Here is a 115,343-nt window from a genome sequence, read left to right as displayed (position 1 = left end):
TCGGCTTAAAGCAAGTCATGCAAGCGGGCGTCTCTATAACGGCTTTTTAGCGGGGCAGGCTCTTTCCGAAAGAATTAATATTGGTTCCACTATCGAATGCTTACAGAGTGATGATTTAAAGATTATAAAGCCGTTCGGTAATGTGTATAAAGCACTGGATAAAAAGGCGGGGGAACGTCAGAAAATTATAGAGAAGCTGTTGGAGGATAAATTGGCTGAAGTAGAAAAAGCAGATGCGGAGTATATCAAATCTGTAGCAGGGCGGAAGGGTGAAACTGTTGCCTATATGCCGTCCACGAGCCGTGTGGATAAATTCAGTCGTTATTATATCAAACGGGAGGAGCGTCCCGATACGACGGCAGCTCAACAAAAAGACGGTCAGAAATTGGAAGAGAAACGACAACCTGACAAATAAATATATGAGCCTTCTATGTTACAATTAAGTTAATCGTAGAAGGCTCATTTTATGAGGACTAAATACATAACGGATTTATTGAACCGTGTGTTTTCTCAAAGAGGACCGATTTTTTCTCTGTAGTTTACATATAATGATATAATTATATGTTAGAAGAAACTTTTTCTTCATTCGAAGTAATAATTATATAAGAGGGATATTTTGGAAATTGTATTATATGAACCGGAAATTCCCGGTAATACAGGAAATATTGCGCGCTTATGCGCCGCAAATCATATGATCCTACACCTTATCAAGCCGTTGGGATTTTCTGTCGATGACAAGCATGTAAAACGGGCCGGCCTCGATTATTGGCATTTGGTGGATGTACAGATTCATGAGAATATTCAAGAATTATATGATACATATCCTGACCACAGATTCTTTTATGCTACGACGAAGGCGAAACATACTCATTCTGAGGTGAAATATGAACTAGGAGATATGCTTGTTTTTGGACCGGAGACTCGTGGTTTACCTGAATCGTTACTGGAAGGAAAGGATGAATCCTGTATTCGCATTCCTATGATTGAAGAGGCACGATCTTTGAATTTATCCAATGCGGTGGCTGTTGTCGCTTACGAGGCCATGCGGCAGTTGGACTACCCCGATTTGAAAGCGGAAGGAAACTGGATTCAATCTAAATAAATGGTTATTGTATATAGTGTTGTTTTTAGGAGGTAAGTATGAATTACGATAAGGCTCATGATTTAGCGCATGCTATGCGTGAATCCGAAGAGTACAAAGAGTTGATGAAAGCGCAGGAGGCGGTGCAGGCTGATGCGACCGCGGCTGCGCTGGTGAGAACTTTCATGGCCCAACAAATGCAATGGGAATATGCGAAAATCTCCGGTGCACCGGAAGAAGCAGAATTGTTGAAAAAACAGGAAGAATTGATGCCGCAAATTCAGGTGAATACAGCGGCACAGGTTTACCTGCAAGCTCATGTCCGTTGGAGTCAAGTATCCAACGATATCTATAAAATCATTAGCGAGCCAATCACTGAGGGGATGAAGGTTTTAGATCATGGGCAACAACAGTAACATTAAGACATTGCAGGCTGCATTATTAGAGAGACTCCCCGGTACACGTGTGCGTGAACGGGAATTATTATGTGAGCATACGACCTTTAAAATCGGTGGACCTGCTGATCTTTTTATAGAACCTACGTCGATGGCGGAGTTGAGTTTTGTACTGCGTACGATTCATGAACAGTGTGTTCCTGTTACAGTTATCGGTTGCGGTTCCAATATTTTGGTGAAAGATGGCGGCATCCGCGGCGCCGTTGTATCCGTGCGTCAGATGATGCAAATCATGGACTGTAATGAAAATACATTGTGCATCGGGTCCGGTTTTATGTTGAAAGATGCATCTGAATTCGCATGGAAAAATGGTTTGACCGGTCTTGAATTTGCTATCGGAATTCCGGGAACCCTGGGTGGAGCCGTATTTATGAATGCCGGAGCCTATGATGGTGAAATGAGTAACGTCGTGACGATGGTGCGGGCTGTAGATTTTGAAGGGCGCATTAAGGAATATGATGCCTCTCATTTGGACTTTGCCTATCGGCATAGCATTTTTCACGATAATCATGAGGTAATCGGTGAAGTGGTTATGACCTTGACACCCGGCGATAAGGCTGCTATCAGGGCACGTATGGATGAATTGACAGCAAAGCGCGAATCAAAACAACCGCTTGAGTTTGCCAGTGCCGGATCTACTTTTAAACGTCCGCCGGGATATTTTGCAGGAACTCTGATTGAACAGACGGGGCTTAAAGGGCTATCCGTCGGTGATGCACAGGTATCGCATAAGCATGCTGGCTTTGTTATCAATACGGGGAGAGCTACCGCCAAGGACGTACTTAATCTGATTCAGGAGGTACAGCGTCGTGTATATGATGAACATGGTGTACATCTTGAGCCGGAAGTGCGCATGATCGGGGAAGACTGACTACATAATAATTAGAAGATTTCTTATGAGTCTTTGTATCTTTGCAATGGTTTGGATAGACGGACTCGTAGGAAGTCTTTTTTCAATAGTATCTATGATTGTAATTGTTAATATCTATGATCATAATTGTTCTTAAATGGATATGTTGTTTAGTAGGAGGCGAGGATATGACGACCCTAACAGCAAAACAGGTTCATGACAAAGCGTTGGAATGCGGCTTTGATGATTGCGGTATTATATCCATTGATGCATTGGATTCATATAAGGACCGCCTGGCGCAACGACTTGAGGCGGTTCCGGAAAGTGAGGATATATATACTCATACTAAATCATTTTTAGAGCTAAAAGAAAATTATCCATGGGCTCACTCAATCGTAGTTTGCACGGAGTATTATGGGAGCTATAAGTTTCCCCTATCTCTTCGAAAACGATATGCAAAAGGGCTGCTGTTATCTTTATCAAATATTCCTCACAGTGACGAGTTCAAACGGCGGCGATCTTTTGAAACATGGCTTGGTGAAAAGGGAATACGATATATTGGCGGTGAAACGGCAAAACCGGCCGGAATTATTCCTTTGCGGCCCGCTTCGGTAGCAGCAGGTTTAGGCATCTATCGGAAGAATAATTTCTTTTATGGACCTAAAGGATCCTGTTATGAACTGGCAGCCTATTTAATTGATGAGTCCTGTGAATATATTCAGCAGTCGGAGATACCTCCGTGTCCGGATTCTTGTGACTTATGTCAGCAGGGGTGTAAGACAAAATCTTTATCTGCGCCGTTTACTATGAATCCGTTAACATGTGTATCTTTTATTAATACATTCGGTGATGGTAAGTTACCGGACGGTGTCACAGATGATATGCTGGAGGTGTGGATATTAGGCTGTGATAACTGTCAGGATGCATGTCCTTTTAATGTAGACCATGATTGGAGTATTGGGTTGGATTATCCCGGACTTGATGAATTAGAGCCGCTGCTACAACCGGAATATATTCTGAAAGCATCCGATGCGGAACTTATTAAAAAGGTGATTCCCAAATGCTGCTTTCATTTAACGGATGAGCAAATACCGTTATTACGTAAATCCGCGGAGCGAGCCATGCGGGGTAAATAATCTCTGTCGTTATACGATGACTTAAATGTATAATCAAATGTAGAAATTATAATGACTACAACAAAAGAGCTTCTTTGACTTTCATAGATATAGTGAGTTATAATTAACTGTTGCCAATTTTTGGGAATATACCTGCATAGCTACTTTCACAGAGGCTATGTGATATAGAATATACTGAAGGAATTAAAGGGAGGATCTTATGATTCGCGAAAATCTTCGTAATGTAGCGATTATCGCCCACGTTGACCATGGTAAAACAACCTTGGTGGACGCATTATTAAAACAAAGCCATGTGTTCCGTGAAAATGAAAAGGTAGCAGAACGCGTAATGGATTCCAATGATTTGGAACGTGAACGCGGTATTACCATTTTGTCCAAAAATACGGCCGTTATGCATGACGGTATTAAAATCAACATCGTTGATACGCCGGGCCATGCTGATTTCGGCGGTGAAGTGGAACGCGTACTTAACATGGTTGACGGCGTATTGCTTCTCGTAGACGCTTATGAAGGTCCAATGCCTCAGACTAAATATGTTTTGCGTAAAGCCTTAGAACAGAAATTGAAGCCGATCGTGGTTATCAATAAAATTGACCGTCCTGACCAACGCGTTAAAGAGGTTGAGGACGAAGTTCTTGAATTATTTATGGAACTTGAAGCTGACGATGATCAACTCGACTTTCCTGTGGTTTACGCCTCTGCCCGTTCCGGTGTTTCCAAAACCAACTGGGACGACGAAGCCGTAAACATGGAACCGTTGTTTAAAACGTTGATCGACGAAATTCCTGCACCGCAAGGTGATATGGAAGGCCCTCTTCAATTCATGGTGACCACACTTGATTACGATAACTTCATCGGTAAAATTGCCGTAGGTCGTATAGTACGCGGTAAAATGAAAACTAACCAACAGGTTGCCATCATGAACGGTGAAAGCACTCGTAAAGCGAAAATCGGCCGCGTATATACATACAATGGTTTGAATCGCGTTGAAACTGACGAAGCTGAAATGGGTGATATCATCGCCTTTGCCGGTATCGACGATATCAATATCGGCGAAACAGTAGCGGATGCTGAAAATCCTGAAGCGTTGCCATCCATTTCCATTGACGAACCGACATTGTCCATGGTGTTCTCCGTAAATAACTCTCCATTTGCAGGCCGCGAAGGTGAATTCGTTACATCCCGTCACTTGCGTGATCGTTTGTTCCGCGAAGTAGAAACTAACGTATCCATGAAAGTGGAAGAAACTGATTCTGCAGATGCGTTCAAAGTATCCGGCCGTGGCGAATTGCATTTGGCTGTATTGATTGAAACTATGCGTCGTGAAGGCTATGAATTACAAGTGGGAAAACCTCGTGTAATCTTCAGAACCATTAACGATCAATTGTGTGAACCGCTTGAAGCGTTGACCATCGATGTACCTCAGGAATTTATGGGTACTGTAATGGAAAATCTCGGTCAACGTAAAGCTGAGTTGACTAACATGGTTGAATTGGCTGGTTATCTTCGCATGGAATTCGTAGTTCCGGCTCGTGGCTTGATCGGTTTCCGCGCCCAATTCTTAACAGCTACAAAAGGTAATGGTATTATGAACCATGTATTCCATGGCTATGCACCATATAAGGGTGAAATCCCTTCCCGTACACGCGGTGCTTTGGTAGCATTTGAAAATGGTGAAACCACACCATATGGTTTGAACTCCGTTCAAGACCGCGGTACATTGTTCGTTGGCCCTAACCAAGACGTGTATGCAGGACAAGTTATCGGTGAAAATACGCGTGAACTTGATATGGATGTTAATCCATGTAAGAAAAAACACGTTACCAACATGCGTTCCAGTTCCTCTGATGAAGCGGTACGCTTGACGCCGCCTCGTATCTTCTCCTTGGAGCAGGCTCTTGAGTGGATCAATGATGATGAACTCGTTGAGGTAACACCTGAAAGCATTCGTATGCGTAAGATGATTCTTGACCGGAATGCTCGTGCGAAGGCTGCAAAAAACAAAAAATAATTGATTGAAATTCATGGAAATACGAGTTTTCCCGAATCTATACAGCGGATAGTCGGTATGTATCGACTATCCGCTGTTTTATGTTCGGCTTAGATATGCTGAATTTCAGAAGAAAGAGCAATGAAAATTATCTAATTGAGTATTACTTTCATATATAATTCTACATGATTATAGCTAATAGTCATATGTCTATGAAAGTTATTAAGATTTCATGAAACTTTAATAAATGAATCTGTATAATGATAATATATTTATTGAAAATTATTTTTAGTTTGTAGGAGGGTCCACCAATGAACAAAAAAATTCTTGCATCCTTGTTTGCTGTTGGTCTTGCAGCGGGCTCCATATTAACCACTGTCGATGCACATGGCGTTTTCTTTGCCAATCGCACTGATGAAAAAGTACTTGTCCTCGGTGAAGGGCCTGTAGATAATGCATACACTTCAGATATGGTAAAAGGAATTACCGGTTATGATGTAAACGGTAATGTTATGCCTGTGAAAGTGATTAAACATGAGAAAAATGTAGCCATTGAACAACCGTCCAACCTTGGTGTAACTGTAACGAACTTTGATTACGGTTATTGGACAAAGGATAAAGACGGAAAGACTGTACATAAACCTATTACACAGGTGCCCGGTGCAACTAAGAGTACACACGCTATCAAATATGATGTGCACTACTGGAATGCAAGCGCGAAGCCTTTGAATAATAAAGATGCCTTCATTCAAATCGTGCCATCCGTGAATCCATTGACGCTAAGAAAAGGTGATACCTACGAAATTCAAGTGCTTAAAGAAGGTAAACCATATGCTGATGCACCGCTCATTAAAGATGTAATGAACGATCTTACAAATGAAAGCAAAACCGATGCAAATGGTAAGGCTATCGTTACTGTAAGTGCTAACGGCCTCAATGTTGTGGGCGTGGAAGTAGGCTTCCCGACTCAAACCAAGGGCGAACAAAATAAATACTTCAGTGCATTGTCTTTTATAATTGATCCTGAATAATATTGGGAAAGTTAATTCTAGTTATTGCAAAAGAGTCCTCTATAGCGTATGCTATAGAGGATTTTTGTGTAATAGCGAGATTTTTATGATAAAATTTTATTCATCTGTCATGAAAATATCTGCCGCTCAACGATGGCGGAGCTTTATGAAGCATATTGTTAATCAGGTCGGTTTGGGTGACTATACTTCAGTTTACTTTATACTATCGAACCATAGCGTAATATGGTATAATTTTTAGGTACTCATGCGCCTATAGCTCAGGGGATAGAGCACCGGTCTCCGGAACCGGGTGCGCAGGTTCGAATCCTGCTAGGCGCACCATGATGAAACAAGAGGCTTTCAGATTGAACTGCATCTTAAAATTTGGACATAATTTTGAGATGCAGTTCAGCCTGAGAGCTTTTTTATTTGTATAAAATTTGCATAACCGATGTGACTATAGTAACACAAAAATCATTGAGAATGATGTACAATTAGAATGAATAATCTATATGAAATTCTGAACACATTCGGACGGAACACCGAGGCATATAGAACTATTAATTTTGTGTTGTATGTAAACGGATATGGCGGACGACTCGTATCGTCAGTATCCTATATAGATATAAAGGAGTCATTATGGCAAATGAAATACAGGCTGTGTCTGTGTCCCTCGAAGCGTGGAAGGATGAGCAGGATGCTTGGAATAATCGGTCCAACTATTTTGTGGAGATGCATAACCGTGAGGATCGCAAGGCGCAGGTAACCGCATTTCTTGATTTTTTGAGGGCGGAGCGATTATTGCCGGCGCCAGGCGGTCGAACACTTGATGTAGGCTGTGGTGTCTGTGATTATGCATTAGGACTGGCACGTGAAGGATATAGCGCGACGGGAATCGATTTATCGGACGGTATGATTAACGGTGCAAAGCAGTTAGCCGATGAAGAAGGTCTGGACTTGAGCTTATATATTGCTCCGTGGTCTGATGAAACGAGACGTAAATTAGAATGGGATAAGGCCTTTGACTTGGCGTACAGCATTTTCTGCCCCATTATGTTTGATGTTGAAAATATCCGTGCCATGCATGATGCGAGCCAGGATAAATGCTTGTGGGTTGCTTTCAGCGAACGCAGTGATGAAATGGTGGATATGTTATCGGAACATTTTTTCGGCAGTGATGCATTTCCCTGGGATGGAAAGATGAAGGAGTGTCTTGAGGCGATTCATAGTATGGGGCATAATGTGAAAGTAACATATAAAACCGTGCCTGAAACTGAGGTTATGGATCTCAATAAAGCGGTTGAATATTTTACGATGAGGTTACATAATAATGGTTGGGGCAGTATGGATGATATGAAGGCGGAAATACGAAATCTCATAGAGCCGCTGGCTATGGATAACAAGATTCAGAATAAAACCGTGGATAAGGTGGCGTGGGCTTCCTGGTCTGTTAAGTAGGAGGTCGTATGACTGTTGATGAAAAACGTCAGTTAGAGCTGAAGGCGATGCATCAAATCATTGCCATCTATTGTCATAATAAACATCATACACAGAAGGGTGATTTGTGTGAAGAATGCCAAAAGGTATGGCAGTATGCGGAACACCGAATAGACGTATGCCCCCATATGGACAGTAAAACTTTTTGCAGCGTTTGTAAAACACATTGTTATGAGCCGACCTATCGCGAAAAAATCCGTGAAATCATGCGCTATGGCGGACCGCGTATGTTATTCGTCTCACCGATTATGGTGATTCGCCATATGTATTTGGAGTGGAAGGATAGGAAAAGGAGTATCACATCTCATGAAGACTGATATGGTTGTAAAGACCGGTATATTTATAGCTTTGACGGTTTTACTATCTTATATTTTCGCCATTCATACCACATTTATACATATTACATTTGGGTTTTTATCGACCGCCATATTCGGTATTCTATACGGGCCTATGGCCGCCGGCATTATGGCGGCGATTGCCTGTTTTATCGGAATGTCCTTATTCGGACACGGCGTATTTTTTCCGGGTTTTATTGTGTCCGAGTTTCTGGTGGGCTATGTGTATGGTTATTTTCTGCACGGTCGTGATGTTACGCTTAAACGGCTTCTGTTGCCGGAACTGATTGTTACGGTATGTATACATCTGGTGCTGAACACATTGTGGCTCACGATATTTTATAACAAAGCGGTATCCGCCATCTTTTTGAGCCGACTCATAAAAAATATTCTATGCTTTCCTCTAGAAATCGCGTTGATTTTAATTGTATATAAGGCGATAAGCAGATTTATTGTACATAAAAAGCTGTAACCTCAAGTAATTTGAAGTTACAGCTTTTCTTTATGCCAATGCCTTATCAAGCACCGCTTTAATTAATGTTTTTGTCTGTTCGTAGCTTTCGCCCGGTTGAGCCTCGTATTGTTTGTCGAGGTCGAACCACAAGTTCGGATAGTATTCGTAAGGATGCGTTTTGAATAATTCATGGGCATCCTGATCTTCAACCCAGTTGATGTGGATATCAGCGTATTTAGGATTTTCCGCAACGAGTTCATCGACGGCGCGGAATGCATTTTTACAATAAGGGCAACCGTTCAAGTGGAAGCCCAGGATTTCTTTCATAGTATACCGTCCTTTCAAAAATAACATTAATATACTTATATAAATTGAGATTAATGACATACTCACACACCACAAGATATGATATATTATTGAGTATATCATATCTACATACAACATTCAATTTTTTAAATGTATTGAATGTGGATATTAATTGAGTACATATATTATAAGCAGATGAGGAGGCTCTTATGATTTCCGGTGCGGCATACTTGGTGAAAGCGCTTCAGGAGGAGCAGGTGGAGATTTTATTTAACTATCCCGGGGCGGCGACTATCGATATAATGGATGAGTTGTACAAACAGGATACGGTGAAAGTTGTATTGCCACGTCATGAACAGGCCTTGGCTCATGCGGCGGATGGTTATGCGCGTAGCACCGGTAAGGTGGGAGTCTGTATGGTGACTTCCGGACCGGGCGCGACCAATCTTGTAACGGGGATTGCAACGGCGTATGCGGACAGTGTGCCTCTCGTTTGTATTACGGGACAAGTGGACTTGAGTCTCATGGGAAATGATGCCTTTCAGGAGGTCGATACGGTCGGTATCGTGCGTAATGTGTGTAAATATGCGGTAACCGTTCGCGACCGCAAGGATTTGGGACGTATTTTGAAAGAAGCGTTTTATATAGCTCGTACAGGTAGACCGGGACCGGTTGTAGTGGATATGCCTAAAAATATTCAAAAAGCAATGGGGTCCGATGAATATCCGACAGAAGTTAATATTCGTAGCTATAAACCGAATACGACGGTCCATGTCGGACAAATCAAGAAGGCCTGCTCCGTTATCGAAAAGGCAAAGCGTCCTCTGTTCCTGTTGGGCGGCGGGGTCAACATCAGCGGTGCCAATGAACTTATGATGGCGCTTGTTGAAAAAACGGGTATTCCCGTGGTCACTACCTTAATGGGGAAAGGGGCTATCGATTCGCGACATCCTCTATACCTTGGCAATGTGGGCATTCATGGTGGATATGCTCCCAATGTGGCTCTTACGGATTGTGACGTGATGATTTCAATCGGCACCCGTTTCAATGATCGTATTACGGGTAAATTGAGTACATTTGCTCAAAACTGTAAGATTATTCATATTGATGTTGATGCGGCATCGATTTCTAAAAATATTAAGGTGGATATTCCCGTTGTAGCCGATGCGAAACTGGCGATTGAGAAACTATTGGAATATATTGAGCCTCATGACCTCGGTGAATGGTCTAAACAATTGCAGAAACTGAAAGAGGAGCGACCTGTTACACAAGCCGATGAAGAGGGCTTAACACCTCAAATCGTCATAGATTATATCAATAATCACTATGATTGCCCTATTGTAGCGACCGATGTGGGTCAGAACCAATTATGGACAACTCAATTTTTAGAGTTAAAAGGCGGTCGTCAATTATTGACATCCGGCGGTCTCGGTACGATGGGGTATGGCTTCCCTGCTGCACTGGGGGCTCAGCTGGGAAATCCGGACCGACGTGTTTTCTCCATCTGCGGTGATGGCGGTGTGCAAATGAACATTCAAGAATTTGCTACGGCTATGCATTATCACTTGCCGATGACGCTTATCGTGCTTAATAACGGTTATCTCGGCAATGTGCGCCAATGGCAGCAGTTATTTTATGATAAACGGTATGCCTGTACAAATTTGTTGATGGATGAAAGCGCTATTGTTACACGTAGCATGATCGATAATGACGAGTTTGAATATGTACCGAATTTTGTGAAACTGGCTGAAGCTTATGGGGCTAAGGCAATGCGCATTACAAAGGTTGAAGATATGGGAAAGGGATTCCTTTTGGCGGATACTTTCAAAGAAGGTCCGACCTTATTGGAATTTATCATTCCTACGGAACTCAACGTTCTGCCTATGGTGCCGGCAGGGAAATCTCTGAGCGATATGTTATTGAAGGATAGAAAATAGGAGGGGCTATGGAATTACATATGAAAAAGCGCTGTATTTCGGCGTATGTGGAAAACCAGATCGGCGTGTTAGCTAAAATCTCAGGCCTCTTCGCCGGTAAGAATTATAATCTTGACACATTGACCGTAGGGGAAACCGAAGATCCGACGATGTCTCGAATGACAATTGATCTTACCTGTGATGATTTGACATATGAACAAATCATTAAGCAACTGAATCGTAGTGTAGAGGTTATCAAGGTTATCGACTTTACGGATATGGCGATTACGAAGAGGGAGTTATTGTTTATCAAAGTGAACAGCTGTAAGGAAGCGGATAAGCAGGAGATTTTCCGCATCGCCCGTACCTTTGATCTGCTTGTTGTAGACTATAGTCGTAAATCCGTCCTCGTACAGTGTGTAAAGACCGTATCTAAGAATAATGATATGATTGCACTGTTTAAGGATATGTTTGTCAATCGTATTGAAGTCGTTCGCGGCGGCAGTGTCGCTATCGAGGCATTGTCTACGCCTGACCGTTGATTGATCATAAACCCTAATCTTTTATTATAGGAGGTACTATGAGTTTACTGGATGATATTTTAGCCCATAATAGAGAATATGTGGAGGATCAAAATACGGGTTATGTAGAGACTGATACAAAATGCAGTAAGATGCCGAGTCGTCAGATGGCCATTGTCACATGTATGGATACACGTCTTGTAAATTTTTTGGAAGACTCCATGGACATCGGTCGTGGGGAAGCCAAGATTGTAAAGACAGCGGGCAACTGTATTACAGGTCCTTTTGATGGCGTTGTCCGCAGCTTACTGGTATGTATCTATGAACTCGATGTTAATGAAATCTTTATCATCGGGCATCATGAATGCGGCATGTCCAAGACGACGGCGAAGAATTTAACAGAAAAGATGTTGGCTCGCGGTATCGCACCGGAAGCAATTCATATGGTAAAGCGGGAAATGAAACGTTGGGCGGACGGATTCACGCAGCCTGCGGAAAATGTGGAGGACACGGTAGACGAACTGCGAGTTAACCCTCTTATTCCTAAAGATGTCCCCATTCACGGATTAATTTTCCATCCTCGCACCGGTGAAATTGAAGTCATTGTAAACGGCTATACACAGATGAAACAGTATTATGAAAAATAAGAGGAGGCATAGCCTCCCTTTGTTTTATATGGGCATTGCATATAAGGTGATAAAAATTATCTAGAGTAGTCAAACATTTGTGACACAGCCTATGCAGCATGAGATAAGAAATACTCTGTTACAACTTCATTGGGTGACTTAAAGCCTAATACCTTTTGCGCTATATTGTTATAACGACTATTATAGCGTCGATGGGCCTTCACTAACTCATCCACACTAGTAAACGTTCTATTATAAAAACGCTCTCCATCAACCTTGTGACTACGCTCTACTTTCCCATTTTGCCATGGGGAAAATGGTCTTGTTAGCTTATGATCGACACTGAGCTGTTTTAATACCTCGTCGAACAGACACCGCTTCTCACTACCATTCCAGTTTGTGAATTCGCGACCGTTATCCGTTTGTATAATCGCTATTTTAAAACCCATACGAGTTTCTAAATCCAGTAAAAATCGGCTCGTATTAGTAACACTCTTTTCATCAACGATGGATAAAATTCTTTTTCTGAAGTATTCATCAATAGCTGTGATTTGATAGTAACTAATACCATGCGTATGAAACTTCAAACATTCATTGGGTACATATTTTATGTCGATTTGAACCTTTTCACCCGGATAGGTGACTACATCCGGTCTCCACTTACTTTTGGAATAGGTCTTCTTTTTAGATACCTTAGGTGTATGAAGACGTATCTGCCTGCACATGGCTCCGTACGAACGTGTATAGCCTCGTTTTCGAGCTTCTACATATACCTGTGCCAGTCCTTCGTGACGGAACTTCGAATTCACTCTACGAATCAACTCCAGCTCTGTTGCTGTATGTTGATTAGCATGACTATGCGGTCTCCTACTATGTGGACGTAACAAATCTATTGTTCCATCATACCGCTTTCTTCAACGTTGAATTTGTTGTCGGCTTGTATGATACCGACGCGCTGCTTCAGCATTATTGTTATATTTTATTGCATATTCATATGCCCGTTTACGAAGTCTTAGTTCTTCAGTTATAATAGATTTCATAAGAAGATTCTCCTTGTTTATAACGATTGGTTTAGCGACTTCATTATAACAGAGAATCTTCTTATTTTTTATTCTTTTGTCACAAATGTATTATACTTGAACACATTGCATATAAGGTGATAAAAATTATATATTGACTTAAAGTCAACTTTAATTTGTACAATAAGGCCATGTATTTAGAATATAAAAATGAGGGTATATGGATAAAAAGGATTTATTAAAAATAATAGGTATCGGAGGTGTTGTTGCGGCTCTATTCTTTGGTGCTTATGAGTATCGTGATGCTTTCGGCTCCTTTCTTGAGCGTGGAATGGCGGTTGCTACCGGGCAGGAGATTAAACCGCTGTTGGCATCAGAAGGGCGTTATATTCGTCAGATCGTTGCCAAAGACAACAGTGTTGCCAGAACTATCATGTGGCAGTCGGATAATGATGAATCTGATGCGGTAGTTGAATATCGTAAGCGTGGTGATACATCCGCAACAGGTCTTATGAGTCAGAATGCATCGAGCAAGGCTTTCACGGACGATGGGACAAGCACATATATTCATGAGACGACATTAACCGGACTCGCACCGGATACCGAGTATGAATATCGTGTCGGATATGGAACGGATCGACGCAGCGAATGGTACCTCTTGAAAACGGCGGGCGCCGATGAATATGAGGTGCTCATATATCCGGATTCGCAGTCCGCTGATTATTCCGGATGGAATCAAATCGTCAAAGATTCGGCTCAACGTAACCCTGAGGCGGCTATGTATATCAGCATGGGGGACCTTGTGGATAACGGTGAAGAGGCGTCACAATGGCGCGCATGGCTAAATTCTGTTGCACTTCTTAGCACACGAATTCCGTTGTCGCCGTTATTGGGAAATCATGAAATGTATACCGTAGATTGGAAAATGCGTGAACCTCGGGCGTATCTGAATTATTTTGATGTGCCGGGTAACGGGAATGATATATTTAATCGTCGTTATTATTCTTATGATTATGGCGATGTTCATTATGTCGTACTGGATACGCAATTGTATGAAAGTAACCATGAGGACAATCACGATGTACATCATCCTGATTTATATGATGTGCAGGTCGAATGGCTGCGGCAGGACTTAGCGTCTAATACCAGGAAATGGACTGTAGTGCTCATGCATCGTGACCCGTTCCAATATGCGGTTAATCGCGAAGGGGCCAGTCGCGCTTCCGGATTTAGCGAGGAAGGGGTATTGTTTATGCCTATCTTTGATGAATTTAATGTGGATCTTGTGCTGTCGGCTCATTTACATACCTATCGCAATCGCGGTCATGTACGTAATTTTGATCGAGATGCGTCGGGCCCTCTTTATATTATTACGGGCGTTGCCGGTGATGTGCGGTATCCTGGGTTATGGGTACGACATCCTCTGGATGTATATGTGGCGCCGCAACCGGAAACGGATAATTATATGTCTATGACGGTGACAAAACATTCGTTAATGATCAAGTCGTTCTTGCCTGACGGAACATTGTTGGACGAAACGACTTTAGAAAAATAAATCATGTATAAGTATACTTAATATATTATCATATTTAATGGTGATATATGATGTATACGGTAAAATATAATTTAATATGTCAGATTTTACAATACTAAGGCATCTTCCGTGGAAGGTGCCTTTTTGTGTGCTGTTTATGTTATGACTCTATTACATTGACAGTATAGAAAGGGCGCTTCATTGTAATAGTATTGTTTCATGTGTTTCGACATATTTTGTTCGAGTCGATTATATGGGTATTACAAAATGCGATATGTATAATTACAAATAAAAATACATTATTGGTGTATAAATACTTGCGCAATGAAAAATATGGGATTATAATACGTACATAGATTATAAAAATACAAAAATTATGTATAAACTAATAGGTTCTGTATATTTTACGGAAAAGGAGAAATCGTCATGCATACACTACAAGATTTAATTAAACAATATGCTTCTCAATATAAAGAACAAGTTGTGGCATGGCGCCGACATATTCATCGTCATCCGGAACTATCCGGTGAAGAAAAGAAAACATCTGAATTTATTCAGAGCGTATTGACGGATTTAGGCATCCCTTTTAAAGCGGATGTATATAAATATGCAGTCATCGGCGAGATTAAGGGGGCCTTTGATGGTCCTGTAGTGGGACTTCGGGCGGATATGGATGCATTGCCTATCACGGAGGTAACGGGGTTGCCTTTTGCATCTGAGAATTCCGGTGTTATGCATGCATGCGGCCATGACAGCCACATGGCTATTCTTTTAGGAGCGGCAGCCATTCTGCAATCCGTCAAGGATCAACTGCACGGAACAGTGAAACTCGTATTCCAGCCCGCGGAGGAGGAAGCACTTATTAAAGGGGCACAAGGTATTGTGGACTCCGGTGTTTTGGATGATGTGGACGAGATTTACGGGCTTCATGTATGGCCTCAGCTGCCGGTGGGGACGGTGGGGCTTAAGAAAGGTAATCTCATGGCCGCGTCGGATCGATTCCTCGTCCATATCAAGGGGAAGGCGACTCACGGCGCCGAGCCGCACAACGGTATTGATGCCATTGTGGCCGCGGCGAACTGGATTGTCAATGTAGAGTCCATGGTGGCTCGTGAAACCAATCCGATGGACAATCTCGTATGTACAATCGGTGTCTTTAACTCCGGTGATCGATATAATGTGGGATCCGGAGATGCATATCTGGAGGGAACCTGCAGAACCTATGACCCAGCGAAACGCGACTACATTGAACGTCGCCTCGGTGAAAGTCTCAAAGCCCTCGACATGATGTTCGGCACAGCCAGCACATTGGAATATCGTCGTGGACATGGGGCGACAATCAATGATGCGGATGCTATTGACTATGCCACACATATCGTTGAAACTTATCTCGGCAAGGATTCTGTGGTGCATCCGGAATTTCCGTCGATGGCGGCGGAAGATTTTTCCGCATATCTCAATAAAATCAAAGGGGCCTTCCTCTGGTTGGGAACGGGATTTGAAGGTAATCCGGCCCTACATAATGCAGCTTTCACCATCGATGAAAGCATACTGGAACCGGGAATTACGATGATGGCCGGCATAGCGGCGGAGTTATTACAGGAGAAATAAGAGGTTATTATGAAAAGTTTACAGAATCAATCATTTAAAACAATGCTTCAGTATACACCGGATGAAATCAAGTACTTTCTAAAACTTGCGGCGCAACTTAAGGCGGATAAAAAAGCGGGGACGGAGGTAAAGACATTAAACGGTAAAAATTTCGTTCTTATCTTTGAAAAGGATTCTACACGGACTCGTTGTGCCTTTGAAGTCGGGGCTGCAGATCAGGGGGCGTATACGACGTACCTCGGACCAAGCGGATCTCAGATGAATAAAAAGGAGTCCTTAAAGGATACGGCTCGTGTATTGGGATCCATGTATGATGCCATCGAATTCAGAGGATTTGCGCAAGATGATGTAGATACATTGGCGGATTATTCCGGTGTGCCTGTGTGGAACGGTCTTACCGATATGGATCATCCCACACAGACCTTGGCAAATTTCTTGACCTTACAGGAGAATATGGATAAACCGTTGAATGAAATTTCCTTTGCCTATGTAGGACATGGCCAATCCAATATGTGCAATGCCCTGATGAGCGGCGCCGTAAAAATGGGGATGGATTTCAGACTGATCGGACCTAAAAAATTCTGGCCGGCCGGACCGTTCTATGAAGAATGCCTCAAGGTGGCGAAGGAGACCGGTGCCACCATTACCGTTACGGATGATGTGACAAGCGGCGTTAAAGGCTTAGATGTTATCTATACCGGCGTATGGGTGACGATGGGCGACACTTACGATATGTGGGAGGAACGTATCAATACATTTAAACCGTATCAGGTAAATGCAAAGATGCTGGAACTGACGGGAAATCTAAATGTTAAGTTCTGTCACTGCTTACCGGCGTTCCACAATACGGAAACACAGGTCGGTCACGATATCTTTGAACGATTCGGCATGAACGGTATCGAGGTGACGGAAGAAGTCTTTGAAGGTCCTAACTCTCTTGCGTTCCAAGAGGCGGAAAATCGCCTTCACACGATTAAGGCGGTTATGGTTGCCACATTCGGCGACTATCCAATGAAATAATTTCTTTGCTTTAAGTGATTATGAGTATAGTTTGTTCATTTGTTCAGTATGGCAGAGAGTGCCGTTAAGAAAGAGCAGGTTTGATCACCGGTATAGAGGTGAGAATTGAGGTGTAGTATGGCATCGTATAAGGTATTTATCGTCGGTCATGAAGGGACCACGGGGCTCCGGATTCATGAACGGTTGTCCGACAGAAAAGATATTGAATTATTGGCTACCGCCGATGAGGATCGTAAAAATATTGAAGCTATCAAAGCGGTGGCTAAGAATGCAGATATCGTATTTCTTTGTTTGCCGGATGCGGCATCCAAGGAAATTATGGCGGCCATCGGTGACCTGTCGTGTAAGGTTATCGATACATCGACGGCTTTCAGAACGGATGCGGATTGGGCCTACGGTTTTCCTGAACTTGGTGAAAGCTACAAAACAGCGATTGCTACAGAAAAGCATATCGCAAATCCCGGATGTCATGCGAGCGGCATGATCGCCTGTATCGCACCGCTTGTAAAGTCAGGACTTGTACCGACTGATTATCCGTTTACCGTTACATCACTAACGGGATATAGCGGCGGCGGTAAGAAAATGATCAGTCAATATGAGAGCGAACCGAAGGATTATTTTCTATATGCGCCACGTCAATATGGCCTGGGACAACAGCATAAGCATTTGCCGGAGGTGCAGCATATGTGCGGTCTCAGTGAGGCTCCGATTTTTATGCCTATCGTTGACGATTATTATTCGGGGATGGAGGTTACCGTCGGTATTCACAGTCGATTATGTCAAAACCCTATCAGTATCGCTACGGTACAACATACATTGGAAGAATTTTACAAGGACAGCGTCATCGTAAACGTGGCGCCATTTGATGAAAATAGCAATAGCGGTATGCTCAACGCCAATCAGATGAGTAATACGGACAGCATGAAAATCCATGTGACGGGTAATGACGACCGCATCATGGTTCATGCGATTTTCGATAATTTAGGTAAAGGTGCGTCGGGTGCAGCCGTTCAATGCATGAATATCGCGTTAGGCTTACCGGAGGAAACCGGATTGGAATTAGGCTAGAGGGGACATCATGAATAATGTAACAAATGCGATGCGGGCGCATATTTTGACGGCGGCCGTTCCATATATCAAACAATATACAGATCAATATGTTGTCGTTAAGTACGGCGGCAATGCCATGACCGATGAGGCGTTGAAAAAATCCGTTATGAAGGATTTGCTGTTGCTTCAATTAGTGGGGGTGAAAGTTGTTCTCGTCCACGGAGGCGGTCCTGCCATCAACAGCACATTAGATGCTATGAACATAGAATCTCATTTTTCAAATGGTTTACGCGTTACCGATGAACCGACTATGGATGTGGTGCAAATGGTCTTGGCGGGCAAGGTGAATAAAAGCCTTGTGGCGGATCTTGTGGATCTCGGCGGCAAGGCCATCGGCCTTTGCGGTGTGGACGGCAACATGATTCAGGTGCACCAACAGGATGAAACACTCGGTTATGTAGGGGCCATAGATTATATCGACACGACAGTTATCGACGATGTTATCAGCAAGGGATATATTCCTGTCATATCTTCTATCGGGATGGGGAAGGACGGTAAGACCTATAATATCAATGCAGATACGGTAGCCGCAAAAGTTGCAGGGGCTCTTAAAGCGGAGACGATGGTTGCCATGACCAATATTGACGGTGTTTTGCGTGATGTAAATGACCCGTCATCGCTGATTTCAAAGATAACCGTGTCGGAAGCGGCTCAGCTCAAAGCGGACGGCATTATCGCCGGCGGTATGATTCCGAAGGTGGACTGTTGCTTAGAGGCCATTGAAGCGGGGGCTCAAAAAGTATTTATTATCAACGGAGAAATACCGCATGCTATCTTGATTGAATTGTTGACGGATGAAGGCCTTGGCACGATGTTTGTAGCCGGCTAACATATTTTCGGTAAGGTTATTATTCTGTGTGATATAGGCGTATATCCGATAAGTGGTTTATAGGATAACAGGTATCGATAAGGATCGTACGATTGGAGGATATGATGAATAATACAACAGATTTTGAAAAACAGGATAAGGAATATATAGCCAATACGTATGGCCGTTTCAATGTATGTTTTGAAAAAGGGAAAGGCTCTTTATTGTGGGACGTCAACGGTAAGGAGTATATTGATCTGGGATCCGGTATCGGCGTTACCGCATTCGGTGTCGATGATGAAGAGTGGTCCGATGCGGTGACGAAGCAGGCTCATGCCCTTAATCATGTATCGAATTTATATCACACATTACCGCAAATCGAATTGGCTAAACAGTTATGTGCAAAAACGGGTATGAAGAAGGTGTTTTTCTCCAACTCCGGAGCGGAATCCAATGAATGCGCCATCAAGGCGGCTCGTAAGTACAGTCATGATACATATGGAGACGGTCGAAATGTAATCGTCACGCTCGTCAACAGCTTTCACGGTCGTACCGTAACGACATTATCCGCTACGGGACAAGATGTATTTCATCAGCATTTCTTTCCTTTTACGGAAGGTTTCGTTCATACACCTGCCAACGATATAGAGGCGGCGCTGGAGGTATTATCAAACCCGAATGTATGCGCCATCATGATGGAACCGATTCAAGGGGAGGGCGGGGTTATGCCGCTTGATGCGGAATTTGTGCAAGCCGTTACAAAATATGCCCATGAGCACGATCAACTGGTTCTAATCGACGAGGTGCAAACGGGGAACGGACGGACAGGCACCTTGTATGCGTATGAGCAGTTTGGCATTGAGCCGGATATCGTGTCTACCGCTAAGGGACTTGCCGGCGGTCTGCCGATGGGGGCTACCTTGTTTAATGAAAAAACGCAATATGTACTCACTGCCGGCGCTCATGCCACTACGTTCGGCGGCAATCCTATCTGTGCGGCGGCCGGGAATACCATTATCAGTCGATTGACGCCGGAATTTCTCAAAACCGTGAAAGCTAAAGGAGATTATGTAAAATCCGCATTGGCGGGAAAACCGGGAATTGTCGATGTCAGCGGTATGGGCTTGATGCTCGGTATCGAAACGACCGTCGATGTGAAGGATGTAATCCTGAAATGTTTAGAGCGAGGGGTTGTCGTACTTTCAGCGAAAAATAAGGTCCGTCTATTGCCGGCTCTTAATATTCCTCAAGAGCAGCTGGAAAAGGCGGTTGCGGTTGTGGCTGATGTTATTGAAAGTCTAAGTGAATAAACCGTGTAGAGAAAATAAACATTGTAGACTTTATACAATATTCGTGATACTCTAAAAGAAATATAATGAATGGAGGACTATCATGAATACAGAATCCTTACGCAATGATGTACTAGTGCCTGCAGTAGCCAAAACATTGGATATTGCAAGCAAAGCAAAACCGACCAAAGACGAAGTTTGTACTACATTAAAAATTACAGCTGCTGTAGCAGCGGCCACAGCTGTTGTATCCTTTGCGGTACAGGCGGTATTGCGCAACCGATAAGAAATTAGAAAACGACAGGTTTATGCCTGCCGTTTTCTTTTACGTTATGCCTTTTATTCCTGATAAAAAGGGAAAATAGGGAATTAATATAGAAAGAGATAGAATATGCATAGCCGTGATTTGATTGAACAATATAAAACCTATGTACAGGAATGGAGACGGTACTTTCACAAGCATCCGGAACTAAGTAATGAAGAATTTGAAACGACGAAGGCCTTGGCTAAAGAATTGGAGTCTATGGGTGTTGAGGTGCATGTTGATGACGTGCGCAAGACGGGGCTCATCGGTATCATTCGCGGGGCTAAACCGGGCAAGGCGATAGGTTTGCGTGCCGATATTGATGCGCTACCTGTGCAGGAGCATAATACATCCGAATATAAATCCGAAGTAGACGGCAAGATGCATGCGTGCGGTCATGACGGGCATATGGCGATTCTCTTGGGGGCGGCCAAAATGCTGATGCAGATGAAGGATCGTTTGGAGGGGGATGTATACCTCGTATTCCAACCGGCTGAAGAGACCGGCGGTGGCGCACCGGAATTTATTAAATTCGGTGACTGGTTTGAAAAAATTGACGCCATTTTCGGCGGTCATGTATGGATTGATTTGCCAGCCGGTCTCGTATCTGTTGAAGCGGGGGAACGCATGGCGGCGAGCAGCCTGTTTTCTATTAATGTAAAGGGAAAACAAGGTCATGGAGCTCAGCCGCACCAGGCCGTTGATGCGGTGGTTGTGGCCAGTGCTATCGTTCTGAATCTGCAAACGGTCGTATCCCGTAATGTAAGCGCCCTTGATTCCGTAGTGGTCACAATCGGAAATATTCATTCCGGTTCGGAATGGAATGTGATTCCCGGCGAGGCTACAATGGGCGGAACCGTTCGCTTCTTTGATCCCCGTCAGGAGGAGTATATCGTCCACCGGATGCGTCAAATCGTGGAACATACGGCCCTTGCTTATGGTGCGTTGGCGACGTTAACTTATGAAAAACGCGTTCCCCCGACGATTAATGATGAAAGCTGTAGCGCCCTTGCTGAACAGGTGGTTATCGATACGCTCGGTGCGGATAAACTGTCGAAAATGCGTAAAGTTATGCCCGGAGAAGACTTTGCGTGGTATTTACAGGAAAAGCCGGGATGCTTTGCATTTATTGGCATTCAAAATCCTGATGTAGACGCCGTTTACGATCATCATAACAATCGATTCAATATGGATGACTCCGTACTGTCCGCGGCATCCGCAGTGTATGCGGAATATGCGATTGCGTGGTTACAGCGGAATAAATAGTTTGGTTGATAGTAAAAAATAAACCTCTTTACATTTTCCGTAAAGATGTTTATTATATTCCAATATTAATCATATTGTAGTTAAAATGGTTTCCTGCATGGCGTATGTTTTCGTGTCTTGCGGATAAAAAGGACCTTCCTTTGCCGGACGGTTCTAGAAGCCAGAAAGGATGCAATGAACGATCAAGTTTCTATTTCAAGAGCAAATATCCGCGGTGCTTTCGGGGCGTTTTTTATCTCCGGTATGTATACAGCCTTATGGGCCGGTTTTGTGCCTTACTTAAAGGCGAAGCTCGGCATCGGTGAGGATGTATTGGGTTCTATGATTTTGTTGCTCGGTGTAGGTTCTTGTGTGTCTATGGCCGTAGCGGGTAAAATGGTAGAAACTTTGGGTTGCAAGAAGACGGTGCTTACCGGCAGCTTTATCGGTATGTTGTCACTTGCCGTCGTGATTATGTGTTCCACCATTTTTGAAACGACGGTGGCGTTATTTTTCTTCGGTATCGGCGTAGGGCTCAGCAGTTCGTCCGCTAATTTGCAGGCGATTCTCACGGAAAAGGTGAGCAAAAAACATTTGATGGGCGCTTATCACGGCGGATGGAGTCTCGGCGGTTTTGCCGGGGCCGGCGTGCTCCTTGTGCTTTTAAAAATGTTATCTTTGCCTGTTGATAAAAGTATCTGGGGACTACTCATCATATTGTTCATCGCTATTGTTGTTATCAGTCGTTTTATGTTGTCATTTGGAACCGATCCAAATGCAAAAACGGTAAAGAAATTTAAAAGTCCTTTATCGTTTCATCCTATTGCGATTATTTTCGGCCTTTTATGTTTCGTGTCGTATTTGGTGGAAGGCGCAGTAGGGGACTGGAGTGCGTTATATCTTCATGAAGATAAAGGAATTCTTATCCAGGAAGCCGTAATGGGGGTTATGTTCTTTAATGGCACCATGTGTATCGGCCGGTTGCTCGGCAACACTCTTGGTAAGCATTTATCCTCTAAACAGGTTGTGGTAGGCGGGTACTTGTTAGGTGCTGTTGCAATGGGGCTCATCGTCGTATTGCCGGGGCATGCATCCATGTATACCTATTTACTCTTAGGTATCTCCTTAGCGATGATTGTACCAAATTTGTTCTCCGCAATGGGGGAACAGAATCTTATTCCTATGACGCAGGCGGTGGCGACATCGACCATGCTCGGTTATATGGGGATTTTGATGGGCCCTGCATTAATCGGGTTTATCGCTCATGGAACGAGCCTTACTGTGGCTTTCATCGTGCTTACCTGCTTACTTGTGGTGAGTGCGGCTATCGGAAAGTACGCATATATTTTGATGAACAAAGCGGAAGAGACCGAAATGTAGTTTATCGGCTTAATAGCATTAAGGCATACGTGATTTAATATTATCAACTAATTTAATACGATTAAGAACAAATAAGTATTAGATACCATAAACATTAGGTAATACAAAATAAAAACCATAAGTCCCGGACGAGCTTCGATAAAGCTAGTGTCGAGGACTTATGGTTTTCTTTTTTTTATCTTTTATTTAATTAGCGATCGCCGTTAAAGATGGAGTTCTTAACAAGTACATAATCTACTTTTCGAATCGCCTGTAAGGTTGTGCCGCCGGCATAGGAGATTGCGGATTGTAAATCCTGTTCCATTTCAGTTAATGTATCGAAAATGGATCCTTTAGAAGGAATGAAGATTTTTTTGCCTTCCACGTTTTTGCGTTCCCCTTTTTGAAACTCGGAGGCGGAGCCGAAGTATTCTTTTACGGCTTGACCGTCAACAATTTTTTCTTCACCGGGGGATTCTTCGTGACCTGCAAAGAGGGAGCCGATCATAACCATGGTGGCACCGAAGCGGATGGATTTTGCAATGTCGCCGTGGTCGCGGATACCGCCGTCAGCGATTATAGGTTTTGTGGCCGCTTTCGCACACCAGCGCACCGCTGCCAGCTGCCAGCCGCCGGTACCGAAGCCGGTTTTTAGTTTAGTAATGCAGACCTTACCGGGACCGATGCCTACCTTTGTCGCATCAGCACCAGCGTTTTCAAGTTCGCGTACCGCTTCCGGGGTTCCTACATTACCGGCGATAACAAATGTATTCGGCAAGTTCTTTTTAATGTATTGAATCATATCAATAACTGCATTGGAATGACCGTGTGCAATATCGATTGTGATGTAATCGGGTGTCAAATTTGCTTGTTTGAACGCGTCAACTAAGGCGAACTCTTCCTTTTTTACACCGATAGAGATGGAAGAATATAGTTTTAGGTCGTGCATGCGTTTTACAAAGTCCATACGACGTTCAGGGTGGAAACGATGCATGATATAGAAATAACCTTCACGTGCTAATTTTTCAGCCAACGCTTCGTCGATGATAGTCTGCATGTTAGCAGGAACTACAGGTAATTTGAAGGTGCGATTACCCAATTTAACATGTGTGTCACACTCGCTACGACTGTTGACAATACATTTATTAGGAATCAGTTGCACGTCTTCATAATCAAAGATGTTCGTTGTATTGATCATAGTTTCTATATCTCCTTCGAGTTACTACATAATGAACCTGTACCATTATACAAGAGAGGCGGAAAATTTTCAATACATTCCGAATATTTGATTGGTGTAGCTTGAATTCTGTAGTACAATACAGATAGACTGTATTTAATGCTGTTAATAAGTTCACTTTACATAGGAGGTCGATACAGATGGGTCAGTCTAAAACGCGTATGCTTGCCGAAGCCGGTGTAGCTATCGCCATTGCGCAAGTCTTATCATTTATTACGATTTTCCACATGCCTCAAGGGGGCTCCATAAAGGCTGCGTCCTTGGTACCGCTCATGATTTTTGCGTATCGCTGGGGCGGGGCGCGAGGTATCTTTGCCGGCGTCGTGTACGGTATTTTGCATTTTATTTTGGGATTCAAGTCATCTGTGCATTATTTGAGTATTATTTTGGATTATGTGGTTGCTTACGGTGCCATCGGTGTATGCGGTTATTTTAAGGATTCTTTTACAGGTCTCATCAGCGGTTCCGTCGCGGCTATCGCATTGCGCTGGGTGGCATCGGTTACGAGCGGTGCTGTCGTATTTGCCAGCTATGCGCCACAAGGGCAGAATCCATGGATGTATTCCATGGTATACAATGCATCCTATATGGTGCCGGACGGTATCATCAATATCGTTGTTTTATTGTTTATATACCAAGGGGTAAAACGAGGGTTAAAACGTCGTGAGTGAGTTAGGTTTAATTATTTTAGCCGGCGGTTTGAGTACGAGGATGGGGCGACCTAAGGCTTTGTTACCGTGGGTTAATGGTGAAAGTCTCATTTCACATGCTTTGCGCAAAGGGTTAGATGCGGATGTGAAAGATATCATAATTTCCGTCGGTGATGATGATCGATTAGGACTTGCCATTCAAACTCATATCATCGACACGTTATCGAACAATGAAAAAGAAAAAGTTTCTATTGTTCGGGATTCTGTGGGGCGCTGCGGTCCGTTGGGCGGTCTTTATAGTGCCTTGTCCGTCGGGGCGAGCCCTGCCTATGCGGTGATGGCTGTAGACATGCCGTTTATGGATGTATCTTTATATTATGAATGGCTGTATGACCTCGACGAAGATAATTGGAATGCCATTGTTCCGATCGGCTGTAGCGGTCAACGTGAGCCTATGGCGGGCATATACAGACCGTCTATTGCACCTTTATTGCAGTCCGTTATCGCCGGAGATGATGTCTCTTTACATCATGCTGTCGATATAATCGGAGCCGTGGAATTAGTTGATGCACAGGATCAGAATCATGCATTGCGAAATGTAAACCGATTTGAAGATTATCAATGGGCTCGAGCTTTAGCCGAAAATGAATTTCGTCGCGTACCTTTAATTAGTGTGGTCGCATCAAAACGTAAAACAGGTAAGACTACCGTTGTGACGCGTCTTGTATCTGAGTTACAACAGATGGGGTTATCCGTTGGTGTTGTTAAAAGTGATAAGCACGGCTTTCAGATGGATCATGAAGGAACAGATACAGACCTTGCGTATAAAGCCGGGGCTGATGCAGTTGCTATCGCAGGACCCGCTGAAACAGCGATTCGCATACGCACAAAAGAACAATTGAACCTGTATGAAATATCACAGTTTATGCCTGTGGATATAGTTATACTAGAATCACGGTTTCAAGGGATTGCCCCTATTATAGAGGTTACCCGGGAGGGACATACGGAAACGCTTATCTCGGATTCCATGGACCGAGTGGGGACGATAGAAATTGGCAAGTTAGATCGAGACGTACCTGAACTGGTACGTCACATACAGGAAATGATGAGGAGTTTAGATGGCCGTCGTTACTGTCGAGGAGGCTCTCCAATTATGGGATGAGGCCTTACAAACGCAAGTTTATAAAGTAGAAACGATTGATGTTCAGGCTGCAAAGGGCTATGTATTGGCTCAAGATATTATAGCCCCCACAGACGTACCGGCCTTTTCAAAATCTGCTATGGACGGATATGCCGTTGCCTATGAAGCAGGACGTAAAGAATATATCGTTGACGGTATTATCGGGGCCGGTGTCGTGTGGGAGAATCCTGTCGAGTCCGGTCATGCGGTACGTATTATGACGGGGGCAGCAATACCTCATACATGTGATACGGTTATCATGCAGGAGCAGGTAGTCGGCATAGGTGAACCGCACACAACGATTACGATTCAAGGCGGATATCATTGTGGTGATCACATCATCCCGCAAGGTGAGGAGTGTGTTGCCGGTACTATTGTGATTCCGCAGGGGACGGAGATAACATCTACGGTACAGACCATTTTGACGGGGCTGGGTATTACCGAAATATCTGTTAATGCAATGCCTCGTGTGCTGGTGCTTACCTCCGGTCATGAGGTTATTGAGCCCGGTGAAAGTTTAACACCCGGTAAAATTTACAACTCTAATCGAGCTATGATATGCGGGTTACTGGAGGACTTAGGCTTTCACAAGATAACCCACTATCACGTCAGTGATGCTCCGGAGGAACTGGACTCTGAAATCAATCATGTGTTGAAACTTAGTGAAGCTGCTGATGTTATCATCAGTTCCGGCGGTGTATCGGTAGGCCTTTTCGATACGATGCCTCTAATTTATGAAAAGTTAGGGGCTAAATCTATCTATGCCCGTATTCAGATGCGCCCGGGTGCGGCATCCTATGGTGCCGTTACACCGAAGGGACAGATCATTTTTGGCTTATCTGGCAATCCAGGTGCTGCTTTTAATGGATGGCATCTAATCGTAGCGCCCACATTGAGGCGTTATAAAGGGTTGACTAACTGGACGACTCCGGTGGTGGCTTGCGTAATGGATACGGAAATCTTTAAACGTAATGCCTTTGATCGCTATGTACAGGGAAAAGTGATATTCGGCGGTGGGGCTCCACGATTTGTGGCCAACCGTCACTTTAATAGTAGCAGCATGTTAGGGCTATATACTGTTAATGCGTTGGCATGTATTCCGCGAGGTATACACGAAGTGCACCCTGGTGATACCTTTGATGTCTACCTATTAGGCCTGCTGCCTGCGGTTTAAATCGTATTAATTTCTAGATTCGAACTCTAAGGTTTTTAGATTTTTTAGAGTTAGCGATATATACTAGTTAAAGAACTATAATACTTATAGATAAGTATAATATAAAAAGACGAGGTCTCTATGGAGTCCTCGTCTTTACGTTTTTACAAAATAATTTCAATTCTGTTGCCATAGGTACTGAAATTAAATCTCAATTAATTTATAATAAAATCAACAAAAGGATATTCCTTTAGTTCCATCAATGGGATTTTGACAAAACTATTTAATCTACTTTTTATTATCATATAGTTATATAAGGAGTGATTTCTATGAGCAAGACTTTTACAAAAAATATTCCTGTTAACGAAATTTTACATTTAGCAGATATATTAGAATATAAGGCCGGTCAAGTTATCAGTATTACCATCGCTCAAAATGAACGCCTCAGCATTACATTATTTGCATTGCCGAAGGGGGAAGAAATTTCTACGCATGTAACGGTGGGAGATGCCATTGTGCAAATCCTCGATGGAGAAGCACATATCGTTGTCGGCGATACGGAACACAATGTAAAGACCGGAGAAACATTAATCATGCCGTCTGAAGTGCCTCATAGCCTTGATGCTCGTGAAAACTTCAAGATGTTGTTGACCGTAGTTAAATAAATATATCATAATAAATGCATCCTTTAGTTTATAAAGGGTGCATTTTTTGTAGCTGGTTTTATTGAGACGGACGTGTTATGGATATAATTGAGCAATATAATCTGACTTTATCTATTGCGGCTGAAACAGAACAAAAATGTTGCATAGCAATTGAAATGATGGTTTTATTCGATACAATAGGTGTATAGAATAAGGAGATACATAAATGGAATACTTTTACTATACATATAAACACAACCATATAGATTTCAGTAGCCACATATACAAGGTCAGTACATATCATTACAATTGGCATGGCGAAACTGAGATTCTTATCTTGTTAAAAGGGCGTATTGAGATGAGTTGTAATAGCGAAGTTTTTACGATGGAACCCCTCGATACAATTATAATTTCCCCTCAAGTCGGGCATGCTACGCTGGCCTTGGAGGAGGATACAACAGCCCTCGTTATTCACGTAGGTAAGGAGTTCTTCCAAGGCTTTGATCCGAATTTTGGCATGTATCAATTTGTGGTGCGTTCGGATGAAAGTAGTCGTCACAATCCGTTCTTTACAACTTTGCGTCATCATGCGGCGATGATGATGCTGTTGGAGGTTAATGGTGAAAGTCCTGCTAATCGCATGTGGCTTGAACATCATTACATGGTTTTGGCGGGGGATGTGTATAGTGAGGTTGATGCGGTAAAATCCGTGCATATCAGATCTAAACCGGCAGACATGACCGCGGCTACCTTCGATGAGATGATTGCTTATATTGATGAACACTATCAGCAGAAGATCGAATTAGAGGATATTGCAAAAGTAGGTGGGTATAATGTGAACTATACATCACAGTTCTTTAAACGCCAATTGGGTGTTTCCTTCCTTGAGTACTTATTGCGCCTAAGATTACGAGAAGCGACGGTACGTTTAGTCAATTCGGAAGAGGCGATAGTGCGTATTGCTAATCGCTGCGGATTTCCCGACATAAAAGCTTTTAACGTGGCCTTTAAAAAACATTTTCATACGACCCCGTCTGAATATCGTAAACAGGCAAGAAGCATCGGGCGGAAAACCAAATTACACAACTGGAAGGAAATGATTTCTACCGGAGATAAGGATATTCTGGATATATTAAATTCTTTTTTACCCTATCGAGTTAATGTTGTTGATGCAGATACTTCGTTGGAAGCAGATAAAAAGTTGCAATCTCTTAAGGATAAACTGAAAGCAATCGTAGAGGAATTATAGATGTATTGTTATAAAATATACCGACTGTTACGGCATATACCGGTGGATATTCGCACAGTATATGGGTATGAATTTATATCTTTTTCAGCCTATATAAAATGATTAGGCATGGTTGATTTTGTATATGTTAAAATCCTATATAAATATATGTGAAATAAAGCGTTACCTTTTACAGGTAGCGTTTTTTAGTTTTCCATATATGGACGTATTTGTATATCGCATGAGACAATTAGAGACATTATGCGGCGCAATGTATATGATTTCTCATGCTTTCACCTTAAAAAATCATATTCTAAAATGGATAGTTGAATTCGGGAAAAGGCGTAGAATGTAATCAACGAAAGGAATTAAGGTCTTCGATAAAGCGTGCGCTGAAGTCCTTGATAAAGATAGTAATGAAGTCCTTTTAGGAGGTTTACGATGAGTACGAAAGAACAACAAGTGCAAGAGATGACAGATGTCATGGCAAAATTCATTGCTTATATGGCAAAAAAATTACCAGATGATGTGGAAGCAAAAATTAAAGAACTCGCAGCAGATGAAAAAAATCCGTTAGCGAAAACAATTTATGAAACAATGCATAAAAATATGGATTTGGCTTATGAGTTAAATCGTCCATCCTGCCAGGATACAGGCGTTTTACAGTTTTGGGTGAAGGTCGGTTCTAATTATCCATTGATTGGAGAATTAGAAGAAATCTTGCGTGAAGCTACATATAAAGCGACCCAAGATGCTCCATTGCGTCACAATTGTGTAGAAACCTTTGATGAGTTTAATACGGGAAAGAACATTGGCCGTACAGCACCTTATATAACATGGGACATCATTCCTGATCGTGATGATGTGGAAATCTTTCCATATATGGCCGGGGGCGGGTGCTCCTTACCTGGATCAGGGAAGACCTTGATGCCGGGTGAAGGTTACGAAGGTGTTGCTAAATTTGTATTGGATTTAATGACAAGCTATGGCCTTAATGCATGTCCTCCACTGCTCGTCGGCGTCGGTATTGCCACATCGATCGATACAGCGGCGACGATGTCTAAAAAAGCATTGATGCGGCCCGTATCCTCTAAAGCGGAAAATGAAAAAGCGGCATATATGGAACAACTGCTTGAAGACGGAATTAATGCATTGCATCTTGGGCCACAAGGCATGGGCGGTGATAAATCCGTTATGGGCGTAAACATCGAGCATGGCTCCCGCCATCCATCCGTAATCTCCGTAGCTGTAAACGTCGGCTGCTGGAACCATCGCCGCGGTCATATGGTATTTGATAAAGACGGTAAGTACGAAATTTTATCTCACAAAGGAGTGACATTCTAATGGCTAAGCATATTTTGACAACACCGATTCAGGCATCTGATCTTGAGGGGATTAAAGCGGGGGATATTATTTACTTAAATGGTCACATCACAACGTGCCGTGATGTCGCTCATCGACGTCTCGTTGAATATGGTCGCGAGTTACCTGTAGATGTTCGTAACGGTGCCATCTTACATGCAGGTCCGATTGTGCGTGATCATGGTGATGATAAATTTGAAATGATTTCTGTAGGACCTACTACGTCCATGCGTATGGAAAAATTCGAGTACGAATTTGTAAAACAGACAGGTGTACGTCTCATTGTCGGCAAAGGCGGTATGGGTCCGGAAACTGCCCGTGCATGTAAGGACTTTGGTGCTCTTCACTGTGTATTCCCGGCCGGTAATGCGGTGCTTGCGGCTACAGAGGTAGAGGAAATTGAATCTGCTAACTGGCGTGAACTTGGTATGCCGGAAACATTATGGACTTGTCGCGTAAAGGAATTTGGCCCTCTCATCGTGTCTATCGATGCGGAAGGAAATAACTACTTTGAAAATAAAAAGGTAGAATACAATGCAAAGAAAGATGAAGTATTGGAAGAGATTTATAAGCACGTAAGCTTTATTAAATAAAATATTTCGTTGCGGATTTTGTTCAACTGAATAGGGGGATTATACATGGATTGTACAATCCTCCTTTTTTGTACTTATTTTTGGTTGTTACACGTATTGGGAGGTTTATATGGATACGAGTGTAATGATAACGCTTGGCTTTTTAGTATTCGCCATCGTCATGTTTGCATGGGAGAAAATCCCGTTGTCAATTACTGCTATGATTGTAGCTGTTGGATTACATTTGAGCGGTGTTTTATCTGCCAAAGATGCATTTGCAGGCTTTGTAGATCAAAATGTATTGCTCTTTATGGGGATGTTCATTATTGGTGCAGCTTTTTTTGAAACCGGTGTTGCTGTAGAGGTAGGGAATGTAGTTAATAAATTTGCAAAGACAGAGACATCTCTGCTTGTAGCGGTTATGATGATCACCGGCATTATGTCAGGCTTTCTATCCAATACAGGGACTGCGGCAGTTTTAATTCCCGTTATTATCGGTATTTGTAAAAAGAGTGGCTTTAAGCAAACGAAATTATTGATGCCGTTGGTATTTGCAGCTGCTATGGGCGGTAATATTTCTCTTATCGGTGCGCCTGGTAATATGATTGCTCAATCAGGCTTGCAACAAGCTGGGTTGGGGGCCTTTGGTTTCTTTGATTATGGACTTGTAGGATTGCCAATGCTCATAATTGGTACTATATTCTATGCGACTATCGGCAAACGGTTCTTGCCTGATGCACCAAGTCATAAACCTGACGGTGCTTTTGAAGGTAATGATGACTATAGCCATGTACCGTCTTGGAAAAAGTGGGCGGCTGCGATTGTTTTAATCTTAACCATTGCAGCTATGATTTTTGAAAAACAATTAGGTGTTAAATTGTATGTCAGCGCTTGGATAGGTGCTCTTGTACTTGTAGCGACTAATGTTATCAGTGAAACGGCTGCTGTAAAATCCATTGATATGAAAACCATAATGCTATTTGCCGGCTCTATGGCGTTGGGCGATGCGATGGTTAAGACCGGAACCGGTGCGGTGATTGCCGATATTATTGTTAACAGTCTAGGAGCAAGTCCATCTCCAATTATTGTGTTAATCGTTTTATTCGTGTTGGGTGTGTTTATGACTAATTTTATGTCTAATACGGCAACATGTGCATTATTAGTACCTATTGGACTAAGTTTAGCTTCTCAACTTGGGTTTGATCCAAAGGCGGTATTAGCCGCTATCGTTATTGCCAGCTCGTTAGCATATGCGACACCAATCGGTATGCCTGCAAATACGATGGTATATAATATTGCCGGCTATAGTTTTGTGGATTATGTGAAAGCCGGATTACCGCTTATACTCGTTTCTAGCATTGTGGCACTTATTTTACTACCTTTATTATTCCCTTTTTAATGTTTAAAAACTACATAATATTAATAATGAGCCAACGAGCCCTCATGTTTTGAACATGAGGGCTTTTAAAATGTTGATTATGAAGAAAAATTCATTTTTGAAATGCAAATTAGGTAATTTACATTATAAGTCTTTGTTTATATACTAGACGAGTATGACTCTACAATGAAAGGAAAATTCTCATGGATTACAGTATTATGGTCACATTGGGATTCCTAGTATTTGCCATCGTAATGTTTGCGATGGAGCGAATCCCGTTGTCCATTACAGCTATGATTGTGGCTGTCGGCTTACATTTTGCCGGTGTATTGACTGCAGCAGAAGCATTCAAAGGCTTTGTTGACTCTAATGTCATTTTATTTATGGCGATGTTTATTATTGGTGCTGCCTTCTTTGAAACAGGTGTAGCCGTTGACGTAGGTAACATTGTAAATAAATTTGCTAAAAATGAAACAATTCTTATTATTGCTATTATGATGCTTACAGGTATCATGTCAGGGTTCTTGTCCAATACAGGCACTGCGGCTGTTATGATTCCTGTTGTTATCGGTATCTGTAAAAAGGGCGGCTTCAACCAGACTAAATTCTTGATGCCAATCGTTTTTGCCGCTGCTATGGGCGGGAATATCTCTATGATCGGTTCCCCGGGTAATATGATCGCTAACTCCAACTTGCAGGAAGCGGGGCTCGGATCCTTCGATTTCTTCGCATACGGTGAAGTAGGCTTACCGATGCTAATCGTAGGTACTCTTTTCTACGCGTTCATCGGTAAACGGTTCTTGCCGGAAGTGCCGACTCGTGAACCGGATGCAAATTATCAGAAGAACGCTGATTTCAGTCATGTTCCAGCTTGGAAAAAATGGACTGCCGGCCTGGTGCTTGTGTTGACGATTGCGGCTATGATTTTTGAAAAACAGATCGGCGTATCCTTGGCTGTCAGCGCCTGGGTAGGTGCTCTTGTTATCGTAGCGACCGGTGTTATTACGGAAACAGAAGCTGTTAAATCCATCGACATGAAGACGATCCTTTTATTCGCGGGATCGTTGGCGCTCGGTACAGCGATGGTTAAATCCGGCACAGGTGCATTCATTGCAAACCTTATCGTTGATGGTTTAGGGGAAACTCCAAATCCATTGGCTTTGTTGGCGGTATTATTCTTCTTGTCCGTATTTATGACAAACTTTATGTCCAATACGGCGGACGTTGCGTTGTTGGCACCGATCGGCTTGTCGTTGGCATCTCAATTGGGCTTCGACCCTAAGGCAATCCTCGTAGCCATCGTTATTTCCAGTTCTCTTGCATATGCGACACCAATCGGTATGCCGGCGAATACAATGGTTTATAACGTAGCCGGATATAGCTTTAAGGACTTTGTGAAAGCAGGCTTACCATTGATTTTGGTATCCGCTGTTGTGTCCTTAATTCTATTGCCTATTTTATTCCCGTTTAACCCATAATTATATAATGTAAGTCATACGACCCCCGTCATTTGTGACGGGGTTTCCTTTTTATAATCTCTATATTATAAATTTGAATCTTTCATGTGACATCGAATCGCTTTTGTATGTCTTGTGAAAGTACCGGCGTGAGGTGATACATCAGTCGACAGACACCGGAGGTTATAGATAGGATTTATTTTAGTAGAGATTTATATTAGACATTACTCATACTTTCACATATAATAGTATTATTAGCGTACAAAGATACATTCACAGTGGACAATTATATGAAATATTGTTGTGAAGTGCATGAATCGTAAAGGTATATTTAGTTCATTGGATTCTATAAAGATTAAAGCATAGGTATGTCAGATAGAGTGGTAATGCTGAATGGTATGGAGGAGAAATTATGTTAAGCGACATTGAAATTGCCCAACAAAGTAAGATGGAAAAAATTCAGGCCATAGCTGGTAAGTGCGGTCTTACCGCTGATGACATTGAACAATATGGCCATTATAAGGCGAAAATCTCTTTTGACGCCATTCGTCGACTTGAGTCGAAACCGGACGGAAAGCTTGTTCTCGTGACGGCTATCACACCGACGCCGGCGGGGGAAGGCAAGTCCACGACGAGCATCGGTCTTGTACAGGGATTACAAAAAATCGGTAAAAATGCGATTGCTACGTTGCGCGAACCGTCGTTAGGACCTGTATTCGGTATCAAAGGCGGTGCGGCAGGCGGCGGTTATGCACAGGTTGTACCTATGGATGACATCAATCTGCATTTTACCGGTGATATGCATGCTATTACAGCGGCAAACAATTTGTTGTCCGCTATGATTGACAATCATATTCATCAAGGTAATGAACTGCAAATCGATTTGCGTCAACTGTCCTGGACGCGTGTTCTCGATATGAATGATCGGGCGCTACGCAATGTAACGGTCGCTCTTGGTGGAAAGGTGTGCGGATTTCCGCGGGAAGATCATTTTATGATTACCGTTGCCTCTGAAATCATGGCGATTTTATGTCTCGCAAAGGATTTAGAGGATTTAAAAGAACGGTTTGGACACATTGTTATCGGCTGCAATTTGTCGGGAGACCCCGTATATGTTCATCAATTAGGTTGTCAGGGCGCAATGGCACTATTGATGAAGGACGCTATCAAACCGAACCTTGTACAAACCTTGGAGCATACGCCGGCCATTGTTCACGGCGGACCGTTTGCGAATATTGCACATGGGTGTAATTCCATAGTAGCGACGAAGTTAGGCCTCAAATTGGGGGATATCGTTGTTACGGAGGCCGGTTTCGGTGCTGACTTGGGGGCGGAAAAATTCCTCGATATTAAATGCCGCTATGGTAATATTTTTCCGGATACGATTGTTATCGTTGCCACTTTGCGGGCATTAAAGATGCATGGCGGAGTACCGAAACAAGAGTTGAGTACGGAAAATGTGGAGGCTGTAATAAAAGGTTTCAGTAACTTACGTAAAGCCATCGAAAATATGCGCTTTTTCAATGTTCCTGTGCTAGTGGCCATCAATAAATTTGCCAGCGATACGGATGCGGAGATTGCGGAACTCAAACACTTATGTGAAGAATTCGGCGTCCCTGTAGAACTCAATGAATGTTGGGAAAAGGGTGGTAACGGCGGAGTCGATATGGCGAAGAAGGTCGTAGAATTATTGGACGGGACTAAACCAAGTCCTAAATTTGTATATGATTTAGAGGATTCCTTAGAAGAAAAAGTCGGTAAAATAGTACGTACCATTTATGGTGGCGATGGTGTCATCTTTACGGATAAGGCGAAAAAACAAATTAAGCAGCTTGCCGATTGGGGCCTTGATCGATTGCCCGTATGTATGGCAAAGACTCAGTACTCTTTATCGGATAATCCGGCACTTTTAGGGGCACCGACCGGTTTTTCTATTACCGTATCGGATATTCGCGTTGCCAATGGTGCGGGCTTTATTGTATGCCGCACCGGAGATGTAATGGTCATGCCGGGACTGCCTAAACGGCCGGCAGCGCTTAATATGGATATTGAGGCGGACGGAACGATTAAAGGTTTGTATTGAGATAGAGGCGATTATGAAATTAGTGGAGCAAAGTGTTATTGATTTCGTGGGTGCTACGGCATCTAAGGAACCGACACCCGGCGGTGGTGCGATTGCGGCTCTAACGGCTGCAACCGGTGCAGCATTGGCTGAAATGGTGGCTAATTTGACAGTTAATAAAAAAGGCTACGAAGATGTGCAGTCGGATATGGAATATCTGCGCGTTCAAGCCGAGGCGGTACGTGAACGCATGCTCGTTTTAGCACAGGCCGATGCGGATGTATTTAATGTATTTATGAATGCCTTGGGCTTACCGAAAGGTACGGATGAAGAAAAGGCTGAACGGACGGCAGCGATTCAAAAAGCGTATAAGGATGCGGCTAAGGTTCCCTTTGAAATCGGAAATGTGGCGGCCAAGATTTTTGAGCTTGCGGAACTTGCGGTGCGTAAGGGAAATCAGAATCTTATTACCGACGGTATTATCGCGGCTATCAATGCACGGGCTGCGGTAAAGGCGGCATTTCTTAATGTGCGGATTAATTTGTCGGGCATCAAAGATACAGCTTATGTGACTGAATTAGAGTCACAGATGGAACGTATTGAATCGAATCTCGATGCGAAAGAAGCTGCTATTGTGGATTTATATAAATAGATTGTTTCACCGTTAAATAAATGATTGTTTATACGAATAGATAGAATTTGAATATTATAATCTTGATAATTGCATAATGTTCGGTAAATATTGAAAAAGGAAGTCCGTGGTAGAATAAATTACCACGGATTTCCTTTTTATATTGTTAAAATCCGAACAATCATGTAAAATAAACAGGTAATATTTATGGTTTTACATAGGAGATAATTATGACGGAGCATGAACAAATCAATACAGTGGATACCATGTTGCCGATTCCGAAGCTGTTTGCTTTTGGGCTGCAACATGTGTTGGCTATGTACGCTGGTGCCGTGGCGGTGCCGATTATTGTTGCACAGGCGATGAATTTGCCCATGGAGGATTTAATTCGGCTTATTACCGCTGACTTGTTTACCTGCGGCATTGCAACACTGATCCAAACGTTAGGCTTTGGGAATGTAGGGGGACGTATTCCCATGATTCAAGGTGTCACCTTTGCTTCTGTCGGTCCTATGGCCATGATCGGTGCACAGCACGGTATGCCGGCCATTTATGGAGCTATCATCTTAGCGGGGCTATTTACATTTCTGGTTGCGCCATTCTTTAGCCGTTTCATTCGTCTATTTCCTCCTGTTGTGACCGGGACCATTATCACCCTTATCGGTATTAACTTGATGCCTGTGGCCATTAACTGGATGGGGGGCGGCGCGGGTAGCCCTGATTTCGGTAGTTATACCAACATTGGCCTCGGCTTTATTACGTTTTTGATCGTAGTATTTGTGTATAAGTTTGCTACAGGCTTTCTCGGGAATCTGTCTGTATTAATCGGACTGATTGCAGGTACTGCGATTGCCTTTGCGATGGGCGTAGCAAGTTTTGAAGAAGTAGGACGGTCCCAATGGGTGGCGTTTATTGAACCTTTTTATTTCGGATTACCTACTTTTGACTGGGCTTCTGTGATTTCGATGATTGTCGTTATGCTCGTGGTCATGGTTGAAACAACCGGCGATAGTATTGCAATCGGTGAAATCGTAGATAAAAAGATCGGTCGAAAAGAGTTGGCCTCCATTATTCGGGCTGACGGCGTTTCAACAGTGATCGGCGGCGTTCTAAACAGCTTTCCTTATACGGCATTTGCTCAAAATGTAGGCCTTATTGCCGTAACAGGTGTTAAAAGCCGATTTGTAGTCGCTACATCCGGTATTATTCTAATCCTATTAGGTATGTTCCCTAAATTGGCGGCCGTTGTTGCCAGTATTCCGAATGCGGTGCTCGGAGGTGCCGGTATTGCGATGTTCGGTATGATTATCGCCAGCGGCATACGATCTCTTGGTAAGGTCAGCTTTGATGGCAATCACAATTTGATGCTCGTTGCCATCAGTATCGGTGTAGCCATGATTCCAATTGCGGCTCCGACATTTTATATGAATTTCCCTGCATGGGCGCAAATTATTTTACAATCCGGTATTACCTTCGGCAGCATTACAGCTATCTTATTGAATTTATTGCTCAATGGAGTTAATCACGGTGATGAGTTCCAGACAATGGGGCGTCGGTAATTGTCGTGCCATAGAAGAACCTTGTTTTATGAACTGTCCCTCCAGAATTTGGACACAATTTCTGGAGGGACAGTCCGTTATATGAGTGAGTTTTTTGTATGCAGGATTAGCCTTATATATCCGAAATAGGCCGAATGAATCCCCGATTTAATTGGAACAGCAAATAGATTAGTGATTTAAATCACAGGGGATTTGTATGAATATTATGTTATAATAAACAGATAAATGTAGAACTGTTTTGTGAAAGCTTTCACAAAAGAAATAGTGCAAGAAAAATTTTGATAGATTAATATTTATATAAAGTTATGTATTGATGTATTCCCATAAGAAGGGAAGGAGCACATGGCAGAAGGAAAAATTATTGCTATCTCTATCAGTGAGAGAAAAGGGCAAAAGAAACACAATATCGAATCGGCGAATCTCATCGTGGATCATGGTATGGAAGGGGATGCACATGCGGGAAACTGGCATCGTCAAATCAGTTTACTCGGCATCGCCAGCATCGATCATATGCGTGAACAAGGGGCGGATGTACACCCCGGAGATTTTGCGGAAAATATTACCGTTGAAGGCATGGTCCTCTATGAATTGGCTGTAGGAACGCATCTTAAGCTTGGTGACGAGACTGTGTTGGAGGTTACTCAAATCGGTAAGGAATGTCATCAAGGCTGTGAAATCATGAAACAGGTCGGTTCCTGTATTATGCCCACACAGGGGATTTTTGGGAAGGTACTTAAAAACGGTACGATTCGCGTCGGTGATGATGTATCGATTATTAAATAATAAATGTTAGTAAACGAGGTGGATTATGAAAGACGCATGGGGCCGTACCATTGAATATGTACGTCTGTCGCTGACAGATGCGTGTAATTTTTGTTGTCCCTATTGCCGGCCATCAGAGATTACGCCTCAAAGTCAAACTCAGTTGTTATCGGTCGATGAATGGATGTTTATTCTCGGTGCTTTTTATCGAATCGGTGTGAAAGCGGTACGCCTTACCGGCGGAGAACCGCTATTATACCCTCACATTGAGAACTTGTTGAGTCGAATTAAAAGCAGTGGTTGGTTTGAAGATATCTCCATGACCACCAATGGCAGTTTGCTGGCTTCACGGGCACAGAAGTTGAGAAAACTCGGATTACATCGTGTCAATATCAGTTTGGATTCCTTGGAAAGTGACGCATTTGCCGTTTGTGTAGGCAAAGAAGGGCAGTTGGATTCCGTTCTGAACGGTATCCGAAGTGCTATAGATGCAAACTTTAAATCCGTTAAAATTAATACCGTATTGTCCCGGCACTGGTCGGATGATGAAGTCCGATCTTTATTACAGTATGTTGAAAAATGGCCTGTTGTATGGCGTTTTATCGAATATATGCCGTTTCAGGGGGATGCTTTTCATGGACCGACATTTGATGAGTGGAAGTCCCAGCTAGAACGCGTTGTCGGAGGCGCTCTTGTAGAGGCGCATTCTGTATACGGCTTCGGCCCGGCTACGTATTTCAGCTTGCCGAGCGGTAAAAATATAGGATTTATATTTTCTATGTCCCATAGCTATTGCGATTCCTGCAACCGTGTACGCCTTACATCGGACGGGCAAATGAGACTCTGCCTCCTGCGTGATGACGAAGCTGATTTGGTGTCCCTTGTGCGCAACGGTATTTCGGAAGCAGCACTGGCGGATCACATCGAACGAGCTTTACAACGTAAACAGGAACGCCATGGCGGTATTACTATGGAACAGCCGGAGCGCCCTATGTGGCGCATTGGAGGGTAGTATGGGATTTTTTGATTTCTTGAAACCTCGATCCAAAACATTTGTTGAAGAATGTTGGCCCGGTGGTAAGATGTTACAAGTCCATATGGAGTATGATACACAAAAAGAAGTGTTTACCTATATGGGACGATATGGTTTGCAGTTCAGTGTGCTTAAGGCGAAGTTGACGAATGTAATCGTGAAAGAAGTGAGCCGCACCCACAGTGTATTGCAGATGTACAGCGATTCGGAATGCGTCGGAACTACCGATGTGATTCCTACCAAATCGTGTAATATTATAAAAGACTGGATGTTACAGTATTGATATATTTTAATATGCTATTTTATGGGAAGGAGTCTAATATATTCTTTACATTCCCATAAAATAGTCATATAATATATTTTGTTATGGACCACTAGCTCAGCTGGCAGAGCACCTGACTCTTAATCAGGGTGTCCAGGGTTCGAACCCCTGGTGGTCCACCATATTAAAAGAGAACTCACATGAACATGCGGGTTCTTTTTTTATTTATGAGATTAAATTTGCAACACCTTTTGTCCTATAATTCTTAAACTTGTAACAGCTTTTGCTCTATACCCTAGTTTGATATCCTTGATTTTAAGTGTGCAGTTGGAGATTTACGTGTGCGGTACGATCAGATGGAATATATTGAAGCCACAAAAATATAAGTAATCTTGATACATTGGATGCTATCACAGAAGAAGAAATATAATGTCACAGATATGGGGATTATTATTGTCGATGCATATCTAAATATGGTTCCGAAAAATAGAAAGCGCTCCTTTTGGGGTGCTTTTATGCTATAATAAAACTTATTAGATTCCATAGAATGTAGTCCGTTTATAGATGAGGTATTTCATGAATTATACTAGCACCCGCGGTACAGTTGCGGTAAATGAAACCTATGCGTTGTTACATGGCTTGGCAGAGGACGGAGGCTTATATGTGCCTTCTTTATTCCCTGTTAACTGCTTGACATACGATGATGTGAAAGATAAAAGCTATCAAGAGGTAGCGGCTGTTGTATTGGCGAAACTATTTCCGTGCTTCTCCGAAGCTCATTTGAAGGATATGATTCATTCCGCCTACAGCGATGCGAATTTCAACACACGAGATATTGCGCCGCTTCATTCCCTATTGGGAAAAGTATCCGTACTGGAACTGTTCCATGGACGTACGCAAGCCTTCAAAGACATGGCGTTGTCTCTTTTCCCATATCTGTTGGTAGCTGCAAAAGAAGCGGAAGGTGAACAGAAGGAAGTACTCATCTTGACCGCCACATCCGGTGATACGGGCAAAGCGGCATTGGAAGGTTTTAAAGATGTGCCGGGTACTCATATTCAAGTATTCTATCCGACGGACGGTGTCAGCCCTATGCAGGCGGAACAGATGCAGAAACAGGAGGGGGCAAATGTCAATGTGACGGCTATTCGTGGTAATTTTGATGATGCTCAGCAATTCTTAAAGCGCTTATTCGTAGATAAAGAGACGGCACGAGAGGTGGCGGAAAAGGGCGTTATGTTCTCCAGCGCTAACTCCATCAATATCGGGCGTTTGGCGCCGCAGGTGGTGTATTATGTCAATGCCTATGCTGAACTTGTGGCGCAAGGCGCAATCCATGAGGATGAAGCGTTTAATGTCGTGGTACCGACCGGTAATTTCGGTAATATTCTGGCTGCATATTATGCGAAAAAAATGGGGATTCCTATCGGTAAATTAATCTGCGCATCCAATCAGAATAATGTGCTCACCGAATTCTTTGAAACCGGCACATATGATATGAATCGTCCGTTCTATACGACTATTTCTCCGTCGATGGATATTCTTGAATCCTCGAACTTTGAACGTTTCTTATACTATATTTCCGGCGAGGATTGTGAAAGAACGGCGGGGTGGATGAAAGATCTTAAAGCGACGGGTAAATTATCTGTTAACGAAGAGGAATTCAAACGGGTTAAGGCGACTTTTTCCGGCGCTTATGTAGATGACGAAGAAACGAAGGCGATTATCGAACAGGTTTATAACTCCTATGGTTATGTGATGGATCCGCATACGGCCGTAGCTATGGGTGCATACATGAAGGAATTGGAAAAACATCCTGAAGACGGTGCTCGCCATACGATTATCGCGTCCACGGCGCATCCGTTCAAATTCCCTACAGCGATTTGTGAGGCTTTGGATATCAAGGCGGGGGCGACTCCGTATGAAAGCTTGCATAATATCTCCGCTGTGACAGGCGTGGGATTCCCTAAACAACTGGAGGCGTTACAGTCTAAAGCATTACGCTTTACAAAAGCGATTGATAAAGAGAATATGAAACAGGAGATTTTAGATTTTGTAGATACATTCTCTAAATAATATGATGCCGCCTTTCCGAGGAAGGGCGGTATATCTGTATATTTAGCTGGGCGTTTACTAGTAATCAATCTGGCTATCCAACTGAGTAATTAACTGAACTATCCATTTAATTAGCTACCTGACTATTTAGTATATGCAATATGGATTGTCAGCTTTATAGATTTATCGATCATTTATAGAACGATGGATTCAGAATTACATGGGGAGAAACAATTCAAGGAGGGGCTATGGCTAAAAAGGGCCTTATATATGCTTTATTATCCGCACTTTTATTCAGCACGATGAATGTATTTGTAAAATTGCTGGGTACTAATATTCCGCCCGGGGAGATTGCCTTTGCCCGCGGGCTCTTCGGGACCGTTGCGGTACTTATCATCATGTATGTTAAGGGTATCCGATTTTCAAAGGAGGATCGGGGACTCCTTGTCATGCGCGGTCTATACGGCGGTTTTGGTATGGTATGTAATTTCATCGCTTTGGTGCACATGAAATTGTCCGATGCGACAATCCTGTTTCAGACGACGGGAATATTTGTTTTTATCTTTAGTGCTCTGTTTCTGAAAGAATCGATACCGAAAGGCGCCGGTAAATGGCTCTGTCTGATTCTGTTCGCCGTTATAGTCATGGTGAACCCGTTCAGCTATGATTCGTTTTCGTGGTATGCACTGGTGGCCATTTTAGGCGCTGCGTTGGCTGCGGCCGCTTATACGACGATACGAACCATCAGCAAGCGTGGACAGCACAGCAATTTTGAAATCATGGCGTACTTTCTGATTACCAGCATGTTTGCCGGCTTTATAGCGACTGATCAATTCGTGATGCCTCAAGGATATGACTGGCTTATTATCGCTATTATCGGCGGCATATCGGTGGTCGCTCAGTTCTGCCTGACCGGTGCATTTGTTACCACCAATGCGGTGGTGGCACAATTTTTGCAATACGTAGGCGTCTTCATCAGTTCGTTTTACGGATTTCTTTTCTTTTCTGAAAGTTTATCCGTATCGACGGTCTGTGCCGGCGTCGCCATGTTTATCGCGTCCGTTATGCTGACGCGTTTAAAGGAACAAAGTTCTGTGGGGAGCGGCAAGGTTATAGAGGAAAAAAACAAATAAATGTCGAATATATACAATGTAAGAACGTTGTATGACAGCTGGGGTGCTGATCACGGTCGTGATTGGCACCTTTTTATGTAAGTGATAATTTATAATTGTATGGATAAAAAATCATATATCAATTTAGTATCGGAGCAGCAGGGACAATAAAGCGGATGGTGATGCGGTACGGTGCATTTACTGTTTGTTAGGTAGTTTATAAATTGCTCGACTGATTGCTCGTGGAGAACAGGTGGGAAGGAGGCTCTTATGTACATACGATGGATGCATATCGAAAACTATCGGAATTTGGCGGATGTGGTACTAAGCTTTCATAATGATATAAATTATTTTGTCGGTGAGAATGCCGTTGGAAAATCAAATTTTCTGGATCTTCTGGAAATTATCATGGAGTGTCGGGGCTTCGGTGAAGGCGATTTTACAGACGTAAATAAACCGATTCGTATAGATCTTGAATTATCCCTGTCGGAATTAAATCATATATATCCGTTAGGCGGAATAGAGGCGGAGATTATAAAGAAGGCTAAAGCCGCATCTACCGCGTCGGATATGAAGGGAGCGGACAGGAAGAGTAAAACCTCAAGTAACGGCTCGAGTTTAAATAGTATTAATGATGATGCATTATCTTCGGAGTTGACATATCGGGTGCGGTTGGAGCAGGTTGTGCAGGAAGTATACCCTAGGTTATATAAAGTTGATGACGGACAGATGGAGCCGATGCCGCTCTCCATGGTTCGTCATGCACTTTACGTATGTCATCGAGATACTTCGGAGAGGGAGCTGTTTTCGATTCCTTCCTCAATTTATGTTGAGCTGGGGCATCTTTTACAGAGTTATGTGTCTAAACTGGAGGTGCCTGACCGTAATATACAGCATGAAATCAACAGTTTACGGGAGGATCTGGATCCATATTGCATGTTGAATGTGCAGCATCTCATCGAGGTATTGTCCACATCGGCTACAGTGGAACGAAAATACTCCGCTGATAATGTGCGTCTTATCATGGCGGTAGCATTGAAAATTCTCGCTCAGATTTATATGAAGGTTCGCAGTGCTGCTATTAACTTGGAATCTCTGCTCGTATATGATGCGGATGGGCATCGATACTTACCTATCTTTATCAGTGTGGATGAGCCGGAACTTCATTTAAGTCCTTACCTGCAGCGTGCCGTGCTTAACTATTATCGTCAAATTGCGACCAATGAGAATGAAGACTTTCTCGGACTTATTCGGGAATTGTTTCAGATTGACGGTCTGTTGGGGCAACTTTTCGTGGTAACTCATAGTACGGATGCTCTTGTCGATGATTATCGCCATATTATTCGTCTGTATCGGGATGATCAGGATATGGTCTGTGCCGCTTGCGGCGTTACCTTTAACTTTCCGAAGGAAGTGGAGAAGCATCTGATTATGCATTTTCCTGAAGCGAAGGAAGCTCTTTATTCCCGATGTATCATTATTGTAGAAGGCGAGACGGAATATGGCAGTTTTGCAGGTTTTGGCAAGCGTTTGGGTGTGGATTTTGATTATTTTGGCATATGTCTTATCAATGCGCGCGGTGAATCCTCCATCAGCAAATTGCAAAAGCTGTTTCATAAATTTGCCATACCGACTGTGGCATTATACGATCGCGATGTGGAAGGAAAATATGCGAAAGGTAATGGAAATGTTTTTTACACCGATGAAATCTGCTTTGAAATGGATTTTGTAGCTCATTTACTGGAGTTGCGTAAACGATCCGTTATGGATGCCATTATCAGGGATATTATAGATGAAGGACGTCCGATGGTGACGAAGGATATGGCACGGCGCGGCTATGCGAAACTGGGGATTACAAAGAGTCAAATTGTACAACGCTGTCTGTCCAATATTTCAGATCGTAAAATAGATGACCTTCATATCTATTATTTCTCCTGGTTCTATGCGAATAAGGGGGTTATTGTAGGTCGTCGTATCAGTCAATTCCTGGATGCATCTTTAATCCCGCCCGCTTTCATAGCCGTCGTGGAGCGTGCAAAGACTTTATCGTTAGGATTGGCATAGAATCCTCATAGTAATTGATTCATTACTGAAATAAGATACCTATGCAAAAGAGTACGGTATAAATTGAGAAAACTATATCGAAAAATCTTGACATCGAGGGCTCTATCTTTTATCATTAGTAAAGTAATTAATAAATTATTTAGGAATTAAAAGATTTCGAGTATCAGGTGTTTAGGAGTAGTGAAATGAAAGAATTTTTAAACGATTTTAAAGCCTTTGCGTTCAAAGGTAACATGATGGACCTAGCTATAGGTATGATTATTGGTGCTGCTTTCACAGCATTGGTTAATTCTGTTGTAAACAATTTGTTTATGCCTGTCCTCAGCGTGTTCACAGGCGGTATTGATTTCAGCAATTTATATTTGCCATTGAGCACAGGTTCTAAAGATGCGTTCATGGCCGGTGCTGATATCGCTACGGCGCGTGCAGCCGGTTCCGTTTTGCCATACGGTACATTTATCACTGATTTGATTCAGTTCCTAATCTTGGCATTTGTTGTATTCTTGATGGTTCGCGGATTGGCTAAAATGATGAAATCCGCAAAAGAAGAGGACGTTGCTGAAGCTCCTGCAACGAAAGAATGTCAATATTGTAAATCTGAAATCAATATTGATGCAGTTAAATGTCCTAACTGTACTGCAGATTTGAAATAATTTATATTTCGATTTTGGTAAAGCTCTTAATCTGCTCTCATCTAATAAAGAAGAATTCCTATACTTGCCCGCTCATATTCCTGATGTTGCTGCACAAGTACGGGAATTCTTTTTTATTGTATTAGATTTACGCTCTAGTATAATATATATGTATATACTATAAATTGTTTGGAGGGACTGATGCATATGGAACGAAAACCTCTAGTAGTTGTAAACGGACTTGTTCGCAAAGATGCGATCGCATATTTAAAAGAGCATGTAGAGGTACGTCAATGGACTGAAAAGACGGTGATGCCTCGCGAGACGTTAAAAGAGTGGCTTGTCGAAGCCGATGGCTTATGGAGCGTTAGACCGCTCGATGTAGATGCTGATCTTATCAAAAATGCTCCGAATTTGAAGGTTATCGCACAAGCTGCGGTGGGTTATGATAATGTGAAAATCGATGATTTGACGGCGGCAGGGATTCCTTATGGTAATACACCGGGCGTTCTCAATGAAACGGTTGCTGAACTGGCTTTTACATTAATCGCTACTGCGAGTCGTCGGATTTTGGAGAATGCAAATTTTGTAAAAAACGGTCGATGGGCACAAAGACCGTCCAATATTAAGGGCTTCGATTTGAGTCGTCGTACCTTGGGAATCATCGGTATGGGGGCAATCGGGGTATCCATTTCACGGCGTGCACGCGCATTTGGCATGACAGTTGTGTATCATAATCGTCATCCGCGTAATGATGATAAATTATATAAAACGACTTATATGGAACTCGATGAGCTGTTAGCGACCAGTGACGTGGTTTGTGTTATGGCTCCTCTTACTGATGAAACATACCATATGTGCGATGAAGCATTTTTCAGGAAAATGAAAAATACCGCATTGTTCGTGAATGTGGGGCGTGGGCCTATCGTTGATACGGAAGCCTTGATCAATGCTCTTGAAACGGGTGAAATCGATTATGCGGCCCTTGATGTAACAGATCCTGAACCATTGCCGGCAGATCATCCGCTGCTATGTGTAGAAAATTGTTTGATCGTGCCGCATATAGGTTCCTATACAGACAGAACTCGTTATGATATGTCTATTCTGACGGCGGATAATATCATCGCCGGAGTTCATAAGAAACCGCTTAAAACATGTGTCAACGAAGAAGTGAATTACAAGAAATCTGTTTTGACAGAGGAAATCGCCTTGGAGGAATTGAAAAAAGTCGGCGTTGATTTGAGCGATTTCGATTAAACTTTCACAAGAATATGAAATATGTGCGGTCTTATGCGATATATGGTAAAATAAAAGAATATTTATCATGTGGAGGTTATAACGTTGGAACATAAAGATATTGAACAATCGGTAGCTCCGGAAGAAGTTGTATCAGTTAACTTTATCGAAGCTGAAATTAATAAGGATAATGAAAACGGTCGTTACGGCGGGCGTGTATTGACCCGTTTTCCGCCGGAGCCGAACGGATATCTGCATATAGGTCATGCAAAATCTATTTGCCTGAACTTCGGACTCGGTAAGGAATACAATGGGCTCACAAATTTGCGCTTTGACGATACAAATCCGACGAAGGAGGATGTGGAATACGTAAACTCCATTATGGATGATGTGAAGTGGCTCGGTTTTGATTGGAACGGGGATGTGCGTTATGCATCGGACTATTTCGGACAGATGTATGAATATGCCAAGAAATTAATCACGCTTGGCAAAGCTTATGTAGATGACCAGACGGCGGATGAAATTCGTCAAACGCGTGGTGATTTTTCCACGCCTGGTACGAACAGCCCTTATCGCGACCGTAGTGTTGAAGAGAATTTGGCTCTCTTTGAAGATATGAAAAACGGTAAATTTAAGGATGGTGAAAAGGTTTTACGTGCGAAAATCGACATGGCTGATCCCAATATCGTTATGCGCGATCCCGTTTTGTACCGCATCGTGAATGCGGACCATCATCGTACAGGCGGCGAATGGAAAATCTATCCTATGTATGACTTCGCTCATCCCATTGAGGATGCGATTGAACGCGTTACGCACTCCATTTGCACCTTGGAGTTTGAAGTTCATCGCCCGTTATATGAATGGGTTCTGGAGGACTGGGACGATACCGAAATTCCACGACAAATCGAATTCGCCCGGCTGAATGTTACCAAAATGGTTATGTCCAAACGTAAATTGCGCGCTCTCGTTGAGGCGGGGCTTGTGTCCGGCTGGGATGATCCCCGGATGCCGACCATTTCCGGATTGCGCCGTCGAGGATATACACCGGCTGCGATTCGCGATTTCTGCGATCGTATCGGCGTGGCTAAGGCGGACAGTATGGTAGATATTGCGCTTCTCGAATTCTGTATTCGCGAGGATTTGAAATTAAAAGCTACGCGCCCTATGGTGGTATTGGATCCTGTGAAAGTCGTCATTACGAACTATCCTGAGGGGCAAACCGAATTCGTGACCATAGAAAATAATCCTGAAAACGAAGAACTCGGTACCCGTGAGGTTGTATTCGGCCGTGAAGTTTACATCGAACGCAACGACTTTATGGAGGAACCGGTAAAAAAATTCTTCCGTTTGGCTCCCGGAAAAGAAGTACGTCTCAAAGGGGCTTATTTCGTGACTTGCACAGATATCGTGAAGGACGGGGATGGAAATATTACGAAAATTCACTGTACCTATGATCCTGAAACGAAGAGCGGTAGCGGTTGCACGCGCAAAGTAAAAGGCACGTTGCATTGGGTGGAAGCATCCTCTGCGGTGGATATTGAAACGCGTTTATATGACTATTTATTGCGTGAAGATGCGGATGATAAGGATTTCTTAGCAAGCTTTAACCATGAGTCGCTACAGGTTTTACATAGTAAAGGCGAGGCATCCTTAGCTACAACTGTGCTGGGAGATCACTTTCAATTCTTACGCCAAGGTTATTTTGTAACCGATAAAGATAGCACATCCGATCATATCGTGGTGAATCGTATCGTCGGTTTGCGTGACAGCTGGGCTAAGCAACAGAAGAAATAATTGTATTATGATTCAGAATTTATTTAAACAATCGTGGTAAAATGAATCGATACGAAATTTTTAAAGAACCGTCCCGTGTGGGCGGTTCTTCATTAAATATGTTCTAATCAATTGAGGAGCTATGATGAAAAAATTACTATTACTTGCAATTGCAGCCTCTGTTTTGGCTAATGTTCCGGCTGCAAGTTCTGCTGCCAATATTAAGACGGTTATGAATAAAAACCAAAATACTACGTATCAAGGTATTAAAATGCCGGAGGGCGTGACGGTGTATAACAATAATCCGAAAGCCCTCTTCGCCGCAGATGGCAAGAAGGACGTTAGAGCCGCTTTGTTAGATGCCGGCGCTACATCTGCCAATGTATATACATTGAATATCAAAAACGGAAATGAAATGAATTATGCCGTTTATGCCGATGTGGTTTTAGGTAGGCAGTTAACCGGATTTATGGGTGAAAACAGAGGCATTAGTACGGATTCATCCACATTAGGGGCGTTGGTATCCTCTATTAACAGTGGAAATAATTCTGTTCTTGGTACATTTACCGTTGTTACTCCGTTAGCTAAACAGGGGAATGCATATGAAGGAACATTAAAACATAGGGGTGTAGCTAATAATAATTCTTACGAAGAAGTTTTGCATGTCATGTTGTTCGATGACAAGTATACAGGCCCTAAAGCCCGTTTTATAGCTATTGATGCGGAAAGTGATGCCAAGATATTTCCAAAGGTAAAAGAATTATTACAAAGCAAAACTAAATAAATATTGAAAGTATATATCAATTATTCTTGACAATTTTTCTCATCAAGAGTACCATGTGGATATAGGAATTGTTCTCAAATAAAAACATCCTATGTAGATATGCAGCAGGTAGGTAAAACTTTGATGAATTCAATTGACCAAATCATTGGATTTCATTGTGCACCGGCAATTCGTGGCATCAAGCTATCGAATTTGGTTTCTATTCCACGGGACATGAATGAGCAGATCCAATTTGTATTGACTGAATATAATAAAGAGTTCAATGAAAAGGGTTTGTTCTTCTTTGAATTGTGTCGCTGTAAAGCGCGTAGACTGTTACTGGTGTTTCGTGAAACCCAATTACGAGACTATGTGCGGCAACCTGCGGTGATGACATTCTTGAAAGCATACGGTTATCATGAGCGGATGAGTATTATGGAAATGCTTGAACATTTGCGGTACCGTATGGAAGCTAGCGTTGATTTTCCTCATGAAATCGGTGTATTTCTCGGATATCCTCTAACCGATGTGAAATACTTTATTTCACGACGTGGTGCAGGCTACCACATGTGCGGGGAATGGAAAGTCTATGATGATGTGATAGGCGCACAGCGTTCTTTCATGTGTTATAAAGCATGTCGACGGTATTGTCAAACTCAATTGATGTTGGGAAAAACATTTGGTTCATTGGTCGCAAGAACGGCCTAGGAGGTACAAGATGATTGGTGTAATTTATTGGTCCGGTACAGGTAATACAGAACAAATGGCACACGAAGTAGCTGAAGGTATCAAGGCTGCTGGTCAGGACGTGGAAGTTAAATCTGTTTCTGAAGTATCCGTAGATGAAGCAGCTGCTTATGAAAAATTAGCTCTCGGTTGTGCAGATATGGGTGCGGAACAACTTGAAGAAGGCGAATTTGAACCGTTCTACACTGAATTGGAAGGTAAATTGAGTGGCAAGAAATTGGCCATCTTCGGCTCCTATGGTTGGGGCGGTACATGGCTTGAAGATTGGGGCGCTCGCATTAAAGATGCCGGTGGAGTACTTGTTGCTGACGGCGTTGCTATTTTGGGTGAACCTGATGATGATGGTAAAGCACAATGTCAAGAATTAGGTAAAACATTGGCGAATGCATAATATAATAGAATAGATAAGGCTGTAATAATGACGATGTCATTATTACAGCCTTTTTTTCTGTTTTCATGGTTACGTTTTTCATGGTTACGTTAATGATATATGAGTCAGAATTTATTTTGATATCTATATGATATAGATGGTATAAAACAGCTGTATTCATAGCATTTTCTGTGCTCTTATAAAAAATTACATATAAAATTATATTTATAAATAACTTTTATGCATAATATGGTTGCGTTTTTATAAACATATGACTATAATCAAAGTAAAGAGACCTAACAAATTGTTAGGTATAAACAAAAATTGTTAGAGAAAATCTAAATATACCGATGAAGGCTATAGTAAGGTTGTAAATTAACATGACCATGTATAGATGAGAGGGTGATTATATCGATGAGTACGTTGGATCGGTTACGGGTCATAGCTCATGGACTAGCCATACAGTTCGGCCAGTCTTGTGAAGTGCTGATACATGATTTACAGCATGATATCGATTCATCCCTTGTATATATTGAAAATGGGAATATAACAAATCGTCATGTCGGAGACGGTCCGTCTCATGTTGTTCTGGATGTACTTCGTCATGATGATGGAGGGGACGGTCGTTTTGGATATCTTACAAAAACGAAGGAAGGTCGTGTCTTGCGATCATCAACGATGTATATCCGTGATGATAACGGTAAGATCGCGTATTTGTTAGGAATTAACCAGGATATAACAGATTTGGTTATGATGCACAGTACATTGGAACATCTTATCGGCATTGGAAATGATGATTCCGAATCGGTTGAAAGGATTACAACCAGTGTTTCCGATTTATTGGATGACTTACTCCAAGACGCAGAGCGATTAGTTGGAAAACCGGGTGTTTTGATGAATAAAACGGAGCGTCTTAAAGCGATTGCTTATTTAAACGATAAGGGTGCTTTTTTAATCTCTAAATCTTCTGAGAAGATTGCAGAGTATTTTAATATTTCCAAGTTCACTTTATATAGTGACTTGAATGCTGTTAAGGAAGAATCATAGGAGGCTAATATGGAACGAATTCAGTGGGTACGTAATACGATGGCACCATCCAGTGACAAATTTCTGTCAGTTATGGATGTTCAGGAAATAAAGAAAGCTAAAGCATTTCATGAAAGCTTTCCGCAATATAGCGTTACACCACTTGTATCACTTAAACACTTAGCATCTTATATCGGTGTTGATTCACTTTATGTGAAAGACGAATCATATCGATTTGGGCTTAATGCTTTCAAAGTATTGGGCGGTTCTTATGCGATAGGTAAATATGTGGCACAGCAACTTGGTAAAACGATTGCAGATGTGCCATACGATGTTTTGACATCCAAGAAGCTGAAAGATGATTTTGGTCAAGCTACATTCTTTACTGCTACCGACGGTAATCATGGTCGCGGTGTAGCATGGGCAGCTAATAAATTAGGTCAAAAGTCGGTAGTATTTATGCCGAAAGGCTCTACGGAGTATCGTAGACAACAGATTGAAAACGAAGGCGCTACCGTAACGATCGAAGAATTTAACTATGATGAGTGCGTACGACTTGCTACGAAGAAATCTAAAGAAGTGCCGAATGGTGTTGTAGTTCAGGATACAGCATGGGAAGGATATGAAGAAATTCCGAATTGGATTATGCAAGGCTATGGCACGATGGCTATGGAAACGGCAGCTCAATTAGAAGAGGATCATTGCAAGGTTCCAACTCATGTTTTTGTACAGGCCGGGGTAGGCTCTCTTGCCGGTTCCGTAGTAGGATACTTCAGTAATTTATATAAAAATGAAAAGAAGAAACCGAAACTCGTTGTTGTAGAAGCCGAAGCAGCGGCATGTTTATATAAAGGTGCTGTTGCCGGTGACGGAGACCCTCGCATCGTAGATGGTGACCTTGAAACGATTATGGCAGGACTTGCATGCGGGGAACCAAATACCGTGTCATGGGATATTTTACGAAACCATGTAGATTTATTTGTAGCCGCTCCGGATTGGGTTGCACGTCTCGGTATGCGCGTTGGAGGTGCTCCGATTAAGGGCGATACACCGATTACAACAGGTGAGTCCGGTGCTGTTCCGTTAGGACTGGTGACGGCCATTATGACGATGCCGGAATATGAAGACTTACGGAAAGAATTAGAATTAGATGCGTCTTCAAAGGTACTCTGCTTCTCCACTGAAGGGGATACGGACCCTATGAGATATAAAAACATTATGTGGTATGGTGAAGATCGATAGGAGGTATTATTTATGGATTTACAAGCAGTTAAACAAGCGGCAACAACTTATGGCCCGGCAATGACAAAGTTCTTACGTGAAATCGTGGCATTCCCTGGTGAAAGTGCTGAGGAAAAAGACCATGTAAAACGCATAGAGCAGGAAATGAAGGACCTAGGATTTGATGAAGTCGAAGTAGATCCTATGGGTAATATTCTCGGATACATGGGTACCGGGAAAACTCTTATCGCATTTGATGCTCATATTGATACTGTAGGTATCGGTAATCGTGACAACTGGAATTTTGACCCGTATGAAGGCTTTGAAGATGAAACTAAAATCGGCGGTCGCGGCGTATCCGACCAATTAGGTGGCATCGTATCCGCTGTATACGGCGCTAAAATCATGAAAGATTTGGGTCTGTTAAGTGATAAATATCGCGTACTTGTTGTAGGTACGGTACAAGAAGAAGACTGTGATGGTCTTTGCTGGGAATACATGATTAAAGAACGCAATATTCGTCCTGAGTTCGTTGTATCCACAGAACCTACTGATGGCGGTATCTACCGTGGTCAACGAGGTCGTATGGAAATCCGCGTTGATGTACAAGGCGTATCTTGCCATGGTTCTGCTCCTGAACGCGGTGACAACGCAATCTATAAGATGGCGGATATTCTTCAAGACATTCGTGAGTTGAATGCGAACTCTGCTGATGAAAGTACAAAAATTAAGGGCCTCGTAAAAATGCTTGATCCTAAATTTAACCCGGGTCATTATGAAGAAGCTCGCTTCTTAGGTCGCGGTACAGTAACCACTTCTCAAATTTTCTATACATCTCCAAGCCGTTGTGCAGTAGCTGATTCCTGTACGGTTTCCTTGGACCGTCGTATGACTGCCGGGGAAACATGGCAAAGCTGCTTGGCGGAAATCGAAGCTTTACCACATGTTAAAGAATACGGTGCAAAGGTATCTATGTACGAATATGCACGTCCATCCTGGACAGGGTTAACATATCCTATTGAATGTTACTTCCCGACATGGGTTATCCCTAAGGATCACAAAGTAACAAAAGCATTGGAAGAAGCGTACACCAGCCTATATGGTACTGAACGAATCGGCGCACCTGATACCGTAGAAATGCGTAAAGCTCGTCCGTTGACTGATAAATGGACATTCTCCACAAACGGTGTATCCATCATGGGCCGTAACGGTATTCCGTGTATCGGCTTCGGTCCTGGTGCGGAAGCACAAGCACATGCTCCTAATGAAATTACATGGAAACAAGATCTCGTAACATGTGCGGCTGTATATGCATTATTACCGACAGTTTATTGCAAAGACTAATAATTATTCATTTATATCATATAGTTAGCAATTAAAATGATAGTTAATATATAATCGGTTAGCAGTTATTAAGAAAATACATATAGTATTGTACCTTTTATAAAGGTAATGAGTATAATTTGGCACTAAGTAGCCCTACGGGGATATGAAAGAGAGGATATATTTATGACGGACTTCAATAAAAGTATTGAAACTTTACAAGGCTTAGATGTTAGCAAAATGTACGGCGAGGATTTCTTCCTGACCTGGGAGAAATCTGATGACGAATTGAAAGGGGTATGGGCGGTTGCTGATGCATTACGTGCTCTTAGAGAACGCAACATTTCTACTAAAGTATTCGACAGTGGATTGGGAATCTCCTTATTCCGTGATAATTCCACAAGAACCCGCTTCTCCTTCGCATCTGCATGTAACTTGTTAGGTCTTGAAGTTCAAGACTTGGATGAAGGTAAATCTCAAATCGCTCACGGCGAAACAGTTCGTGAAACAGCTAACATGATTTCCTTCATGGCTGATGTTATCGGTATCCGCGATGATATGTATATCGGTAAAGGTAATACTTACATGCATGAAGTATCTGACGCAGTTAAAGAAGGTCATGAAGACGGCGTGTTAGAACAACGTCCTACACTTGTTAACTTACAATGTGATATCGATCATCCGACACAAATCATGGCTGATACGGCACATATTATTCGTGAATTCGGTGGTCTTGAAAATCTTAAAGGTAAAAAAATCGCAATGACTTGGGCATATTCACCATCTTATGGTAAACCTTTATCCGTGCCTCAAGGTGCTATCGGCTTATTTACTCGTCTCGGTATGGAAGTCGTTTTAGCTCATCCTGAAGGCTATGAGGTAATGCCGGAAGTTGAAGAAATCGCTAAAAAACAAGCTGAAGCGAGCGGCGGTTCCTTCCGTAGAACTAACGATATGAAGGATGCTTTCAAAGATGCAGACATCGTATATCCTAAGAGCTGGGCACCATTCGGCGCGATGGAAAAACGTACAAAGTTGTACGGGGACAACGATCAAGAAGGCATTGAAGCATTAGAAAAAGTACTTCTTGAGGAAAATGGTAAATATAAAGATTGGGCATGCACCGAAGAGATGATGAGTCTCACTAAAGACGGTAAAGCTCTTTACTTACATTGCTTACCGGCAGATATTACAGGTGTAAGTTGTGATGAAGGCGAAGTGGACGCAACAGTGTTCGACCGCTATCGTATACCTCTTTATAAGGAAGCAAGCTACAAACCATATGTTATTGCAGCTATGATTTTCCTCAGCAAATTTAAAAATCCTGTAGAAACCTTAAAAGAATTAGAACGGAAGGGAACTGAACGAGTTCAACCGTAAAGTAAAGTTTAGGGGCCATCCGTTGTTGATGGCTCCTTTTTATTCTTAAATTAGTTGTTATGAGGAATAACATGAAGAAAAGAGTTGTAGTAGCATTAGGGGGGAATGCATTAGGTAATTCCCTACCGGAGCAAAAAATTGCAGTAAAGAGTACGGCGAAAACTATTGTGGACCTTGTTGAATCGGATTGTGATGTAGTAGTAACGCATGGTAATGGACCTCAAATCGGTATGATCAATAATGCCATGGCAGCGCTGACCCGTGAAAAAGAAGGGCAGCCAAATACTCCGTTATCCGTATGTGTAGCGATGAGTCAGGCTTATATCGGTTATGATTTGCAAAATGCTCTCCACGAAGAGCTCCTTAACCGTGGGATTAAAGATCTGCCTACAATGACTATGGTTACGCAGGTATTAGTTGATCCCAAAGATCCGGCTTTCAAAAATCCTACGAAACCGATTGGTCACTTTATGACTAAGGAAGAAGCTGAATATGCAGAAAAAAATTACGACTACGTGGTAAAAGAAGATTCCGGCCGTGGTTATCGTCGTGTGGTGGCATCTCCGGCGCCTAAGGAAATCATCGAATTAGATGCGATTAAAGGTCTAGTAGGTAAAGAGTTAATCGTGGCTTGTGGCGGTGGCGGTATCCCTGTTACCAGAGAAGGCAACGAACTTCATGGTGCAGCCGCTGTTATCGATAAAGACTGGACCAGCAGCCTGCTTGCTCAAGAAATTGATGCTGATATTCTCGTTATTTTAACAGCTGTTGAAAAAGTAGCCGTTAATTTTGGTAAAGAAAATGAACAATGGCTGGACGAAATCTCTGTTGAACAGGCTAAAAAATATATCGAAGCCGGTGAATTCGGAGAAGGGTCCATGAAACCTAAAGTGGAGGCCGCCGTTGCATTTGCGGCATCTAAGAAGGGGCGTGTTGCAATTATCACATTATTGGAAAAATCCAAGGACGGTATAGCAGGAAAAACCGGCACGCGTATCGTATTACAATAACATATAGATTTATAAGTATGCATTTCAACCAATTGTTGAGGAGGTGTCCAGGTGATTATATTAGGTAAAGGTACTGTAATTACTCGTGATGCTGATAGGCCTATCATTTATGATGGTGCTGTTGCCATCGACGGGACTCAAATTGTTGATATCGGCACATATAATGAATTATGTAAAACTTATGAAGATGCACAAATCATCGATGCTCATGGCGGTTTGATTATGCCCGGTTTTATCAATGCACATCACCATATTTACTCTGCGCTTGCACGCGGTTTATCCTTACCGGGTCCGGCGCCGACGAATTTCGGTGAAATCTTGGAGGGGCTATGGTTCTATTTAGATAATAAACTGACTGCTCCTGATGTGAAAGCCAGTGCATTACTTACTTATTTAGGCTGTATTGAAAATGGGGTGACGACTATTTTCGATCATCATGCGAGTTATGGTGACGTTCCTAATAGTCTATCCATCATTGCCGATGCGGCTAAACAATTCGGTGTTCGCTCTTGTTTGTGCTATGAAGTGTCAGATCGCAATGGTCCGGATCAAATGAAAGCGGCCGTTGCAGAAAATGTTCGTTTTGGTAAAGAGGCGAAACAAGATCCATCCAGACTGGCGGCGATGATGGGCTTGCATGCATCTTTCACATTGAGCACGGAGACATTAGATTATGTGAAGGCTCATAATGAGGATCAGTTGGGATATCATGTTCATGTGGCGGAAGGCCCTGAAGATGTGGCAGATAGTAAAAAGAAGTATGGCATGAGTCCTGTGAAACGCCTCGTAGAGGCCGGTATTTTAGGCCCGAAGAGCATAGCAGGGCACTGTGTTCACGTATCTGATGAAGATGTGCAATTATTGAAGAAATCGAAGGCTAGGGTTGTACATAATCCCGAAAGTAATATGGGGAATGCCGTCGGCACAACAGATATTTTGAAACTGTTAGAGGAGGGCATTACCGTTGGCCTTGGTACGGATGGATATACAAATGACATGCTTGAATCCTACAAGGTTGCTAACTGTCTCGTGAAACACGAACAGCATAAACCATATGTGGGATGGGGAGAAGTACCTCACATGTTATTTGAAAATAATCGTAACATGGCGAATGAATTCTTCGACACTACAGTAGGTATTCTTAAAAAGGGTGCTGCAGCTGATGTGATTGTTCTTGATTACACGGCGCCGACACCACTTGATGAAAATAACATCAACGGGCATTTACTGTTCGGTACTAACGGTATGTATGTGGTAACCACCATTAGTGACGGTGTGCCGCGCATGATCGATCGTCAATTACAAAGTATAGACAAGTCTGCTGTAATGGATGAAATTTTAACGACATCTAAAAGTTTATGGAAACGACTCAACCCATAAGACCAAGCGCTTTTGAAGGAGTGTGATTTTATGAGTGATATTATGTATCCGGTAAGTTTCGGAAAATTGATGAATCACATTATGACTGAGTACAAGATGTACAATCGTATTTATAATGTAAACAAAATTCATCGTACAAAGCATAATCAACGATTGAATATTTTTGGAAAATCCATTGAAAATCCTGTAGGGCCGGCAGCAGGTCCTAACACGCAGTTAGCACAAAATATCGTGGCTTCCTATGTGGCCGGTGCTCGCTGTATCGAATTGAAAACTGTACAGATCATGTACGGTGAGGAACTAGGTATTCCTAGACCTTGTATTTACTCTGTAGATGAAGCATACAATGTGGAATGGTCTTCTGAATATAGCTGTGATGAAGCTGCCGATGAATACATCAAAGCTTGGTTTGCTTTAAAACTGATTTCTAAGGAACTGGAATTAGGTGATCCGGACGGTTTCCTATTCATCATGAGTGTGGGCTATAATTTAGCCGGCATCAAGAGTCCTATGGTTGATAAGTTCATCAATACAATGCGCAGTGCATCCCAGTCTCCTATGTGGAATACTTGTAAACAGTGGTGCCTGGATCATGTAGATGAATTTGAACATATCGATGTTGATTTTATCAACTCCATCGACGATGAGCTCTGTCAGGCGATTACATTGTCTACCATGCACGGTTGTCCGGCTGAGGAAATCGAGTCTATCTGTTCGTATTTAATTAGCGAAAAAGGACTTAACTTATACTTGAAATGTAATCCTACATTGCTAGGCCCTAAACGCATTAGAGAACTTCTGGATAATGCGGGTTTTGAATACATCGATTTTGATGATCATCAATTCGAGGTGGATCTGCAATTTGACAAAGCAATTCCAATGTTAGAACGTCTTATCGCTCTTGGTGAAAAACATAACAAGACTTTTGGCGTAAAATTGACAAATACATTCCCTGTACAAATTCATAATAATGAATTGCCGGGTGAGCAAATGTATATGTCCGGTAAATCCTTGTTACCGGTAACAATTGGTGTAGCGGAGCTATTAAGTGCTCAATTCGGCGAACGTTTACCTATGTCTTATAGCGGCGGTGCTGTAAAACAGAACATCAAAGCCATTTTTGATTGCGGTATCTGGCCTGTAACTGTATGTACTATTCTTTTACAAGGAGAAGGATACAATACATTTAAAGGGTTAGCGGATGAAGTGGAGTCAACTGATTACAATGCCGCGTTAAAGGTTCATAAAGAACTTATTGCTGAACTTGCTAAGGATATCGCTGATAATAAGATTTACAAGAAGAGTGATGCGATGAAGAAGAAACGGGAGGCGATGCCGTCCTTCCCTGGTGCACACAGCGCTGACTATCGTTGTCGTGTAACATGTGGTTCTTGTGTTCGCGTATGTCCAAACAGATGTAATGAAGTCATTACCGTAAATGATGCCAAACTGATCATCCATATTGATCAAAGTTGTAATGAATGTGGTAACTGTGCATGTCATTGCGTAGAACCTTGTCAACCGTACAAGGATCGCATTACATTCTTCCACAATAAAGAAGCGATGGCGGATAGTACGAATGATGGATTTTACATCGACGGTACCAGCTGTGGCTACCGTTTCAAAGGTGAGGAAGCTGTATGTGACATCGATGCATTACCGGACGAATTGAAAGGAGTTGTACATGCTTTCTGTAGGGAGCATGTGTACTATGTATCATGATTATCATACAACAAGGGGAACTGGTCTTATCTGATCGAACCCTTACCGGAGACTTATTGATTGATGGTGATAAAATTGTAGCCATTGATGAACATGTTCCTGTTCCGGATGGAGCCGAGGTCATTGACGCACAAGGTTGTTATGTATTTCCTGGATTTATAGATCCTCATACGCATTTCCAGATGACAAATGCCTTGGCATCCACTGCGGATGATTTTGATAGCGGTACGAAGGCGGCTATCCTTGGAGGAACCACTTCCATCATAAATTTTGCTTCTCCTGAAGACGGTTCTCTTTGTAAGGGGCTGGAAGTTCACAAAGGGCGTGCCTTAGGTCATTGCTCGTGTGATTATAAGTTCCATATGGAACTTATAGAAATGAATGATGAAGTGGCCCGTGAGATTCCGAAGGTTGTAGCCGCCGGTGTTTCATCCTTTAAGGTCTACTTGGCCTATGGATTCCGCTTAACGGACCGCGAAATCTATGATGCCATCGAAGCGATTAAACCCACAGGCGTACTCATTGCGGCTCATTGTGAAAACGGTGATCTTATCGATGCTCTTGTAGCGGATAAGCGTAAATGTGGTGAATTAGACGTCAGCAATCACCCACTTACGAGACCTGCCATGATTGAAGCGGAGGCGATAAAGCGTTTCAGTACTATTGGTGCAGCACTTGATTATCCCGTGCATATTGTTCATGTCAGTTCGGAAGAAGGGCTTTACCAAGTTCTTGACGAACGCGATTTGGGGCATGCGATAACATGTGAAACCTGTCCTCAATACCTCGTGCTTGATCAGTCTTTATATAATTTGCCCGATTTTGAAGGTGGTAAATATGTGATGAGTCCTCCTCTTAGAACTGAAAGGGATCAATTGATATTAAAACAGGCACTTTTAGAGGGCGTGTTCCAAACGATCGGTTCAGATCACTGCAGTTTCAACTTTGAAGGTCAAAAGTCTCAAGGTCGTAATGATTTTACCCGCATTCCCGGAGGTATTCCCGGGGCGGAAGAACGGGGAATCGTCGCTTATGATGTATTGGTCAACCAATGCAATATGAACGTTGTAGAATTTATGAAATTAGTTAGTGAAAACCCGGCTAGATTATACGATATGTATCCTAAGAAGGGGACATTATCCGTTGGTAGCGACGGGGATATTACAATTGTCGATAAGAATGTGAAACACATTCTTTCAAAAAAGTCAGCCCATACAAAGGCAGACTATATACCGTATGAGGGTTTAACCATAACCGGTAAGGTACGGGATGTAATCCTCAGAGGTCACCATGTGGTACAAGATGGATCCTTACGAGAATCATATCTTGGTGAATGTATTCCTTAGTGAAAGGAGGGCTATATATGTACCGCTTTCAAGTGAATGGCACCTATCATGAGGTTCAAGAAGATCAGCGTTTAATTGATTTCTTGCGAGCTGATTTGAAATTGACGGGCACTAAAGAAGGTTGTAGTGCTGGTGCTTGTGGTACGTGTACAGTAATTATAGACGGGAAAAAAGCAAAAGCTTGTGTAACTAAATTGTCTCAATTGGATGGTAAATCGGTTGTAACTATCGAGGGGCTATCTGAAAGAGAAAAAGCGGTATACACATATGCTTTTGGTGAATGCGGAGCGGTGCAATGTGGTTTCTGTATACCAGGTATGATTATTAGTGCAAAGGTATTGATTGATGAAAATAATGACCCTACGTCAGACGATATAAAAAAGGCGATTATGGGAAATATTTGTCGTTGTACGGGCTATGTCAAGATTGAAGAGGGCATACGCTTAGCGGCTAAGATATTCCGTGAAAACCTGCCTGTTCCTGAGAAGGATAATAATGCGGCTATCGGCGCTCGCCTACATCGTGTTGATGCAGAGGAAAAGGCGCTCGGTACCGGTCAATATAGTGATGATGTTTATATTGAGGGTATGATTTATGCCAAGGCGGTTAGGACAAAATATCCGCGAGCTAAAGTTGATCGTATTGATATTTCTAAAGCTTTAGAGCATCCTGCATGCGTAACAGTATTAACCGGTGCGGATGTACCGTTCAACAAGACAGGTCATTTGATTCCTGACTGGGATGTGCTCATTAAAGAGGGGGATATTACCCGTTATATTGGCGATTCGGTTGCATTAGTAGCGACGACAGAGAAGAAATACCTGGATGAAGTATGTAATCTCGTTGAGGTTGAGTATACGGAATTAGAACCGATTCTAGATCCGATGGATGCACTAAAACCTGATGCGCCAAAACTACATCCGGATGGGAATATATTATCTCATCAAACCTTATCTAGAGGGGATGTGGATAAGGCTATTGCAGAGGCTGCATTCGTAGTGACAAATCATTATTCTACGCCTCAGACGGATCATGCATTCATGGAGCCTGAATGTGCTGTTGCATATCGTGAAGGTGATGAAATTCATCTTTATTCGGGCAGTCAGAACGTCTTTGATGATCGACGTGAAGTCGCTCGCATGTTGGGTATCCCGAATGAATCCGTAAAGGTTCACGGCATGCTCGTAGGCGGCGGCTTTGGCGGTAAAGAAGATATGTCTGTACAACATCATGCATCGCTTATGGCATGGATTACGGGCAAACCGACAAAGGTCTTGTTCTCTCGTCAAGAAAGTATCAATGTTCATACGAAACGTCATGCTATGGAAATGGATATTACCACCGCATGTGATGCGGAAGGTAATTTAGTTGCCAGCAAGGTGAATATCATATCGAACTGCGGTGCATATGCATCATTAGGCGGACCGGTACTTCAACGGGCCGGCACTCACTCCAGCGGTCCTTATCATTTTGATAATTTCTCCTTTGATGGGATTTGCGTATATACCAATACGGTTCCCGGCGGGGCTTATCGTGGATTTGGTGTAACGCAAACCGTTTTTGGTCAAGAACAGAATATCGATGAACTGGCTGCTCTTGTGGGGATGGATCCTTGGGAGTTCCGCTATAAAAATGTAGTACGGCCTGGTGATTCATTGCCGAATGGACAAATTTGTTCGGAAGAGACCGCTCTTGCAGAATGCCTGGAAGCCGTAAAGGATGTCTATTATGCATCTGACCGCACCGGTCTTGCGGTATGTATGAAAAATAGCGGTATCGGTGTAGGTTTACCTGATACGGGCCGTGTTATCTTAGAGGTTCGCAACGGTCAGGTTCGCATCCGCACGGGTGCTGCTTGCATCGGTCAGGGCATGGCTACCATGGCGACACAGGTGCTCAGTGAAACAACGGGCTTAAGTAGTGATAAAATCGTTGCGGAACATCCTGATACTGTGCGCACACCGGATTCCGGTACAACTACCGCGTCTCGTCAGACACTCTTTACCGGTGAGGCTACGCGTAAAGCGAGTCTTCGTTTGAAAGAAATGTTGGAAACGAAAACATTAGAAGAGTTGGATGGCGTGGAAATTTATGAAGAGTTTCTTGGTGAAACGGATCCGTTTAACTCGGATAAACCTCATCCAAAGAGTCACGTTGCCTATAGTTTCGGGGCTTGTGTGGCAACAATTGGTGAAGATAATAAAATTTCCGACTTGCATGTAGCTTATGATGTGGGTCGTGTTATCAATCCACAATCCTGCTCCGGACAAGCTGAAGGTGGCGCTATCATGGGGATGGGCTTTGCTGTAACGGAGGATTTTGTTTACAATGAAGGCTTTGTAACGTCTAAATATGGTACTCTTGGCCTCCTCAGATCCACTCAATGTCCTCCGATTCATGTAGATTTGATTGAAAAAGGTAAATCAGATCAATATGCATATGGTGCTAAGGGGATTGGTGAAATTTCAAGCATTCCGATCGCACCGGCTATTGCAAATGCGTATCGTCGCATCGACGGAGAACCGCGTAGGTCCTTACCGATTAAACATACGGGTTATAAAAAATAAATTTTTATCTAACGGGGCGGGGTTCGTATAATCCCGACCCATTAGGTTCCTATGTGAAGTCGATGAGAGTTCTAATCTCTATCATGTACGAGAAAGTATGACTATATTAAGTAACTAAAACGTAAGATATGAGGTGTTTATTATGCTTAAAGGCAATTCCGGTGTCAATCATGTAGATGGTATGGTGCCGTTCACACAATTATTTGCATATGGTTTGCAGCACGTGTTGGCGATGTACGCCGGTGCTGTGGCAGTACCGATTATTATTGCCCAAGCCATGCATTTACCGATTGAAGATTTGATTCGCTTGATTACGGCCGATTTGTTTACCTGTGGTATCGCCACATTGATTCAAACATTAGGCTTCGGCCCGGTCGGGGGACGTATTCCTCTAATTCAGGGGGTAACATTTGCCTCTGTAGGACCTATGATTATGATCGGTCAACAACATGATATTACCACCATTTATGGTGCGATTATCGTAGCGGGCCTGTTCACCTTCCTTGTAGCACCGTTTTTCAGCCGTTTGATCCGTCTGTTCCCGCCGGTTGTAACGGGGACAATTATTACAATCATTGGTATCAACCTGATGCCTGTTGCTGTTAACTGGATGGGCGGTGGCGTAGGTAATCCGAACTTTGGCGATCCGCTCTACATCGCACTCGGTGTGGCGACATTTATTATCGTTGTATTAACCTATCGTTTCGGTAAAGGATTCCTTGGAAATCTGGCCATCTTGGTAGGGCTTATTCTCGGTACCGCATTGGCTATGATTGCGGGTATCACTGATTTCTCCGAAGTAGGCCGTTCGCAATGGGTTTCTGTTGTTCAGCCATTCTATTTCGGCTTACCGACATTTGATGTCGCTTCAATTCTGTCTATGATCGTCGTAATGCTTGTAGTTATGGTGGAAACGACAGGTGATAGTATCGCTGTTGGTGAAATCGTAAATAAACATATCGGTCAGAAAGAATTGGCAGCTGTTCTCCGTGCTGACGGTTTATCCACCGTCATCGGTGGGGTTCTTAACAGTTTCCCTTATACAGCGTTCGCTCAAAACGTAGGTCTTATTGCCGTAACACGTGTAAAAAGTCGTTTCGTTGTTGCCACTTCCGGCGTTATTCTAATTTTATTAGGCCTTTTTCCTAAGTTGGCAGCTATCGTCGCTTGTATTCCGAATGCCGTATTAGGCGGAGCGGGGATTGCCATGTTCGGTATGATTATTGCCAGCGGTATCCGCTCTCTCGGTAAAGTTAGCTTTGATAATAACTATAACTTGATGCTTGTTGCTATCAGTATCGGTGTATCCATGATTCCGCTTGCAGCACCTCAATTTTATGTACACTTCCCGGCGTGGGCTCAAATTTTATTGAAGTCCGGGATTACAGCAGGTAGTATCGTTGCTGTTATTTTAAATGTTTTATTCAACGGATTTGGTTATAAAACTGTGAATCAGCCGAATTGTGCGGCTAAAAAATATGGTCACTTTACACGGTTTAAAGGATTCCCTAAACATTTCTATCAATAATTCATATATCATCATAATAATTTTGAAAGATTTGTTTATGAATTAGATAGAACCGCTGGGTTTTAAGACTCAGGTTTCTATATAGCACGTGTTTTATCCTGCACAACGGAAACGCCTCTCTCTAATATTATTTAGAGGGAGGTGTTTTCATGTCTATATATGGTATAGTACGGAGGTTTGGTATATAATTAAATAATATTGTGATAAGGAGATACATTATGAAGAGCGAGCGATTTATAGTTACGTATCGAATAGCAGCAAACAGTTACGATGATGCAAAAGCTATTGCCGAGGCCGTGCAAGTGGAGCAAACGATCGAGTTTCCCTACGAATTTGTAACGGATGAATATATTAAAGAGCACATAACGGGACAGTTGGTGTCATTAGAACCGATGAAAGGTGATTCGCCCTATGCAACGGTGGGAGTGATGCCGGAACAAACCGTGTTGGAGGAGTCTTACTATGTGGCACGTATATCCTACGCGGTAGAAACGACAGCAATGGAGGCGACTCAGTTTCTTAATGTCATCTTCGGGAATTCATCATTACAACCTTATATCTGGGTAGTTGATATAGAATTATGCCCTTCATTATATGCGAAATTTAAGGGGCCGCGCTTCGGACTAACGGGGATTAGAAATCTTGTGGGAACTCCGAAGCGGCCTATGATTCAAGCTGTTATCAAGCCTATGGGGACATCTAGTGCAGAGCTGGCGCGTATGTGCGGCGCATATACACGTGGCGGTGCGGATGTGATTAAAGATGATCACGGTATCTCCAATCAGTCCTTTTCTGAATTTCGTGATCGCATTTCCCGTTGTGCCTATACGGTACAGGAGATGAATGCCGCTCATGGTACAAAGACCTTATATGCGGCCAATATATCCGGTGATGGTCCTGAGGTTATGGAGCGGGCACAGTTTGCAAAGGAAGCAGGTGCGACAGCCCTCATGGTGGCCTCCGGTTTGATAGGTTTTGGATGGTTACATGTGTTGGCTACGGATGAAACATTAGGCCTGCCGATTATCAATCATCCTGCGCTCTCGGGATGTTATGTGAGTCCGGGAATATCCGGTGTGGCTGATTATTTACAGTTGGGCTTGTTTCCTCGATTGTTCGGTGCCGATATGCCGATTTTCGTGTCTTACGGCGGACGTTTTACTTTCACACAGGATCAATGCCAACGGATTAGCAGATATATAAAAAATCCTACCGGGCCTTTGAAAGCTGCATGTCCGGCGCCGGGAGGGGGCATTACCGATACGAGGTTAGCTGAATTGGTCGGCTTATACGGGAACGATACGATGTTCCTCGTCGGCGGCGATATGTTCCGTCGAGGTCCTGATATTGAATCGAATATGGCGTATTTTGTGAATCGTTTAGATGAACTATCCGATTTATAAATAATGATAATATGTATTTTTATATGAATACAAATGGTGAAAGCGTAGCTTTTCATATCTATTCATAATGACAATAATTTAAAGTAGCTTTCATAATTTATAGTATGGTGATTAATTACAATGAAACTAAATTATAGTGGATATAATGGAGCGGTTTGATGGGTGAGTCCTCGCAGTTGGAGGTGCACGTTATTGCCAGCGGTAGCAAGGGGAATTGTACGGTTGTCAAGAAGGGCGCTTCGGTCATATTGCACGATGCGGGTATCAGCTGTCGCCGCATTGTGAACGGTCTGAAAGAATTACATATTGATATGGCTCAGGTTGAGGGGATATTTATCAGTCATGAACACAGTGATCATATTGCCGGGTTACAGCAGTTATTAAAACGTTTTGATATTCCCGTATATACGAAGATGGGGACGTGGCGTGAAATACAAGCCAAGCTGGATGTGCCGAAACATCAGTTGATACCGATAACAAAGGGAAGTATCGCATTGGGAAAATTGACGGTGGAGCCTTTTGCAGTCAGTCATGATGCGGCGGATCCCATCGGCATTAATGTGTTTTCCGGAACTGATAAGGCTACTGTCGTTACCGATACCGGAGTTATTACGGACGATATATTACATCGCCTCGACGATACGACGTTGCTTGTATTGGAGGCGAATTATGATCCGCACATGTTGCAGTTTGGTCCTTATCAACCGTTTTTAAAGCAGCGCGTGTCCGGAGATTTCGGCCATTTGAGTAATGAAATGGCGGCACAGGCCTTGCTTATGATGAAGCGACCTGATTTTATGCAGGTTATCCTGGCACATCGTTCGGAAAACAATAACAATCCTGTTCTTGTAACGCAGACTATAGGACGGATGCTCGTTGACGGAGGTGTCAAAATCGGGCCGGAGATGAAGTTGCAGCACGGTCAACCTAATGAAATCGTATCGATGAAGGCCGTGATGAAGACCGAACAGAAATAATGGGGAGACAGTATGAGATTTTATGTGGTATGCATCGGAAAATTAAAGGAGTCTTATTTGCGTGACGGCGTGGCTGAATTTGTAAAGCGCATGCGCCCGTACGGCGGCATTACGATTGCCGAACTCGGTGAAAGTAAAATCGGAGATCGAGCCGGTGATGCGGAGCGTAAGCAGGTGGTCGATGATGAAGGGGAACGCTTGCTGAAAGCGGTACCTAAGAATTCCTATACGGTGCTTCTCGATGTGTACGGACAAACCATGTCATCTGAGAATTTGGCGAAGACAATTGCTAAATTGGAAGTAGACGGTGTCAGTGATATGACCTTCATCATAGGTGGTGCTTTTGGCGTCAGCGACGCATTACGAGGTGCGGTCAATTGCAAATTGTCTTTCAGCCCGATGACCTTCACTCATCAAATGGTGCGATTACTCCTGGTGGAACAAATTTACAGAGCCTCTAAAATCAATCGGAATGAACCGTATCATTGGTAGTGTTTTGTTCTGTATAAAAGTGCTGTTATGAGATAAGAGAAATCTCATAAATTTTTGAGATAATACTTTTATAAAAAAGGAGTTTCATTATTTCATAGCGAATAGTATAATTAAGCAAGATATATTTTAAGGAGGAATTCACTATGAAAATCCAAGAGGTAATGAATAAATATCCTGTTACTATTGGCAAAGAGGCGCCAATCTCTGATGTGGCTGATTTATTGGTTAAATATAATTTAACGGCTGTATCCGTAGTGGATGACAACAATAAATTGCTGGGCATCATATCCGAAGGGGATTTACTGTATAAAAAGGTGCGTCCTCATGTGCCTCATTATGTAAATGTATTAGGTGCCAGCATCTATTACAATGGTATTGGTGAATATAATTCCCAGTTTAAGAAATTACTTGCATCTCATGTTCATGAATTGATGACTGATGAAGTGATTACTACTACGCCGGATAAAGATGTGGAGGAAGTCGTTTCCGTCATGTTGGATCAACATTTGAAGAATGTTCCGGTGGTGGATAAGGATTACCATTTAATCGGTATCTTGTCTCGGCGTGACATCATCAAATTGATTGCAAAAGATAATTAATAGGAATAATTTTAAAAATTTTACAAGGACCATCCGAAGGGGTGGTCTTTTAGTGTATATAGAGATGAATTGCATTGACTTTGCATTTATGTTATTATTAGGAGTGCATAATATACTACAGAAATTTGGGCGTTTCGCCCTTCAAGGAGGACATATTTTAAATGAAAGCAACTGTAAATCCTGTTGATCAACACGTGGTAACGTTAACTATTGAAGTACCTGCGGCAGAAGTAGATAAAGGCATTAAACAAGCTGTAAAACGCATTGCAGGTCAAGTAAATATCCCAGGTTTCCGTAAGGGTCATGCACCACGTCGCATCTTGGAAATGAATTTCGGGAAAGACGCTATCTTAGAAGAAGCATTCGAAGTATTAGCTAATCAAAACTATAGTGCAGCACTTCGTGAAAATGATATTATCCCTGTATCCGAACCTGAAATCGAACGTGAACAGTTCGAAGAAGGCAAAGATTTGATTTTTAAGGCGACTGTAACAAAACGCCCTGAGGTTAAACTCGGCGATTATAAAGGCCTAGAAGCTGAAAAACAGGATGCTACAGTAACTGACGAACAAATTGAAGAACAATTGAACAATATCCGTGAACAACAGGCGACTATGGTTGTTGCTGAGAAAGGCGCAAAAATTCAGAAAGACGACTTTGCAGTAATCGACTTCGCAGGTACCGTTGACGGTAAACCGTTTGATGGCGGTGAAGGTAAATCCTATCCGTTACAGATCGGTTCCGGCAGCTTCATTCCCGGCTTTGAAGATCAATTGATCGGTGCAAAAGCCGGTGATGATGTAACCGTAAAAGTAACATTCCCTGAAGACTACTTCGTGGCAGAACTTGCCGGTAAAGAAGCAGAATTCAAAACTCATATTCATGACATCAAACGTAAGGAATTGCCTGAATTAAACGATGAATTCGCTAAAGGGGCAAGCTCTTACGAAACGTTGGATGAATTGAAAAAAGATCTTCGCACGAAAATGGAAGAAGAAGCATCCCGTCGTGCAATCGATACTTATAATGCTGATTTGATTCAAACAGCTGTAAAAAATGCGACTGTAGACATTCCGGAAGTAATGATTACTGATCGCGTGGAACAAATGATTCAAGAATTGGCTATGAACATGGAAGGTCGTGGCTTGAAACTTGATGATTATTTAAAATTCTCTAATAAAACTATCGAAGATTTACGCGCCGAATACAAAGATTCTGCAGCTGAAAACGTACGTGCCGATTTGGTATTGGACGCAATCGCTACTGCAGAAAATATGGAAGTAACTCCAGATGATATGAATCGTGAAATCTTCGTTATGGCCCAAAACTTCGGGGCAGACCCTAAAGAAGTTTGGGATATTATTGCAAAAGAAGGTCGTGTAGCTATGTTGGCAGGCTCCGTAGCACGTAAAAAAGCAGCTCGATTCATTATTGATAATGCAAAGGGTGCTGAAGCAGCTAAATAATAGCCTGATCAACCAGATATACGAATAGGTGAATATATGTATGTACCAATCGTAGTTGAACAAGGAGAACGCGGAGAGCGCTCCTATGATATTTATTCTCGCTTGTTGAAAGACCGCATTATTTTTCTCGGCGGCCCTATTGATGATAATGTAGCAAATGCGGTTATTGCGCAAATGCTCTTTCTTGAAGCGGAAGACCCGGATAAGGATATTCATTTGTATATCAATAGTCCCGGCGGTGTCGTAACCGCCGGCATGGCTATTTATGATACGATGCAATACATTAAACCGGATGTATCTACTATTTGTGTAGGCTCCGCTGCCAGTATGGGTGCCGTTTTATTGACAGCCGGTACAAAGGGTAAACGGTATGCACTGCCTCATGCACGCGTTATGATTCACCAACCGTTAGGTGGCGTACAAGGGCAGGCATCTGAAATTGAAATTCATGCTCGTGAAATTCTTCGTATGCGTGAAGAACTGAACGGTATCTTAGCGGCTCGTAGCGGACAAGATATTGACGTTGTATCGCGTGATACGGATCGAGATAATTTTATGAGTGCTCAAGATGCCGTTGAATACGGCTTAATTGATGAGGTACTCACAAGAGAACCTGTAGAAAGCAAGTAGTGGAGGCGTCCATTGGCAAAAGATAAGGAAAGTATGCGCTGCAGTTTTTGTGGACGTACCAGTGAAGAAGTCCGCAAATTAGTGGCGGGTCCGAATGTATATATCTGTGATGAATGCGTTGAGGTTTGTGAACGAATCATTGCCGATGAACTGGGTGACATCGAATCGGATTTCGAATTGCAAGAATTGCCGACGCCAAGAGAAATAAAAGCTCATCTTGACGAATATGTCATCGGTCAGGATGATGCGAAAATTTCTTTAGCTGTGGCTGTATATAATCACTATAAACGATTACAGACAGATAATGTAGTCGATGATGTGGAGTTACAGAAGGCGAATGTATTATTCATTGGCCCTACCGGTAGCGGTAAAACGCTTTTAGCCCAAACATTGGCAAAAATGTTGCAAGTTCCATTTGCCATTGCCGATGCTACCAGCCTGACTGAAGCCGGTTATGTAGGGGAGGATGTGGAAAACATTCTTCTTAAATTGATTCAAGCTGCAGATTATGATATCTCTCGTGCCGAACGAGGCATTATCTATATAGATGAAATTGATAAAATTGCTCGTAAGTCTGAAAATCCTTCTATTACACGTGACGTGTCAGGCGAAGGTGTTCAACAGGCATTGCTAAAAATTCTGGAAGGTACTGTTGCATCAGTCCCTCCGCAAGGCGGACGGAAGCATCCTAATCAGGAGATGCTGCAAATCGATACGACAAATATCCTGTTTATTTGCGGCGGTGCTTTTGACGGTATGGATAAGGTTATTACCAAACGTACCGCGAAGAAAACTCTTGGGTTTGGTGCTGATGTGCAACGTACAGAAGAACGTAATGTGTCAGCTATCTTAAAAGATGTTGTATCTGAAGATTTATTGAAATTTGGTCTGATTCCTGAATTCATCGGTCGATTACCCGTGATGGTAACGTTGGATCAGTTGGATCGGGACGCATTGATTCAAATTCTGACAGAGCCTAAGAATGCATTAACAAAACAATATGAAAAAATTCTTTCCCTCGATGGGGTGGAATTAACTTTCACTGAAGATGCATTAGAAGAAATCGCTGATGAAGCTTTGCAGCGAAAAACAGGTGCTCGTGGTTTGCGTGCTATCATTGAAAAGGTGATGAAACGCGTTATGTATGAAGTTCCTTCGATGCCGGAGGTAACAAAGTGCATTGTTAATCGTGAATCCGTATTGAGCACAGGTGAACCTATACTCAAAAATGAGGCAGACCAAGACATCCAGTTGAAATCGTAATTCTAAGAAACTCATTTCTGTGTAGGAATGAGTTTCTTTTCATAATATAAATACCTGGAGGACCTATGAATTTACTCGAAATTGGGATCCCTACCGTACCTCTAAGAGGTATGGTCGTATACCCGAATATCGTGATTCACCTCGATATCGGTCGAGACAAATCCATTAAGGCGGTGGAAGCCGCAATGAACGAGGATCGCATTTTAGCCGTCGTAACTCAAAAAGATGATGCTGTAGATGCACCGACAGTTCATGATTTAGCCCAAATGGGCACATTGGTGAAAATTAAACAAATGTTGCGCTTACCAGGTGGTATAGTACGTGTTCTTGTAGAGGGCATCACTCGTATTCGACTTATGAATATTACCAGCATGGACCCTTATTATGTGGGGGATTATGAACGAGTGGCGTCTGAGTTTGAAGATGATGTGGAATTAGAGGCCTATCGTCGTTTAGTGCAAGCCAAGTTTAACGAGTGGGTAGAAGAAGCTAAAACCATTACCGATGAGGGGGTAACCCGTGTAATGGAGCTCCGTGATCCATGTGAATTGGCGGATCAAGTCGCTTTCCTCTTGCCTATTAACAACTTGAAGCGCCAGGAATTACTTGAAGAGCTATCTGTTGCAAGACGCCTAAATATGATTGTGGGTATCTTGAATATGGAATTACAAATTTCCGATTTGGAGAATTCAATTAATAATCAAGTACGGCAATCCATGGAAAAAGCACAGAAAGAATATTTCTTGCGCGAAAAAATTCGAATCATCCACGATGAATTGGGCGATAAAGGTGATCCGGAGGAAGAGGCTGAGGAGCTACGCACCCAATTGAAGGCATTGAACCTCAGCGAGGATGTACATACGCGCATCGATAAAGAAATTTCTCGCTATAGCCGGATGCCGCAGTTGATGCCGGAAGCTACGATTTTACGGAACTATTTGGATTGGGTGTTGTCCTTGCCGTGGAATGAGTTGAGTGAAGATCGACTCGATATTAAAGAGGCCGAATCAATCCTTGAAGCAGATCACTACGGGCTTGAAAAGGTTAAGAAACGCATCCTCGAATTCCTTGCGGTACGTAAGCTGACCGGTAAAAATAGCGGTTCAATTCTCTGTCTGGTGGGCCCTCCCGGGGTTGGTAAAACATCACTGGCTACATCGATTGCGAAGGCAATGAATCGTAAGTTTATCCGCGCTTCCCTGGGCGGTGTGCGGGATGAGGCGGAAATCCGCGGTCATCGTCGCACGTATATCGGGGCGTTGCCGGGGCGAATGATTCAAGGTATCAAGAATGTGGGGACGAAGAATCCTGTTTTCCTTTTAGATGAAATCGACAAATTAGCTTCTGATTATAAGGGTGATCCGTCCTCGGCATTATTGGAGGTATTGGATCCTGAACAAAACAGTACATTTAGCGATCATTTCATCGAAGTACCGTTCGATTTCTCGGAGGTGTTCTGGATTACTACGGCTAACGTAGCATCCAATATTCCTGGACCATTATTGGACCGTATGGAAATTATCGAATTATCCAGCTATATGGAAGAAGAAAAGCTGGAAATCGCAAAGCGCTATCTGGCACCTAAACAAATCAGGAAAAACGGTCTTGAGAATTATAAGGTGAAATTATCTGATGCTGTATTGAGAAAGGTGATTTCCGAATATACTCGCGAAGCGGGTGTCCGTACCTTAGAGAAAACAATCGCCAAGATTTGTCGTAAAATTGCTTTCAAAGTCGTTGAAGAAGGTGGTGACGCACCGAAAGTGACTACAAAGAATCTTCACGAATTTCTGGGAGCTCCGATTTTTATCGATCAGGAGCGGGAAAAGAAACCGCAAGTCGGCTATGTGAACGGCTTGGCATGGACCTCTGTTGGCGGTGTTGTATTGCCGTGCGAGGCGACGACGATGGACGGTACCGGTAAACTCGCTCTTACGGGCAGCCTCGGTAAGGTAATGCAGGAATCCGGTCAAGCGGCGATGAGTTATATTCGCCATAATGCAAAAGCCTTGAAAATCAATGAGGACTTTTACAAGAAGCTCGATATTCATGTGCATTTACCGGAAGGGGCGACCCCTAAGGACGGTCCTTCCGCGGGGATTACTATGACACTTGCGATGGTATCAATTTTAACGGGGAGAAAGGTACGTGCCGATATTGCCATGACCGGTGAGATTACATTGCGTGGGCGCGTACTGCCTATCGGCGGGTTGAAAGAAAAATTATTGGCTGCATTGTCCTACGGGGTGAAAGAAGTCTTGATTCCGAACGGTAATGAAAAGGATATAGCAGAATTACCTGATATTGTTAAGGAAGGACTCATCATTACAACCGTAAAGACAATGGATGAAGTATTAGCAAAGGCACTTGTATAATGCAAAAAAAGAAAAAATCCATTAAACATATGGGCCCGAAACCGCAATATACACGAAAAGAAGTTAGTGGGCCCCGTATCATAGCAGCAAAATATAATACATCCTGTGTAAAGGCTGATCAATATCCTGAAGGTGATACAGTAGAAATCGCTTTTTTAGGCCGCTCCAATGTGGGAAAATCTTCCTTGATAAATTCGTTATGTAATCATCGGGGACTGGCACTTGTCAGCGGACAACCGGGGAAGACAAAAACAATTAATTATTTTGATATTGAATCAAAAGAAGTCATTTCCGAGACGGAAGAACGCAGATACAATTGGTTTCTTGTGGATTTGCCGGGCTATGGCTTTGCAAAGACCAATAAAGGAAATCGAAATTTGTGGGCCTCGTTTATTGCCGATTATATTCTAAATTCTGAACGATTGATGTTATTATGCCTGCTTATCGATGGGCGCCATCCTGGGATGCCCATCGACAAGGTGGCTTACGATTGGCTTATAGAGGCAGGCGTACCTTTGCAGATTATAGTAACTAAAGCGGATAAGCTGACAGCAAAGGAAAAGTCAGTGAATCTTGCCATTATTAAGGACTTGTATCCGACGGGGACCCCGCCTATTTTATACAGCTCTTTAAAACATACGGGGCGTGAGTTGTTGCAACAGCGGATTAATAAGGTTTTAGTAGGAGAGGAAGCATGAGTCAGACCAATGAAATAGAGATTATGGAACGCATGGCTCTAGATTTAGAGGAGGTTGAAGAGTCTCTCGCCGCATCTTTTAATACCGGCTCGGAGGATTTCAACGCACTGATCAGACCTTTATCCGCCGCAGGTGGAAAGCGGTTACGTGCTCAACTATGTCTGCTCATAGCTAATGCGGGACAATCGATTGAGTCTGAACGTATAAAAATCGCTGAAGCCGTTGAAATGCTTCACCTGGCGACACTCATCCATGATGATGTATTGGATCAGGCCAAAATTCGTCGCGGTGAAGAAACGATTCATATGCATAAGGGTAATAAAGTAGCTATTCTTAGCGGTGATTATCTGTTTGCAAAGGCTTTTCGCATTGTTTCGGAAATGCCGTCGATGAAGTATCTCCAAGTTTTTTCTCATATTATTACATGTCTTGTAGAAGGTGAATTTATGCAGATGGAGGACGTATATCGTATCGATCAGGGGATTGAGCGGTATATGATAAAAACGCAGAAGAAGACGGCGGACTTCATGGAAGGTTGCATGGAATTAGGCGGCTTATTGGGCGGCTGGCGCGATACGGAAATCGTTGAGCTCAAAAAATATGGTCACGCATTGGGGATGGCGTTTCAGATCACAGATGATATTATGGATTATCGGGAAACGTCCGATACGACAGGAAAACCTGTAGGCAATGATTTGCGCGAAGGTTTATTGACCTATCCGTTATTGAGCATTGTTAATGATACGAATAAAGATAAATTGTTAGCCGATATCAAGATTCTTAATAATGGTGGAAATGAGCAGCAAATTATCGATTATGTTATCGCCGAAGGTGGTATAGATAATACATTGGCGGTAGCTGAAAAATATTGTAAGGATGCATTGGCTGCGCTTAAAGCCGTACGGGATTTTCCGGGAAAGGAATTTCTCGTTATGGCCGTTGAGAAGTTAGCCGATAGAAAGGTATGATATGGAACCGTTCGAATCAAAACCGGATTTCGAATATCCTATACAGAAACCTTCCTTTGATAGTGTAGTCCGTCAAAAGCGCCGTGAGGCGAAGCTAAAGGCGGAGCAAGAACGATATAAGGTGGCGAATCAGCAAACACCTGAAAATGATGAGGTGGAACCGGTTTATACGGCCATCGAACAGCAGATGATGGATGAAGCGCGGGAAATATCCCTGGTTGGGCATTTGTCAGAACTGCGTAAACGACTTATCATTATGGCTGTGGCCATCATTATAGGCACATGTATTTCTTATTATTATGTGGACTTATTACTGGAAATACTGTTAAAGCCGGCCGGTAAGCTGTATTATATGCGCCCTACAGAGGCTTTCTTTACGTATATGAAAGTATCCGTTGTGGGGGGACTCGTTATTGCGGCTCCTGTCATACTGCATCAGATATGGCTATTTGTTAAGCCTGCACTGACTGCGCGAGAAAAGCAGCTATCTAACTGGATCTTACCTGTTGCGATTGGTCTATTCGGGATAGGTATTGTTTTTTCTTATTTTCTCGTACTGCCGGCGGCGGTAAAGTTCTTTATGGGCTTTGCTACGGACGAATTACAACCGATGTTTTCCATCGGGCAGTATCTGGATTTTGTTTTATCTTTTGTATTACCTTTCGGATTTATTTTTGAGTTGCCGTTGATTTTGATTATATTAGGTTATTTTAACTTAATTACATCACGCTTCTTAAAGAGTAAGCGAAAAATATTTATTCTTATATCCTTTATCATAGGCGCCGTTATTTCACCTACACCGGATATGTTCTCGCAAACGATGATTGCATTGCCTATGATATTGCTGTATGAAACGAGCCTGTTTGTGTTGGCTAAGATTATGAAGCGCTAAGGAGTTTATTTAGGAGGAACGATGAAGACCTACGAAAATTTAACTACATATAATCCCGGTGAAATAGAAGGGAAATGGTATTCCTTTTGGGAAAATAAGGGATACTTTCACGAAGAAGTAGATTCAAGTAAAGAGCCGTTCAGCATCGTTTTACCGCCTCCTAATGTAACGGGGATGCTTCATATGGGGCATGCGCTGGATAATACATTACAGGATATTCTCATCCGTTTTAAAAGAATGCAAGGTTATAACGTATTGTGGATGCCGGGGACAGATCATGCCGGTATTGCAACGCAAATCAAAGTAGAGGAAATGCTCGCAAAAGAAGAAGGGAAAACCCGCTATGATTTGGGGCGTGAAAAATTTGTAGAACGCGTATGGGAATGGAAAAAAGAGTACGGCGATACAATCGTAAAACAGATTCGCAGTCTCGGTGCATCCTGTGACTGGTCTCGCGAACGATTTACCTTGGATGAAGGCTATTATCATGCAGTGCGTGAAGTATTTGTAAGCTTATATGAAAAAGGTTTGATTTATCGCGGTGAACGCATCATTAACTGGTGCCCTCGCTGTGCAACGGCTCTGTCGGATGTAGAGGTGGAACATGAGGACGAAAACGGTCATTTGTGGCACATTAAGTATCCTGTGAAAGGTGAAGATAATCGTTTTGTTATCGTTGCCACCACACGTCCGGAAACTATGTTCGGCGACGTGGCTGTAGCGGTAAATCCTGATGATGATCGCTATAAAGACCTCCTCGGTAAAACATTGGTATTACCATTTGTAAATCGTGAGATTCCGGTTATCGCCGATGACTATGTAGACTCCAGCTTCGGTACGGGTTGTGTAAAAATTACGCCTGCTCATGATCCTAATGACTTTGAAATGGGGCAACGTCATAATTTGGACTCCATTGTTGTCATGAATAATGATGCCACAATGAATGAAGGGGCCGGTAAATTTAATGGCATGACTCGCGAAGAGGCTCGTAAACAAGTTGTGGCAGAGCTAAAAGAAATGGGCCTGCTTGAAAAAATCGATGATCATAATCATGCGGTGGGACATTGCTCCCGCTGTCATACGATCATCGAACCGATGGTATCTAAACAATGGTTTGTGGATATGAAACCATTGGCCGAACCGGCTCTCAAGGTTGTTAAAGATCATGAAGTGGAGTTTGTACCTGAACGTTTTACAAAAACGTATGTCAACTGGCTTGAAAATATTCGGGACTGGACGATTTCCCGTCAATTATGGTGGGGTCATCGTATTCCTGCGTGGTATTGTGATAATTGTGGTGAAACTATCGTCAGCCGTGAGGATATCACGGAATGTCCTCATTGTCATGGACCCGTAACGCAAGATCCTGATGTGCTTGATACATGGTTCAGCTCCGGTTTGTGGCCTTTTGCGACCATGGGATGGCCTGAACAGACGGCGGAGCTTAAACAATGGTATCCGACGAGCGTTCTTGTGACCGGTTATGATATCATCTTCTTCTGGGTTGCCCGTATGATCTTTATGGCTCTTGAGTTTGAACATGAAATTCCGTTTAAGCATGTATTTATTCACGGACTTGTTCGCGACAGTCAAGGCCGCAAGATGAGTAAATCTTTAGGGAACGGTATTAACCCTCTTGAAGTAATCGATCAATTTGGTGCTGATGCGTTGCGCTTTACCCTTGTGACGGGTAATACGCCGGGCAATGATATGCGTTTCTATATGGAACGCGTTGAGGCAAATCGAAATTTTGCCAATAAGATATGGAATGCTTCAAAATTTGTATTGATGAATCTTACGAATTATGATGAAAGTTTCGTTCCAACGACAGATGATTTGACATTGGCGGACCAATGGATTATTCAAAAATACAATGAAACAGTTCAAAGTGTAACCTCTAATCTCGATAAATTTGAACTGGGTGAAGCGGCCAGCTCCGTATATGATTTTATCTGGAATACGTACTGTGACTGGTACATTGAATTGGCGAAACCTCGTTTGTACAGTGACAGCAACGAACGCGATCGCCGTACAGTTCAATACCTGCTTGTAACAATCTTGCGCCACATGCTTGAACTGTTGCATCCGTTCATGCCGTTCGTAACGGAACATATCTGGCAACATTTGCCTCATGAAGGGGAAAGTATTGTCATAACAAAATGGCCGGAAGCGTTAGATTTTGGGAATCTTGAAAGTGCAGCTCGCCAAATGGAAGTCATGATGGATGCTATCAAAGGCATCCGTAATATGCGCGCCGAAATGAATGTACCGCTAGGTAAAAAAGCTGAGGTTATTGTGGCGCCTACAGATGAATCCTTGGCTCAAGTGGTAGCGGATCACAAAGATTATTTTGTAACATTGGCTTGGGCTGAAAAGGTGACTATCCTCGGTGCTGATGATGCAAAACCGGAAAATGCGACTGTAACAGTTGTAAACGGTATGGAAGTATATCTTTTGCTTAAAGATCTTATCGACGGTGCAAAGGAAAAAGAGCGCATTGCGAAGGAAAAAATTCAGATGGAGAAAGAAATTTCCCGATTGGAAGGTAAACTTTCAAATACAGGATTTCTTGCAAAGGCACCGGAAGCCGTTGTAGCTAAAGAAAAAGAAAAGTTGGAAGAGTATAAACAGAAACAACAGGCATTATTGGAACGGGAAGCGTTCCTCGAAACCTTATAGGAGGTTTATATGACATATAAAGAGGCCTTAGCCTATTTGGAACAGGCATCATCATTTGGTATTAAACCGGGACTGGAGCGGATTACAGCCCTCATGGAGGCTCTTGGAAACCCGCAGGAGGACTATAAAATTGTTCATGTTACCGGAACCAATGGTAAGGGCTCGGTAACGACATATATTTCCTATGCATTATTTACAAGCGGATTACGGGTGGGGCGATTTACATCGCCTCACCTTCAATCCTATACGGAACGAATTCAAATCAACGATGCGAATATTACGGAAAATGCTTTTGCTGAGTTGATTTGTCGTGTAAAGGATGCTGTGGATCGTATCATACGGGATGGGGTTGAATCGCCTACACAATTTGAGATGTTGACAGCAGCCGCGTTTTTATTCTTTAAGGAACAAGGTGTAGATTATGCTGTTGTCGAGGTCGGTCTCGGAGGTTTACTTGACTCCACGAATATCGTCACACCGGAGATATCGGTTATTACAAATGTGTCGATCGATCATCAGGCCTATTGCGGAGATACGGTGGAAGAAATTGCACGGCATAAAGCGGGAATCATCAAGTCTCACGTGCCTGTAGTTACAGCCGCGCAGGATGCACCGTTTCGAGTTATCGAAGACACTGCTAAAGAGAAACATGCTAAGCTGTATGCTTTCAATAAAGATTTCGGTATCGATAGTCGCAGTGCGGTGACCGGCGGTCAGATGATTACCGTCAGTGCAGATCACGAAGCTCCTGCTATGTTATTTACGACGATGGCCGGGATTCATCAATCCGTGAATCTTGCCTGCGCATTGATGACGGTTCGCCTGTTGATGCGGAAAGATTCACATATCAGCGAGGAAACGATGCGTGAAGGATTTGCACGTGCAACATGGCCGGGACGCTTTGAAGTGAGACCTGTACTTGGTCGCACCTTTATTTTTGACGGAGCTCATAATGCGGCCGGTGCGGAAGCTTTTAATCTGACATATGCGGAACTGTTTAAAGACAAGACGAAGACACTAGTGATGGCTATTTTGCGGGATAAGGATGAAGAGGGTATCATTCGGGAAGTAGTTAAATCGGGTGATACGGTTATCGTTGTACCGGCTCCGACAGAACGTACCGAGGTGCCGGAAACGTTGGTAACACGCATTCGTACGGTTGTACCAAACGTAACGGCTCAGACGGCGGATTCCGTAACGGAGGCTTTATCCTTGGCATATAAACATACGCAAGCCGGTGATATTATTGCCGTATGCGGATCTCTGTATATATTAGGGGACGCTCGGCAATGGCTCAGCCATGAGTTGAGTCATTAAGGTGAGATTATGGAACTAGCACTTCTCCCTAATCATAAAAAAATATCATTTTATATAGAGCGCCTCATCTATGCTGTTGTAGTATCTATGCCGTTACAGCCGATGGTGGGGGATGTTTTGTTGTGGACTGCTATCGGCTTTGCGCTGTACGATCTTATTTCGAAAAAATCGCTTAGCCTGCCTACGGGATTTCTATCCTGGAGCGTCATGGTTTTTGTGGCTTGGACAGGACTTTCAGCAATATTATCTGACCATTGGGGATGGGCTGTTTCGAGCTGGCTTTATCAAATCGTAGCCGGCGGTGGTATGTATTATCTGGTCCGTACCTATATTCAAAGCCCGAAACAGTGGAATTACTTCCTCCGTGCCTTTTTAGGTGCTGCCGTTCTTGTCTGTCTGATCGGCATCTATCAGTATATATTTATTCCTAATATACATATTAAAGACTGGGTGGATGCTACACAGTTTCCAAAATTGATGAGGCGCATGGCCTCGACCTTGCAAAACCCTAATTTGCTCGGTGCTTACCTGTTGATGGTGCTCAGTGTATGTATCAGCTATATTCTGGTGTATATGAAGTGGCAACGGACTCGGGAGGTCGTATCCATGTCGGTCATCGGCATTATCCTGTTTTTGACGATGTTACTGACCTATTCAAGAGGCATTTGGATCAGTTTTGCGGCGATGATTCTGTATTGGGCTATTTTTGTAGAGCGCAGACTATTTTTATCCTTGTTGGCTATACCGCTTATTTTATACTGCTACGAAGGTGAGGTTGCATCTCGTTTGTGGTCAATCTTTCAAGGCCATGATACATCAGCCGACTTACGTTGGGCTCTATGGGATAGTACCATGTACATCGTGCGGGAACATCCCGTTTTCGGTATAGGATGGAATACATTTTTCCTGGTTTATCCGAATTATAACTATTATATTCAGGCTCCTCATGTGCTGATGTACCATGCACATAATTTATATTTGAATATATTAGCCGAGACGGGTATCCCCGGATTATTAACATTCCTCACGGTTATTATCGGTCATGTGGTAACCGCCATTCGATTGAAAGGCGACTTATTCTGTCAGGCTGCACAGATCGGTGTGGGCGCTCTCGCCATAGGTGTTCTATTTAGCGGACTATCGGACTTTGAACTTTACAGTCATCAGGTGACCATTACATTTTGGCAGCTCTTAGGATGGGTAGGGGCTTTTGTGAAAGTGGAATTTATACAAAATGAGAATACCGCCGCATCCAAAGATGCGTAAATAACAAGTGCCGATGGTAGCTATACAACTTTATAAATGGTATAATTTATACATACCTTGAGTAGGTCTGTATGTTATTCAACATAAACCGATTTTCTAATGTTAGACATAATTACACATTATAGTTTTACATTTGAAAATCGGTTTTTTGTATCTCAATGTAATGATATGAGGGAGGTGTATTGTAGAATCCGTAGTATAGTATATAGTGCTATTTTATATTTGGATTTTTCTATATCTTGTATATGAAATTTCTGATTGCCCATAAAATATTACTATATACTGAGTATATCGATAATTCCTGTGAGTTATAACGGTGTGAATGTATCTTATATAAAAATGTGAAAATTGATGACTTTTAGTCATAATGCATAGGGGAAGTGTGATAAAAAATACATTTTAGTCATATAAGTTGACAATACACCTGTAATAGGACTACGATGAAGTCGGTTTAAGGAACGTATTAGACCAAAGAGATTCAATTGTCGTTTAACAATGTTACTCTTAAAGGAGATGGTTATGGTGATAGACATCAAAGACCGCGTAAAAAATGTGGACCTGCAAGGTAAAATTGTCACTGCTTATGATGCAGCTCAGTTGATTAACCCTAATGACAAAGTTGGTATTTCCGGCTTTACACCATCGGGCTATGCAAAAGTTGTACCATTGGCTTTGGCAGAACGAATGGAAAAGGAACCATTCAAAATCGATTTATGGACAGGTGCTTCTGTAGGTGATGAAGCTGATGGTGCGTTAACACGTGCTAATGGTATTAATCGCCGCTTTCCATATCAAACCAATAAAGATATGCGGAAGGCTTTAAATGGTGGGGATGTTAAATATGTCGACATGCATTTGAGCACAATGGCACAAAATATTCGTTACGGATTCTTCGGAGATTTGGATGTAGCGATTATTGAAGTATGTCAAATCAACGAAGACGGTTCTTTAGTACCGACCACATCTGTTGGTAATTCCCCGACATTTGTCAGTCAGGCTAAAAAAGTTATCGTAGAAGTGAATGTATCTCAACCATTATCTTTAGTTGGCATGCACGATATCTATGAACCGTTGGACCCACCACATCGTAAACCAATTCCGTTGGAACAGGCCGGAGATCGCATCGGTACAGATGCAATCCCTTGTGACCCTAGCAAAATTATTGCCGTGGTTCCGAGTGATGTACCTGATACAACTAGACCTTTGGCTGCTATTGATGATGATGCAAAGGCGATGAGTCAGCATCTTATCAAATTCTTTGAACAAGAAATTGCAGAAGGCCGTTTGCCTCAAAACTTGCTTCCATTGCAATCCGGTGTAGGTTCTGTAGCAAATGCCGTAATCAGCGGCTTGGCTCAAGGCCCGTTCAAAGATTTATCCATTTATACAGAAGTAATTCAAGACGGTATGTTTGATTTAATCGATGCTGGTAAGGTAACAGTATGTTCCGGTACTGCATTGAGTCCTTCTCCGGATGGGTTGAAACGTTTCTATAATAATATCGATGAATATCGTAAAAAGATTATTCTTCGTCCGCAAGAAATTTCCAACAACCCTGGTATCGCTCGCCGTATTGGTGTCATTGCCATGAATACCGCTATCGAATTTGATATTTTTGGCAATGTAAACTCTACTCATATCATGGGTAGTAAAATGATGAATGGTGTTGGCGGATCTGGTGACTTTGCACGTAGTGCATATCTCACTATCTTCTGTACTAACTCCGTTGCTAAAAATGGCGACATCAGTTCTATCGTTCCATATGTATCCCATGTGGATCACCCAGAACATGACACTATGATTTTCTGTACAGAACAAGGTGTTGCCGATTGTCGTGGTTTGAGCCCAGTGGAAAGAGCTCGTTTAATCATTGAAAAATGTGCTCACCCGGACTACAAACCAATGTTAACTGAATACCTAGAAAAAGCATTAGCAGCAACAAAAAATGCCCATACACCTATGTTGCTTGACGAAGCTCTTTCTTGGCATAAACGCTTCACAGAAACTGGAAGCATGAAAAAATAACCTGTTTTATTAGGAGGATGATGAAAACATGGCTTACGAAAATTTAAAAGCCCAAATTGCTGAGTACAACAAACTTTGTGACGAAAAATGCGTAAAAACTCCAGAACGTCAAAACTTGAAATACAATCGTGTATATACTCCGGTTGATATCGAAGGCTTTGACTATGAACGTGATTTGGGTATGCCTGGCGAATATCCATATACTCGTGGTGTACAACCTACTATGTACCGTGGCCGTTTCTGGACAATGCGTATGTATGCAGGCTTTGCAACTGCTGAAGAATCCAACAAACGTTACCGTTACCTTATCGAATCCGGTGCAACAGGCTTGTCCTGTGCATTTGATTTGCCTACACAAATCGGTTATGACTCTGATGATGTAATGGCTGAAGGCGAAGTTGGTAAAGTAGGCGTTGCTATTGACTCCTTGGCAGATATGGAAATCTTGTTCGACGGCATCGACCTTGGTAAAGTATCCACATCCATGACAATCAACGCTCCAGCGTCTGTTTTGTTGGCAATGTATATTGCAGTAGCTGAAAAACAAGGTGTACCTTCCACTGAATTGAAAGGTACAATTCAAAATGATATTTTGAAAGAATACGCAGCTCGCGGTACTTACATTTTCCCTCCAAAACCATCCATGCGTTTGATCACTAATATCTTCGAATATTGTTCTCAATACGTTCCTAAATGGAATACTATTTCCATCTCCGGTTACCATATCCGTGAAGCAGGTTCCACGGCAGCGCAAGAAATCGCATTTACAATTGCTGATGGTATCGCATACGTAGAAGCAGCTTTGAAAGCTGGTCTTGATGTTGATACATTCGCTGGTCGTCTTTCCTTCTTCTGGAATGCTCATAACAACGTACTCGAAGAAGTTGCTAAATTCCGCGCATCTCGTCGCTTGTGGGCAACAATCATGAAAGAACGTTTTGGTGCTAAAAAACCAAAATCCATGATGCTTCGTGTACATACTCAAACAGCTGGTTCCATGTTGACTGCACAACAAGTTGATAACAACATCGTTCGTGTTGCGCTTCAAACTGCAGCTGCTGTAATGGGCGGTACTCAATCCTTACATACAAACTCCCGTGACGAAGCTTTGGCTCTTCCTACAGAAGCATCTGTACAAGTAGCTCTTCGTACTCAACAAATCGTGGCTTACGAATCTGGCTTGGCTGACGTAGTTGACCCATTGGGCGGCTCCTACTATGTTGAAGCTATGACTAACGCTATCTATGACGAAGCTATGGCATACATCAAGAAAATTGATGAAATGGGCGGCGCTGTAGTAGCAATCGAAAAAGGCTACATCCAAAAAGAAATTCAAGAATCCGCTTACAAATGGCAAATGGAAGTTGAATCCGGCTTACGCACAATCGTTGGCGTAAACAAATTCCAAGTTGAAGAAGAAGCACCAAAAGATCTTCTTCGTGTAGATGCTTCCGTTGGTGCTAACCAATCCAAGAAAACTCAAGCGGTTCGTGCTAAACGTGATCAAGTAGCAGTTGATGCGGCATTGGCAGCACTTAAAGCGGGCGCAGCTGACGAAAACGTTAACTTGATGCCATTAATTCTTGAAGCAGTAAAAACATATGCTACTTTGGGTGAAATTTGTAATGTGTTGCGCGAAGTATTCGGTGAATACGAAGCTCATTCCACATTATAATATCGGCTAATTTCGGAGGTAATAAATCATGGCAGAAAAACGTATTAGAGTAATTGTAGCAAAACCAGGTCTTGATGGTCATGACCGTGGTGCAAAAGTAGTAGCACGCGCTCTTCGCGATGCTGGTTTCGAAGTAATCTATACAGGTCTTCGTCAAACTCCAGAACAAATCGTTGAAGCAGCTCTTTCTGAAGACGTTAATGTAGTAGCATTATCTCTTCTTTCCGGCGCTCATAACACATTGTTCCCTAAAATTGTTGAACTTTTGAAAGAAAAAGGCATGGGTGATGTATTAGTTATCGGCGGCGGTGTTATCCCTGACGCTGATATCCCTGGCTTGAAAAAAGCCGGCGTAGCTGCTGTATTCACTCCTGGTACACCAACCGGCGATATCGTTAAATTCATTAAAGAACACGTGAAATAATTAATTTAATGGGTGAGAGGGACTCAACTGTGCGGCTGAATCCCTCTATTCCCATATTTTAAGATAGGTGGTGAGGCGAATGGATTTAGTTAAAGAACTATTTGAGGGTTCTCGACTAGCCTTAGCACGGTCCATTACTGCTGTAGAGAATGAGTATGATAATGCCATCGATATTATGAAGGCCATTTATCCTGAAACAGGTCGTGCTCGTATTCTCGGTATTACAGGGGCCCCTGGTGCCGGTAAAAGTACCTTGACCGATAAAGTTGTTAAACATTATTTGGATCAGGGGAAAAAAATTGGCATCGTTGCCATCGACCCGACTAGCCCATTCTCGGGTGGTGCTATCTTGGGGGACCGTATTCGAATGAATGATTTGACGTTAAATGAAAATGTATTTATTCGAAGCATGGGGACACGCGGTAGTTTAGGCGGCTTGTCTAAAAAAACTGCGGACGTTGTCAAGCTGATGGATGCCTTTGGTATGGATCTCGTCATCATTGAAACCGTAGGTGTAGGACAATCGGAAGTGGATATCGTAAAAAATGCGGATACCACATTAGTTGTTCTTGTGCCTGGCCTTGGTGATGATATTCAAGCAATTAAGGCGGGGATTCTTGAAATTGGCGATGTATTTGCTATCAACAAAGCGGATCGGGACGGTTGCGATCGTTTGAATGTTGAAATCGAGATGATGCTTGATCTCGATTCTCGCGAAGTCAAATGGAGACCTCCGATTAAGCGTACTGTTGCCAGCAAAGATCAAGGTGTAGATGAACTCATTGAAGCCTTGGATGAACATTTTGAGTATCTTGAAGACTCTGGTGAGTTGGAGGCTCGCCGGGCAGAACGTACGCGTGATGAAATCATCGCGATGATTAATGAGCAAATTGGTCGTTATGTGGCGGAAAAAATAGTCACTAGCGATGAATTTAATAGCCAAGTGGCAGCTGTAAATGAGCGCACCAGCGATCCATATACAGTTGTTAACGGCGTTATGTCAAATGTGCTAAAGTAGACGGCGACTACATAGCATGAGAGATTTAGCCTTATAAAAGGAGATAATCAAAATGGCTTTTAAAGTATTACAAGTGGACCATATCGGTATTGGTGTAAATGATTTAGCAGCAACGAAAGAATTTTATAAAAACGCATTAGGTATTCAACATCTTCCTGAAGATGAAGTTGTTGAAGAACAAAAAGTAAAAGTATCATTCTTCCCTTGTGGTGATGCAGAACTCGAATTTTTGGAAACTACAACTCCAGATGGCCCTATCGGTAAATTTATCGAAAAGAATGGCGGTCGTGACGGCATTCAACACGTTGCTTTACGCGTAGATAATATTGAAAACGCTATTGCTGATTTGATGGCTAAAGGTATTCGTATGATTGACGAAAAACCTCGTTACGGTGCAGGCGGTTCCTCCATTGCTTTCGTTCATCCTAAAGCAACAGGTGGCGTATTGCTTGAATTATGTCAACGTATGAAATAATACAGTACTTGAAACATATCATTATATATGAGTTATAGATATACATATTCATATAACTGGTATTTATATATTAAATATGTATATATGCTTGAACTTTATTTATTTATGAAATAAAATGATGATGTAACAAGTTTTATTTGGAGGTGCTATAATGGCAACAGTGCAGGAAAAAATCGAGTTATTGCACGAAAAACTAGCTAAAGTAAAGGCTGGTGGCGGTGAAAAACGCGTCGAAAAACAACATTCTCAAGGCAAAATGACTGCTCGTGAACGTTTGGCGAAATTATTCGACGACAATTCTTTCGTTGAACTTGATCAATTTGTTAAACATCGTTGTGTTAACTTCGGTCAAGAAAAGAAAGAATTACCTGGCGAAGGTGTTGTAACCGGTTATGGTACTATTGACGGTCGTTTGGTGTATGCATTTGCACAAGACTTCACCGTAGAAGGTGGTTCTCTTGGTGAAATGCATGCTGCTAAAATCGTTAAAGTACAACGTTTAGCAATGAAAATGGGTGCGCCTATTGTTGGTATCAATGATTCCGGCGGGGCTCGTATTCAAGAAGCGGTAGATGCGCTTGCTGGTTACGGTAAAATTTTCTTTGAAAATACAAATGCATCCGGTGTTATTCCACAAATTTCCGTAATCATGGGACCATGTGCAGGCGGTGCTGTATATTCTCCAGCATTGACTGACTTTATCTACATGGTAAAAAATACATCTCAAATGTTTATCACTGGTCCGGCAGTAATTAAATCTGTAACCGGTGAAGAAGTAACGGCTGAAGATCTTGGTGGCGCAATGGCTCACAACTCCGTGTCCGGTGTTGCTCACTTTGCAGCTGAAGATGAAGATGACTGCATCGCGCAGATTCGCTACTTATTAGGCTTCTTGCCATCCAACAATATGGAAGATGCTCCATTAGTAGATACCGGTGATGACCCAACTCGTGAAGATGAAGCTTTAAATAGCTTGTTGCCTGATAACAGCAATATGCCTTACGATATGAAGGATGTTATTGCTGCAACAGTAGATAATGGTGAATTCTATGAAGTACAACCATTCTATGCAACAAATATCATCACTTGTTTCGCACGTTTTGACGGTCAGTCCGTTGGTATAATCGCTAACCAACCTAAAGTTATGGCGGGTTGCTTGGACATCAACGCATCCGATAAATCTTCCCGTTTCATCCGTTTCTGTGATGCTTTCAATATTCCAATCGTTAACTTTGTTGACGTTCCTGGTTTCTTGCCTGGCACAAATCAAGAATGGGGCGGTATCATTCGTCATGGTGCGAAGATGTTGTATGCTTACTCTGAAGCAACAGTTCCAAAAATTACTGTTATCACTCGTAAAGCGTATGGTGGTTCCTACTTAGCTATGTGTTCCCAAGATTTGGGCGCTGATCAAGTATATGCTTGGCCTACATCCGAAATCGCTGTAATGGGACCTGCAGGTGCTGCTAATATCATCTTCAGAAAAGATGAAGATAAAGAGGAAAAAACAGCTAAATATGTGGAAGAGTTCGCAACTCCATACAAAGCTGCAGAACGTGGCTTCGTAGACGTTGTTATCGAACCAAAACAAACTCGTCCGGCAGTTATCAACGCTTTGGCAATGCTTGCAAGCAAACGCGAAAACCGTGCTCCAAAGAAACATGGTAATATTCCATTATAATTCGATTCGGTAAAGTTATCATCGAATTTGGGAGATACCTTTCTTTACTAATTTTTTAGAAAGGGGAATAATTATGGAAGGACAAGCAGTTACTACTAATCCGTTACTAATAATGGCCATTAATATGACCGTTGTGTTTTGTGTTTTGATTGCTTTGGGTATCCTGATGGAAATCGTTCATTTAGTTGATCCTACAAAGAAGAAAAAAACACCTGTTGAATCGAGTACACCTGTTGCTGCTCCTGCAGCTTCTGCAGCAAGTGCACCTGTTCAAAACGACGATGAAGTAGTAGCAGCTATCGTAGGTGCTATTGTAGCGATGGGGTATTCATCCGAACAAATCGCATCTATTCGACCTACAGCAACCAGCGCTAAATGGCGTATGGAAGGTCGTTTAAGCGGTAGAAATTAATAGATTTTAGGAGGCATTTGTCATGAACAATGCTACAATGACTAACGGTAAAGCTCCATCTAAAGATGTAGTGGCAGTTATCGTTGGTGCATTAGCGGCAATGGGTTATTCCGCTGATCAAATCGCGCATATTCGTCCGATTGTGAGCTATAATTGGAAAATGGAAGGGCGCTTACGCGGTAATCGATAGGATTACCAGATTTATATATGTAAAATAATTTATAAATAGTGTATAAACACACAAATAGTTGGAGGAATTTAAAATGAAAAAATTCAATGTTACAGTAAACGGCACAGCATATGATGTAGAAGTAAATGAAGTTAAAAGTGCGGCTCCTGCGGCAGCTCCTAAGGCAGCTCCTGCAGCGGCTCCAGCTCCTAAAGCAGCTCCTGCACCAGCACCAGCTAAAGCAGCAGCTCCAGTTCCAGCAGGTGCTGAAACTGTAAAAGCTCCAATGCCTGGTAAAATCCTATCCGTAGCAGTATCCGCTGGTCAAGCAGTTAAAAAAGGCGAAACTTTGTTGATTCTCGAAGCTATGAAAATGCAAAATGAAATCGCAGCTCCACATGATGCAACAGTAAAAGAAGTTCGTGTTGCTGCTAACCAAACTGTATCCACTGGCGAAGATATGGTTGTTCTTGGCTAATCCCAAGTTGATGTGACGCGGTCATACCGCGTCATAAAAACAATTTTATATTTATGAAAGGGGAACAAATATGGAGGCTTTTGCTGTTGCGATACAATCCGTTATTAACGATAGCGGTTTCCTCGCATTTACAACAGGCAATGCTATAATGATTCTTGTAGGATTAATACTATTATATTTAGCATTTGCAAAAGAGTTTGAACCATTATTGTTGGGTCCGATTGCTTTTGGTTGTTTGCTCGCAAACATTCCTCATAACGGTTTTGAAGAAGGCGTTATGGCACTTATCAGTGCGGGTATTTCCCAAGAAATCTTCCCACCACTAATTTTCCTTGGCGTAGGTGCCATGACTGACTTCGGTCCGCTTATTGCGAACCCTAAGACATTGTTATTAGGTGCTGCCGCACAAATCGGTGTATTTGCAGCTCTTGGTGGTGCAATGGCTTTGGGCTTTACTGTACAAGAAGCTGCCGCTATCGGTATCATCGGTGGCGCGGACGGCCCTACATCCATCTATTTGGCGGCTAAATTAGCTCCACATTTATTAGGTGCTATCGCGGTTGCCGCATATTCCTATATGTCCTTGGTACCGTTGATTCAACCTCCGGTAATGAAGTTATTCACTACTAAAAAAGAACGTGAAATTGTGATGGAACAATTGCGTGAAGTAACACGTTTTGAAAAAATCGTATTCCCAATTGTTGCAACGATTTTCATTTCCTTATTGCTTCCTTCCATTACATCCTTGTTAGGTATGTTGATGTTAGGTAACTTGTTCCGTGAATCCGGTGTAACGGATCGCTTATCCGATACATCTCAAAATGCGTTAATCAATACCGTTACCATTTTCTTGGCAACAGGTACTGGTTTAACGATGAGTGCGGAACACTTCTTAAGCTGGGGCACTATTAAAATCATCCTTTTAGGCTTATTTGCATTTATTTGCGGTACAGCCGGCGGTGTATTATTTGGTAAATTGATGAGCTTAGTCGATGGCGGTAAAACAAATCCACTTATTGGTTCTGCCGGTGTATCCGCGGTTCCAATGGCGGCTCGCGTATCCCAAGTAGTTGGTGCTAAAGCTAATCCTGCAAACTTCTTGCTCATGCATGCTATGGGACCGAACGTAGCAGGTGTTATCGGTACAGCTGTAGCGGCAGGTACAATGCTTGCTATGTTGTCCACTCGTTAATAATTTAATAATTATTCACCAAGGTGTGCCTACTCAGGTACACCTATTGGTGAATTAAAATTAGCCTGATTGTATGTAAACATACAATATTTTGGTATACGGCAATAAATGCTATCGTCAGATCGGTCATTAAGTGGTGAACAAGAACTCACAAAATAACCTTCCGGTGCTTTTAATATAGTAGAGGTGGTCATCTTGTTATCTGTAGAATTGAAAATACTGATTTGTTTTGTATGGGCGTTTATTGTTTTTTTTATTACTGCACTGATCATCGGTGCTGAGCGTAAAGCTCAGTGGTTCCAGAAGAGGACCAAATATTCGTGGTTTAATCGCCGCGGAATTATATCCGAGTCCTTGCATTTTGGATATCCCAAAACACGAGAGGGATATGGGGTTACCTTTTTAATGGCGGGTGCCATTAGCATCGTAAGTTATGTAGTATATCTTTTATAACTACATTCAGTGCATTTCTCTGAAGGGAGATGATGATGTATGGGTGCTGCAGAACAAACCTTAATCGTCCTTGCAGTCATGGCTGTTTTATTCGTTACGGAAATTATTCCGTTAGCGATTACTTCTTTAGGAGGGGCTATTACTCTTTCATTATTGGGGATTATTTCACCTAAGGAAGCTTTTTCAGGCTTATCTGATACAACGGTAATTCTATTTGCCGGTATGTTCGTTGTTGGCGGTGCATTATTCTATACAGGTTTAGCTCAAAAAATTGGGGAAACCGTAGTATCTCATGCAGGTACAAGTGAAAATGGATTAATGCTTGCAATCATGCTTGTTACCGCAACGATGTCTGCATTCTTATCGAATACAGGTACAGCGGCTGCATTGCTTCCTGTAGTTGTCGGCATCTGTGCTGTTGCTAAGATTCCTGCATCTCGTCAGTTGATGCCGTTGGCATTTGCTGCTGGGATTGGCGGTATCATTACAATGGTTGGTACACCACCGAATATCATTGTTAATGGTGCTTTGGGTAAAGCTGGGATTCCTCAGTTTGGATTTTTTGAGTTCGCATGGATTGGTATTCCTTTGACTATTGCTACCATTATCTTTATGATGCTTATCGGTAAATATTTATTACCTAAGCATGAAATTACAGATGCCGGTGAAGTCGAACAAGAAGTATCGGCAGATGAAGTATCTAATGATCCTAAAAAACAATTGTATTCTGGTGTCATTTTATTATTAGTTATCATTATGATGATTGCTAGTGAAAAACTTAAAGCTATTGGTATTAATATCCCACTATATGTTGTGGCTGTTATTGGTGCAATTGCTTGTGTTTTGACAGGTTGTTTGAAAGAAAAACAAGCGTATACATCTATTGATTGGGTTACAATTTTCTTGTTTGCCGGCATGATGCCTGTTGCGGGTGCGATGGATAAGTCCGGTGCAGGTAAAATGATTGCTGATGCAGTTATTGGTGTTATGGGCTCCGATCCTAGCCCTTATTTTGCAACTGCTGTATTATTTATTTTATCTTGTGTACTTTCACAATTTATGTCTAATACTGCATCTTGTGCATTATTGGCACCTATCGGTATCGCTATTGCACAAGGAATGGGTGCTGATCCTCATGCCGTTCTTATGGCTATCGGCGTTGCCGCGTCCTGTGCATTCGGTACACCTGTAGGTACACCTCCAAATACATTAGTACTTGGACCTGGTCAATATAGATTTATGGATTATGTAAAAGCCGGCGTTCCATTGATTTTAGTATGTTTTGTTGTAAGTATTATTATCATTCCAATGGTATGGCCTTTCTTCCCGGGTAAATAAGGAAATTGTTATTCTACTATATGAGCACATACGAGGTCGAATCGTGAGATTCGACCTCGTTTTTGTATGTAAATCACTATTTCTGATTCAAAATAGTGATTTGGATCTTATTAATATGATAATGAATATTGATAATTATATTCCTATTAATATGATTGGCATTTTTATTAAATGATAATAGATGAATTCTCAATTACTCTATTTCTATTTTAAAAATATAATTGAAAAAATGTATCAACATAAAGATCGTATTAGTTCTTATATGATAAAAGTGAAAGGTGAGTATGTATAAAAAGATTTTGATTTATCTCATTTTCATTTGACTTTCAATTATTATTATGTGATAATGAGAATGTAAGTGAGGCAAGTGCCTTTTTAAATGATAATAAAAGTTTTAATCTATATTTTTGATGGAGGTCTAAATCATGAGAGTTATTGCTGATGGTTGCATTAAATGTGGTTCTTGCGCATCTGTTTGCCCGGTTTCCGCTATTTCTGAAGGTGAAACTAAATACGAAATCAATGATACTTGCATCGACTGCGGTTCTTGCGAATCCGTTTGCCCAGTATCTGTAATTTCCGCTGAGTAATCACAAATGAACTGGCCCCTCGTAGAGGGGCTTTTTTATTTTGCTTAAAATAGAGTAACTTAGTATAATATGACTATTAAGATATATTGATTATTTAGATGTATTGATGAATTATAAAGTTATTGTAAGGGAGTCGACCTTTGTTTTATATTGTATTTATTCTTTGGCTTGCATTGGATCAATGGAGCAAATCTTATGTAATGAATCATTTTATATTAGGTGAATCTCTGTCGGTGATACCTAATGTATTTCACTTGACCTTTATTATTAATCGTGGTGCCGCTTTTGGGATGTTGGCGAATCAACGTTGGTTCTTTCTGTTGGTAGCCATTGTGTTGGTAGCCGTGTGTATATATTATTGGAAGCGTTTATCTAAAGGGCCGTCGGCATTACGTGTAGGTGCAGCTTTATTGACGTCTGGTGCGGTTGGCAACGGTATCGATCGATATGTGCTGCATGGAGTGGTTGACTTTTTTGATTTTCGTGTATGGCCTATTTTTAATGTTGCGGACATCGGAATTTGCATAGGTGTAATTTTGGTTTTATATTATCTAATAACAACTCATACAGAGGAGTAATATATGAACGAGTTTATTGTAACTGCCGAACAGGAAGGCATGCGATTAGATGTATTTTTGACGGAACGCTTGGAAGGTTCTCGCAGTTATATTCAGAACCTTATCAAATCCGGCCATGTGACGGTAGGTGATAAGCTTGGAAAAGCAAATTTACGTCTTTCAGCTGATGCCGTGGTATATGTAGAAATACCCGAGCCGGAATCTGTTGAGGTGAAGCCTGAAGATATTCCGGTAGATTATCTTTATGAGGATCATGATATTATTATCATCAACAAGCCGAGAGGGATGGTGGTTCATCCGGCCGTAGGTAATTATTCAGGCACGTTGGTGAATGCGTTACTCTTTCACTGTAAAGATTTATCCGGTATTAATGGTGAAATCAGACCGGGTATCGTACATCGTTTAGATAAAGATACATCCGGTGTTATGATGGCTGCTAAAAATGATGCCGCCCATATTGGCTTGGCGGAACAGGTGAAAGCTCATTCTGCAAAGAGAACTTACTGGGCTTTGGTGCAGGGGAATATTGTGGAAGAGAAGGGGACAATTAAAGCCCCCATAGGGCGACATCCGAAGGATCGTATGAAGATGGCCGTTGTGTTTGAAAACAGTAAGGATGCGGTGACGCATTTTAGAGTGTTGGAGCGATATGGTCACCAGACCTTGGTGGAATGCAATTTGGAAACGGGGCGGACCCATCAGATTCGCGTCCATTTTGCACATATTGGGCATCCGGTGGTAAATGATCCGTTTTACGGGTATCGTCGTATGGATTTTCCTATTAATGGACAGGCGTTACATTCCCGTACTCTGGATATTAAACATCCTATTACCGGTGCACCCATGCATTTTGAGGCACCTGTGCCGGAAGATTTCGCGGCTTGCCTGGAATTTGCAAAGACCTATCGTGAAAGTAAGTTTAAATAGTCGAAATAGATATAAGTGCAGCTAAGATGTACTTTCAAATATTTTATATAATGAATAGCAGGCTGCAGAATTTTAATAGCGAAATATGATTTTGATAGAATAGATGAATTTTATAGAATAGATGGCAGTTAGTTAATGTGGGGTGCTGTGTATGGAAAAGAAACGGTTATTGATGGACCAGGATGCCATTATGCGTGCCGTCCGTCGAATCAGTCATGAGATTCTTGAGAGAAATAAGGGGTTGTCTGATGCTCTTATTGTAGGTATCGAGCGCCGTGGAGTTATCTTGGCAAAGCGCTTGCAAGAGGAAATCGAACGCATTGAAGGCGTTCATATCGATTGTGAGTCTCTCAATGTGGCAATTTATCGCGATGACCGAGATGCACGACGCAAGGAGGGGAAGCCCTGCACCATTGATACGACGGAAAAAACCATCATTCTCGTAGATGATGTGTTGTATACGGGGCGCACCATACGGGCCGCGTTAAATGCGCTTATGACGGCCGGGCGACCTAGGTCGATTCAGTTGGCTGTCCTCGTCGATCGAGGTCATCGGGAATTACCCATACGTGCTGATTATGTGGGAAAAAACATTCCTACATCTCATCTTGAAAGCGTTCGTGTTGCCGTAAAGGAATTGGATGGTGAAGAAGGGGTCACAATACAGGAATAACCTGTATTGTGACCCCTTTTAAATAGAATAGTTTCCATTAATAATTCTTAATGTTAATTGTATTTAGTATTATTTTGATTTAACAGTCATATAATTGGGTATATATTATTTATCGGATATATTGTGGTGTGTACGTGTAGTCCGTATGCCCCTTACGCATTGACGGATTATGGAAACATAGACTCTGTATGTCTGTCGCGATCGTATCGATGTGATGCATTGTTCGTCCGAAATCTGAAAGTAGGGAGGGCGCTTTGGCCCATTTTTGAATAATGGGAATGTTATATTCCTGTTGTAGCCATTGGCGTCCTCTGTCGTTGAATGCTAATAGGCGGGCGTATTGCGGGCCTTGTTTATGGCTTTCATGAAGTGACGATTTAGTTATCCCCAGTGCAAGGTAAGCACCCATTCGTTGTAGACGGGCATAGGTATAGCGTTTTGATTTTATTGTATCGATACTTTCTTTCCACGTCGGTTGGAGTGCTGCTCTGGACCAGAGGAATTCAATGCCTTCGCTAAAGTCGCCGAAGGTGGAGAGTGCTTCCGGTGTCATGCGGCGACTCAATGTATGGAGCATGTCTTCGTAACGTGTATAGTCTACGTAATGCCCTTGTTGAATCTGTTGCCGTATATCGCCGGATATAGTCGCCGGTATGTGACTTGTAATGGATTCGCCTTCGGTAACAGCTCGTCGTAAAGCCGTTCCGGACGGGAGGTTTTGATTTACCGATATTGCATGATGATCGGAGGTTCGTAAAATCGGAAGATACTGAAGGTCGTTATGGTAGGTGAGCGCCGCACGTATATATTCAAGGCCTAATACGGAATTGGGTGAACTGATTATATCGTCGATAGATGTATTTTGATATTGCATCAATGCTTTTCGCAGAGCCGAGCTGTAGGATAAACCCTCTTGCATATAGGTGTGCAGAGCTGTTTGTGTGCTTTCGGAGTCGATATATCGTGCCGCCTCCTGAAAGGCGGCACGATTCGTCGTTTCCGTACCGAATGAAAGAGTATCGATAGCAAGTGCTTTTACCATGCGGATGGCACCGGTCGCAAAATATTGTGCGCTGCCGAGAGAAAATAGGGCAGGGAGTTCGATGACAACATCGGCGCCGTTACAAACGGCCCAGCGGGCACGGTCGAATTTTGAAAATAGAGCCGGTTCACCGCGTTGAACAAAGGCACCGCTCATGATACAGATGCGTAATGATTGCGGCGACTGTTTTGCCAGTATATGCAGTTGATGCGCATGTCCATTGTGAAACGGATTATATTCGCAGATGATGCCGATCGTATTCATAGGGACTCCTTTCATTAGTGTTAGTGTAGCAAAGGGAAGAGGTACTGTAAATAGAGGAATCTGCAAGTTTAGTATAGATTTTATTTGTTCGATAGGCTATAATTAACTGTAAATGCTGAATTGATGTGAGGTATATGATGAAAGAACAATGGAAACGTACATTACGGGGTGCCTTATTGGGTGCTGCGCTATTGGCGATGGCCGGCTGTGGCTCCACAAATGTGATGGATACTTATAGTTTTGGTCATCAAGTTATCCGCGCAGGTCAGTCTGAGATTACAATCGCTCTGCCTTATGAAATGGGTAAAAGCACAAAAAATATGACTGATGATGGATACCCTATCGATATTTACGGTTCCGTAACGGAACATATGGTCATAGAGGTTGAAGCATTGCGTGCCGGTGTGAATAAGCCTTTGCCTACGGTGGATGAACAGATCAACCGCAGCAAGACGGAATTTGCTAATTTAGGCGCCACAATCAAGGAAGAGTCCGTACAGCTGGAAGGTGCGACAGCGAAGAAGCTGGATGTTACTTACTCGGCACAGGGACAAACATTTAGTTTTTCTCAATACGTATTCATGGATCATGACGTATTGTGGAATATTGTCTACCAGTATCCTTCTCAGGATCAGGTAGGGGCTGATATCAGCAAAGAAATTAAAGATAAGATTCAAGTTACGCAACAGAAAGAGGGTTAATCGATGAACGTATTAGTAGTTAACTGCGGTAGTTCTTCTTTAAAGTATCAATTACTTGATATGAGCACTGAAACGGAATTGGCAAAGGGTCTATTTGAAAAAATTGGCGATCAAGACGCTATTTTTACTCATAAACGTCCTAATGCCGACAAATTGGAACGCGTTGAACCGATTTTAAACCATAAAGAAGCGCTTCGCATTTTGCTAGATATTTTAGTTGATGCTGAATATGGTGTTATTTCTTCCATGGATGAAATCGATGCTGTAGGTCACCGTGTAGTACACGGCGGTGAAAAATTTGCGGATTCCGTATTGATTACACCGGCAGTTATGGAAGCGTTGGAAGAATGTGCTTCTCTAGCACCATTGCATAACCCGCCAAACATTCAAGGTATTGAAGCTTGTGAAGCGATCATGCCGAATGTACCTCAAGTTGCTGTATTCGATACGGCATTCCATCAAACGATGCCAAAAGAAGCATATATGTATGCGCTTCCTTACTCTTATTATGAAGATTACGGTATTCGTCGTTACGGCTTCCACGGTACATCCCATAAATATGTGGCACAACGTTGTGCGGAATTAATGGGCAAACATATGACTGATCTTCGTATCATCACATGTCACTTGGGTAACGGTTCCTCCGTGGCTGCTATTAAAGGCGGCCGTTCCATCGATACTACCATGGGCTTCACTCCGCTGTCCGGCTTAATCATGGGTACGCGTACAGGTGATATTGACCCTGCTATCGTTCCGTTCCTGATGGAAAAAACAGGCATGACCTATGAAGAAATCGATAGAGTTATGAATAAAGAATCCGGTGTATTGGGGATTTCCGGTGTGTCCAATGACTTCCGCGTTATCGAAGAAGCGGCTGCTAACGGCAATAAACGTGCACAATTGGCATTGAACATGTTCCATTACAAAGTTCGCCGTGTAATCGGTGCCTTTGCTGCTGTTATGGGCGGTGTAGATGCTATCATCTTTACTGCAGGTATCGGTGAAAACGGTATTGGTAACCGCGATGCAATCTGTAACGGTTTGGAATACTTGGGTACTCGTATTGATTCTGAACGCAATAATGTTCGCGGCAAAGAGCAGGAAATCAGTGCTGAAGGTTCGAAGGTAAAAATTTTCGTAATTCCTACAAACGAAGAAATCATGATTGCCCGTGATACTCAACGTATTACGGCGGCATTGAAAAAATAATATAGTTCGCATCTGAACTAGGTGACTATTAGTGTCAATAAAAACCCGTTTATATCTTTGATATAGACGGGTTTTTTGTAGTTTTTATACATAGAATACCTTATAATAGTATCTATAGTCAGACGATATTGATTTATACATAAGGGGTTAACTATGAAAGTTTTATATGAAGAGCGATCACAGCGTGCTAAAAGTGCAGAGTTACTGGTAACATTTTTTGTTTTTCTATTAGTGTGTGCCATGGCATATACTACATATCGCAGTATTAATTTGCACACGGTTCTGATAGCGGAGTATTTTATTGAAATTGCAGCCATTATCGTTATGGTAAAGCAGGCGGTCAGCCGATATACATATATTTTGACGGACTCCAAACTGATTATAGATGAATCGTCTATTTTCAGAAAACGCCATTTTGAAGTGGAGTACGATATGATTGACGGCGTGTTCAAATTTGAACGGGAGTTATTGACGAACTTGAGGTATCGTTATAAATATAGAAAATGCTCCACTTCGGATCCTCGCCCGATCTGGTCATTGGTGTACTCTATCGTAAATGGTAAAAAGGTACAATATGGACGGCTTCTGCTCAAGGCGGATGACCGATTTTTTGAGATATTAAGCGAATATGTGGACGGTCGAGTGCGGGTGCCGCAGGAGGATGTTGTTTTTTATGCGACTGTACGGGCTGATGCGGTTAAGCATGGCGAAGACGTACAGGAATATTATAAAAAATTAATCGCACCTGAAGAGTAATTAAAACAGTGTTATAGAGAGGTCTGTATGGCAGAATTATATTTAGCGAGCCGATCGCCGCGAAGAACGGAATTGTTGACGCAGGTCGGTATCGATCACATTGTGGTATCCAGTACTTATGAGGAACCTAATGAGGGCTATGAGAATCCCACCGAGATGGTAAAAGCGCAGGCCCTTGGCAAGGCCCGTTGTGCAGTCGGTGTTCCCGGTGACGGTTTCGTGCTCGGAGCGGACACAATTGTCGTTCTCGATGGCGATGTACTGGGCAAGCCTCACAGTGAGGATGAGGCGCGCCTCATGTTGCAACTCCTGTCGGGGAGAGTTCACTCCGTCATAACCGGTGTGGCATTGCTGTTGAAAGGAAAAGAACGGATCTTTCACAATGAGACCAAGGTGTATTTTAAAAGTCTAGCCCCTTTTGAAATTGAATCCTATATTGCCAGTGGGGAGCCTATGGATAAGGCCGGTGCCTACGGCATTCAGGGGAAGGGCGCTCTGTGGGTGGAAAAGATTGAAGGTTCATATACGAATGTAGTCGGTCTGCCTGTAGAGCAGGTATATGATGTATTATGCGAGATGCTTGGCGCGAAATAAGGTAGGTATTATCTGTGAGAATGGAGAGAGTTTATGGAAGTACCAACGGTAAGTGTTAAGGATATGTTACCCTTTCAACGGCCTCGAGAAAAGTTTTTGACTCTTGGACCGTCTCATATGGATATTGAGGAATTATTAGCTATTTTATTGCGGTCCGGCGTGAAAGGGCAGTCGGCTCTTACATTGGCTCACGATATTGTGGAGTCCTTTGATGACGGTATTTACGGATTGAACCGCATGACCGTAAAGAATCTGATGAAGATTAAAGGCATCGGAGCGGATAAGGCCGTCACCATTTGTGCCGCAGTGGAACTGGGACGGCGGTTAGGTGAATTGAAAATCAAGGCTACGTACGAAGATTTTTCTCAGCCCTTCGTCATTGCTCAATATGTGATGGAACGCCTTCGGCATGAGGAGGAGGAACATGTGTGGGCTGCTATGTTGACGTCGCGCAATAAACTCATTCAGCTTGAGCGGATTTCTAACGGAGGCCTGGCGTCGAGTCTTGTAGAACAGCGAACCGTATTCCGTAAGGCAATTGCCTGTAATGCGGCGGCGATTATTTTAATTCACAATCACCCGTCCGGCGACAGTCGGCCCAGCGATGATGATATACGGCTGACGAAATTATTTATCAGCGCCGGTCAATTTATGGGGATTCCCGTACTGGATCATATTGTCATCGGAGATAATGAATTTACGAGCCTCAGCGAAATCGGTAAACTCAGCTAGGATAAGTTATGTTTTCAGGGCGCCTGCACATCCGTGTAGGTGTTTTGTGTTTCCCTAATCTGCTGTTGATATGGTAAAATGGAATGATGATGTAATGAAGGAGAATAAGCATTATGAGTTCCATTTTACCTTCTCTGGGAAGAGACGTAAGTATAGATATAGGTAGCATCCAGACGCGTTTAATGGGCGGAACCCGTGAGTCTGTCATCAGTGAGCCTTCCATTGTGGCTACAGATGCAAAACAGCAGAAAATCGTAGCTGTCGGGGATGAGGCGGACCGTATCGTGCGACGTATGCCCGATATGTGGAGACCGTTGACGCCTCTGAAAGACGGCTTTATCGTCGATTATCGTGTTATGCATACGATGTTAAAGTACTTTCTCCATAAAGTTTCCAACACGTTGCGCTTGTCCCGTGTTCTCGTCGGTGTACCGTGCGGCATGACGGACGTAGAGCAACGGGCCATGATGGATGCGGTTATGCAAGCAGGGGCGCGAGAGGTGTTTCTCATTGAACGTCCTGTAGCGGCCGCTATCGGTTGCGGATTGCCGATTTTTGACGCTCGCGGCTCCATGGTGATAGATATCGGCGGCGGCACCACGGATATCGGCATCATGTCGCTGGGGGGCATCGTGAGCAGCAAGACGATTCGCTTCGGCGGTTCAGATATCAATACAGCATTGTTGCGATATATCCGTCAGTGCTTTGGCGTCATGGTATCGGATGAAACCATTATGGATCTTAAACATTCTATCGGGACGGCTATTGCGCCGCTGGAGGATTCGGAATATGTCTTTCAGGGCCGTGACATGATGAACGGCTTGGGCCGTCGTTGTGTGATTCATCAATCTGAGGTGTATCAGGTTATCGATGATTCCTTGCAAGGGCTTTTAGATGAAATCAAGCAGATTATCCGTCAGGCGGCGCCTGAAATCGTAGCGGATATCATGCAATATGGAATTTGGCTTACCGGAGGAACCGCACTGCTGGAAGGGCTTTCACAACGAATCGGAACGGAATTGGGCGTGCCCGTTCATGTGCCGGAATTACCGGAAGAAAAGGTTGTTACTGGATTGCACGGCGCCACAGCAGATTTAGTGGGCGTGTCGCGTTTTATTGTAAATTCAAAAAATAGAAAGGGCCGGGACTAGTATGATACAGTCGGATCGCAAGTTAATTATCGTCGTAGTTATCAGCTGTATTCTCTTGGCTTTATTGGGATTTGCATGGAAACAGCGAACCAGTATTCCTTTTGTAACCGTTACCTTGGAGGGGATTACCACTCCGTTTGCGTATGGTTCTGCTCGAATGCTGGCGGGCATACAGACAGGTATTACGGTTATCGATGATGCTATACATTCAACCTCTGAAAGTGAAGAGGAGGTCGCGCGTAAGGCCGCTTTAGAGCAAAAGGTGGTCAATTACGATGAAGTGGTCGCGGAAAATATCCGCCTTCGACAGTTGCTTGATTATAAAAGCAGTCATTCCGAATTCACCATGACTTTGGCGGGTATCATTACGAAGGATTATGGCACGTGGACCAATACTTTCACCATCGATAAGGGCAGTGAGGACGGTATAGATGTGAATATGGCCGTTGTTGTACCGAGCGGTGTCGTAGGGTTCATTACCGATGTCTATCCTCATTCGGCACGAGTTCAGACGATTTTGGATCCGCGCAGTGCCATCGGTATTCTCGTACAGAGGCCGGAGTCTCGATTGTCGGGCGTTGTAAAAGGCAACGGTAATGCACCGGGAACGCCGACGATGGTCAATATTGCGCGCGACGGAGACGTGCTGGTAGGTGATAAGCTTGTTACCTCCGGTTATGGCGGCATTTATCCGAAAGGATTGCCGGTAGGAAATGTGATGTCCATAGAAAACGATTCGGAAGGATTTGTTAAAAATGCGGTCATAAATCCGAGCGTGGATTTTCATCGTTTAGAGGAAGTATTCATCATTACCTCGTCATCTGTGAGCGCACCTACCAAGCCGGGGTTAGAAACTAAATTAGTGCCTCAGACCCAGCGTGATCAGGTGGAAGGGGCAAAGGGGGCTATTAAACCATGATCCGGTTAGCCTTACTGTTAAGTGGATTTTTAATTTATTTTATTCAGGCTCAGCTGTTGCCGGCTATATTTCATACGAACTGGCTTCCGAATCTCATTTTGACGACCGTCGTTATGATTACGCTTTTTAAAGGACGACACATGGGGATTGTATCCGCTGTTATCGGCGGGGTGGTACATGATGTGCTGATTTCCAATTTTTTTGGACTTCATTTATTTCCCTATGTCATCGTCGTGTATATATTGTCTTTTGTGAAGCATCGCCTGTATGAAGAGCGTTGGTACTGGTCCAGCTGTATTGTAGCTATCTGTACAATCCTGGATGGTCTGATTCGGTTTTTTATGATTTGGGGCAGCGGCGGAGACATTTATTTCTGGTCATATTTGTGGCATATGATCATTCCGACTCTTCCTTGGAATGCTTTGATGGCGGCCGCTTTGCACGCTTTTTTGCGGCCTAAGGAGGAACAGCAGGATTATATTTGGTGATGAGGGGGTGAAAGAGTGCTTGAAGGCCTCTATAAACGGAAAAAAACGAGTCGCTTTGATGTACTCTTTTATATCATAACCGGTATATTTATCATATTGGGGCTACGACTGCTGGATTTACAGATTTTGGAGGGCGGCTATTATCAGGCTAAGGCGGAAGGCAACAGGCTTCGTATGGTGCCCATGACTGCCGCACGGGGCTTGATGTATGATCGAAACGGTCAGATTCTTGTCGGATCAAGACCGGCCTATACCATATCCATCATGCCCACAGGTAAGGCCCTTGATGATGGAGAAGTGGCGAGATTAGCCGCTTTACTCAATAAAAATCCTGAGGAGATCAAGAAGAAGGTCAATGATCATAAATCCGGTTACGAACCGATCAGAATCGCCAGCGACATATCTATGGATGTGGTTACCACCATCGAAGAGCATCGTCATGAACTGCCGGGCGTTACCATTGATGTAGAGCCGCTTCGCTATTATCCGTATGAAACGATGGCGGCTCAGCTGTTCGGTTATGTAGGTGAGGTCAGCGAAGAGGAACTGGATGAATTGAAGGCTAAAGATCCGAATTCTTCCGTTACGAGCGGTACCATTTTGGGCCGTTCGGGTTTGGAAAAACTGTATGATAACATTCTTCGCGGGACCGATGGCGGAAAGCAGCTGGAGGTCGATGCGACAGGTCGGCCTGTTGCAGAGGTCGATCGGAAGCATACTGTACCGGGCTCGAATATTCACCTTACTATTGATGTGAATCTGCAGAAGGCCGCTGAGGAAGCCGTAACCAACCAGTTGGCACAGTTGCAGGCGCAGGGAATTCCGGCCCAGGGGGCTGCTGTAGTTGCCTTAGACCCCAATACGGGCGCCGTACTGGCTATGGTAAGCAATCCGGAATTTAATCCGAACTGGTTTGCGAAAGGGATTACATCCGCTCAATGGAATCAGTTGAATAATGATAAGAAACATCCTTTTGATAATAAGGTTATATCCGGAGAATATCCGCCGGGGTCTCCTTTCAAAATCATTACGGGTGCGGCCGCATTGGATCTGAAGAAGGTTACACCGGATGAGATGATTTTTGACAGCGGGCGCCATTGGCTCATCGATAAGCGCAATGCGGAAGGCGAGGCTCTGGGGTGGCTGAACTTTAATAATGCCCTTGCAAAATCGGATAATGTGTATTTCTATGAAATGGGCAACCGCGTCGGTATTGAAAATCTTGATAAATATGCCCGTTATTTCGGCTTAGGTGAGAAAACGGGCATTAATCTGGTCGGTGAAGCGGCCGGTAATATGGCTAATCCGGAATATAAGCGGAAGGTATTTGACCAGGACTGGTACTTGGGGGAAACCTTCGACGCTGCTATCGGACAATCGTTTACCTTGGTAACTCCGTTACAGATGGCGGTAGTTATGAGCGAGGTCGCAAACGGCGGCATTCGCTATCGGCCGTATGTGGTGAGTCGTATCGATAATTCGGACGGTACGCCGAAGGAGGTTTTCGGACCGGAGAAATTGGGCGTATTACCGATTCAGAAAAATGTTATGGATCTCATCCGCGAAGGCCTTCGGGATGTTACGACTGAAGGCGGTACGGCGGGTGCCTTATTTAAAGGTTTTCCTGTGGACGTAGCGGGCAAAACGGGGACGGCGGAAAATGCTCATGGTCGAGACCATGGCTGGTTTGTCGCTTATGCACCATATGATAAGCCGCGTATCGTCGTGGTGGCTCTTGTTGAGCAAGGCAGTTTCGGTGCCGGTTCTGCAGGGCCTATCGTGCGCGATATACTGGCGGCATACTTTCATGTAAATTTGAATAATACATCTAATGATGGGAATAAGAAAAATACGTCTCAAGAACAGAACCGTTCAAACACGGTAAATACTATACAACCAAGAAAGGAATAATATGGGCGAAATCATCGGTGTCGTATCCGGCAAAGGCGGGGTTGGGAAAACGACCGTTACCGCTTGTCTGGGTGCGGCTTTAAGTAATGCAGGGCATCGCGTACTGCTCTGTGATGGAGATTTTGGATTACGCGATTTGGATCTCGTATTAGGCGTGGCGGATGAAGTGTTTTATGACGCTTTGGATGTGATTGAACATAAGGAATATGCAGAGGATGCCATATTACCTATCGGTGATAATCTGGATTTTCTGCCGGCTAGTCAAAAGCTTCGCTGGGAGGATATGGGACGAAAGAAGTATAAGAAACTCATTAAATATTTAGCTGATAGATATGATTATGTCCTTATTGATGCGCCTGCCGGTATCGGTAAGGGAATTGAATCGATTCTCGATTTGGTGAACCGGTGCATTGTAGTGACTCATCCGTTATGGGTGTCGTTGCGCAATGGAGCGCGTATGATTCAGGTTTGTGAGGAAGCTAATATCCGGGACCATGTAGTCGTATTTAATGCGGTGTCTACGGATGATGCGGACATTAGTCTGTACGATATGTTGGATGTAATCCGGTCCGAATATGTGGGGGCTATGATTCCGTATGATGAAAAGGTCTTGCGGTATACACAGAATGGAACATTATTTGATCTGCTTCGTACGGATGCGGCCGATTTATTAAAACCTTTGGTGGATTATGTTATTTCCGGAAATACCTGGGATGAACAGGATATACTGGACCGATTTAATACATATGCTGAAAAACGAAGAAGAGCTAAAGAGTCCACGCCTATGTCGACATTGGCATCCTCCGGCAATACCTTTTTTGAGGGTAATAGGCCGGTTCGCTATATTAATCGCAATGGTTGGACTACGCAGCGTCTTGTTTTAGACGCCAAACAAAGCTTGTGGCGCCGAATTAAGCTTAAATAGGTGGATACTATGTGGCAAAAAATTTGGACTCATAGCGACTGGACAATCATAATTTGTACGGTTCTGCTTGTGAGCATCGGTTTGACCGCTGTGGGCAGTGCTACCCATGTCAATCAGGAGGCACTCAGTTTCAACAGTCTCGTGGTAAAACAACTGCTTTTCTTCGTGGCAAATGTGGCTGTAGTTATAGGCATGCAGTTTTTTGATTATCATCGCCTTAAGAACTGGGGCAATATGATTTATGCCTTCACGCTCATTATGCTATTGGCCGTAATGATCGCCGGTACATCGGCGTTAGGCGCGCAGCGGTGGATTCAAATCGGGCCTATAACCTTGCAGCCGTCGGAATTTTCTAAATTACTCATGATTATTTGTATGGCAAAGATGCTGGAGCCTCGTATTAATCATTTAAATACCTTTAAATCGCTGCTGGATCCCGTGATATATGTAGGAATTCCTATTTTTCTCGTATTCTTACAACCTGACTTGGGAACATCACTCGTATATATCGCTATTTTCGGGGGCATGCTTTTTATTGCGGGGATTCGAGCTCGACTCATTCAAATTATCGTCGGATTAGGCGTGCTGCTGCTGCCTTTGGTCTGGTTTGTTCTGAAAGATTACCAAAAACAGCGCATTCTCGTGTTTTTGAATCCCGATATAGATCCCTTCGGATCCGGTTATCATATAATTCAATCGAAGATAGCCATCGGGTCCGGCATGATTTTAGGCAAGGGTGTCTTTAACGGGACTCAAAGTCAATTGAACTTCCTGCCGGAAAATCACACGGATTTTATTTTTTCCGTCATCGGTGAGGAATTCGGGTTTGTAGGATGTATCATTGTTTTGGCGTTATTATTCATGCTCATTTATCGCAGTATACGCATCGCGTATACCTGCAATGATACATTTGGAATGTTACTGGCGACGGGCATCGGAGCTATGTTGAGCTTTGAAGTTCTCATCAACGTAGGGATGACTATCGGCATTATGCCTGTAACGGGTATTCCTTTACCGTTCCTAAGTTATGGTGTCAGTGCGCTGACCACCAATATGTTGAGTATAGGTTTGTTGCTGAATATCTCCATGCAGCGAACTAAATATATATTTTAATTGAAAGAAGGCTTTCAGCCGGAGGATGTATGATTGAATTAGATACGTCATGGCTGCAGCACGTACAGAAGCCGGCTCGATATACGGGCGGTGAATATAACAGTATTGTGAAAGATCACAGTACGGTAGCTGTAACCATGGCACTGGCATTTCCTGATGTTTACGAAGTGGCCATGAGCCATTTGGGAATAAAAATTTTATACGGTCTCGTAAATCGTCGTGAAGACGCCGTAGCGGAGCGTGTATTCGCTCCGTGGCATGATATGGAGGAAGAAATGCGCAAGCGTAATATTCCTCTATTTTCATTGGAGACGCGGACACCGATTAGGGATTTTGATGTGTTAGGATTTACACTTCAATATGAAATGAGCTTCACCAATATTCTTAATATGTTGGAACTGGCGGGAATTCCTATGTATGCCAAAGATCGTGACATGGATTTCCCGTTGCTTGTTACGGGAGGCCCCTGTGCTTTTAACGTGGAACCGTTGGCGGATTTTTTTGATATTGTCTCGTTAGGTGAATCGGAAGAGTGGAGCGATGAATTTATTGACCTCTATAAGTCCGAAAAAGCGAAGGGCTTTCCTGGCGGTAAGGAGGCATTCCTCAGAAAGGTTGCAAAAATTCCCGGTACATATTGTCCCGCATTGTATGAGGTGGAATATACGGAATCCGGTGATTTTAAGTCGATTACACCGCGCTTTGATGACGTGCCCGCAACGATTGAAAAACGGATTATCGAAGATGTGGAACACGTATTTTATCCGACGAAACCGGTGGTACCGTTCCTCGATATCGTTCATGACCGAGCTGTACTGGAACTGTTCCGTGGTTGTACGCGCGGTTGTCGTTTCTGCCAGGCGGGGATGCTGTATCGGCCTGTACGTGAAAAAACGCCGGAGCGGTTACTGGAAATCGCAAAGGAAACGATTGCCAACACAGGCTATAATGAAATTTCCCTGATGAGTTTGAGTTCTGCCGATTATTCTAAGCTGCCGGAACTCGTGGATATGCTCATGGAGGAGTTTAAGGATAAACAGGTGAGCGTCAGCTTACCGTCGTTGCGTATCGACAGTTTTTCCATAGATATCGCCAAAAAGGTGCAGCAGGTCCGCAAGAGCGGTCTCACCTTTGCACCGGAAGCGGGTACGCAGCGCATGCGCGATGTTATCAATAAAGGCGTCAGTGAGGAAGATCTGCTGGCGGCCTGTACGAATGCTTTCAAGTCCGGCTGGAATACGGTTAAACTGTATTTCATGATGGGACTGCCTACTGAAACTGACGAAGATTTAGCGGGCATCGCCAATCTTGCGTACAAGGTCCTTGATCTGCATCGCGATATTACGGGAAGACGCAACGGTTCCGTAACGGTCAGCGTTTCCTTCTTCGTGCCGAAGACGCATTCACCGTATCAGTGGTATGGACAGCAGGATGTGGAGGAAATTCATCGCAAGCAGCGCTATCTGAAATCTCTCATCAATAATCGCAATATCTCCTATCATTACCATGACGGTTATACCGGTTATATGGAGGCCGCATTTGCCCGCGGAGATAGGCGACTGTCCGGCGTCCTCGTGGAGGCGTGGAAATTAGGCTGTAAATTTGACGGATGGACGGAATTTTTCAATTATGAAACATGGTTGAAAGCCTTCGAAAACTGCGGTCTTGATCCGGCATACTATGCGCGTCGCACCCGTGATTTTGATGAACCTTTGCCGTGGGACCATCTCGACTCCACCGTGAGCAAGGCGTTCTTGAAGCGTGAATGGGAACAGGCGGTGGATGCGAAGTTGACCGGCGATTGTCGTCGTGCTCCGTGCAGAGGCTGTAATGTATGTCCTGAATTAAATACGGCGATTATTGACTATAAGGAGGGTGGCAGAGTTGAAAAAGTTACGTTTGGCCTTACATAAAGGTGAAGAATTACGATTCTTGTCACATCTCGATTATGCTCAGGCCGTTGAGCGCATGATTCGCCGTGCCGAAATCAAGATGGCCTATTCGGACGGGTTTAACCCGCATATGAAAATCAGTTTTTCCTCCGCTCTGGCATTAGGTGTGACCGCTGCAGCGGAATACATCGACATGGATGTGCTTGAGGATGACAGTCTGAAATCCATTATGGAACGATTAAATCTTGTGGCGCCTCCGGGCCTTGAGGTATTGGACGGTAAAGAAATGCCTGACAAGGTCAAGAAGATGATGGCTATCTGTAATTACGCCGTTTATGAAGTTACGGGTCCTGTAACGGATGTGTATGCGGATTGGGATACATTGCTCAAGCCTTTTAACGAGGCCGCTGATATTTCTTATGAAAAGGTGACGCCGAAGAAAACCCGTACTATCGATGTGAAACATTTTGTGAAAGAACCGATTACGGCCGTGATGAACGGTGATCAGGTAACTTTGCGCATGGGCATCGGCATATATCCGGAAGGGACTATCAAGCCGAGTGAGGTGTGGAACCTCGGTAAGGATCAATTTAACTGGCCTATTACGACGGGATATGAAATCCATAGAAGAGCAATCATGGTGGAAAATGATGAGGGGCGCTTTACGCCGTTGGAGATTAACTATTAAATCTTTGGACGTTGGGCGTATAGTTTTTATATAAATAGTTTTTAGATCATGTTTTGAAGAAAAAGAATAATATAACAAGATGAAAGGAGGGATAAGATGCATAAAATTCTGGTCAATGTGATGCGCGAAGAGGTGCGCATGGCCGTTGTGGACGAAGAGGGGCAGCTGGTAGACTTTGCATTGGAACGCTTCGATGAAACTCATATAGCAAATCATATGTACAAGGGGACCGTAAAAAATATATTGCCCGGCATGCAGGCCGCTTTTGTTGATATCGGCGGCTCTCAGAATGCATATCTGAATCTGCAGCAGGGTAAGGAACAGAAGATCATACCCCGGTTATCCGTGGGACAGCAAATTCTGGTACAAGTGGTGAAGGAAGAAATGCTCGGAAAAGGAGCTCGTGTTACGGCCGATGTGAGCCTTGCAGGCCGCTTTATGGTGTTGCTGCCATATTCGGAAGGCATACATATTTCAAAGAAAATCACCGATGAAGCCGTGCGCAGTCAATTGCAGGAACTGGCGAAGCCCTATGTGCAGGACGGCTGCGGATTTATCATTCGCACGGCGGCGGCTAAGGCGAATGCCGAGGAAATTGTTCATGATATGGACTACTTATGGCGTACATGGCAGCACGTATTAAAGCGTTTTAAAGTTGCCAAGAGCGGTACGGACCTGTACAGCGATGCGGACTTTTGGTTCCGCCTCGTGAGGGATTACGCCCATCGTAATGTAGAGGAAATCAGCGTCGACTCCGATATGGCCGAATCTCGCTTAACAGATTTACTGGGACATGGTCCGACGTCACAATCTATAAAGGTTACGCGTCATCGGGACAGCACGCCTATTTTCAAGGCGAATCACATTGAACCTCAATTGGAAAATCTTATCTCTCGCGATATCGATTTGCCGTCCGGCGGCTCTATCCGTATCGATCACACGGAGGCCCTTACCGTGTTTGACGTGAACTCCGCACATTATACGGGTCGGTCCAATAAGCTGGAGGATCTGGCTTTTACAGTGAATAAAGAGGCGGCAAAAGAAATCTGCCGTCAATTGCGCTTGCGTGATATCGGCGGAATTATTGTAGTCGATTTTATCGATATGAAGGATAAAGAGCATCAGCAGGAATTATTAAATCTGTTGGCGTCGCAGGCTAAACTGGACAAGATGAAGACCGTTGTGTGCGGCATCAGCTCGTTAGGCCTTGTTGAAATGACGCGGAAGCGGGCCCGTCAGGGGTTACAGACCCTGATGTTTGATACGTGCCCTCAGTGCGGCGGAACAGGCTATATGTTGTCCGGACGCACCGTATATATGCAAATCATTCGGCGTATACGGGAACTGTTTAAGTCGGGCCGCATTAAGACCGATTTAGAAATCGAAGTTCATCCAGAAGTGGCACAATATTTGTCAAAACATGTTTTGGCAGATCTGGGTGAGTCTATAGGACGCAAGATTTCCGTTGTGGTGAACCCCAATATCAGTCGCGAAGGATATTCGTTGATGGCCGTGTCCGAGTAAGTATGTAGTATATTAATAGGTGGTAGTGTGTCGTTAATTGAAATCGTATTAATCAGTATAGGTCTCGCGATGGATGCATTTGGCGTGTCCATCGGAAAGGGGTTGACTATCCCTGGCGGATCTAATGGTCGTAAAATTACATTAGCCTTTTTATTTGGCCTGTTTCAGTTTATTATGCCTGTTATCGGGTGGCTCATCGGTCGTCAGTTCATAGATATTATTTCTGATTGGGATCATTGGATTATCTTCGGGCTGCTCGGTTATTTAGGCATCGCCATGATTCGCGACGGCTTGGGGGATGAGACTGATGACGATGATAAACCGCTTCTCGGTGCATGGGAAATGCTCATGCTCTCCGTCGCCACGAGTCTCGATGCGATGGCGGTAGGGCTTACATTTGCATTTTTGCCTATCAATGTATGGGAAGCTTCGGCTATTATAGGACTGATTACATTTGGTATCTCCTTAATCGGTATATACTTAGGGAAATTTATGGGCCGCTTTGTCGGTAAATACGCGGATATTCTCGGCGGAGGTGTATTGATCCTCATCGGGACTAAGATTTTATTACAGCATTTGGGTCTCATCGGTTGATGTGAACGAGTCTATCTGTGAAAGTATCAAATACAGCGGAATAACCTTGATTTTCGTTTGACAACAGAGGTGAAACAAGGTATACTATATCAGTATTAGTTCGGTTTTCTGAACTTTGCAATCCGCATGAAGTAGGTTTAAACGCCCGGCTCCGGGTCGGGATACCGTATTCAGCGAGTTCGATAACAAGGAGGTGTTCTCATGTACGCAATTATTAAAACCGGTGGTAAGCAATATCGCGTTGCTGAAGGCGATGTAATTACTATCGAAAAATTGGAAGCAGCTGCTAACGATTCCGTTACATTCGAAGAAGTTTTGACTGTAGTGAATGACGGTGACGTTAAAGTTGGCGCTCCTCTTGTAAACGGTGCAAAGGTTACAGGTACGGTGCTTGAGCAAGGTAAAGGTAAAAAGATCTTAGTCTTCAAATACAAAGCTAAATCCAATTACCGTCGCCGCCAAGGCCATCGCCAACCGTTCACAAAAGTTCGTATTGAATCTATCCAAGCTTAATTATGGTTTCCATCGGAATCCAGCGGAATAGTGACGGTCAGGTAACTGGATGTCACATGTCCGGTCATGCAGGATATGATGAGCATGGCTTCGATATTGTATGCGCCGCATTGTCTGCCTTATCGGCGACGGCGATGTTAGGTTTGACCCGTATTGCCGAGCAAGAAGGGGAGTATACCAATAGCGAAGGTCGATGTGATATGGTTCTCTCCGGTATGATTAACCGGAGTGGACAGGATATTTTGGAGACTATGATCCTCGGCTTCGAGGAAATCAGTCGTCAGTATCCGGAGTTTGTCCAAATACACGAAATATAGGAGGTGAACTTAATGTTTACTTTTGATTTGCAATTGTTCGCACATAAAAAAGGTGTGTCCAGTACTCGTAACGGTCGTGACAGTGAATCTAAACGCCTTGGTGTTAAATGCCATGACGGTTCCATCGTAAAGAGCGGTAATATCATCGTTCGTCAACGTGGTACTCATTTTCATCCTGGTACTAACGTAGGCATCGGTAAAGATGACACTTTATTTGCACTTGTGCCTGGTAAAGTGGCTTTTGAACGTGCCGGTCGTTATAACCGTAAAGTTAGTGTATACCCTGTAGAAGCTTAATTTTACAAGACCTTAGATCCCTAGCGGTTAATCCGCTGGGGATTTTTTGTATGGTATTTTTGCATATCGTGTATGGTAAATTGATATGCTTTTAAATGGCTTACATATAAAGAGATTGCATGCCTGATTAAAGGGACAATCTTTTTATATGTGCGAAATTCCAATGCATTTTAGTAGGAATAGTGGTATACTATGTAAAGTATCAGTGAAATACCAGAGAACTGGTTGTCATATACTTTCATAAACCTAAAGAGGGGTGGCGTGGCCACTGGAAAGATTTGAGGTAAGTACTATGTATGATGTAAAATCTCCAAAGGCGGAGGAATTTATTTCCCATCAGGAAATTCTTGATACTCTTGCTTATGCAGAGGAAAATAAGGAAAATCGGGAGTTGTTGGATGAGATTTTAGCAAAGGCTGCAACGTTCAAGGGGTTAAACCATCGAGAAGCAGCGGTGCTGTTAGAATGTCCTTTGCCTGAATATAAGGAAAAGCTGTTTGCTTTAGCTAAAGAGATTAAGAAAACCATTTATGGGGATCGTATCGTTTTATTTGCTCCATTGTATTTGTCCAACTATTGTATCAATGGCTGCGTTTATTGTCCGTATCATTCCAAAAATCGCGACATTAAACGAAAAAAATTGACGCAGGAACAGATTAAGGAAGAGGTTATCGCCTTA

At 43.0% G+C, this 115,343-nt stretch carries 109 protein-coding genes, 2 tRNA genes and 1 pseudogene (2 of these 112 running past the window's edge); 108 read left to right on the top strand and 4 right to left on the bottom strand.

Annotation, left to right across the window (positions count from 1 at the left end; translation table 11 throughout):
- The 12 genes and pseudogenes from CKV62_RS06915 to CKV62_RS06865 form a co-directional block, all read left to right on the top strand.
- Positions 1–415, top strand: partial view of a VWA domain-containing protein gene (locus tag CKV62_RS06915; protein ID WP_095066304.1) — the 3' end only. 1,112 nt of this gene lie to the left of the window's left edge; 415 of the gene's 1,527 nt are visible here — the last part of the coding sequence; its start codon lies off the left edge, out of view; its stop codon occupies positions 413–415.
- A gap of 201 nt (positions 416–616) precedes the next feature.
- On the top strand, positions 617–1,102 hold the full coding sequence (trmL, locus tag CKV62_RS06910) for a tRNA (uridine(34)/cytosine(34)/5-carboxymethylaminomethyluridine(34)-2'-O)-methyltransferase TrmL (RefSeq protein WP_095066303.1): 486 nt from the start codon (positions 617–619) through the stop codon (positions 1,100–1,102).
- Between the two features lie 38 nt (positions 1,103–1,140).
- The gene (locus tag CKV62_RS06905; protein WP_095066302.1) at positions 1,141–1,497 is read left to right on the top strand and encodes a YlbF/YmcA family competence regulator; all 357 of its coding nucleotides are present in this window, start codon (positions 1,141–1,143) and stop codon (positions 1,495–1,497) included.
- Positions 1,481–2,407, top strand: a complete 927-nt coding sequence (murB, locus tag CKV62_RS06900; RefSeq protein ID WP_095066301.1) for a UDP-N-acetylmuramate dehydrogenase — start codon at positions 1,481–1,483, stop codon at positions 2,405–2,407. The genes CKV62_RS06905 and murB overlap by 17 nt, the downstream gene beginning before the upstream one ends.
- A 167-nt stretch (positions 2,408–2,574) precedes the next feature.
- Complete coding sequence (locus CKV62_RS06895; RefSeq protein WP_095066300.1) at positions 2,575–3,522, top strand: epoxyqueuosine reductase; 948 nt, start codon at positions 2,575–2,577, stop codon at positions 3,520–3,522.
- Between the two features lie 199 nt (positions 3,523–3,721).
- Positions 3,722–5,533 (top strand): translational GTPase TypA, encoded by a 1,812-nt coding sequence (typA, locus tag CKV62_RS06890; protein WP_038115887.1) that lies wholly within the window; start codon positions 3,722–3,724, stop codon positions 5,531–5,533.
- A 290-nt stretch (positions 5,534–5,823) separates the two neighbouring features.
- Positions 5,824–6,543 carry a DUF4198 domain-containing protein gene (locus tag CKV62_RS06885; protein ID WP_095066299.1) on the top strand — a complete coding sequence of 240 codons (720 nt, stop codon included), beginning with the start codon at positions 5,824–5,826 and terminating at the stop codon, positions 6,541–6,543.
- Positions 6,544–6,636: 93 nt separating this feature from the next.
- Positions 6,637–6,739: pseudogene (locus tag CKV62_RS09435) on the top strand (arsenate reductase/protein-tyrosine-phosphatase family protein); the annotation flags it as partial.
- 50 nt (positions 6,740–6,789) lie between these two features.
- Positions 6,790–6,864: transfer RNA gene (locus CKV62_RS06880), tRNA-Arg, on the top strand.
- A gap of 297 nt (positions 6,865–7,161) precedes the next feature.
- The gene (locus tag CKV62_RS06875; protein ID WP_095066298.1) at positions 7,162–7,980 is read left to right on the top strand and encodes a class I SAM-dependent methyltransferase; all 819 of its coding nucleotides are present in this window, start codon (positions 7,162–7,164) and stop codon (positions 7,978–7,980) included.
- An 8-nt stretch (positions 7,981–7,988) separates the two neighbouring features.
- The gene (locus tag CKV62_RS06870; protein WP_095066297.1) at positions 7,989–8,336 is read left to right on the top strand and encodes a nitrous oxide-stimulated promoter family protein; all 348 of its coding nucleotides are present in this window, start codon (positions 7,989–7,991) and stop codon (positions 8,334–8,336) included.
- The gene (locus tag CKV62_RS06865; RefSeq protein WP_095066296.1) at positions 8,326–8,826 is read left to right on the top strand and encodes a folate family ECF transporter S component; all 501 of its coding nucleotides are present in this window, start codon (positions 8,326–8,328) and stop codon (positions 8,824–8,826) included. Before CKV62_RS06870 ends, CKV62_RS06865 begins: the two co-directional genes overlap by 11 nt.
- Before the next feature lie 30 nt (positions 8,827–8,856).
- Here CKV62_RS06865 and CKV62_RS06860 read toward each other — a convergent pair whose 3' ends face one another.
- Positions 8,857–9,135 carry a glutaredoxin gene (locus CKV62_RS06860; protein WP_095066718.1) on the bottom strand — a complete coding sequence of 93 codons (279 nt, stop codon included), beginning with the start codon at positions 9,133–9,135 and terminating at the stop codon, positions 8,857–8,859.
- A gap of 188 nt (positions 9,136–9,323) precedes the next feature.
- Here CKV62_RS06860 and ilvB point away from each other — a divergent pair, with 188 nt between their 5' ends.
- The 3 genes from ilvB to CKV62_RS06845 are packed head-to-tail and all read left to right on the top strand — an operon-like array spanning position 9,324 to position 12,198.
- Entirely contained in the window at positions 9,324–11,051 is a 1,728-nt protein-coding gene (gene ilvB, locus CKV62_RS06855) for a biosynthetic-type acetolactate synthase large subunit (protein ID WP_095066295.1), read from the top strand.
- An 8-nt stretch (positions 11,052–11,059) separates the two neighbouring features.
- Positions 11,060–11,572, top strand: coding sequence for an acetolactate synthase small subunit (gene ilvN, locus CKV62_RS06850; RefSeq protein ID WP_095066294.1), 513 nt, complete (start codon positions 11,060–11,062; stop codon positions 11,570–11,572).
- Positions 11,573–11,610: 38 nt separating this feature from the next.
- Positions 11,611–12,198 carry a beta-class carbonic anhydrase gene (locus CKV62_RS06845; protein ID WP_095066293.1) on the top strand — a complete coding sequence of 196 codons (588 nt, stop codon included), beginning with the start codon at positions 11,611–11,613 and terminating at the stop codon, positions 12,196–12,198.
- 89 nt (positions 12,199–12,287) lie between these two features.
- On the opposite strand, the gene CKV62_RS06840 is transcribed toward CKV62_RS06845, so the two are convergent.
- Entirely contained in the window at positions 12,288–12,986 is a 699-nt protein-coding gene (locus tag CKV62_RS06840; protein WP_231968309.1) for a DDE-type integrase/transposase/recombinase, read from the bottom strand.
- Positions 12,987–13,416: 430 nt separating this feature from the next.
- On the opposite strand from CKV62_RS06840, the gene CKV62_RS06835 reads away from it, so the two are divergent.
- The 9 genes from CKV62_RS06835 to CKV62_RS06795 all read left to right on the top strand — a co-directional run bounded on the left by CKV62_RS06835 (position 13,417) and on the right by CKV62_RS06795 (position 23,497).
- Positions 13,417–14,751, top strand: coding sequence for a purple acid phosphatase family protein (locus CKV62_RS06835; RefSeq protein WP_095066292.1), 1,335 nt, complete (start codon positions 13,417–13,419; stop codon positions 14,749–14,751).
- A 405-nt stretch (positions 14,752–15,156) separates the two neighbouring features.
- On the top strand, positions 15,157–16,341 hold the full coding sequence (locus tag CKV62_RS06830; RefSeq protein WP_095066291.1) for a M20 metallopeptidase family protein: 1,185 nt from the start codon (positions 15,157–15,159) through the stop codon (positions 16,339–16,341).
- Positions 16,342–16,350: 9 nt separating this feature from the next.
- The gene (gene argF / locus CKV62_RS06825) at positions 16,351–17,361 is read left to right on the top strand and encodes an ornithine carbamoyltransferase (RefSeq protein ID WP_095066290.1); all 1,011 of its coding nucleotides are present in this window, start codon (positions 16,351–16,353) and stop codon (positions 17,359–17,361) included.
- 117 nt (positions 17,362–17,478) lie between these two features.
- The gene (gene argC / locus CKV62_RS06820; RefSeq protein ID WP_095066289.1) at positions 17,479–18,429 is read left to right on the top strand and encodes an N-acetyl-gamma-glutamyl-phosphate reductase; all 951 of its coding nucleotides are present in this window, start codon (positions 17,479–17,481) and stop codon (positions 18,427–18,429) included.
- 10 nt (positions 18,430–18,439) lie between these two features.
- Positions 18,440–19,300: an acetylglutamate kinase gene (gene argB / locus CKV62_RS06815; RefSeq protein WP_095066288.1), complete on the top strand. Its 861-nt coding sequence runs from the start codon at positions 18,440–18,442 to the stop codon at positions 19,298–19,300.
- Between the two features lie 104 nt (positions 19,301–19,404).
- Positions 19,405–20,589, top strand: coding sequence for an aspartate aminotransferase family protein (locus CKV62_RS06810; RefSeq protein WP_095066287.1), 1,185 nt, complete (start codon positions 19,405–19,407; stop codon positions 20,587–20,589).
- An 82-nt stretch (positions 20,590–20,671) separates the two neighbouring features.
- A complete protein-coding gene (locus CKV62_RS06805; protein ID WP_095066286.1) occupies positions 20,672–20,854 on the top strand; it encodes a hypothetical protein in 183 nt (60 codons plus the stop codon).
- A 105-nt stretch (positions 20,855–20,959) separates the two neighbouring features.
- Positions 20,960–22,138, top strand: coding sequence for a M20 metallopeptidase family protein (locus CKV62_RS06800; RefSeq protein ID WP_095066285.1), 1,179 nt, complete (start codon positions 20,960–20,962; stop codon positions 22,136–22,138).
- Between the two features lie 174 nt (positions 22,139–22,312).
- The gene (locus tag CKV62_RS06795) at positions 22,313–23,497 is read left to right on the top strand and encodes an MFS transporter (RefSeq protein ID WP_095066284.1); all 1,185 of its coding nucleotides are present in this window, start codon (positions 22,313–22,315) and stop codon (positions 23,495–23,497) included.
- 190 nt (positions 23,498–23,687) lie between these two features.
- On the opposite strand, the gene CKV62_RS06790 is transcribed toward CKV62_RS06795, so the two are convergent.
- Positions 23,688–24,674, bottom strand: coding sequence for a GMP reductase (locus CKV62_RS06790; RefSeq protein ID WP_095066283.1), 987 nt, complete (start codon positions 24,672–24,674; stop codon positions 23,688–23,690).
- 179 nt (positions 24,675–24,853) lie between these two features.
- Here CKV62_RS06790 and thiT point away from each other — a divergent pair, with 179 nt between their 5' ends.
- From thiT to pyrR, 65 genes are all read left to right on the top strand, one after another.
- Positions 24,854–25,384, top strand: a complete 531-nt coding sequence (gene thiT, locus CKV62_RS06785; protein ID WP_095066282.1) for an energy-coupled thiamine transporter ThiT — start codon at positions 24,854–24,856, stop codon at positions 25,382–25,384.
- Positions 25,377–26,525 carry a molybdopterin-guanine dinucleotide biosynthesis protein MobB gene (locus CKV62_RS06780; RefSeq protein ID WP_095066281.1) on the top strand — a complete coding sequence of 383 codons (1,149 nt, stop codon included), beginning with the start codon at positions 25,377–25,379 and terminating at the stop codon, positions 26,523–26,525. The genes thiT and CKV62_RS06780 overlap by 8 nt, the downstream gene beginning before the upstream one ends.
- A complete protein-coding gene (locus CKV62_RS06775) occupies positions 26,482–27,717 on the top strand; it encodes a molybdopterin molybdotransferase MoeA (RefSeq protein WP_095066280.1) in 1,236 nt (411 codons plus the stop codon). The genes CKV62_RS06780 and CKV62_RS06775 overlap by 44 nt, the downstream gene beginning before the upstream one ends.
- Before the next feature lie 308 nt (positions 27,718–28,025).
- Complete coding sequence (locus tag CKV62_RS06770; protein WP_095066279.1) at positions 28,026–28,361, top strand: cupin domain-containing protein; 336 nt, start codon at positions 28,026–28,028, stop codon at positions 28,359–28,361.
- A 205-nt stretch (positions 28,362–28,566) separates the two neighbouring features.
- Positions 28,567–29,589 (top strand): helix-turn-helix transcriptional regulator, encoded by a 1,023-nt coding sequence (locus tag CKV62_RS06765; protein WP_095066278.1) that lies wholly within the window; start codon positions 28,567–28,569, stop codon positions 29,587–29,589.
- Between the two features lie 420 nt (positions 29,590–30,009).
- Positions 30,010–30,912 (top strand): L(+)-tartrate dehydratase subunit alpha, encoded by a 903-nt coding sequence (gene ttdA / locus CKV62_RS06760; protein ID WP_095066277.1) that lies wholly within the window; start codon positions 30,010–30,012, stop codon positions 30,910–30,912.
- A complete protein-coding gene (ttdB, locus tag CKV62_RS06755; RefSeq protein ID WP_095066276.1) occupies positions 30,912–31,523 on the top strand; it encodes a L(+)-tartrate dehydratase subunit beta in 612 nt (203 codons plus the stop codon). Before ttdA ends, ttdB begins: the two co-directional genes overlap by 1 nt.
- Positions 31,524–31,632: 109 nt before the next feature.
- A complete protein-coding gene (locus CKV62_RS06750; protein ID WP_095066275.1) occupies positions 31,633–32,901 on the top strand; it encodes an SLC13 family permease in 1,269 nt (422 codons plus the stop codon).
- 182 nt (positions 32,902–33,083) lie between these two features.
- The gene (locus CKV62_RS06745; protein ID WP_095066274.1) at positions 33,084–34,358 is read left to right on the top strand and encodes an SLC13 family permease; all 1,275 of its coding nucleotides are present in this window, start codon (positions 33,084–33,086) and stop codon (positions 34,356–34,358) included.
- A gap of 391 nt (positions 34,359–34,749) precedes the next feature.
- A complete protein-coding gene (locus tag CKV62_RS06740) occupies positions 34,750–36,420 on the top strand; it encodes a formate--tetrahydrofolate ligase (RefSeq protein ID WP_095066273.1) in 1,671 nt (556 codons plus the stop codon).
- 13 nt (positions 36,421–36,433) lie between these two features.
- Positions 36,434–37,051 carry a cyclodeaminase/cyclohydrolase family protein gene (locus tag CKV62_RS06735; protein WP_095066272.1) on the top strand — a complete coding sequence of 206 codons (618 nt, stop codon included), beginning with the start codon at positions 36,434–36,436 and terminating at the stop codon, positions 37,049–37,051.
- A gap of 209 nt (positions 37,052–37,260) precedes the next feature.
- Positions 37,261–38,589: a nucleobase:cation symporter-2 family protein gene (locus tag CKV62_RS06730; RefSeq protein ID WP_095066271.1), complete on the top strand. Its 1,329-nt coding sequence runs from the start codon at positions 37,261–37,263 to the stop codon at positions 38,587–38,589.
- A gap of 342 nt (positions 38,590–38,931) precedes the next feature.
- Entirely contained in the window at positions 38,932–39,372 is a 441-nt protein-coding gene (locus tag CKV62_RS06725) for an MOSC domain-containing protein (RefSeq protein ID WP_095066270.1), read from the top strand.
- Between the two features lie 25 nt (positions 39,373–39,397).
- A complete protein-coding gene (moaA, locus tag CKV62_RS06720) occupies positions 39,398–40,363 on the top strand; it encodes a GTP 3',8-cyclase MoaA (RefSeq protein ID WP_095066269.1) in 966 nt (321 codons plus the stop codon).
- A 1-nt stretch (position 40,364) separates the two neighbouring features.
- Positions 40,365–40,667 carry a hypothetical protein gene (locus CKV62_RS06715; RefSeq protein WP_095066268.1) on the top strand — a complete coding sequence of 101 codons (303 nt, stop codon included), beginning with the start codon at positions 40,365–40,367 and terminating at the stop codon, positions 40,665–40,667.
- 85 nt (positions 40,668–40,752) lie between these two features.
- Positions 40,753–40,828 (top strand) — tRNA-Lys (locus CKV62_RS06710).
- Positions 40,829–41,222: 394 nt separating this feature from the next.
- Positions 41,223–42,722, top strand: coding sequence for a threonine synthase (gene thrC, locus CKV62_RS06705; protein ID WP_095066267.1), 1,500 nt, complete (start codon positions 41,223–41,225; stop codon positions 42,720–42,722).
- Positions 42,723–42,949: 227 nt separating this feature from the next.
- Positions 42,950–43,834 carry a DMT family transporter gene (locus CKV62_RS06700; protein WP_095066266.1) on the top strand — a complete coding sequence of 295 codons (885 nt, stop codon included), beginning with the start codon at positions 42,950–42,952 and terminating at the stop codon, positions 43,832–43,834.
- A gap of 249 nt (positions 43,835–44,083) precedes the next feature.
- On the top strand, positions 44,084–45,877 hold the full coding sequence (locus CKV62_RS06695) for an ATP-dependent nuclease (RefSeq protein ID WP_157728922.1): 1,794 nt from the start codon (positions 44,084–44,086) through the stop codon (positions 45,875–45,877).
- Between the two features lie 185 nt (positions 45,878–46,062).
- A complete protein-coding gene (gene mscL, locus CKV62_RS06690; protein ID WP_054674606.1) occupies positions 46,063–46,530 on the top strand; it encodes a large conductance mechanosensitive channel protein MscL in 468 nt (155 codons plus the stop codon).
- Between the two features lie 186 nt (positions 46,531–46,716).
- Positions 46,717–47,766 (top strand): 2-hydroxyacid dehydrogenase, encoded by a 1,050-nt coding sequence (locus CKV62_RS06685; RefSeq protein WP_095066716.1) that lies wholly within the window; start codon positions 46,717–46,719, stop codon positions 47,764–47,766.
- Positions 47,767–47,850: 84 nt separating this feature from the next.
- Positions 47,851–49,539: a glutamine--tRNA ligase/YqeY domain fusion protein gene (locus tag CKV62_RS06680; RefSeq protein WP_095066265.1), complete on the top strand. Its 1,689-nt coding sequence runs from the start codon at positions 47,851–47,853 to the stop codon at positions 49,537–49,539.
- Between the two features lie 124 nt (positions 49,540–49,663).
- A complete protein-coding gene (locus CKV62_RS06675; protein WP_095066264.1) occupies positions 49,664–50,302 on the top strand; it encodes a hypothetical protein in 639 nt (212 codons plus the stop codon).
- Positions 50,303–50,401: 99 nt separating this feature from the next.
- Positions 50,402–50,989 carry a DUF3793 family protein gene (locus tag CKV62_RS06670; RefSeq protein WP_095066263.1) on the top strand — a complete coding sequence of 196 codons (588 nt, stop codon included), beginning with the start codon at positions 50,402–50,404 and terminating at the stop codon, positions 50,987–50,989.
- 10 nt (positions 50,990–50,999) lie between these two features.
- The gene (locus CKV62_RS06665; RefSeq protein ID WP_095066262.1) at positions 51,000–51,419 is read left to right on the top strand and encodes a flavodoxin; all 420 of its coding nucleotides are present in this window, start codon (positions 51,000–51,002) and stop codon (positions 51,417–51,419) included.
- 393 nt (positions 51,420–51,812) lie between these two features.
- The gene (locus CKV62_RS06660; protein ID WP_038115783.1) at positions 51,813–52,445 is read left to right on the top strand and encodes a helix-turn-helix transcriptional regulator; all 633 of its coding nucleotides are present in this window, start codon (positions 51,813–51,815) and stop codon (positions 52,443–52,445) included.
- A 9-nt stretch (positions 52,446–52,454) separates the two neighbouring features.
- Positions 52,455–53,666 carry a diaminopropionate ammonia-lyase gene (gene dpaL, locus CKV62_RS06655; protein ID WP_095066261.1) on the top strand — a complete coding sequence of 404 codons (1,212 nt, stop codon included), beginning with the start codon at positions 52,455–52,457 and terminating at the stop codon, positions 53,664–53,666.
- A 12-nt stretch (positions 53,667–53,678) separates the two neighbouring features.
- Positions 53,679–54,989, top strand: coding sequence for a YgeY family selenium metabolism-linked hydrolase (locus CKV62_RS06650; RefSeq protein WP_095066260.1), 1,311 nt, complete (start codon positions 53,679–53,681; stop codon positions 54,987–54,989).
- Between the two features lie 165 nt (positions 54,990–55,154).
- Positions 55,155–56,348 (top strand): knotted carbamoyltransferase YgeW, encoded by a 1,194-nt coding sequence (gene ygeW / locus CKV62_RS06645; protein ID WP_095066259.1) that lies wholly within the window; start codon positions 55,155–55,157, stop codon positions 56,346–56,348.
- Between the two features lie 71 nt (positions 56,349–56,419).
- The gene (gene arcC / locus CKV62_RS06640) at positions 56,420–57,358 is read left to right on the top strand and encodes a carbamate kinase (RefSeq protein WP_095066258.1); all 939 of its coding nucleotides are present in this window, start codon (positions 56,420–56,422) and stop codon (positions 57,356–57,358) included.
- Between the two features lie 51 nt (positions 57,359–57,409).
- On the top strand, positions 57,410–58,738 hold the full coding sequence (gene ssnA, locus CKV62_RS06635; protein WP_095066257.1) for a putative aminohydrolase SsnA: 1,329 nt from the start codon (positions 57,410–57,412) through the stop codon (positions 58,736–58,738).
- Between the two features lie 30 nt (positions 58,739–58,768).
- A complete protein-coding gene (locus CKV62_RS06630) occupies positions 58,769–60,460 on the top strand; it encodes a selenate reductase (RefSeq protein WP_095066256.1) in 1,692 nt (563 codons plus the stop codon).
- Positions 60,457–61,806, top strand: a complete 1,350-nt coding sequence (gene hydA, locus CKV62_RS06625; RefSeq protein ID WP_095066255.1) for a dihydropyrimidinase — start codon at positions 60,457–60,459, stop codon at positions 61,804–61,806. The genes CKV62_RS06630 and hydA overlap by 4 nt, the downstream gene beginning before the upstream one ends.
- Positions 61,807–61,823: 17 nt before the next feature.
- A complete protein-coding gene (xdh, locus tag CKV62_RS06620) occupies positions 61,824–64,373 on the top strand; it encodes a selenium-dependent xanthine dehydrogenase (protein WP_095066254.1) in 2,550 nt (849 codons plus the stop codon).
- A gap of 142 nt (positions 64,374–64,515) precedes the next feature.
- Positions 64,516–65,901, top strand: a complete 1,386-nt coding sequence (locus tag CKV62_RS06615) for a nucleobase:cation symporter-2 family protein (protein WP_095066253.1) — start codon at positions 64,516–64,518, stop codon at positions 65,899–65,901.
- Positions 65,902–66,119: 218 nt separating this feature from the next.
- Entirely contained in the window at positions 66,120–67,304 is a 1,185-nt protein-coding gene (locus CKV62_RS06610; RefSeq protein ID WP_095066252.1) for a RuBisCO large subunit C-terminal-like domain-containing protein, read from the top strand.
- A 158-nt stretch (positions 67,305–67,462) separates the two neighbouring features.
- The gene (locus CKV62_RS06605) at positions 67,463–68,281 is read left to right on the top strand and encodes an MBL fold metallo-hydrolase (RefSeq protein WP_095066251.1); all 819 of its coding nucleotides are present in this window, start codon (positions 67,463–67,465) and stop codon (positions 68,279–68,281) included.
- Between the two features lie 12 nt (positions 68,282–68,293).
- Complete coding sequence (rlmH, locus tag CKV62_RS06600) at positions 68,294–68,773, top strand: 23S rRNA (pseudouridine(1915)-N(3))-methyltransferase RlmH (protein ID WP_095066250.1); 480 nt, start codon at positions 68,294–68,296, stop codon at positions 68,771–68,773.
- Positions 68,774–68,916: 143 nt separating this feature from the next.
- A complete protein-coding gene (locus CKV62_RS06595) occupies positions 68,917–69,372 on the top strand; it encodes a CBS domain-containing protein (protein WP_054673782.1) in 456 nt (151 codons plus the stop codon).
- Positions 69,373–69,533: 161 nt separating this feature from the next.
- Positions 69,534–70,838 (top strand): trigger factor, encoded by a 1,305-nt coding sequence (tig, locus tag CKV62_RS06590; protein WP_038115750.1) that lies wholly within the window; start codon positions 69,534–69,536, stop codon positions 70,836–70,838.
- A 36-nt stretch (positions 70,839–70,874) separates the two neighbouring features.
- Complete coding sequence (gene clpP, locus CKV62_RS06585) at positions 70,875–71,468, top strand: ATP-dependent Clp endopeptidase proteolytic subunit ClpP (protein WP_095066249.1); 594 nt, start codon at positions 70,875–70,877, stop codon at positions 71,466–71,468.
- 12 nt (positions 71,469–71,480) lie between these two features.
- Positions 71,481–72,731: an ATP-dependent protease ATP-binding subunit ClpX gene (gene clpX / locus CKV62_RS06580; RefSeq protein ID WP_095066248.1), complete on the top strand. Its 1,251-nt coding sequence runs from the start codon at positions 71,481–71,483 to the stop codon at positions 72,729–72,731.
- Positions 72,732–72,796: 65 nt separating this feature from the next.
- Positions 72,797–75,106, top strand: a complete 2,310-nt coding sequence (gene lon / locus CKV62_RS06575; RefSeq protein ID WP_095066247.1) for an endopeptidase La — start codon at positions 72,797–72,799, stop codon at positions 75,104–75,106.
- Complete coding sequence (yihA, locus tag CKV62_RS06570) at positions 75,106–75,804, top strand: ribosome biogenesis GTP-binding protein YihA/YsxC (RefSeq protein WP_095066246.1); 699 nt, start codon at positions 75,106–75,108, stop codon at positions 75,802–75,804. Before lon ends, yihA begins: the two co-directional genes overlap by 1 nt.
- Positions 75,801–76,772 (top strand): polyprenyl synthetase family protein, encoded by a 972-nt coding sequence (locus CKV62_RS06565; RefSeq protein ID WP_095066245.1) that lies wholly within the window; start codon positions 75,801–75,803, stop codon positions 76,770–76,772. Before yihA ends, CKV62_RS06565 begins: the two co-directional genes overlap by 4 nt.
- A 1-nt stretch (position 76,773) precedes the next feature.
- Positions 76,774–77,664, top strand: coding sequence for a twin-arginine translocase subunit TatC (gene tatC, locus CKV62_RS06560; protein ID WP_095066244.1), 891 nt, complete (start codon positions 76,774–76,776; stop codon positions 77,662–77,664).
- A 21-nt stretch (positions 77,665–77,685) separates the two neighbouring features.
- The gene (locus CKV62_RS06555; protein ID WP_095066243.1) at positions 77,686–80,343 is read left to right on the top strand and encodes a valine--tRNA ligase; all 2,658 of its coding nucleotides are present in this window, start codon (positions 77,686–77,688) and stop codon (positions 80,341–80,343) included.
- Between the two features lie 9 nt (positions 80,344–80,352).
- Complete coding sequence (locus CKV62_RS06550) at positions 80,353–81,660, top strand: bifunctional folylpolyglutamate synthase/dihydrofolate synthase (RefSeq protein ID WP_095066242.1); 1,308 nt, start codon at positions 80,353–80,355, stop codon at positions 81,658–81,660.
- Between the two features lie 9 nt (positions 81,661–81,669).
- A complete protein-coding gene (locus tag CKV62_RS06545) occupies positions 81,670–82,926 on the top strand; it encodes an O-antigen ligase family protein (RefSeq protein ID WP_095066241.1) in 1,257 nt (418 codons plus the stop codon).
- Between the two features lie 519 nt (positions 82,927–83,445).
- Positions 83,446–84,951: an acetyl-CoA hydrolase/transferase family protein gene (locus tag CKV62_RS06540; RefSeq protein WP_038115734.1), complete on the top strand. Its 1,506-nt coding sequence runs from the start codon at positions 83,446–83,448 to the stop codon at positions 84,949–84,951.
- Between the two features lie 28 nt (positions 84,952–84,979).
- Positions 84,980–86,626, top strand: coding sequence for an acyl-CoA mutase large subunit family protein (locus CKV62_RS06535; RefSeq protein ID WP_095066240.1), 1,647 nt, complete (start codon positions 84,980–84,982; stop codon positions 86,624–86,626).
- 28 nt (positions 86,627–86,654) lie between these two features.
- A complete protein-coding gene (locus CKV62_RS06530) occupies positions 86,655–87,050 on the top strand; it encodes a cobalamin B12-binding domain-containing protein (RefSeq protein ID WP_054673772.1) in 396 nt (131 codons plus the stop codon).
- Between the two features lie 79 nt (positions 87,051–87,129).
- A complete protein-coding gene (gene meaB / locus CKV62_RS06525; RefSeq protein ID WP_095066239.1) occupies positions 87,130–88,068 on the top strand; it encodes a methylmalonyl Co-A mutase-associated GTPase MeaB in 939 nt (312 codons plus the stop codon).
- 52 nt (positions 88,069–88,120) lie between these two features.
- Positions 88,121–88,543, top strand: a complete 423-nt coding sequence (mce, locus tag CKV62_RS06520) for a methylmalonyl-CoA epimerase (protein ID WP_005377395.1) — start codon at positions 88,121–88,123, stop codon at positions 88,541–88,543.
- A gap of 151 nt (positions 88,544–88,694) precedes the next feature.
- Entirely contained in the window at positions 88,695–90,224 is a 1,530-nt protein-coding gene (gene mmdA, locus CKV62_RS06515) for a methylmalonyl-CoA decarboxylase subunit alpha (protein WP_095066238.1), read from the top strand.
- A 73-nt stretch (positions 90,225–90,297) separates the two neighbouring features.
- A complete protein-coding gene (mmdD, locus tag CKV62_RS06510) occupies positions 90,298–90,636 on the top strand; it encodes a methylmalonyl-CoA decarboxylase subunit delta (RefSeq protein ID WP_095066237.1) in 339 nt (112 codons plus the stop codon).
- Positions 90,637–90,658: 22 nt separating this feature from the next.
- Positions 90,659–90,826, top strand: a complete 168-nt coding sequence (gene mmdE, locus CKV62_RS09485) for a methylmalonyl-CoA decarboxylase subunit epsilon (protein ID WP_169835179.1) — start codon at positions 90,659–90,661, stop codon at positions 90,824–90,826.
- A gap of 73 nt (positions 90,827–90,899) precedes the next feature.
- Complete coding sequence (mmdC, locus tag CKV62_RS06505; RefSeq protein ID WP_038115721.1) at positions 90,900–91,283, top strand: methylmalonyl-CoA decarboxylase subunit gamma; 384 nt, start codon at positions 90,900–90,902, stop codon at positions 91,281–91,283.
- A gap of 70 nt (positions 91,284–91,353) precedes the next feature.
- A complete protein-coding gene (gene mmdB / locus CKV62_RS06500) occupies positions 91,354–92,475 on the top strand; it encodes a methylmalonyl-CoA decarboxylase subunit beta (protein WP_095066236.1) in 1,122 nt (373 codons plus the stop codon).
- Between the two features lie 195 nt (positions 92,476–92,670).
- Entirely contained in the window at positions 92,671–92,928 is a 258-nt protein-coding gene (locus CKV62_RS09580; RefSeq protein ID WP_095066235.1) for a hypothetical protein, read from the top strand.
- 39 nt (positions 92,929–92,967) lie between these two features.
- Entirely contained in the window at positions 92,968–94,266 is a 1,299-nt protein-coding gene (locus CKV62_RS06490; protein ID WP_095066234.1) for an SLC13 family permease, read from the top strand.
- A gap of 425 nt (positions 94,267–94,691) precedes the next feature.
- Positions 94,692–94,856: a DUF362 domain-containing protein gene (locus CKV62_RS06485; RefSeq protein WP_005386021.1), complete on the top strand. Its 165-nt coding sequence runs from the start codon at positions 94,692–94,694 to the stop codon at positions 94,854–94,856.
- Positions 94,857–94,996: 140 nt separating this feature from the next.
- The gene (gene lspA, locus CKV62_RS06480; protein WP_095066233.1) at positions 94,997–95,434 is read left to right on the top strand and encodes a signal peptidase II; all 438 of its coding nucleotides are present in this window, start codon (positions 94,997–94,999) and stop codon (positions 95,432–95,434) included.
- 3 nt (positions 95,435–95,437) lie between these two features.
- Positions 95,438–96,361, top strand: a complete 924-nt coding sequence (locus CKV62_RS06475; protein ID WP_095066232.1) for an RluA family pseudouridine synthase — start codon at positions 95,438–95,440, stop codon at positions 96,359–96,361.
- Positions 96,362–96,512: 151 nt separating this feature from the next.
- Complete coding sequence (gene pyrR, locus CKV62_RS06470; RefSeq protein ID WP_095066231.1) at positions 96,513–97,034, top strand: bifunctional pyr operon transcriptional regulator/uracil phosphoribosyltransferase PyrR; 522 nt, start codon at positions 96,513–96,515, stop codon at positions 97,032–97,034.
- 109 nt (positions 97,035–97,143) lie between these two features.
- Here the strand turns inward: pyrR and CKV62_RS06465 are convergent, their stop codons facing one another.
- A complete protein-coding gene (locus tag CKV62_RS06465; protein ID WP_095066230.1) occupies positions 97,144–98,340 on the bottom strand; it encodes a tRNA(Met) cytidine acetate ligase in 1,197 nt (398 codons plus the stop codon).
- 137 nt (positions 98,341–98,477) lie between these two features.
- Between CKV62_RS06465 and CKV62_RS06460 the strand changes: the two genes are divergently transcribed.
- From CKV62_RS06460 to hydG, 19 genes are all read left to right on the top strand, one after another.
- Positions 98,478–99,041, top strand: coding sequence for a hypothetical protein (locus CKV62_RS06460; protein ID WP_054673758.1), 564 nt, complete (start codon positions 98,478–98,480; stop codon positions 99,039–99,041).
- A 3-nt stretch (positions 99,042–99,044) separates the two neighbouring features.
- The gene (locus CKV62_RS06455; RefSeq protein WP_095066229.1) at positions 99,045–100,250 is read left to right on the top strand and encodes an acetate/propionate family kinase; all 1,206 of its coding nucleotides are present in this window, start codon (positions 99,045–99,047) and stop codon (positions 100,248–100,250) included.
- Between the two features lie 153 nt (positions 100,251–100,403).
- On the top strand, positions 100,404–101,006 hold the full coding sequence (locus tag CKV62_RS06450) for a hypothetical protein (RefSeq protein ID WP_095066228.1): 603 nt from the start codon (positions 100,404–100,406) through the stop codon (positions 101,004–101,006).
- A gap of 27 nt (positions 101,007–101,033) precedes the next feature.
- Positions 101,034–101,600 carry a Maf family protein gene (locus tag CKV62_RS06445; RefSeq protein ID WP_095066227.1) on the top strand — a complete coding sequence of 189 codons (567 nt, stop codon included), beginning with the start codon at positions 101,034–101,036 and terminating at the stop codon, positions 101,598–101,600.
- Positions 101,601–101,633: 33 nt separating this feature from the next.
- The gene (gene radC, locus CKV62_RS06440) at positions 101,634–102,332 is read left to right on the top strand and encodes a RadC family protein (RefSeq protein WP_095066226.1); all 699 of its coding nucleotides are present in this window, start codon (positions 101,634–101,636) and stop codon (positions 102,330–102,332) included.
- A 113-nt stretch (positions 102,333–102,445) separates the two neighbouring features.
- Positions 102,446–103,483, top strand: coding sequence for a rod shape-determining protein (gene mreB, locus CKV62_RS06435; RefSeq protein ID WP_095066225.1), 1,038 nt, complete (start codon positions 102,446–102,448; stop codon positions 103,481–103,483).
- A 1-nt stretch (position 103,484) separates the two neighbouring features.
- Entirely contained in the window at positions 103,485–104,402 is a 918-nt protein-coding gene (gene mreC / locus CKV62_RS06430) for a rod shape-determining protein MreC (protein WP_095066224.1), read from the top strand.
- Positions 104,399–104,890: a rod shape-determining protein MreD gene (gene mreD / locus CKV62_RS06425; protein ID WP_095066223.1), complete on the top strand. Its 492-nt coding sequence runs from the start codon at positions 104,399–104,401 to the stop codon at positions 104,888–104,890. The genes mreC and mreD overlap by 4 nt, the downstream gene beginning before the upstream one ends.
- 15 nt (positions 104,891–104,905) lie before the next feature.
- Positions 104,906–106,801, top strand: a complete 1,896-nt coding sequence (gene mrdA / locus CKV62_RS06420) for a penicillin-binding protein 2 (RefSeq protein WP_095066222.1) — start codon at positions 104,906–104,908, stop codon at positions 106,799–106,801.
- 1 nt (position 106,802) lies between these two features.
- Entirely contained in the window at positions 106,803–107,726 is a 924-nt protein-coding gene (locus CKV62_RS06415; RefSeq protein ID WP_095066221.1) for a P-loop NTPase, read from the top strand.
- A gap of 9 nt (positions 107,727–107,735) precedes the next feature.
- The gene (gene rodA / locus CKV62_RS06410; RefSeq protein ID WP_095066220.1) at positions 107,736–108,839 is read left to right on the top strand and encodes a rod shape-determining protein RodA; all 1,104 of its coding nucleotides are present in this window, start codon (positions 107,736–107,738) and stop codon (positions 108,837–108,839) included.
- A gap of 29 nt (positions 108,840–108,868) precedes the next feature.
- Positions 108,869–110,752 (top strand): TIGR03960 family B12-binding radical SAM protein, encoded by a 1,884-nt coding sequence (locus tag CKV62_RS06405; protein ID WP_095066219.1) that lies wholly within the window; start codon positions 108,869–108,871, stop codon positions 110,750–110,752.
- Entirely contained in the window at positions 110,724–111,419 is a 696-nt protein-coding gene (locus CKV62_RS06400; protein ID WP_095066218.1) for a TIGR03936 family radical SAM-associated protein, read from the top strand. Before CKV62_RS06405 ends, CKV62_RS06400 begins: the two co-directional genes overlap by 29 nt.
- Positions 111,420–111,515: 96 nt before the next feature.
- On the top strand, positions 111,516–112,943 hold the full coding sequence (locus CKV62_RS06395) for an Rne/Rng family ribonuclease (RefSeq protein ID WP_095066217.1): 1,428 nt from the start codon (positions 111,516–111,518) through the stop codon (positions 112,941–112,943).
- A gap of 27 nt (positions 112,944–112,970) precedes the next feature.
- On the top strand, positions 112,971–113,537 hold the full coding sequence (locus tag CKV62_RS06390; RefSeq protein ID WP_095066216.1) for a manganese efflux pump MntP: 567 nt from the start codon (positions 112,971–112,973) through the stop codon (positions 113,535–113,537).
- A 201-nt stretch (positions 113,538–113,738) separates the two neighbouring features.
- The gene (rplU, locus tag CKV62_RS06385) at positions 113,739–114,050 is read left to right on the top strand and encodes a 50S ribosomal protein L21 (protein WP_038115663.1); all 312 of its coding nucleotides are present in this window, start codon (positions 113,739–113,741) and stop codon (positions 114,048–114,050) included.
- Between the two features lie 2 nt (positions 114,051–114,052).
- Positions 114,053–114,367: a ribosomal-processing cysteine protease Prp gene (locus CKV62_RS06380; RefSeq protein ID WP_095066215.1), complete on the top strand. Its 315-nt coding sequence runs from the start codon at positions 114,053–114,055 to the stop codon at positions 114,365–114,367.
- Between the two features lie 12 nt (positions 114,368–114,379).
- Complete coding sequence (rpmA, locus tag CKV62_RS06375) at positions 114,380–114,664, top strand: 50S ribosomal protein L27 (RefSeq protein ID WP_004696430.1); 285 nt, start codon at positions 114,380–114,382, stop codon at positions 114,662–114,664.
- Between the two features lie 292 nt (positions 114,665–114,956).
- Positions 114,957–115,343: the start of a [FeFe] hydrogenase H-cluster radical SAM maturase HydG gene (gene hydG, locus CKV62_RS06370; protein WP_095066214.1), read on the top strand. Its footprint extends 1,032 nt past the window's final position; 387 of the gene's 1,419 nt are visible here — the first part of the coding sequence; the start codon lies at positions 114,957–114,959; its stop codon lies beyond the right edge, outside the window.

Origin of the sequence: Veillonella rodentium, assembly GCF_900187285.1 — a bacterium.
Taxonomy (GTDB): Bacteria; Bacillota; Negativicutes; order Veillonellales; family Veillonellaceae; genus Veillonella; species Veillonella rodentium.
This window is presented reverse-complemented; position numbering and strand designations above follow the sequence as displayed.

Excerpts from the sequence above, each read along its gene's own strand:
- CKV62_RS06555 (WP_095066243.1), top strand. The coding sequence starts at position 77,686 with ATGAAGACCTACGAAAATTTAACTACATATAATCCCGGTGAAATAGAA.
- typA (WP_038115887.1), top strand. The coding sequence starts at position 3,722 with ATGATTCGCGAAAATCTTCGTAATGTAGCGATTATCGCCCACGTTGAC.
- mce (WP_005377395.1), top strand. The coding sequence starts at position 88,121 with ATGGCTTTTAAAGTATTACAAGTGGACCATATCGGTATTGGTGTAAAT.
- CKV62_RS06870 (WP_095066297.1), top strand. The coding sequence starts at position 7,989 with ATGACTGTTGATGAAAAACGTCAGTTAGAGCTGAAGGCGATGCATCAA.
- CKV62_RS06460 (WP_054673758.1), top strand. The coding sequence starts at position 98,478 with ATGAAAGAACAATGGAAACGTACATTACGGGGTGCCTTATTGGGTGCT.
- CKV62_RS06740 (WP_095066273.1), top strand. The coding sequence starts at position 34,750 with ATGTTAAGCGACATTGAAATTGCCCAACAAAGTAAGATGGAAAAAATT.
- thiT (WP_095066282.1), top strand. The coding sequence starts at position 24,854 with ATGGGTCAGTCTAAAACGCGTATGCTTGCCGAAGCCGGTGTAGCTATC.
- ttdA (WP_095066277.1), top strand. The coding sequence starts at position 30,010 with ATGAGTACGAAAGAACAACAAGTGCAAGAGATGACAGATGTCATGGCA.
- CKV62_RS06380 (WP_095066215.1), top strand. The coding sequence starts at position 114,053 with ATGGTTTCCATCGGAATCCAGCGGAATAGTGACGGTCAGGTAACTGGA.
- CKV62_RS06805 (WP_095066286.1), top strand. The coding sequence starts at position 20,672 with ATGAATACAGAATCCTTACGCAATGATGTACTAGTGCCTGCAGTAGCC.
- mmdD (WP_095066237.1), top strand. The coding sequence starts at position 90,298 with ATGGAAGGACAAGCAGTTACTACTAATCCGTTACTAATAATGGCCATT.
- clpP (WP_095066249.1), top strand. The coding sequence starts at position 70,875 with ATGTATGTACCAATCGTAGTTGAACAAGGAGAACGCGGAGAGCGCTCC.
- meaB (WP_095066239.1), top strand. The coding sequence starts at position 87,130 with ATGGATTTAGTTAAAGAACTATTTGAGGGTTCTCGACTAGCCTTAGCA.
- CKV62_RS06535 (WP_095066240.1), top strand. The coding sequence starts at position 84,980 with ATGGCTTACGAAAATTTAAAAGCCCAAATTGCTGAGTACAACAAACTT.
- CKV62_RS06605 (WP_095066251.1), top strand. The coding sequence starts at position 67,463 with ATGGGTGAGTCCTCGCAGTTGGAGGTGCACGTTATTGCCAGCGGTAGC.
- CKV62_RS06795 (WP_095066284.1), top strand. The coding sequence starts at position 22,313 with ATGAACGATCAAGTTTCTATTTCAAGAGCAAATATCCGCGGTGCTTTC.
- CKV62_RS06540 (WP_038115734.1), top strand. The coding sequence starts at position 83,446 with ATGGTGATAGACATCAAAGACCGCGTAAAAAATGTGGACCTGCAAGGT.
- mmdC (WP_038115721.1), top strand. The coding sequence starts at position 90,900 with ATGAAAAAATTCAATGTTACAGTAAACGGCACAGCATATGATGTAGAA.
- CKV62_RS06660 (WP_038115783.1), top strand. The coding sequence starts at position 51,813 with ATGAGTACGTTGGATCGGTTACGGGTCATAGCTCATGGACTAGCCATA.
- CKV62_RS06860 (WP_095066718.1), bottom strand. The coding sequence starts at position 9,135 with ATGAAAGAAATCCTGGGCTTCCACTTGAACGGTTGCCCTTATTGTAAA.
- CKV62_RS06395 (WP_095066217.1), top strand. The coding sequence starts at position 111,516 with ATGCATAAAATTCTGGTCAATGTGATGCGCGAAGAGGTGCGCATGGCC.
- CKV62_RS06595 (WP_054673782.1), top strand. The coding sequence starts at position 68,917 with ATGAAAATCCAAGAGGTAATGAATAAATATCCTGTTACTATTGGCAAA.
- CKV62_RS06630 (WP_095066256.1), top strand. The coding sequence starts at position 58,769 with ATGAGTGATATTATGTATCCGGTAAGTTTCGGAAAATTGATGAATCAC.
- thrC (WP_095066267.1), top strand. The coding sequence starts at position 41,223 with ATGAATTATACTAGCACCCGCGGTACAGTTGCGGTAAATGAAACCTAT.
- ilvB (WP_095066295.1), top strand. The coding sequence starts at position 9,324 with ATGATTTCCGGTGCGGCATACTTGGTGAAAGCGCTTCAGGAGGAGCAG.
- mreD (WP_095066223.1), top strand. The coding sequence starts at position 104,399 with ATGATCCGGTTAGCCTTACTGTTAAGTGGATTTTTAATTTATTTTATT.
- CKV62_RS06445 (WP_095066227.1), top strand. The coding sequence starts at position 101,034 with ATGGCAGAATTATATTTAGCGAGCCGATCGCCGCGAAGAACGGAATTG.
- mmdA (WP_095066238.1), top strand. The coding sequence starts at position 88,695 with ATGGCAACAGTGCAGGAAAAAATCGAGTTATTGCACGAAAAACTAGCT.
- mscL (WP_054674606.1), top strand. The coding sequence starts at position 46,063 with ATGAAAGAATTTTTAAACGATTTTAAAGCCTTTGCGTTCAAAGGTAAC.
- moaA (WP_095066269.1), top strand. The coding sequence starts at position 39,398 with ATGAAAGACGCATGGGGCCGTACCATTGAATATGTACGTCTGTCGCTG.
- yihA (WP_095066246.1), top strand. The coding sequence starts at position 75,106 with ATGCAAAAAAAGAAAAAATCCATTAAACATATGGGCCCGAAACCGCAA.
- CKV62_RS06730 (WP_095066271.1), top strand. The coding sequence starts at position 37,261 with ATGACGGAGCATGAACAAATCAATACAGTGGATACCATGTTGCCGATT.
- CKV62_RS06770 (WP_095066279.1), top strand. The coding sequence starts at position 28,026 with ATGAGCAAGACTTTTACAAAAAATATTCCTGTTAACGAAATTTTACAT.
- ilvN (WP_095066294.1), top strand. The coding sequence starts at position 11,060 with ATGGAATTACATATGAAAAAGCGCTGTATTTCGGCGTATGTGGAAAAC.
- CKV62_RS06545 (WP_095066241.1), top strand. The coding sequence starts at position 81,670 with ATGGAACTAGCACTTCTCCCTAATCATAAAAAAATATCATTTTATATA.
- CKV62_RS06745 (WP_095066274.1), top strand. The coding sequence starts at position 33,084 with ATGGATTACAGTATTATGGTCACATTGGGATTCCTAGTATTTGCCATC.
- CKV62_RS06700 (WP_095066266.1), top strand. The coding sequence starts at position 42,950 with ATGGCTAAAAAGGGCCTTATATATGCTTTATTATCCGCACTTTTATTC.
- ygeW (WP_095066259.1), top strand. The coding sequence starts at position 55,155 with ATGACGGACTTCAATAAAAGTATTGAAACTTTACAAGGCTTAGATGTT.
- hydA (WP_095066255.1), top strand. The coding sequence starts at position 60,457 with ATGATTATCATACAACAAGGGGAACTGGTCTTATCTGATCGAACCCTT.
- CKV62_RS06565 (WP_095066245.1), top strand. The coding sequence starts at position 75,801 with ATGAGTCAGACCAATGAAATAGAGATTATGGAACGCATGGCTCTAGAT.
- lon (WP_095066247.1), top strand. The coding sequence starts at position 72,797 with ATGAATTTACTCGAAATTGGGATCCCTACCGTACCTCTAAGAGGTATG.
- CKV62_RS06670 (WP_095066263.1), top strand. The coding sequence starts at position 50,402 with ATGCAGCAGGTAGGTAAAACTTTGATGAATTCAATTGACCAAATCATT.
- CKV62_RS06455 (WP_095066229.1), top strand. The coding sequence starts at position 99,045 with ATGAACGTATTAGTAGTTAACTGCGGTAGTTCTTCTTTAAAGTATCAA.
- murB (WP_095066301.1), top strand. The coding sequence starts at position 1,481 with ATGGGCAACAACAGTAACATTAAGACATTGCAGGCTGCATTATTAGAG.
- argB (WP_095066288.1), top strand. The coding sequence starts at position 18,440 with ATGAATAATGTAACAAATGCGATGCGGGCGCATATTTTGACGGCGGCC.
- CKV62_RS06800 (WP_095066285.1), top strand. The coding sequence starts at position 20,960 with ATGCATAGCCGTGATTTGATTGAACAATATAAAACCTATGTACAGGAA.
- CKV62_RS06675 (WP_095066264.1), top strand. The coding sequence starts at position 49,664 with ATGAAAAAATTACTATTACTTGCAATTGCAGCCTCTGTTTTGGCTAAT.
- CKV62_RS06865 (WP_095066296.1), top strand. The coding sequence starts at position 8,326 with ATGAAGACTGATATGGTTGTAAAGACCGGTATATTTATAGCTTTGACG.
- argC (WP_095066289.1), top strand. The coding sequence starts at position 17,479 with ATGGCATCGTATAAGGTATTTATCGTCGGTCATGAAGGGACCACGGGG.
- tatC (WP_095066244.1), top strand. The coding sequence starts at position 76,774 with ATGGAACCGTTCGAATCAAAACCGGATTTCGAATATCCTATACAGAAA.
- CKV62_RS06550 (WP_095066242.1), top strand. The coding sequence starts at position 80,353 with ATGACATATAAAGAGGCCTTAGCCTATTTGGAACAGGCATCATCATTT.
- CKV62_RS06475 (WP_095066232.1), top strand. The coding sequence starts at position 95,438 with ATGAACGAGTTTATTGTAACTGCCGAACAGGAAGGCATGCGATTAGAT.
- CKV62_RS06810 (WP_095066287.1), top strand. The coding sequence starts at position 19,405 with ATGAATAATACAACAGATTTTGAAAAACAGGATAAGGAATATATAGCC.
- arcC (WP_095066258.1), top strand. The coding sequence starts at position 56,420 with ATGAAGAAAAGAGTTGTAGTAGCATTAGGGGGGAATGCATTAGGTAAT.
- rlmH (WP_095066250.1), top strand. The coding sequence starts at position 68,294 with ATGAGATTTTATGTGGTATGCATCGGAAAATTAAAGGAGTCTTATTTG.
- CKV62_RS06450 (WP_095066228.1), top strand. The coding sequence starts at position 100,404 with ATGAAAGTTTTATATGAAGAGCGATCACAGCGTGCTAAAAGTGCAGAG.
- CKV62_RS06725 (WP_095066270.1), top strand. The coding sequence starts at position 38,932 with ATGGCAGAAGGAAAAATTATTGCTATCTCTATCAGTGAGAGAAAAGGG.
- CKV62_RS06405 (WP_095066219.1), top strand. The coding sequence starts at position 108,869 with ATGATTGAATTAGATACGTCATGGCTGCAGCACGTACAGAAGCCGGCT.
- CKV62_RS06695 (WP_157728922.1), top strand. The coding sequence starts at position 44,084 with ATGTACATACGATGGATGCATATCGAAAACTATCGGAATTTGGCGGAT.
- CKV62_RS06775 (WP_095066280.1), top strand. The coding sequence starts at position 26,482 with ATGGCCGTCGTTACTGTCGAGGAGGCTCTCCAATTATGGGATGAGGCC.
- CKV62_RS06845 (WP_095066293.1), top strand. The coding sequence starts at position 11,611 with ATGAGTTTACTGGATGATATTTTAGCCCATAATAGAGAATATGTGGAG.
- mreB (WP_095066225.1), top strand. The coding sequence starts at position 102,446 with ATGAGTTCCATTTTACCTTCTCTGGGAAGAGACGTAAGTATAGATATA.
- rpmA (WP_004696430.1), top strand. The coding sequence starts at position 114,380 with ATGTTTACTTTTGATTTGCAATTGTTCGCACATAAAAAAGGTGTGTCC.
- CKV62_RS06715 (WP_095066268.1), top strand. The coding sequence starts at position 40,365 with ATGGGATTTTTTGATTTCTTGAAACCTCGATCCAAAACATTTGTTGAA.
- mreC (WP_095066224.1), top strand. The coding sequence starts at position 103,485 with ATGATACAGTCGGATCGCAAGTTAATTATCGTCGTAGTTATCAGCTGT.
- CKV62_RS06685 (WP_095066716.1), top strand. The coding sequence starts at position 46,717 with ATGGAACGAAAACCTCTAGTAGTTGTAAACGGACTTGTTCGCAAAGAT.
- CKV62_RS06830 (WP_095066291.1), top strand. The coding sequence starts at position 15,157 with ATGCATACACTACAAGATTTAATTAAACAATATGCTTCTCAATATAAA.
- mmdB (WP_095066236.1), top strand. The coding sequence starts at position 91,354 with ATGGAGGCTTTTGCTGTTGCGATACAATCCGTTATTAACGATAGCGGT.
- CKV62_RS06735 (WP_095066272.1), top strand. The coding sequence starts at position 36,434 with ATGAAATTAGTGGAGCAAAGTGTTATTGATTTCGTGGGTGCTACGGCA.
- argF (WP_095066290.1), top strand. The coding sequence starts at position 16,351 with ATGAAAAGTTTACAGAATCAATCATTTAAAACAATGCTTCAGTATACA.
- radC (WP_095066226.1), top strand. The coding sequence starts at position 101,634 with ATGGAAGTACCAACGGTAAGTGTTAAGGATATGTTACCCTTTCAACGG.
- tig (WP_038115750.1), top strand. The coding sequence starts at position 69,534 with ATGAAAGCAACTGTAAATCCTGTTGATCAACACGTGGTAACGTTAACT.
- CKV62_RS06895 (WP_095066300.1), top strand. The coding sequence starts at position 2,575 with ATGACGACCCTAACAGCAAAACAGGTTCATGACAAAGCGTTGGAATGC.
- dpaL (WP_095066261.1), top strand. The coding sequence starts at position 52,455 with ATGGAACGAATTCAGTGGGTACGTAATACGATGGCACCATCCAGTGAC.
- CKV62_RS06790 (WP_095066283.1), bottom strand. The coding sequence starts at position 24,674 with ATGATCAATACAACGAACATCTTTGATTATGAAGACGTGCAACTGATT.
- pyrR (WP_095066231.1), top strand. The coding sequence starts at position 96,513 with ATGGAAAAGAAACGGTTATTGATGGACCAGGATGCCATTATGCGTGCC.
- CKV62_RS06885 (WP_095066299.1), top strand. The coding sequence starts at position 5,824 with ATGAACAAAAAAATTCTTGCATCCTTGTTTGCTGTTGGTCTTGCAGCG.
- mmdE (WP_169835179.1), top strand. The coding sequence starts at position 90,659 with ATGAACAATGCTACAATGACTAACGGTAAAGCTCCATCTAAAGATGTA.
- CKV62_RS06490 (WP_095066234.1), top strand. The coding sequence starts at position 92,968 with ATGGGTGCTGCAGAACAAACCTTAATCGTCCTTGCAGTCATGGCTGTT.
- CKV62_RS06485 (WP_005386021.1), top strand. The coding sequence starts at position 94,692 with ATGAGAGTTATTGCTGATGGTTGCATTAAATGTGGTTCTTGCGCATCT.
- CKV62_RS06765 (WP_095066278.1), top strand. The coding sequence starts at position 28,567 with ATGGAATACTTTTACTATACATATAAACACAACCATATAGATTTCAGT.
- CKV62_RS06905 (WP_095066302.1), top strand. The coding sequence starts at position 1,141 with ATGAATTACGATAAGGCTCATGATTTAGCGCATGCTATGCGTGAATCC.
- CKV62_RS06615 (WP_095066253.1), top strand. The coding sequence starts at position 64,516 with ATGCTTAAAGGCAATTCCGGTGTCAATCATGTAGATGGTATGGTGCCG.
- ttdB (WP_095066276.1), top strand. The coding sequence starts at position 30,912 with ATGGCTAAGCATATTTTGACAACACCGATTCAGGCATCTGATCTTGAG.
- CKV62_RS06750 (WP_095066275.1), top strand. The coding sequence starts at position 31,633 with ATGGATACGAGTGTAATGATAACGCTTGGCTTTTTAGTATTCGCCATC.
- xdh (WP_095066254.1), top strand. The coding sequence starts at position 61,824 with ATGTACCGCTTTCAAGTGAATGGCACCTATCATGAGGTTCAAGAAGAT.
- CKV62_RS06875 (WP_095066298.1), top strand. The coding sequence starts at position 7,162 with ATGGCAAATGAAATACAGGCTGTGTCTGTGTCCCTCGAAGCGTGGAAG.
- CKV62_RS06650 (WP_095066260.1), top strand. The coding sequence starts at position 53,679 with ATGGATTTACAAGCAGTTAAACAAGCGGCAACAACTTATGGCCCGGCA.
- CKV62_RS06530 (WP_054673772.1), top strand. The coding sequence starts at position 86,655 with ATGGCAGAAAAACGTATTAGAGTAATTGTAGCAAAACCAGGTCTTGAT.
- CKV62_RS06415 (WP_095066221.1), top strand. The coding sequence starts at position 106,803 with ATGGGCGAAATCATCGGTGTCGTATCCGGCAAAGGCGGGGTTGGGAAA.
- CKV62_RS06835 (WP_095066292.1), top strand. The coding sequence starts at position 13,417 with ATGGATAAAAAGGATTTATTAAAAATAATAGGTATCGGAGGTGTTGTT.
- rplU (WP_038115663.1), top strand. The coding sequence starts at position 113,739 with ATGTACGCAATTATTAAAACCGGTGGTAAGCAATATCGCGTTGCTGAA.
- rodA (WP_095066220.1), top strand. The coding sequence starts at position 107,736 with ATGTGGCAAAAAATTTGGACTCATAGCGACTGGACAATCATAATTTGT.
- CKV62_RS06665 (WP_095066262.1), top strand. The coding sequence starts at position 51,000 with ATGATTGGTGTAATTTATTGGTCCGGTACAGGTAATACAGAACAAATG.
- CKV62_RS06465 (WP_095066230.1), bottom strand. The coding sequence starts at position 98,340 with ATGAATACGATCGGCATCATCTGCGAATATAATCCGTTTCACAATGGA.
- CKV62_RS06610 (WP_095066252.1), top strand. The coding sequence starts at position 66,120 with ATGAAGAGCGAGCGATTTATAGTTACGTATCGAATAGCAGCAAACAGT.